The 113,596-nt window shown below is 68.1% G+C and carries 96 protein-coding genes and 2 pseudogenes (2 of these 98 cut by a window edge); 51 read left to right on the forward strand and 47 right to left on the reverse strand.

Annotated features, from left to right (window positions below):
• The 8 genes in view from ACAM58_RS27580 to ACAM58_RS27615 are tightly spaced (at most 46 nt apart) and all read right to left on the reverse strand, a layout consistent with a single transcriptional unit that may run on beyond the window.
• Positions 1-342, reverse strand: the 5' portion of a protein-coding gene (locus ACAM58_RS27580; protein WP_049809398.1) for a nitronate monooxygenase family protein. It extends 891 nt beyond the left edge of the window; the window shows 342 of its 1,233 coding nt (coding positions 1-342); the start codon lies at positions 340-342; its stop codon lies off the left edge, out of view.
• A 46-nt stretch (positions 343-388) separates the two neighbouring features.
• On the reverse strand, positions 389-1,168 hold the full coding sequence (locus ACAM58_RS27585) for a peptidylprolyl isomerase (RefSeq protein WP_018906035.1): 780 nt from the start codon (positions 1,166-1,168) through the stop codon (positions 389-391).
• Positions 1,165-1,959, reverse strand: a complete 795-nt coding sequence (narI, locus tag ACAM58_RS27590; RefSeq protein ID WP_049809397.1) for a respiratory nitrate reductase subunit gamma — start codon at positions 1,957-1,959, stop codon at positions 1,165-1,167. The genes ACAM58_RS27585 and narI overlap by 4 nt, the downstream gene beginning before the upstream one ends.
• On the reverse strand, positions 1,956-2,639 hold the full coding sequence (narJ, locus tag ACAM58_RS27595) for a nitrate reductase molybdenum cofactor assembly chaperone (protein ID WP_018906037.1): 684 nt from the start codon (positions 2,637-2,639) through the stop codon (positions 1,956-1,958). The genes narI and narJ overlap by 4 nt, the downstream gene beginning before the upstream one ends.
• Before the next feature lie 16 nt (positions 2,640-2,655).
• A complete protein-coding gene (gene narH, locus ACAM58_RS27600) occupies positions 2,656-4,188 on the reverse strand; it encodes a nitrate reductase subunit beta (protein ID WP_026284171.1) in 1,533 nt (510 codons plus the stop codon).
• 12 nt (positions 4,189-4,200) lie between these two features.
• Positions 4,201-7,989 carry a nitrate reductase subunit alpha gene (locus tag ACAM58_RS27605; RefSeq protein ID WP_018906039.1) on the reverse strand — a complete coding sequence of 1,263 codons (3,789 nt, stop codon included), beginning with the start codon at positions 7,987-7,989 and terminating at the stop codon, positions 4,201-4,203.
• A gap of 33 nt (positions 7,990-8,022) precedes the next feature.
• A complete protein-coding gene (locus tag ACAM58_RS27610) occupies positions 8,023-9,675 on the reverse strand; it encodes an MFS transporter (protein ID WP_278875566.1) in 1,653 nt (550 codons plus the stop codon).
• On the reverse strand, positions 9,672-10,931 hold the full coding sequence (locus ACAM58_RS27615) for a nitrate/nitrite transporter (protein ID WP_038107782.1): 1,260 nt from the start codon (positions 10,929-10,931) through the stop codon (positions 9,672-9,674). Before ACAM58_RS27615 ends, ACAM58_RS27610 begins: the two co-directional genes overlap by 4 nt.
• A gap of 202 nt (positions 10,932-11,133) precedes the next feature.
• Between ACAM58_RS27615 and ACAM58_RS27620 the strand changes: the two genes are divergently transcribed.
• Complete coding sequence (locus tag ACAM58_RS27620; RefSeq protein ID WP_018906042.1) at positions 11,134-11,751, forward strand: YitT family protein; 618 nt, start codon at positions 11,134-11,136, stop codon at positions 11,749-11,751.
• Between the two features lie 34 nt (positions 11,752-11,785).
• Positions 11,786-12,274, forward strand: a complete 489-nt coding sequence (locus tag ACAM58_RS27625) for a hemerythrin (protein WP_278875562.1) — start codon at positions 11,786-11,788, stop codon at positions 12,272-12,274.
• Here ACAM58_RS27625 and ubiM read toward each other — a convergent pair.
• The 12 genes from ubiM to ACAM58_RS27685 form a co-directional block, all read right to left on the reverse strand.
• A complete protein-coding gene (gene ubiM, locus ACAM58_RS27630) occupies positions 12,197-13,417 on the reverse strand; it encodes a 5-demethoxyubiquinol-8 5-hydroxylase UbiM (protein ID WP_278875559.1) in 1,221 nt (406 codons plus the stop codon). The genes ACAM58_RS27625 and ubiM overlap by 78 nt on opposite strands.
• A gap of 66 nt (positions 13,418-13,483) precedes the next feature.
• Positions 13,484-14,152, reverse strand: coding sequence for a hemerythrin domain-containing protein (locus tag ACAM58_RS27635; RefSeq protein ID WP_369664974.1), 669 nt, complete (start codon positions 14,150-14,152; stop codon positions 13,484-13,486).
• Between the two features lie 33 nt (positions 14,153-14,185).
• A complete protein-coding gene (locus tag ACAM58_RS27640; protein WP_369664975.1) occupies positions 14,186-14,698 on the reverse strand; it encodes an OsmC family protein in 513 nt (170 codons plus the stop codon).
• 87 nt (positions 14,699-14,785) lie between these two features.
• Positions 14,786-15,364 (reverse strand): hypothetical protein, encoded by a 579-nt coding sequence (locus ACAM58_RS27645; protein WP_369664976.1) that lies wholly within the window; start codon positions 15,362-15,364, stop codon positions 14,786-14,788.
• An 86-nt stretch (positions 15,365-15,450) separates the two neighbouring features.
• On the reverse strand, positions 15,451-15,585 hold the full coding sequence (locus ACAM58_RS27650) for a hypothetical protein (protein ID WP_278879733.1): 135 nt from the start codon (positions 15,583-15,585) through the stop codon (positions 15,451-15,453).
• Between the two features lie 321 nt (positions 15,586-15,906).
• Positions 15,907-16,656, reverse strand: coding sequence for a Crp/Fnr family transcriptional regulator (locus ACAM58_RS27655; protein WP_015865617.1), 750 nt, complete (start codon positions 16,654-16,656; stop codon positions 15,907-15,909).
• 22 nt (positions 16,657-16,678) lie between these two features.
• Positions 16,679-17,221, reverse strand: coding sequence for a hypothetical protein (locus ACAM58_RS27660; RefSeq protein WP_369664977.1), 543 nt, complete (start codon positions 17,219-17,221; stop codon positions 16,679-16,681).
• A 492-nt stretch (positions 17,222-17,713) separates the two neighbouring features.
• On the reverse strand, positions 17,714-18,034 hold the full coding sequence (locus tag ACAM58_RS27665) for a hypothetical protein (RefSeq protein ID WP_369664978.1): 321 nt from the start codon (positions 18,032-18,034) through the stop codon (positions 17,714-17,716).
• A gap of 210 nt (positions 18,035-18,244) precedes the next feature.
• On the reverse strand, positions 18,245-19,075 hold the full coding sequence (locus tag ACAM58_RS27670) for an OmpA family protein (protein WP_278880090.1): 831 nt from the start codon (positions 19,073-19,075) through the stop codon (positions 18,245-18,247).
• Positions 19,076-19,105: 30 nt separating this feature from the next.
• A complete protein-coding gene (locus ACAM58_RS27675) occupies positions 19,106-26,296 on the reverse strand; it encodes an ESPR-type extended signal peptide-containing protein (protein WP_062364847.1) in 7,191 nt (2,396 codons plus the stop codon).
• 731 nt (positions 26,297-27,027) lie between these two features.
• Entirely contained in the window at positions 27,028-27,462 is a 435-nt protein-coding gene (locus ACAM58_RS27680) for a DUF4019 domain-containing protein (RefSeq protein ID WP_027729727.1), read from the reverse strand.
• Between the two features lie 203 nt (positions 27,463-27,665).
• Entirely contained in the window at positions 27,666-29,486 is a 1,821-nt protein-coding gene (locus ACAM58_RS27685) for a histidine kinase (RefSeq protein WP_369664979.1), read from the reverse strand.
• A gap of 223 nt (positions 29,487-29,709) precedes the next feature.
• Here ACAM58_RS27685 and oxlT point away from each other — a divergent pair, with 223 nt between their 5' ends.
• Positions 29,710-31,062, forward strand: a complete 1,353-nt coding sequence (oxlT, locus tag ACAM58_RS27690) for an oxalate/formate MFS antiporter (RefSeq protein WP_018906056.1) — start codon at positions 29,710-29,712, stop codon at positions 31,060-31,062.
• Between the two features lie 17 nt (positions 31,063-31,079).
• Here the strand turns inward: oxlT and ACAM58_RS27695 are convergent, their stop codons facing one another.
• Positions 31,080-31,841 (reverse strand): response regulator, encoded by a 762-nt coding sequence (locus ACAM58_RS27695; protein WP_369664980.1) that lies wholly within the window; start codon positions 31,839-31,841, stop codon positions 31,080-31,082.
• 79 nt (positions 31,842-31,920) lie between these two features.
• Here ACAM58_RS27695 and ACAM58_RS27700 point away from each other — a divergent pair, with 79 nt between their 5' ends.
• Complete coding sequence (locus ACAM58_RS27700; protein ID WP_027729724.1) at positions 31,921-32,313, forward strand: VOC family protein; 393 nt, start codon at positions 31,921-31,923, stop codon at positions 32,311-32,313.
• Between the two features lie 48 nt (positions 32,314-32,361).
• A complete protein-coding gene (locus tag ACAM58_RS27705; RefSeq protein WP_027729723.1) occupies positions 32,362-32,904 on the forward strand; it encodes a 2'-5' RNA ligase family protein in 543 nt (180 codons plus the stop codon).
• 179 nt (positions 32,905-33,083) lie between these two features.
• On the opposite strand, the gene ACAM58_RS27710 is transcribed toward ACAM58_RS27705, so the two are convergent.
• Together ACAM58_RS27710 and ACAM58_RS27715 are read right to left on the reverse strand one after the other, a co-directional pair.
• Positions 33,084-34,160, reverse strand: coding sequence for an alkene reductase (locus ACAM58_RS27710; protein ID WP_027729722.1), 1,077 nt, complete (start codon positions 34,158-34,160; stop codon positions 33,084-33,086).
• Positions 34,161-34,221: 61 nt separating this feature from the next.
• Positions 34,222-35,022 carry an SDR family NAD(P)-dependent oxidoreductase gene (locus ACAM58_RS27715; protein ID WP_027729721.1) on the reverse strand — a complete coding sequence of 267 codons (801 nt, stop codon included), beginning with the start codon at positions 35,020-35,022 and terminating at the stop codon, positions 34,222-34,224.
• Between the two features lie 111 nt (positions 35,023-35,133).
• On the opposite strand from ACAM58_RS27715, the gene ACAM58_RS27720 reads away from it, so the two are divergent.
• The 3 genes from ACAM58_RS27720 to fusA all read left to right on the forward strand — a co-directional run bounded on the left by ACAM58_RS27720 (position 35,134) and on the right by fusA (position 38,324).
• The gene (locus tag ACAM58_RS27720; protein WP_027729720.1) at positions 35,134-35,661 is read left to right on the forward strand and encodes a MarR family transcriptional regulator; all 528 of its coding nucleotides are present in this window, start codon (positions 35,134-35,136) and stop codon (positions 35,659-35,661) included.
• Positions 35,662-35,782: 121 nt separating this feature from the next.
• The gene (locus tag ACAM58_RS27725; protein ID WP_027729719.1) at positions 35,783-36,136 is read left to right on the forward strand and encodes a GFA family protein; all 354 of its coding nucleotides are present in this window, start codon (positions 35,783-35,785) and stop codon (positions 36,134-36,136) included.
• 127 nt (positions 36,137-36,263) lie between these two features.
• Positions 36,264-38,324 carry an elongation factor G gene (gene fusA, locus ACAM58_RS27730; RefSeq protein WP_027729718.1) on the forward strand — a complete coding sequence of 687 codons (2,061 nt, stop codon included), beginning with the start codon at positions 36,264-36,266 and terminating at the stop codon, positions 38,322-38,324.
• Between the two features lie 150 nt (positions 38,325-38,474).
• On the opposite strand, the gene ACAM58_RS27735 is transcribed toward fusA, so the two are convergent.
• Positions 38,475-39,218, reverse strand: a complete 744-nt coding sequence (locus tag ACAM58_RS27735) for a helix-turn-helix transcriptional regulator (RefSeq protein WP_369664981.1) — start codon at positions 39,216-39,218, stop codon at positions 38,475-38,477.
• Between the two features lie 297 nt (positions 39,219-39,515).
• Between ACAM58_RS27735 and ACAM58_RS27740 the strand changes: the two genes are divergently transcribed.
• Positions 39,516-39,932, forward strand: a complete 417-nt coding sequence (locus tag ACAM58_RS27740; RefSeq protein ID WP_027729717.1) for an ester cyclase — start codon at positions 39,516-39,518, stop codon at positions 39,930-39,932.
• A 93-nt stretch (positions 39,933-40,025) separates the two neighbouring features.
• Here the strand turns inward: ACAM58_RS27740 and ACAM58_RS27745 are convergent, their stop codons facing one another.
• Positions 40,026-40,739, reverse strand: a complete 714-nt coding sequence (locus ACAM58_RS27745) for a FadR/GntR family transcriptional regulator (protein ID WP_015865593.1) — start codon at positions 40,737-40,739, stop codon at positions 40,026-40,028.
• Between the two features lie 213 nt (positions 40,740-40,952).
• On the opposite strand from ACAM58_RS27745, the gene ACAM58_RS27750 reads away from it, so the two are divergent.
• The 8 genes from ACAM58_RS27750 to ACAM58_RS27785 all read left to right on the forward strand — a co-directional run bounded on the left by ACAM58_RS27750 (position 40,953) and on the right by ACAM58_RS27785 (position 49,101).
• Positions 40,953-42,143, forward strand: coding sequence for an extracellular solute-binding protein (locus ACAM58_RS27750; protein ID WP_369664982.1), 1,191 nt, complete (start codon positions 40,953-40,955; stop codon positions 42,141-42,143).
• A gap of 88 nt (positions 42,144-42,231) precedes the next feature.
• The gene (locus ACAM58_RS27755) at positions 42,232-43,332 is read left to right on the forward strand and encodes an ABC transporter ATP-binding protein (protein ID WP_278878585.1); all 1,101 of its coding nucleotides are present in this window, start codon (positions 42,232-42,234) and stop codon (positions 43,330-43,332) included.
• Positions 43,329-44,192 carry a carbohydrate ABC transporter permease gene (locus ACAM58_RS27760; RefSeq protein ID WP_015865590.1) on the forward strand — a complete coding sequence of 288 codons (864 nt, stop codon included), beginning with the start codon at positions 43,329-43,331 and terminating at the stop codon, positions 44,190-44,192. Before ACAM58_RS27755 ends, ACAM58_RS27760 begins: the two co-directional genes overlap by 4 nt.
• A gap of 2 nt (positions 44,193-44,194) precedes the next feature.
• Positions 44,195-45,037, forward strand: coding sequence for an ABC transporter permease (locus tag ACAM58_RS27765; RefSeq protein WP_015865589.1), 843 nt, complete (start codon positions 44,195-44,197; stop codon positions 45,035-45,037).
• An 11-nt stretch (positions 45,038-45,048) separates the two neighbouring features.
• Entirely contained in the window at positions 45,049-46,251 is a 1,203-nt protein-coding gene (locus ACAM58_RS27770; RefSeq protein WP_369664983.1) for a mandelate racemase/muconate lactonizing enzyme family protein, read from the forward strand.
• A gap of 4 nt (positions 46,252-46,255) precedes the next feature.
• Positions 46,256-47,236, forward strand: a complete 981-nt coding sequence (locus ACAM58_RS27775; protein WP_369664984.1) for an aldose 1-epimerase — start codon at positions 46,256-46,258, stop codon at positions 47,234-47,236.
• Positions 47,229-48,134 carry a dihydrodipicolinate synthase family protein gene (locus ACAM58_RS27780; protein ID WP_027729707.1) on the forward strand — a complete coding sequence of 302 codons (906 nt, stop codon included), beginning with the start codon at positions 47,229-47,231 and terminating at the stop codon, positions 48,132-48,134. The genes ACAM58_RS27775 and ACAM58_RS27780 overlap by 8 nt, the downstream gene beginning before the upstream one ends.
• A gap of 1 nt (position 48,135) precedes the next feature.
• Entirely contained in the window at positions 48,136-49,101 is a 966-nt protein-coding gene (locus ACAM58_RS27785; RefSeq protein ID WP_369664985.1) for a Bug family tripartite tricarboxylate transporter substrate binding protein, read from the forward strand.
• 61 nt (positions 49,102-49,162) lie between these two features.
• On the opposite strand, the gene ACAM58_RS27790 is transcribed toward ACAM58_RS27785, so the two are convergent.
• The 4 genes from ACAM58_RS27790 to ACAM58_RS27805 form a co-directional block, all read right to left on the reverse strand.
• Entirely contained in the window at positions 49,163-49,732 is a 570-nt protein-coding gene (locus ACAM58_RS27790; protein WP_018907181.1) for a dihydrofolate reductase family protein, read from the reverse strand.
• Between the two features lie 415 nt (positions 49,733-50,147).
• Positions 50,148-50,651 (reverse strand): hypothetical protein, encoded by a 504-nt coding sequence (locus tag ACAM58_RS27795; RefSeq protein ID WP_307594990.1) that lies wholly within the window; start codon positions 50,649-50,651, stop codon positions 50,148-50,150.
• A gap of 239 nt (positions 50,652-50,890) precedes the next feature.
• Positions 50,891-51,286 (reverse strand): NAD(+)--rifampin ADP-ribosyltransferase, encoded by a 396-nt coding sequence (arr, locus tag ACAM58_RS27800; RefSeq protein WP_018907183.1) that lies wholly within the window; start codon positions 51,284-51,286, stop codon positions 50,891-50,893.
• A gap of 129 nt (positions 51,287-51,415) precedes the next feature.
• A complete protein-coding gene (locus ACAM58_RS27805) occupies positions 51,416-52,096 on the reverse strand; it encodes a hypothetical protein (RefSeq protein ID WP_018907184.1) in 681 nt (226 codons plus the stop codon).
• A gap of 195 nt (positions 52,097-52,291) precedes the next feature.
• Here ACAM58_RS27805 and ACAM58_RS27810 point away from each other — a divergent pair, with 195 nt between their 5' ends.
• Complete coding sequence (locus ACAM58_RS27810; protein ID WP_369664986.1) at positions 52,292-53,929, forward strand: alpha-amylase family glycosyl hydrolase; 1,638 nt, start codon at positions 52,292-52,294, stop codon at positions 53,927-53,929.
• 4 nt (positions 53,930-53,933) lie between these two features.
• Here the strand turns inward: ACAM58_RS27810 and ACAM58_RS27815 are convergent, their stop codons facing one another.
• The 4 genes from ACAM58_RS27815 to ACAM58_RS27830 are packed head-to-tail and all read right to left on the reverse strand — an operon-like array spanning position 53,934 to position 60,659.
• Complete coding sequence (locus tag ACAM58_RS27815) at positions 53,934-56,222, reverse strand: CocE/NonD family hydrolase (RefSeq protein ID WP_027729950.1); 2,289 nt, start codon at positions 56,220-56,222, stop codon at positions 53,934-53,936.
• A complete protein-coding gene (locus ACAM58_RS27820) occupies positions 56,219-57,982 on the reverse strand; it encodes an ABC transporter ATP-binding protein/permease (RefSeq protein WP_049809863.1) in 1,764 nt (587 codons plus the stop codon). The genes ACAM58_RS27815 and ACAM58_RS27820 overlap by 4 nt, the downstream gene beginning before the upstream one ends.
• Entirely contained in the window at positions 57,979-59,367 is a 1,389-nt protein-coding gene (locus ACAM58_RS27825; RefSeq protein WP_027729948.1) for a glycoside hydrolase family 15 protein, read from the reverse strand. Before ACAM58_RS27825 ends, ACAM58_RS27820 begins: the two co-directional genes overlap by 4 nt.
• On the reverse strand, positions 59,364-60,659 hold the full coding sequence (locus ACAM58_RS27830; protein WP_155247918.1) for a glucoamylase family protein: 1,296 nt from the start codon (positions 60,657-60,659) through the stop codon (positions 59,364-59,366). Before ACAM58_RS27830 ends, ACAM58_RS27825 begins: the two co-directional genes overlap by 4 nt.
• A gap of 137 nt (positions 60,660-60,796) precedes the next feature.
• Here ACAM58_RS27830 and ACAM58_RS27835 point away from each other — a divergent pair, with 137 nt between their 5' ends.
• Both ACAM58_RS27835 and ACAM58_RS27840 read left to right on the forward strand, forming a co-directional pair.
• Entirely contained in the window at positions 60,797-62,941 is a 2,145-nt protein-coding gene (locus ACAM58_RS27835) for a glycoside hydrolase family 3 N-terminal domain-containing protein (RefSeq protein WP_369664987.1), read from the forward strand.
• Between the two features lie 113 nt (positions 62,942-63,054).
• On the forward strand, positions 63,055-63,390 hold the full coding sequence (locus ACAM58_RS27840) for a cupin domain-containing protein (protein ID WP_369664988.1): 336 nt from the start codon (positions 63,055-63,057) through the stop codon (positions 63,388-63,390).
• Position 63,391: 1 nt separating this feature from the next.
• Here the strand turns inward: ACAM58_RS27840 and ACAM58_RS27845 are convergent, their stop codons facing one another.
• Both ACAM58_RS27845 and ACAM58_RS27850 read right to left on the reverse strand, forming a co-directional pair.
• Positions 63,392-64,537 carry a mandelate racemase/muconate lactonizing enzyme family protein gene (locus tag ACAM58_RS27845; protein ID WP_278880661.1) on the reverse strand — a complete coding sequence of 382 codons (1,146 nt, stop codon included), beginning with the start codon at positions 64,535-64,537 and terminating at the stop codon, positions 63,392-63,394.
• Positions 64,534-65,259 (reverse strand): GntR family transcriptional regulator, encoded by a 726-nt coding sequence (locus ACAM58_RS27850; protein ID WP_278880660.1) that lies wholly within the window; start codon positions 65,257-65,259, stop codon positions 64,534-64,536. Before ACAM58_RS27850 ends, ACAM58_RS27845 begins: the two co-directional genes overlap by 4 nt.
• A gap of 92 nt (positions 65,260-65,351) precedes the next feature.
• On the opposite strand from ACAM58_RS27850, the gene ACAM58_RS27855 reads away from it, so the two are divergent.
• The 10 genes and pseudogenes from ACAM58_RS27855 (at position 65,352) to ACAM58_RS27900 (ending at position 85,649) form a co-directional block, all read left to right on the forward strand.
• Positions 65,352-66,122, forward strand: a complete 771-nt coding sequence (locus tag ACAM58_RS27855; protein WP_369664989.1) for an ABC transporter permease — start codon at positions 65,352-65,354, stop codon at positions 66,120-66,122.
• A 17-nt stretch (positions 66,123-66,139) separates the two neighbouring features.
• The gene (locus ACAM58_RS27860; protein WP_278879931.1) at positions 66,140-66,955 is read left to right on the forward strand and encodes an ABC transporter ATP-binding protein; all 816 of its coding nucleotides are present in this window, start codon (positions 66,140-66,142) and stop codon (positions 66,953-66,955) included.
• A 33-nt stretch (positions 66,956-66,988) separates the two neighbouring features.
• Positions 66,989-67,992: pseudogene (locus ACAM58_RS27865) on the forward strand (ABC transporter substrate-binding protein).
• Positions 67,989-69,614, forward strand: a complete 1,626-nt coding sequence (locus tag ACAM58_RS27870; RefSeq protein ID WP_018907197.1) for a GMC family oxidoreductase — start codon at positions 67,989-67,991, stop codon at positions 69,612-69,614. The pseudogene ACAM58_RS27865 and the gene ACAM58_RS27870 overlap by 4 nt, the downstream one beginning before the upstream one ends.
• 213 nt (positions 69,615-69,827) lie before the next feature.
• Complete coding sequence (locus ACAM58_RS27875; protein WP_018907198.1) at positions 69,828-71,513, forward strand: ShlB/FhaC/HecB family hemolysin secretion/activation protein; 1,686 nt, start codon at positions 69,828-69,830, stop codon at positions 71,511-71,513.
• Between the two features lie 21 nt (positions 71,514-71,534).
• A complete protein-coding gene (locus ACAM58_RS27880; RefSeq protein WP_062364812.1) occupies positions 71,535-80,375 on the forward strand; it encodes a hemagglutinin repeat-containing protein in 8,841 nt (2,946 codons plus the stop codon).
• 68 nt (positions 80,376-80,443) lie between these two features.
• Positions 80,444-81,106, forward strand: a complete 663-nt coding sequence (locus tag ACAM58_RS27885; RefSeq protein ID WP_018907199.1) for a response regulator transcription factor — start codon at positions 80,444-80,446, stop codon at positions 81,104-81,106.
• A complete protein-coding gene (locus ACAM58_RS27890; RefSeq protein WP_062364811.1) occupies positions 81,016-82,977 on the forward strand; it encodes an ATP-binding protein in 1,962 nt (653 codons plus the stop codon). The genes ACAM58_RS27885 and ACAM58_RS27890 overlap by 91 nt, the downstream gene beginning before the upstream one ends.
• A 61-nt stretch (positions 82,978-83,038) precedes the next feature.
• Positions 83,039-84,337, forward strand: coding sequence for an aspartate carbamoyltransferase (locus ACAM58_RS27895; RefSeq protein ID WP_018907201.1), 1,299 nt, complete (start codon positions 83,039-83,041; stop codon positions 84,335-84,337).
• Positions 84,338-84,437: 100 nt separating this feature from the next.
• Positions 84,438-85,649 carry a CaiB/BaiF CoA-transferase family protein gene (locus ACAM58_RS27900; protein WP_062364810.1) on the forward strand — a complete coding sequence of 404 codons (1,212 nt, stop codon included), beginning with the start codon at positions 84,438-84,440 and terminating at the stop codon, positions 85,647-85,649.
• 28 nt (positions 85,650-85,677) lie between these two features.
• Here ACAM58_RS27900 and ACAM58_RS27905 read toward each other — a convergent pair whose 3' ends face one another.
• The 6 genes and pseudogenes from ACAM58_RS27905 to ACAM58_RS27930 form a co-directional block, all read right to left on the reverse strand.
• Positions 85,678-86,004: a type II toxin-antitoxin system RelE/ParE family toxin gene (locus ACAM58_RS27905; protein WP_018907203.1), complete on the reverse strand. Its 327-nt coding sequence runs from the start codon at positions 86,002-86,004 to the stop codon at positions 85,678-85,680.
• Positions 86,001-86,270, reverse strand: a complete 270-nt coding sequence (locus tag ACAM58_RS27910) for a type II toxin-antitoxin system ParD family antitoxin (protein WP_015865565.1) — start codon at positions 86,268-86,270, stop codon at positions 86,001-86,003. Before ACAM58_RS27910 ends, ACAM58_RS27905 begins: the two co-directional genes overlap by 4 nt.
• A 121-nt stretch (positions 86,271-86,391) precedes the next feature.
• Entirely contained in the window at positions 86,392-86,550 is a 159-nt protein-coding gene (locus ACAM58_RS27915) for an HHHH-motif protein (RefSeq protein WP_018907205.1), read from the reverse strand.
• A 102-nt stretch (positions 86,551-86,652) separates the two neighbouring features.
• Positions 86,653-86,976, reverse strand: coding sequence for a BrnA antitoxin family protein (locus ACAM58_RS27920; RefSeq protein WP_018907206.1), 324 nt, complete (start codon positions 86,974-86,976; stop codon positions 86,653-86,655).
• Positions 86,963-87,163 (reverse strand): annotated as a pseudogene (locus ACAM58_RS27925) (transcriptional regulator); the annotation flags it as partial. The pseudogene ACAM58_RS27925 and the gene ACAM58_RS27920, both read right to left, overlap by 14 nt.
• 72 nt (positions 87,164-87,235) lie before the next feature.
• Complete coding sequence (locus tag ACAM58_RS27930; protein ID WP_018907208.1) at positions 87,236-88,195, reverse strand: tripartite tricarboxylate transporter substrate binding protein; 960 nt, start codon at positions 88,193-88,195, stop codon at positions 87,236-87,238.
• Between the two features lie 138 nt (positions 88,196-88,333).
• Between ACAM58_RS27930 and ACAM58_RS27935 the strand changes: the two genes are divergently transcribed.
• Positions 88,334-89,215 carry an SMP-30/gluconolactonase/LRE family protein gene (locus ACAM58_RS27935; protein ID WP_051128066.1) on the forward strand — a complete coding sequence of 294 codons (882 nt, stop codon included), beginning with the start codon at positions 88,334-88,336 and terminating at the stop codon, positions 89,213-89,215.
• 132 nt (positions 89,216-89,347) lie between these two features.
• Here ACAM58_RS27935 and ACAM58_RS27940 read toward each other — a convergent pair whose 3' ends face one another.
• Positions 89,348-89,584, reverse strand: a complete 237-nt coding sequence (locus tag ACAM58_RS27940) for a DUF2281 domain-containing protein (RefSeq protein WP_018907211.1) — start codon at positions 89,582-89,584, stop codon at positions 89,348-89,350.
• 256 nt (positions 89,585-89,840) lie between these two features.
• Here ACAM58_RS27940 and ACAM58_RS27945 point away from each other — a divergent pair, with 256 nt between their 5' ends.
• Positions 89,841-90,974, forward strand: a complete 1,134-nt coding sequence (locus ACAM58_RS27945; RefSeq protein ID WP_027730955.1) for an AAA family ATPase — start codon at positions 89,841-89,843, stop codon at positions 90,972-90,974.
• 374 nt (positions 90,975-91,348) lie between these two features.
• Here ACAM58_RS27945 and ACAM58_RS27950 read toward each other — a convergent pair whose 3' ends face one another.
• The 3 genes from ACAM58_RS27950 to ACAM58_RS27960 form a co-directional block, all read right to left on the reverse strand.
• Entirely contained in the window at positions 91,349-92,158 is an 810-nt protein-coding gene (locus tag ACAM58_RS27950; protein WP_155736583.1) for a hypothetical protein, read from the reverse strand.
• Between the two features lie 10 nt (positions 92,159-92,168).
• Entirely contained in the window at positions 92,169-92,516 is a 348-nt protein-coding gene (locus tag ACAM58_RS27955) for a hypothetical protein (RefSeq protein ID WP_018907170.1), read from the reverse strand.
• A gap of 744 nt (positions 92,517-93,260) precedes the next feature.
• Positions 93,261-94,169, reverse strand: coding sequence for a LysR family transcriptional regulator (locus ACAM58_RS27960; protein ID WP_018907169.1), 909 nt, complete (start codon positions 94,167-94,169; stop codon positions 93,261-93,263).
• A 102-nt stretch (positions 94,170-94,271) separates the two neighbouring features.
• Between ACAM58_RS27960 and ACAM58_RS27965 the strand changes: the two genes are divergently transcribed.
• The 11 genes from ACAM58_RS27965 to ACAM58_RS28015 all read left to right on the forward strand — a co-directional run bounded on the left by ACAM58_RS27965 (position 94,272) and on the right by ACAM58_RS28015 (position 105,522).
• On the forward strand, positions 94,272-95,363 hold the full coding sequence (locus ACAM58_RS27965) for an LLM class flavin-dependent oxidoreductase (protein ID WP_018907168.1): 1,092 nt from the start codon (positions 94,272-94,274) through the stop codon (positions 95,361-95,363).
• Positions 95,364-95,388: 25 nt separating this feature from the next.
• A complete protein-coding gene (locus tag ACAM58_RS27970; RefSeq protein WP_018907167.1) occupies positions 95,389-96,324 on the forward strand; it encodes a flavin reductase in 936 nt (311 codons plus the stop codon).
• 30 nt (positions 96,325-96,354) lie between these two features.
• Complete coding sequence (locus ACAM58_RS27975) at positions 96,355-97,515, forward strand: acyl-CoA dehydrogenase family protein (RefSeq protein WP_018907166.1); 1,161 nt, start codon at positions 96,355-96,357, stop codon at positions 97,513-97,515.
• Between the two features lie 3 nt (positions 97,516-97,518).
• Positions 97,519-98,631 carry an acyl-CoA dehydrogenase family protein gene (locus ACAM58_RS27980; protein WP_018907165.1) on the forward strand — a complete coding sequence of 371 codons (1,113 nt, stop codon included), beginning with the start codon at positions 97,519-97,521 and terminating at the stop codon, positions 98,629-98,631.
• Positions 98,628-99,389: an enoyl-CoA hydratase/isomerase family protein gene (locus ACAM58_RS27985; protein ID WP_018907164.1), complete on the forward strand. Its 762-nt coding sequence runs from the start codon at positions 98,628-98,630 to the stop codon at positions 99,387-99,389. The genes ACAM58_RS27980 and ACAM58_RS27985 overlap by 4 nt, the downstream gene beginning before the upstream one ends.
• A 1-nt stretch (position 99,390) precedes the next feature.
• A complete protein-coding gene (locus ACAM58_RS27990) occupies positions 99,391-101,523 on the forward strand; it encodes an acetate--CoA ligase family protein (RefSeq protein ID WP_062364809.1) in 2,133 nt (710 codons plus the stop codon).
• Positions 101,520-102,278 carry an SDR family NAD(P)-dependent oxidoreductase gene (locus ACAM58_RS27995; RefSeq protein ID WP_018907162.1) on the forward strand — a complete coding sequence of 253 codons (759 nt, stop codon included), beginning with the start codon at positions 101,520-101,522 and terminating at the stop codon, positions 102,276-102,278. The genes ACAM58_RS27990 and ACAM58_RS27995 overlap by 4 nt, the downstream gene beginning before the upstream one ends.
• Entirely contained in the window at positions 102,275-102,649 is a 375-nt protein-coding gene (locus tag ACAM58_RS28000; protein ID WP_018907161.1) for a VOC family protein, read from the forward strand. Before ACAM58_RS27995 ends, ACAM58_RS28000 begins: the two co-directional genes overlap by 4 nt.
• A gap of 73 nt (positions 102,650-102,722) precedes the next feature.
• On the forward strand, positions 102,723-103,271 hold the full coding sequence (locus ACAM58_RS28005) for a nuclear transport factor 2 family protein (RefSeq protein WP_018907160.1): 549 nt from the start codon (positions 102,723-102,725) through the stop codon (positions 103,269-103,271).
• Entirely contained in the window at positions 103,271-104,509 is a 1,239-nt protein-coding gene (locus tag ACAM58_RS28010; RefSeq protein WP_307594968.1) for an SDR family oxidoreductase, read from the forward strand. The genes ACAM58_RS28005 and ACAM58_RS28010 overlap by 1 nt, the downstream gene beginning before the upstream one ends.
• Before the next feature lie 23 nt (positions 104,510-104,532).
• Positions 104,533-105,522: a tripartite tricarboxylate transporter substrate binding protein gene (locus ACAM58_RS28015; RefSeq protein WP_018907158.1), complete on the forward strand. Its 990-nt coding sequence runs from the start codon at positions 104,533-104,535 to the stop codon at positions 105,520-105,522.
• Positions 105,523-105,886: 364 nt separating this feature from the next.
• Here the strand turns inward: ACAM58_RS28015 and ACAM58_RS28020 are convergent, their stop codons facing one another.
• Positions 105,887-106,225 carry a type II toxin-antitoxin system RelE/ParE family toxin gene (locus ACAM58_RS28020; protein ID WP_038108164.1) on the reverse strand — a complete coding sequence of 113 codons (339 nt, stop codon included), beginning with the start codon at positions 106,223-106,225 and terminating at the stop codon, positions 105,887-105,889.
• The gene (locus tag ACAM58_RS28025; protein ID WP_018907156.1) at positions 106,213-106,500 is read right to left on the reverse strand and encodes a CopG family ribbon-helix-helix protein; all 288 of its coding nucleotides are present in this window, start codon (positions 106,498-106,500) and stop codon (positions 106,213-106,215) included. Before ACAM58_RS28025 ends, ACAM58_RS28020 begins: the two co-directional genes overlap by 13 nt.
• A 349-nt stretch (positions 106,501-106,849) precedes the next feature.
• Between ACAM58_RS28025 and ACAM58_RS28030 the strand changes: the two genes are divergently transcribed.
• The 8 genes from ACAM58_RS28030 to ACAM58_RS28065 form a co-directional block, all read left to right on the forward strand.
• The gene (locus tag ACAM58_RS28030; protein WP_018907155.1) at positions 106,850-107,812 is read left to right on the forward strand and encodes an AraC family transcriptional regulator; all 963 of its coding nucleotides are present in this window, start codon (positions 106,850-106,852) and stop codon (positions 107,810-107,812) included.
• A gap of 230 nt (positions 107,813-108,042) precedes the next feature.
• Complete coding sequence (paoA, locus tag ACAM58_RS28035) at positions 108,043-108,690, forward strand: aldehyde dehydrogenase iron-sulfur subunit PaoA (protein WP_018907154.1); 648 nt, start codon at positions 108,043-108,045, stop codon at positions 108,688-108,690.
• A complete protein-coding gene (locus tag ACAM58_RS28040; RefSeq protein WP_018907153.1) occupies positions 108,687-109,637 on the forward strand; it encodes a xanthine dehydrogenase family protein subunit M in 951 nt (316 codons plus the stop codon). The genes paoA and ACAM58_RS28040 overlap by 4 nt, the downstream gene beginning before the upstream one ends.
• A 5-nt stretch (positions 109,638-109,642) precedes the next feature.
• Positions 109,643-111,853: an aldehyde oxidoreductase molybdenum-binding subunit PaoC gene (gene paoC / locus ACAM58_RS28045; protein WP_062364806.1), complete on the forward strand. Its 2,211-nt coding sequence runs from the start codon at positions 109,643-109,645 to the stop codon at positions 111,851-111,853.
• Positions 111,854-111,967: 114 nt separating this feature from the next.
• On the forward strand, positions 111,968-112,324 hold the full coding sequence (locus ACAM58_RS28050; RefSeq protein WP_018907151.1) for a hypothetical protein: 357 nt from the start codon (positions 111,968-111,970) through the stop codon (positions 112,322-112,324).
• Positions 112,325-112,331: 7 nt separating this feature from the next.
• A complete protein-coding gene (locus ACAM58_RS28055; protein ID WP_259347612.1) occupies positions 112,332-112,925 on the forward strand; it encodes a zeta toxin family protein in 594 nt (197 codons plus the stop codon).
• 173 nt (positions 112,926-113,098) lie between these two features.
• Entirely contained in the window at positions 113,099-113,410 is a 312-nt protein-coding gene (locus ACAM58_RS28060; protein WP_018907149.1) for a type II toxin-antitoxin system Phd/YefM family antitoxin, read from the forward strand.
• Position 113,411: 1 nt separating this feature from the next.
• A protein-coding gene (locus ACAM58_RS28065; RefSeq protein ID WP_062364805.1) for a type II toxin-antitoxin system RelE/ParE family toxin crosses the window boundary here: on the forward strand, positions 113,412-113,596 show its start. It continues 232 nt past the right edge of the window; the window shows 185 of its 417 coding nt (coding positions 1-185); the start codon lies at positions 113,412-113,414; the stop codon falls past the right edge of the window.

Here is a 113,596-nt window from a genome sequence, read left to right on the forward strand (position 1 = left end):
CAGGCCGCGCCCGCCGGAGAGCTCGCGGGCCCGCGCGATCTCGCGGCCCAGCGCCTCGAGGTTGGCGGCGTCGATGCGCTGCCCGGCGTCCGGCTCGGCGTTCAGGTGGGCCGTGCGGGCCATCAGGTCGGGATGCAGCCGGCGCAGGTCGACGGCCGAGATCGTGCCCATGCCGCCCAGCCCGGCGACGGTGCCGGCGAGCCGGCCGGCCGACACGCCGACACCCATGCCGCCCTGGATGACAGGAAGGCGTTCGACACCCTTGAGGCGCCAGTTGCGCAAGCCCGCATCGCGCGAAAGCGCTTGCAGGGCGACTGCTGTTTCGTCAGAGGATCGATCCATCATGTTCCACATCAGATTGATAGGGGCCGGTGCCGGCCGTGGCGGTTCACTGCACCAGCGGGGAGTCCGCCCCTTCGAGCGCGAGGCCGCGCAGCTCGGCGCGGCCGGCCAGCAGCTGCATGTACTGGTGCAGCGCCTTGGCGCGCGACTGCTGGGCGAGCTGCACCGCGATGCGCGAGCCCACCTCTTCGAAGGATTGCTGCCGCCCCGCATCGCGCGCGAGCACCTCGACGATGTGGAAGCCGTAGCGGCTGTGGACCAGCCGCGGATGCAGGCCCAGCGCGTCGAGCCGTTCGGTGTTGTGGAACAGCTCGGCCGTGAGCTCGTCGGCGCAATCGTCCGGGCCGATCCAGCCGAGGTCGCCGCCGTCGGCGCCGCTCGGGCAGTTGGACAAGGTCCGCGCGAGCTTGGCAAAGCGGCCGGGCGCGGCCTCCCTGTGGCGCAGCTCGAGCAGGGCCTGCTCGGCGCGCGCGGCCAGCGCCGCCACGTTGATGCCGTCCGTCACCGCAAACAGGATGTGGCGTGCATGCACGCGGCGGCCGATGGCGAAGTGCGCGCTGCGCGCCGCGTAGTAGCGGCGGCATTCGTCCTCGCTGGCCGCGGGCACCTCGATCTCCTCGTCGAGCATCTGCTGGATCACCGCCTGCTCGGCCGTGCCCAGGCGCGGCGCAAGGAGTGCATCCGAAGGCGGCAGCAGGCCGCGCGCAACGGCGGCCTGCCGCAGCAGCTCGGCCCAGGCGAGTTCGCGCAGGCTGTATTCGTCCGGACGTTCGCCCGGCAGGTGCAGCGCGACGCCGTTGACCGCCGCGCATTCGCCGGCGCTCACCGGGCCACCCCCGTCGACCTGGCTGCGGCGCCGCTTGGCACGGCCTTGGGCGGCGCATGGGGCGCGGCGCTCGGGGCGGCCGCCGATGCCGGCTTGCGCGGTGCCAGCGCACGGCGGCTGCGCACCACCTGGTAGGGCCGCAAGACATAGCCCACCGTCGCGAAGCCGCTCCAGACATGCACCAGCCGCGTGAACGGGAAGATCAGGAAGATCGACATGCCGAGGAACATGTGGGCCTTGAAAACCCAGCTTGCGCCGTCCAGCAGTTCCACCGCGCCGCCGCGGAAGGTGACGATGCGCTGCGCCCATTCGGCCAGCAGCACCATCATGCTGCCGTCCAGATGCTGCGCCGACAGCGGAATGGTCGCCAGGCCGAGCGCCAGCTGCAGCCACAGCAGCACCAGCAGCACGATGTCGCTGGCCTTGGAGTTGACGCGGATGCGCTCGTCGCCGAGCCGCCGGTGCAGCAGGATCGTGACGCCGGCAAAGCCCAGCAGGCCGGCCACGCCGCCCGAGATCATCGCCATCAGCTGCTTGCTGCCGGCGCCGATGAAGGGCTCGTACAGGAAGTGCGGCGTCAGCATGCCGACGCTGTGGCCGAAGAACAGGAACAGCACGCCCACGTGGAACAGGTTGCTGCCCCAGCGCAGCTGGCCGGCACGCAGCAGCTGCGAGGAGTCGCTCTTCCAGGTGTACTGGTCGCGGTCGAACCGGATCAGGCTGCCGATGAAGAAGACGCTCAGGCAGATGTACGGATAGATGCCGAAGATGAAATTGTCGAGGGCGTTCATATGCGGGCTCCACGGGCGGCGGGCGCGGCCGCCTTGCGAACGATGTGGATGGGCTGCGCAGCGCCGGGCCGGGCCTGGCCCTGCGTGCTGCAGCCGTCGAAGACGATGGGCTCGGCCCAGCTCTCGTCGATCGGCTGGTCATCGGCCACCGCCACCGCTTCGGCCTTGTGGCCGGCCAGTTCGATGACCGCCGCCAGCACGCTCGCATAGGCACTCTCGCGCTTGCGCAGCGCGCTGAAGATGGACGCGAGGATGTGCGCCATCTCGCCGAGGAAGGCACGTGCCACCGCCGGCGGCTGCGTGGAGGCGAACTCGAGCAGCACGCACAGGTGGTCGGGCGCTTCATGGGGGCCGAGCAGCAGCCCCGACTTCTCGTAGGTCTGGACCAGGTCGATCATGGCCGGGCCGCGCTCGCGCGAGTCGCCGTGCACATGCTCGAACAGGTGCAGCGAGGTGCTGCGGCCGCGGTCGAACAGTTCGACGAACTGCGTCTCGGCCTCGATCGGATCGACCGAGACCAGCGCGCGGGCCAGTGCCCGCAGCTCCTTGCGGCGCGCCGGCGACAGCGCCGCTTCGGCGTCGATCGCATCGGCCAGCTGCGGCATGAGTGCGCGCGCCTTCGCATCGGGATAGCCGAGCAGGAGGGCGAGCGCGCGAAGGGTGTGGCGTTGGGTTTTCATCGTTTCGCTCCCGGTGTCAGACCTTGGCGTGGATCGGAATCGTGCGGCGCTTGGCGGCGCCGAACAGGCTGGCCTCGGAGCTGCCGTCGGAGCAGCCGTTGCCGAACGAGAAGCCGCAGCCGCCCTTCATGTCGAAGGTGTTCTCGGCGTACTCGCGGTGCGTCGAGGGGATCACGAAGCGGTCCTCGTAATTGGCGATGGCCATCACCTGGTACATCTCTTCGACCTGCGCGGCGCTGAGGCCCACCTGCGCCAGCACGGCCGGGTCCGCGAAGTCGTCGACGTGCTTGCCGCGCTGGTAGGTGCGCATGGCCAGCATGCGCTCGAGCGCACGGATCACGGGTTCGGTCGCGCCCGCGGTCAGCAGGTTGGCCAGGTACTGCACCGGGATGCGCATCTGCGTGACGTCGGGAATCGCGCCCTTGGCGCCCACATGGCCCGCGTTGGCGGCCGCGGTGATCGGCGACAGCGGCGGCACGTACCAGACCATCGGCAGCGTGCGGTACTCGGGGTGCAGCGGCAGCGCCACCTTCCATTCCATCGCCATCTTGTAGACGGGGCTCTTCTTCGCGCCTTCGAGCCAGGCCTCGGGGATGCCGTCGCGCCGGGCCTGCGCGATCACTTCCGGATCGTGCGGGTCGAGGAAGATGCCGAGCTGGGCCTCGTAGAGATCCTTCTCGTCCGGCACGCTGGCCGCTTCCTGGATGCGGTCGGCGTCGTACAGCACCACGCCCAGGTAGCGGATGCGCCCGACGCAGGTTTCCGAACAGACGGTGGGCTGGCCGGCCTCGATGCGCGGGTAGCAGAAGATGCACTTCTCGGCCTTGCCGCTTTGCCAGTTGTAGTAGATCTTCTTGTAGGGGCAGCCCGAGACGCACATGCGCCAGCCGCGGCACTTGTCCTGGTCGATCAGCACGATGCCGTCTTCCTCGCGCTTGTAGATCGAGCCCGAAGGGCAGGAGGCCACGCACGCCGGGTTCAGGCAGTGCTCGCACAGCCTGGGCAGGTACATCATGAAGGTGTTCTCGAACTGGCCGACCATCTCCTTTTGCACCGCGTCGAAGCTGTCGAGGTTGGCGTCCTTGCTGCGCTTGGCGAACTCGCCGCCGAGGATCTCTTCCCAGTTCGGGCCCCACTCGATCTTCTCCATGCGCTTGCCGGTGATCAGGCTGCGCGGGCGCGCCGTCGGCGGCGCCTTCATCGCGGGCGCCGACTGCAGGTGCTCGTAGTCGAAGGTGAAGGGCTCGTAGTAGTCGTCGATCTGCGGCAGGTTGGGGTTGGAGAAGATGCGCATGAGCAGGCTCCACTTGCCGCCCTGGCGCGGCTCGATCGAGCCGTCGGGCTTGCGCACCCAGCCTCCTTGCCACTTGCCCTGGTTCTCCCATTCCTTGGGGTAGCCGATGCCGGGCTTGGTCTCGACGTTGTTAAACCAGGCGTACTCGACGCCGGGCCGGCTGGTCCAGACGTTCTTGCAGGTGACCGAGCAGGTGTGGCAGCCGATGCACTTGTCCAGGTTCAGGACCATGCCGATTTGCGCGCGTATTTTCATTGGGTACCTCGTTCAGGCCGCGGTCGCGGCGGGCACGGTGGCCACGTCCGCGGGCGTGTCGAGCCAGTCGACCTTGTTCATCTTGCGCACCACCACGAACTCGTCGCGGTTGGTGCCGATGGTTCCGTAGTAGTTGAAGCCGTAGCTCAGCTGGGCGTAGCCGCCGATCATGTGCGTGGGCTTCAGCACGATGCGGGTCACCGAGTTGTGGATGCCGCCGCGCGTGCCGGTGATCTCGGAGCCCGGCGTGTTGATGATCTTCTCCTGCGCGTGGTACATCATCACCATGCCCGGATTGACGCGCTGGCTCACCACCGCGCGCGCCGCAATGGCGCCGTTGATGTTGAACAGCTCGACCCAGTCGTTGTCGACGATGCCGGCGCTCTTCGCGTCGTCCTCCGACAGCCACACCACCGGCCCGCCGCGGTTGAGCGTGAGCATCAGCAGGTTGTCGGTGTAGGTCGAGTGGATGCCCCACTTCTGGTGCGGCGTGATGAAGTTGAGCTGGATCTCCTTGTTGCCGTTGCCGCGGATGTTGTGGATGTCCTTCGTGGTCTTCAGGTCGACCGGCGGGCGGTAGACCGCCAGGCTTTCGCCGAAGGCGCGCATCCACGGATGGTCCAGGTAGAACTGCTGGCGGCCGGTCAAGGTGCGCCATGGAATGAGCTCGTGGACGTTGGTGTAGCCCGCGTTGTAGGAGACCTTCTCGCTCTCGATGCCGCTCCAGGTGGGCGAGGAGATGATCTTGCGCGGCTGCGCCTGGATGTCGCGAAAGCGGATCTTCTCGTCCTCGCGGTAGATCGCCAGGTGCGTGTGGTCGCGCCCGGTCTGCACGCCCAGGGCCTTCCACGCCTTCACGGCCACGTGGCCGTTGGTTTCGGGCGCCAGCTGCAGCACGACCTCGCAGGCGTCGATGTCGGTGTCGATGCTCGGCATGCCCTGCGTGGCGCCGGCATCGGTGACGCGGCCGTTGAGGTTGCCGAGTTCGTCGACCTCCACTTCCGTGTTCCAGCCGATGCCCTTGCCGCCGTTGCCGATCTTCTTGAGCAGCGGGCCCAGCGCGGTGAAGCGCTTGTAGAGGTTGGGATAGTCGCGCTCGACCACGGCGATCTGCGGCGCGGTCTTGCCGGGAATCAGCTCGCACTCGCCGCGCTTCCAGTCGGCCACGCCGAAGGGCTGGGCCAGCTCGGCGGGCGAGTCGTGCATCAGCGGCGTGAGCACCACTTCCTTCTCGACGCCGAGGTAGCCCGGGCACATGGCGCTGAAGGTGCGCGCGAAGCCCTTGTAGATCTCCCAGTCGCTGCGCGCCTGCCAGGCCGGGTCGACCGCGGTCGACAGCGGATGGATGAAGGGGTGCATGTCGCTGGTGTTGAGGTCGTTCTTCTCGTACCAGGTGGCGGTCGGCAGCACGATGTCCGAGTAGAGGCAGGTGGTGCTCATGCGGAAGTCGAGCGTCACCAGCAGGTCGAGCTTGCCCTCGGGCGCCTTGTCGTGCCAGACCACCTCGGTCGGCTTGGCGTCGTCGGGTCCGAGGTCCTTGCCCTGCACGCCGTGCGTGGTGCCCAGCAGGTGCTTGAGGAAGTACTCGTGCCCCTTGCCCGAGGAGCCCAGGATGTTGGAGCGCCACACGAACATGTTGCGCGGCCAGTTCGACGGGTGGTCCGGGTCTTCGCAGCTCATGCGCAGCGTGCCGTCCTTCAATGCCTTCGCCGTGTAGGCCGCGCCGTCGATGCCGGCGGCCTGCGCGTCGCGCGCCACTTGCTGCGGGTTGGTCTGCAGCTGCGGTGCCGACGGCAGCCAGCCCATGCGCTCGGCGCGCACGTTGTAGTCGATCATCGTGCCGGCGAACGCGGCCTTGTCGGCCAGCGGGGACAGCACTTCCTCCATGCCGAGCTTCTCGTAGCGCCACTGGTCGGTGTGGGCGTAGAAGAAGCTCGTGGAGTTCATCTGCCGCGGCGGGCGGATCCAGTCGAGTGCGAAGGCCAGCGGCGTCCAACCGGTCTGCGGGCGCAGCTTTTCCTGGCCCACGTAATGGGCCCAGCCGCCGCCGCTCTGGCCGATGCAGCCGCACATCATCAGGATGTTGATGACGCCGCGGTAGTTCATGTCGCTGTGGTACCAGTGGTTCATGGCCGCGCCGATGATCACCATCGACTTGCCGTGCGTCTTCTCGGCATTGGCCGCGAACTCGCGCGCCACGGTGATGACCTGGTCGCGCGGCACGCCGGTGATCTTTTCCTGCCAGGCCGGGGTGTAAGGCGTGTCGTCGTCGTAGCCGGCGGCCGCCATCTCGCCCGGCAGGCCGCGCGCCAGGCCGTAGTTGGCGGCCTGCAGGTCGAACACCGTGGCGACCAGCGCGGTCTGGCCTTCTGCGCCGAGCGCGACGAGCCGCACCGGCACCGTGCGCACCAGCACGTCGCTTTGCGCATTGTTCGGGAAGTGCTCGCTCTCGATGCCGCCGAAGTAGGGGAAGCCGATCTGCGCGGGCTGGATCGCCGCGGCCGCATCGTCGAGCAGCGACAGCGTGAGCTTTACCTCTGCGCCGTGCTCCGCTTCCTTGGCCTCGAGGTTCCACTGCCCGGCATCGGCGCGGCCGTCCGCGCCCCAGCGAAAGCCGATGGCGCCTTGCGGCACCACCACCCGGCCGTCCTCGGCCAGCGCGACGGTCTTCCATTCGGGGTTGTTCGGCTGCCCGAGCCGGTCGTCGAAGTCCGAGGCCCGCAGGTAGCGGTCGGGCACCATCACTTGTTCGCCCGAGGGCAGGGTGTGCGGCTTGAGCATCACCAGCATCGGCAGGTCGGTGTAGCGGCGCGCGTAGTCGTCGAAGTAGGCGCTGCGCCGGTCGAAGTAGAACTCCTTGAGGATCACGTGGCCCATGGCCATGGCGACCGCGGCGTCGGTGCCCTGCTTGGGATGCATCCACAGGTCGGACAGCTTGGCGACCTCGGAGTAGTCGGGCGTGATCGCGACCGTCTTGGCGCCCTTGTAGCGGACCTCGGTGAAGAAGTGCGCATCCGGCGTGCGCGTCTGCGGCACGTTGGAGCCCCAGGCGATGATGTAGCTCGAGTTGTACCAGTCGGCCGATTCCGGCACGTCGGTCTGCTCGCCCCACACCTGGGGGCTGGCCGGCGGCAGGTCGCAGTACCAGTCGTAGAAGCTCATGCACACGCCGCCGATCAGGCTCAGGTAGCGGCTGCCCGCGGCGTAGCTCACCATCGACATGGCGGGAATCGGCGAGAAGCCGATGATGCGGTCGGGCCCGTGGCGGCGGATGGTGTGGATGTTGCTGGCCGCGACGATCTCGTTGACCTCGTCCCAGCCCGAGCGCGCGAAGCCGCCGAGGCCGCGCACGCTCTGGTAGCTGCGGCGCGTGGCCTCGTCCTGCACGATGGAGGCCCAGGCCTCGACGGGTGCGAGCGTCTTGCGCGCTTCGCGCCACGCCTTGAGCAGCGCGCCGCGCACCATCGGGTACTTGACGCGGTTGGCGCTGTACAGGTACCAGCTGTAGCTGGCGCCGCGGGCGCAGCCGCGCGGCTCGTGGTTGGGCATGTCCCAGCGGGTGCGCGGATAGTCGGTCTGCTGGGTTTCCCAGGTGACGATGCCGCCCTTGACGTAGATCTTCCACGAGCAGGAGCCCGTGCAGTTCACGCCGTGCGTGCTGCGCACGATCTTGTCGTGCGCCCAGCGCGTGCGGTAGGCGTCCTCCCAGGTGCGGTCTTCGCCGGTGACCTGGCCATGGCCGTCGGCGAAGGATTCGCGCGGCTGCGCGAAGTAGGTCAGGCGGTCGAGAAAGTGGCTCATCGTGGGTCTTTCATACGAATTCGATTGGCTGGCTCAGGGGTTCTTCACATAGGCGCCGCGGCGCAGGTAGAACCACCAGTTGAGAACGAGGCACAGGGCATAGAACACGGCAAAGCCGTACATCGCGTATTGCGGCGTGCCGGCCTTGATCTGGGCGCCGATGACCACGGGCGCGATGAAGGCGCCGTAGCCGGCGATGGCGGAGGTCCAGCCCAGCACCGGGCCGGCCTTGGCGCGGTCGAAGATCACGCCGATGGTGCGGAAGGTGGAGCCGTTGCCGATGCCGCTGGCCGCGAACAGCAGCACGAACAGCAGCATGAAGGGCAGGAAATACTGCTCCGGCTGCGGCGAGCCGTAGGCCAGCAGCATCACGTAGCCCACGGCGGCCGAGGCCACCACCATCACCGCGGAGATCGCCTGCGTGACGATCGAGCCGCCCACCTTGTCCGAGATCCAGCCGCCCACCGGGCGGATCAGCGCGCCGACGAAGGGGCCGATCCACGCGTAGGTGAAGGCCGAGGGCGCGTTCGGGTTCTTCAGCGTGTGCTGCAGCACGCCGGCCGCGTCGGGCACGTGGCTGATGCCGAAGATCACCGCGATCGACAGCGGCAGCGCCATCGAGAAGCCGATGAAGGAGCCGAAGGTCACGATGTACAGCGCAGTCATCGACCACGTGTGCTTGTCGCGGAAGATCTCGAACTGCTTGGCGATGTTTTCCTTCATCGTGCCGAACGCGGCGAGCTTCATGGTGAACAGCGTGGCCACGATGATCAGCGGCATGGCCACCCACATGTTGAGCAGGCCCAGGCCCGTGGGCGCCGGCAGGTACAGGTACAGGCCCGCGATCGCCGGGGCGAACGACAGCGTGTACAGCCAGGTGATCTTCAGGAAGGCCTGGACCGGGCCGCCGGTGTCGGGCGAGACGGTGCGCAGGTTGTTCATGCCGAACCAGCACAGGATCGACAGCGGCACCAGCGACAGCACCCAGGCGAAGCCCGCGTTCTGGATCCAGGTGGGCGTGCCGGCGGTGATCTTGCCCATGATCCAGCCGCTGTCCTTGAGCAGCGTCATGGGCTCGCCGCCGATGCTGCCCAAGAGGCCCACGGTCATCACCAGCGGGATGACGATCTGCATGGTCGTGACGCCGAAGTTGCCGATGCCCGCGTTCAGGCCCAGCGCCGTGCCTTGCAGGCGCTTGGGAAAGAAGGTGCTGATGTTGGACATCGAGCTGGCGAAGTTGCCGCCGCCCACGCCCGACCAAAGCGCCATGAGCTGGAACACCCACAGCGGCCACTCCTTGTGCTGCAGCGCGATGCCGGTGCCGATGGCCGGCGCCAGCAGCATTGCCGTGGTCAGGAAGATGGTGTTGCGCCCGCCCGCCAGGCGGATCAGGAACGCGGCCGGGATGCGCATGGTGGCGCCGGCCAGGCCCGCGATGGCGGTGAGCGTGAACAGCTCGGCCTGGGTGAAGGGAAAGCCCAGGTTGTTCATCTGCACGGTGATGATTCCCCACATGCCCCACACCGCGAAGGCGCACAGCAGGGCGGGCACCGACAGCCACAGGTTGCGCCATGCCACGTGCCTGCCGGTGCTTTCCCAGAACTGTTCGTCCTCGGGGCGCCAGTCGGCGATGTCGGTGCGGCCGCCGGTCGTGCCCGGGGGAACGGCGATGGTGCTGGTGCTCATGATTTGGCTTCCAGGTTGAGTTTCGATTCGCGCGCGCCGCCCATCACCTGGGTGCCGCGCACTTCGGTCCAGTACATCCAGACGAGGGAAACCCAGACCACGCCGTACATCAGCATGAAGGCGCTCGAGCGGATGCCGGTGAGGTCCATCAGCGCGCCGAACATCACGGGCAGCACGAAGCCGCCGAGGCCGCCGGCCAGGCCGACGATGCCGCTGATCGCGCCGATGTTGGCGGGGTAGTCGTCGCTGATGTACTTGAAGACGCTGGCCTTGCCGAAGGCCATCGCGATGCCGAGCACGAACATCAGCGCGGTGAAGCTGTAGACGTTCAGCCCGATGTGGAAGGTGCGCGGGCCGTTCACCGTGACGAGCGTGAGATCGGTCTGCGGATAACTCAGCAGGAACAGGCAGATCCAGCACACCCACATCACCCACCAGGTGACGCTGTGCGCGCCGTACCGGTCCGACAGCCAGCCGCCCGCGGCGCGCAGCACGCCGCCGGGCAGCGAGAAGCAGGCGGCCAGCAGCGCGGCGACGCGGATGTCGAGCCCGTATTCGCCGACGTAGTACTGCACCATCCACAGCGAGATGGCGACATAGCCGCCGAACACGATGCTGTAGTACTGGCAGTAGCGCAGCACGCGCGGGTCCTTGAGCGTGCCCAGCTGCTCGGCGAAGCCGGCGCTGCGGCCCACCAGGTGCGCGGGGTCGCTCGTACTCAGCAGCCAGAACAGGACCGTAGCACCGAGCATGATCGCCGCGTACACCTGCGGTACCACGGCCCAGCCGACGGCCACCACGATGGCGGGCGCCACGAACTTGTTGACGGCCGCACCCGAGTTGCCGGCGCCGTAGATGCCCATCGCAAAGCCTTGCCGCCCGCGCGGAAACCAGCGCGCCACGTACGGCGTGCCGACCGAGAAGGCACCGCCCGCGAGCCCGACGAACATGCCCAGCACGATGAAGTGCCAGTACTGCGTGGCGTAGGACATCAGCCAGATGGCGGGCACCGTGGCGGCCATCAGCAGCGTCATGACGATGCGGCCGCCGAAGCGGTCGGTCCAGATGCCCAGCGGCACGCGCACCAGCGAGCCCGTGAGCACCGGCATGGCCGTGAGCAGGCCGAACTCGGTCGCGTTGAGGTCGAGCGCCTTGCGGATCGGGATGCCGATCACGCCGAACATCATCCAGACCATGAAGCAGACGGTGAACGCCAGCGTGCTCACCGCCAGCACGCGCCAGGCCTTGGCGGGCACGGCCTGGGTGGCCGATGGCGGCGAGAGTGGGGGGCTGGTTGCGGTGGCGCGCTGCTGCACGGTGGGTCTCCTGAAAGGCTGACCGGAGCTTAGGAAGGGGGCATTGCGGGCGGCTTGATCCACATCAAGCGGCAGCGCTTGTGCACAGACACACTGGGCCATGGATCAAAACCCGCGAGCCCGGCCCGCACGGCCATACCCTGTGCTGGACGACGCACAGGGCTTCGCGACGGCCGTGCTGCTGGTCGGGCTGGGGCTGGCGGTGCTTCGCAGCGCCCATCTGCTGACGGGCGGTCTTCCCGGCCTGGCCTTCGTGCTGAACTATGCGACGGGCTGGCCTCTGGGGTGGACCCTGCTGATCGTGAACCTGCCCTTCATTGCCTTCGGCTGGCATGCATTCGGTTTGCGCTTCACGTGGAAGACGATGCTCGTCGTTGCCGGGCTGTCGCTGAGCGTCGAAGGGATAGGGCGGGTGCTCAGCGTGCATTCGGCGCACCCGCTGGCCGCGGCGGTCGCCGGCGGCCTGCTGATCGGCGTTGGCCTGCTCATCCTGTTCCGCCATGGCGCGAGCCTCGGCGGATTCGGCGTGCTGGCGCTGTTCCTGCAGCGCCGCTACGGCTGGCGCACGGGCGCCGTGCAGATGGCGTGCGATGCCGCGATCGTGGCCTCGGCCTTCGCCCTCGTGGAACCGGGCCGTGTCGGCTACTCGATCGTTTCGGCGCTGGTGGTGAACCTGGTCCTGCTGTGGAACCACCGGCCCGGTGCGCAGGCAATGCGATCGTTGAGCGGCATCAAGGGACCACCCGCCGGGCATCGATAACCTTGCCGCCAGTTCCATCCTCAGAGGAGACCGCATGGCTGTCCTGGACCGATCCGATACCGCTTCGCTCGGCCTGCCTTTCATGGACCAGGCGCGAGGGCGATTCGCCGGCCTGCTGGCGCAGGTGGAGGCCGCCGGCAATGCCGCGTTGCCGGCGGCCTGGCGCGAACTGCTCGCGTACGCCGCCGAGCTCTTCGCCTGCGAGGACATCTGGATACGGGCGTCCGGCTTTGCTGCGCGCCGGGATCACGCGGCGCAGCACCGCGTGGTGCTGGAGGTGATGCGCGAAGGTGCGGTGCATGCCGCCGAGGGGCGGCTTGCGCAACTGAGGGAGATGGCGCGCCAGTTGAAGGCCTGGCATGAAGCGCATGGCCGGACGATGGACGCGCCGCTGGCGCGCCATCTGCGCATGCGGCGGGCTGGCCGCGGGAGCGTCGCTGCGCGCCTAGGCCGCGGCGCCGGGCAATCGCAGCCCGCCGCGTCCCGTGAGGCGCGCAGTGATCGCCGCCTTCAGCGGCGGTAGATGCTGCGCGCCGCGAAGGAACAGTTGGCGCGCCAGGCGCTGCGGCGTGCCCGTGCTGGCATAGAGTTTCGCCACGGCGTTGGTGCCGTGATAGACCGGCGCGGCATCCCGCCGGTGCGCGCGCTCGTAGCCCGCGAGCACCGCGGCATCGCCGATGTCCCGGCCGGCCGCGCGGGCGGCACAAAGCGCATGGACCAGCGACGCGACACTCTGCAGGCCGAGGTTGTAGCCGTGCGCCGTGACCGGATGCATGCCGACGGCCGCATCGCCGACGAGCGCGCTGCGCTGGCCCACGAAGCGCCGGGCGTATGCGGCAACGAGCGGATAGGGAAAGCGCTCGCCCAGCAGCTGCATGCGGCCCAGCCGGCTGCGGAACTGGCGCTCGACCAGCATCGCGAATTCACCTTCGGACAGTTGCATCAGCCGTTCGGCGGCCGCGGCGTCGGCGGTCACCACGACCGACGAGACATGGCCGACGGCGGGCAGCACGGCAAGCGTGCGCTCGTAGCCGAAGCACTCGTAGGCCACGTCGTGATGCGGCAGCTCGTGCTGCATCCGGCAGACGATCATGGTGCGGCCGAAGTCGTGCATGTCGGCCGCAATGCCCAGTTGCTTGCGCGACCAGGAGAAGCGGCTGTCGGCCGCGACCAACAGCCGGCCCTGCAGCTGCTGCGGCAGGCCCGGCGAGGTTTCGAAATCCAGCTGCACGTGGCCGGGCTCGGTGGCCACGCGCAGCACGTGCGCACGGTCGATCAGGCGCAGCCCCGGGCGCTCGGCCGCGGCCGCGAAGCTCGCGCGGCGCAGCGCATGATTCGGCACGATCCAGCCCAGGCGCTCGGCGCCGGGGCCGCGCGGAGAAAAACTCAATGCCGCGTCCTGCCGGTCGCCGTCGATGACGCGCGCTTCGCGGATGCAGCCGATCTCTTCGGGCCGCAGGCGCTGCCACAGCCCCAGGGTGCGCAAGGTGGCCACGCTGGCGTGGGTCAGTGCGATGTCGCGTCCGTCCTCGGGCGGAGCGGCGAGCGCTTCGCGCGGCTGCGCGTCGAGCACGGTGGCGGTGAAGCCGGCATCGGTGAGGGCAATGGCCAGCGCCAGCCCGGCCGGGCCGGCGCCGACGATGAGGGCGTCACGTTCTTGCTGCATGCGGAGTCCTGCGGAGGTGAAGGCAGGAATTGTTGGACGGGGTGGCGGCGCACGCCTTGACGGGCATCAAGGCCGCGGCCGCCGCGGGGCAGGGGCGTCGCCCGCGTACACCGGAAGCGCAGTGCCCGCGAATGCCTCGAGCACCGAGCCGACATTGCCGCAGCCGTGCAGCGCCGTGACGATCGTGCGGAACAGCGGCTTGTACGCATCGTCGGCTTCATGGCCCGCGAGCGGATCGCGGTTCATGCAGAAGGCCGCGTCGAGCTCGGCCCATTCGCCGTCGCTCAGCACCGATTCGGCGAGCGGCAGGATCTGCGTTTCCTCGACGTGCATGTGGGCCAGGTAGAAGTCGGCGTAGTGCCGCATCAGCTGCTCGAAATGGTCGCGCCGCATCTCGCACTGGGCGGTGCCGCTCATCGCCCGGAACCCCAGCAGCGCATGCTCGAGCTCGCGGATGGCGAACCCGCCGTGCGCATGCTCGCGCTCGAGCCGGTCGAGCACCGCGTCGGTCTGCGCGCTGCGGCCGCGCAGCTTCGGAAACAGCAGCAGGCTCTCCTTCGGATGGTGCAGCTTCTCCGGGAACTCGTCGACGTAGAACAGCATGGCCTGCAGCGCATCGAAGTCGGGCAGGGTGCCGTGCCGCCGGTGCTCGCGCAGCAGCAGCGTGATCGAGCGCAGCATGGCCGACAGGGCGCGGTGCTCGTGGCGGATGATGGTCAGGCTGTCGTGGGTCATGGGGCACCTCCCGCGGGGACCGGGGCCCGCTTTTCAGGTTGTCAGCAACGCACCGCTGTCGTCGAAGACGCGCACCTCGACCGGAATGGCGGCGCGCACGCTTTGCGTCACGACGCAGAAGTCCTCGAACTGGGCCAGGGCCCGGTCGAGCTGCCTGAGCGTCGATCCCGCAACGCCAAGCCGGATCGCGACCTCGATGCCCGCCACGCGCAGCCGGCCCTGGGCATTGCGCGACAGCGCGGCGCCGGCCGTGGTTCGCATGGGGACCGCCTCGTTCCTGAACTTGCGCAGCGAGAACAGCAGGCTGGACGACAGGCAGTTGGCCACCGCGGCCACCAGCAGCTGCTCCGAGTCCGGGCCGGCTCCCCTTCCCAGCGGCGGCTTCACGTCGGACAGGAGCGCGGCGGCGCCGGGCAGTCCGAAGTCGACGGCAAACCGGTAGGCGTCGTGCAGCACCAGTGTGACGTGGTTCGCTTCGTCCATCATGGATTGGAGCGGCACCTGCTGCGCCGGCCCTATGGGTTCAATGCTCGTCGGGGTCTTCATGGCAATGCCAGTGTGGGGTCCGTCCCGCTGCACGGGCTTGACCTGGCGCAAGGACCGGCGAAGGAATACCCGGAGGCCGCGCCGGGCTCAGCTGCCGGCCATCGTGGCAAGCAGCATGGCCTGCAGCACGAAGCGATGGTTCTGCGCACGCTCGGCGGCATGCTCGCCGAGACAGGCGGTCCGTGCCCGCACATCGGCCGCGCAGCCGTGTTCGCGCAGCGTCATCAGGTCCGCCAGCACCGAGGCGGGATGGTCGATGCCTTCGAGGTCGTCATAGACCGGCACGCCCGCATGCTGCTCGATCTGCCGCACTTCGGCAGGCGTCAGGGAGGCGCAATCGATGGCGTCGTACAGCCGGCCCAGCATCTGCGAAAGGTGGCGGAACTCGGTGCCGCCCGGATCGACCGGGGGACCGAGCCGCACATGGGCCACCCGCGCGCCCAGGTCCAGTGCGGCGCGATGCAGCGCCGACATTTCCGCATCGGCCGGCCGCTGGCGCAGCAGGGCGATGTTCTTGCCCGCCAGCGGCCGCTCGCCGGTGCGGCCTGCAAGCGATGCGGCCTTCAGCCGGCAGGCGAGTTCGTGGACGGCCGAAAGATCGCCGGCCAGGAATTCGCCGCCGGCGTGGAGGCCGGGACTGGGCGAGGAACTCAAGGTCGATTGCATGACGATCGCAGCCTATAGCCCGTGCCGCCGCAATCCTTGACGGGCATCAACTCCCCGCCATGGCGGGAACGAATGACACGCTGCATTCACAGGCGGTTCACCAAGCGCGCGAGGTCCTTCGCTTCCGGCCGAAGGTCTCTTCCAGTTTTTTTGCCCTGGCAGGTGAAGAAGATCACAGCCTGCCGCGCGATGCGCAGCCACGTCGGCACGATGGCCCGCATGAACCACAAGCGCCAGCCGCATCACGGCGATACCAGGCATGCAGCGCGGGAACCGGCGGGTTCTCGGGCGCATGCGGATGCGCCCGCGAGCGGTCCCTTCGTCAACTGTTCATGCGGGCTCGCGCACCTGGAGCGCATCCATCGGCATTGGTGGATGAAGCTCCTGCCTTGGCTGCGGTTCTATTGCTGCAGCCGCTGCGGAAAATCGCAGCTGGCCTCGAAGCGGGCGGTCAGCTTCGCGGTCACGTCTCTCAGGAGTGGAAGCGAGGCGGCGCAGGCGCCTGCGCCCTGAGCGGGGCCGCTGGCGATGCCTCGGGCAGATCAATCCGGCTTCGGTCCGGCGTTGCCCGTGTCTTCCGGCATGGTGAACAGCTCGGGGTCGAACATGGGATGAGCTTCCTCGGCTTGCTCGGCGGGCGCATCCGGAAGCAGGCTGCCGAAGTCGGTCGAGGCGAAGTTCGGCGGAATGTGGATGCCTTTCTCGTCGCGGCGGACCAGGCCGCGGCTCTCCAGGTCGCGCATGGTCTTGTTGACCACCTCGCGCGAGAGCCCCGAATACGATGCGATGACCGCCTGGGTGATGCGCTTGTCGTAGCCGCCGCTGCCCGCAGGCGCCAGCTGGGTCAGCTCGTGGAGCACGCGGCCGACCAGGTTCTCGGCCGACAGCGACGAGATCCGGCGCAGCTGGCCGCGGATCATAGTGATGCGCTTCATCGCAACCTCGAGCAGGCCGATGGTCACCTCGGGGTAGGTCGAGCACAGCCTGCGGATCGCGGCGATCGGCATCAGGTAGACCGAGGAGGGCAGGGCCGCAACCAGGGTCGACGTGGTCTGGTAGCGGTCCTCGCCCAATGAAGGGCCGAGGAAGAAATCGCCCCTGCGGATGAAGTCGGTCGTGACGTCGCGATCGACGGCTCGCAGCAGGCCGCTGGCCACGCAGTAGATGCTGTCGGTCCAGGTGTCGGCAAGAAGCACCGTCTCGTTGCGCCGGTAGGACCGCAGTTCGCTGCTGCGGATCAGGGCGGCCCGGTCGGCGGGCGGCACGCTGGCAATGAGGGGATGGAGGTACATGGCGAAGGTTATGTCGGCCACCTCATTTGCAGTCCGCCTGAAGCAGCCGGAACAGCGCCTCGATGCGGTTTTGTTCTTCGGCCTCGTGCAGGGCGCGGCCCCGCAACCAGAGTCTTCCGGCTTTTCTCTCGACATGCACGTCGTAGACGCGATCGACGCAATCGACCACGACATCCGGCGCGAGCCGCTCCTGCGCGGCCCACAGGGCCAGCTCGATCTCCGCCGCGCCCAGGCGCCTGGACGCACGCATCGCGATCCAGTCCGCATGCAGCCGCGGCAGTGCCGTCATGCCGCGCACCTTGAGCGGCTCGCTGCCGAGCTTCGCCAGCAGTTCCTCGAGCTGCCCGCCGCCGGAGCGCTGCGCGGGCGCGGAACTGGCCGTGCAGGCGGCGCTGGTGCGCAGCAGGAAGCAGTCGTCGCGCAGGCAGCTCAGGTCGGTGTCGGCCGAAGCCAGCAGGCTCGCGCGGATCCGGCGCCGGATCTCGCGGCTGACGTCCGCGGCAACCTCCGGCCCATCGGCATCGACCAGATGCGCGAAATTGGCGATGAAGAAGAGTGCGCACACCCTGGCAGGCTGGCCGCTGCGGTTTCGCTCCCTCGCTGCCGCCGCAGCGGCGGCACCGCGATGCCTTGAGGGCAGGAAATGCGCCAGGGCCGCGCGCCAACGCGGCCCGAAGAGCCTGTTTTCCATTCGCGGCAGGGCGATCGCTCCATCGCCTGCGTGACACCACTTTCTTTGCATTTGGCATGCCCCTGAATCGTTGAACCATTTCTTGGATCCGCTCGTGAGCGGTCCTCAGGGGAATGCTACGGAGCAACATGCGGCTTGGCATCGGGTTTCGAGTCGCGGATGTGTTCCGAATCACAATCAGACACAATTGGCGTTCGACCTCTTGCGGTTCACGAAATGTTGAAGGTGGGCGGGGTCCGCCGCCGCGGCAGGCGTTTCAAGTTCATTGTGTGGGGGCGGGTGCTGGGCAGCACTCCCACAAAAGGGTGAGTGGCCGATGCGCGACAGGAGAGGTGCGCGGCTTGCGCCCGGCAAGCCGCTACCGGCTCATGGCCGGCCGTCGTCGGCAATGCGCCGGGCCACTGCCAGGCAGTCCGCCACGAAGCGCTGCGCCGAGGCGGCGTCCGGGTCGCCGGCCGCCAGGAGCGCAGCTGCATCGCCTTCGGGCGCAGTGCAGGCCGACAGGGCGATGCACAAGGAACGCCGAAGGGCAGGCGGCATGTTGTCGTCGCCAACGAGAAGAAGCGCGGCAATCCGTGCAGCTTCGGGCGTGAGCTGCATCGCCTGTTCGTAGAGCGGGCCGATGTGCATAGGCCAGCCGTCAAGCAAACGCGATGCCCGCTTCGCCCCGGCCTTGGCGGTTTGCATGCACTGTCGGCCGCCTACGCCGATGTGAGCGCCGCCCTACATCGCTGCGATCATGAAAAAACAGGATGGCGGAGCGATGCCGCAAGACGTGCAGTCATTCTTGCCGCCGGCCCCAGCTCCGGCTCCCGGGCCGTGCGCGGCCGCTCGGGCTGCGGCCATCGTGTTCATCGCGATCGTGCTTGCCTGAAGCGCGAAGCCGCGCGGTGCTGCTCAGCGTTCTGCGAAGACCTCGATCTCGACGCGGCGGTTCGGTGCCAGGCAGTCGATCAGGGCCGCGCGCGCCGTTTGCGTGCACTGCACCTTCGGCTCGGATTCGCCCTTGCCTTGCACCTGTATGTTCTGCGCCGGCACGCCGGCCTGGACCAGGTAGTCGCGCACGGTGTTGGCGCGCGCCAGCGAGAGGGCGCTGTTGTAGGCCTGGCTGCCGAGCCGGTCGGTGTAGCCCGTCACCTTGACGGCATCCGCCCCCTTGATGTCGCCGGCCAGCGCATCGAGCTTGCGGCGTCCCTCCGGCAGCAGGTCGGCGAGCGACCGGCCGTCGAAGCGGAACAGGCCGTCGGCACCCAGCGTGGTGCGCCGCGGTGCCGGGCTCGCGGCGGCCGGCCGTTCGGCCGCCGGCAGCGCACGCACCGCCAGCACGTCGGCGCAGCCGGCCGGCAGCCAGTGGAAGGTCTGCGCCTTGTAGTCCTTGTCGAAGATCGCCTTGTACTGGCAGGTGGTCACGCCGCCGCCGGGCTTGCGGAAATGGAAGATGTAGTCCCACTCGCGCGGGCCCGCCATGCCTTCGCGGAAATGCGGACGGCCGAGCAGGTCGTACAGCTGGTCCTTGGTGACGCCGGGTGCCACGGCGCGCAGGTTGTCCAGGTTGGGGAAGGTGCCTTCCTTGAGCCATGCATCGTTGTCGATGTTGGGGAAGATCACTTCGGTGGCCTTGCCGTCGTCGGTGATGCCGCGGCTCACATAGGAGCTGCAGCCCTGCAGCAGCAGCAGTGCCGCGGCGCCCGCTGCAATGGCCGAGAAGCGATGGATGTGCGTTGTCATGATGTTGTTCCTCTTTGTGATGCCGCCGGCCTACCAGTGGAAGCCCGCACCGGCCGCCACGCCGACCTTGCCGCGCGTGTTGGCCGAGCCGCTGAACTTCACGACCCACCGGCCGTTGTCCGAGAGCTTCGACACGCCGATGGCAAGGGCGGCCTGGCCGTCGAAACCCGCCACGCCCGCGGACACCATGCTCTTGCCCGGGATGTAGGCCTGCGGCATGGTGGCCATGGCCATCGCGCCGGCCGCGCCTGCGCTCGCATCCTTGGCAATGCTGCGGATCTCGCCGCCCAGGGCGTTGACGCGCGCATCGGTGTAGGCGTTGGCCCCCGCGATGCCGCTGTTGAGCTGGTTCACGTTGACCGCATCCGTGCCCGCGACGCCGGGCGCCACGTTGTGCACCGTGACCGGCCCGGTCGCGTTGCTGCCGCCCATCGACACGCTGTTGTAGTTGATGGAGCCGTCGGGGTTGGTGTCGTACTTGACGGTCGACTGGTCGATCACCGCCACCTGCCCCTGCACGCCGCGCAGCTGCGAGACGTTGACCGCATCGCTGTCGGCCGAGCCCGCGGCCACGCCGGTGATCTGGCGGAACTGCCCGTTGGCCGCATCGCCCACCGACACCGCCGCCAGCGTGCTGGTGGTGGCGCCAATGGCGATGCGCTGCGCCTCGGTGGCCGTGGGCGGCACGTAGCCGGCCACGCCCGCGGCGGTGGAGGCCACCGAGCCCGCGCCCAGTGCCACGCCGCCGGCCTGCGTCACGCTGCTGCCCGCGCCCAGCGCCACGCCCTGCACGGCCGCGGCCGAAGACTGCGTGCCCAGCGCAATGGAGTCGGCCATGTGCGAGGTCGCGCCCTGGCCGATTGCCACGCCGCCCGGCGCGGTCTGCTGCACCACCGCGCCGTTGCCGATGCCGATGCCGTTGTTGCCGTTGACCACCGTCTGCGGGCCCACCGCCACCGACTCGGCGCCGATGGCCAGCGAGTCCGCGGCGTTCGAGTTGGCATGGAAGTACAGCGTCGGCGTGACCGCGAAGGAGGTCAGCGCGCCCGCGAGCTGCCGCACCGTGACCGCGTCCTGCGCCTGCGTGCCGTCGGCCACGTTGGTGATCTGGCGGTAGCTGGTGGCGCTGCCCAGCGACAGGGCGCCCAGCAGCGCGCGGTCGGTGGTGTTGTAGCTGATCAGCGAGCTGCCCGCCGGAATGCTGCCGGTGGAGGGTGCCACGAAGCGGTCGGACACGGCGCCCGAGCCGATGGCCACCGCGCCGGCGACCGTTGCGCTCGCATCCTTGCCCGAAGCAATGGCGTCGGCCCCCGTCGCGCCCAGGTTGTCCTCGTTGCCCCCGCCCGTGGAGTTGACGCTGTAGTACCTGATCTTGTTGGCCGTGACCGTGGTGCTGAGGTTCTCGATCGACTGGTTGGTGGCGAACAGCTGCGAGCCGTTGATGGCATCGGTCGAGCCACCCGAGATCCGGCCCGCCGCCACGTTGGTGATGGTGCGCTCGGCGCCCGCCGCACCCACGCTCACCGTGCTCCCCGGCGTGGTGCCGGCGAAGTTGTAGGTCGTGCCGTTGATCACCGTGCTGGCCGTGCCCACCGCCGCCAGCGTGGTGGAGCCGCCGCCCAGCGCCACGTCGTTCGCGTTGTTGGCGACCGCGTTCGGGCCGATGGCGACCGAGTCGGTGCCCAGCGCCTGCGAATCGGGCAGCGTCGAGGTGGCGTGGAAATACTTGATGCCCCCGCCGTTGTTGATGTCGCCGATCGTGTTGCCCAGATTGGTGATCTGCGTGGTGTTCGCCGTCACCTGCTGGTTGGTGGCGAAGAGCTGCGAACCGTTGATGGCATCGGTCGAGGTGTTGGAAAGCCGGCCCGCCGCCACGTTGGTGATGGTGCGCTCGGCGCCCACGCTGCCCACGCTCACCGTGCTGCCCGGCGTGGTACCGGCAAAGTTGTAGGTGGTGCCGCCGATCACCGCGCTGGCCGTGCCGACGGCCGCGGCCGTGGTGGAGCCCGAACCCAGCGCCACGCTGTTGGCGTCCGACGCCGTGGCCCCGAGGCCGATGGCCACGGCCGAGGTGCCGGCCGCCGCCGCGTTCTTGCCCGACGCGATGGCGTCGGCTCCGGTAGCGCCCAGGTTGTCCTCGTTGGTGCCGCCAGTGGAGTTGACGCTGTAGTACTTGGTCTTGTTGGTGGTGACCGTGGTGCTCAGGTCCTCGATCGACTGGTTGGTGGCAAACAGCTGCGAGCCGTTGATCGCATCGGTGGAGGTGCCGGAGATCCGGCCGGCCGCCACGTTGGTGATGGTGCGCTCGGCGCCCACGCTGCCCACGCTCACGGTGCTCGCGGGCGTGGTGCCCTGGAAGTTGTAGGTCGTGCCGTTGATCACGGCGTTGGCCGTGCCCACCGCAGCAGCGGTCACGGAGCCCGAGCCCAGGGCCACGTCGCCCGCACTGGCAGCCGCCGTCGCGGCATTGCCGATGGCCACGCTGCCTGCCTTGCCGGCCGCACCGGCGGTGGAGCCATTGCCCAGTGCCACCGATCCCTGGCCGATCGCCTTGTTGCCATTGCCGATGGCGACCGCGCCGTTGGCCTGGTTGGCCGCGGTGGCCGTGGCCGTGCCGTCGCTGTTGGCAATGTTGTTGGCGCCGCCGGTGAAGGCACCGGTGCCGCTCGCATAGCTCGGGTCGCCGATCACCACGGCGCCGTCGCCATAGGCCGTGTTGCCCGAACCGATCGAGATGGCCTTGCCGCCCGTGGCCGTCGCGCCCTTGCCGATGGCCACGGCCTCGGCCGAATCGGCCGTCGCGCCGCTGCCGATTGCCACGGTGTCCGCGGCGCTGGCGCGCGAGCCGTTGCCCATGGCCACGCCGCTGGCACCGGCCGCCGAGGCGTTCACGCCGGCTGCCAGGGCATTGATGCCCGTGGCGCCGTCGTTCGCATAGTTCCCCTGCTTGGTGCCGTTGTCGTTCACGCTGTAGTAGCGGATCTTGGCCCCCTCCACCTGCGTGTTCAGCTGGCTCACGTTCACTGCATCGGTGGGCGCCACGCCGGGCGCCACGTTGGTGATGACCGTGTTGCCGGCGTTGATGCCGTTGATCGTCACGCTCGGACCGCCCGCAATCGTGAGGCCGTTGTTGTTCAGCACCGTGCCGCCCGTGGTCACGCTGGTGAAATTGGGCGTGGCACTGGTGGCGATCTGCACCTCCGCGCCGTTCTGGGTGATGGCGATGTTGTTGCCCGCCGTGTAGGTGGCGGTGCCGCCCGGCGCGATGTTCTGCACGCTGGTGCCCGTGGCGGTGCCGGTGCCGGTCTGCGCCGTGGTCACGTTCCAGCCCTTGCCGGCAGTGGTGGCCACGTCGTCGATGGCGGCGTTGGTGGCGAACAGCTGCGAGCCGTTGATCGCATCGGTCGAGGTCTGGGAGATCCGCCCGGCTGCCACGTTGGTGATCGTGCGCTCGTTGCCCGCGCTGCCCACGCTCACGGTGCTCGCCGGCGTCGTGCCCTCGAACTTGTAGGTCGTGCCGTTGATCACGGTGCTGGCCGTGCCGACGGCCTTGCTCGTCGTCGAGCCGGAGCCCAGCGCCACGTCGCCTGCATTGGCGCCCGCCGATGCACCGGAGCCCAGCGCCACGCCATTGACCGTGCTGACCGCGGCGTTGGTGCCCATGGCCACGCTGCCCGTCGCTGCCGTGGTGGTGCTGGCGCCCACGCCTGCGGCAATGGAGTTGATGCCCTGCGCGCCGTCGTTGTTGATGTTGCCCCCGGCCACGCCGTTGTCGTTCACGCTGTAGTACTTGGTCTTGCTGGCCGCGACCGTGTCGGTCAGCTGGTCCACGTTCACCGCATCGGTGGGCGCCACGCCGGGTGCCACGTTGGTGATGACCGTGTTGCCGGCGTTGATGCCGGTGAGCGTCACGCTCGGGCCGCCCGCGATCGTGAGGCCGTTGTTGTTCAGCACCGTGCCGCCGGTGGTCACGCTGGTGAAGCTGGGCGTGGCGCTGGTGGCGATCTGCACTTCCGCGCCGTTCTGCGTGATGGCGATGTTGTTGCCCGCCGTGTAGGTGGCGGTGCCGCCCGGCGCGATGTTCTGCAGGCTGGTGCCCGTCGCAGTGCCGGTGCCGGTCTGGCCCGTGGTCACGTTCCAGCCCTTGCCGGCGGTGACGCCCACGGCATCGATCGCCGAGTTGGTGGCGAACAGCTGGCTGCCGTTGATGGCGTCGGTCGAGGTGCCGGAGATCCGGCCGGCCGCCACGTTGGTGATGGTGCGCTCGGCGCCCGGAGCGCCGACACTCACCGTCGAAGTCGGCGTGGTGCCCTGGAAGTTGTAGGTCGTGCCGTTGATCACGGTGCTGGCCGTGCCGACGGCCGCGGCCGTCACCGAGCCCGAGCCCAGTGCCACGTCGTCGGCCTGGGCGGCCGTGGCGCCAACGCCGAGCGCGAGCGCATTGGCAGCGCTTGCATTGGCCCGGTTGCCCACGGCAGTGGCATTCGCCGCCGACGCAATGGTGCTCGATCCGAATGCAATGGCGTTGTCGCCGGAGGCATTGGACACCGACCCGATCGCGGTGGCGTTGGAGCCTGAGGCGTTGGCACGGTTGCCGACGGCAATGGTGCTGACATTGCTCGAATCGGATTGGAGTCCCAGCGCAATCGAGGACTTTCCGGAGGCGCTTGCCAACGGGCCAACGGCCGTGGCTTGTGTGCCCGCCGCCAGGGTGCCCACGCCAGCCGCCAGCGCATTGGCGCCGGTCGCGCCGTTGTTGGTGTAGTTCCCCTGCTGCACGCCACCGTCGTTCACGCTGTAGTAGTGGGTGGGTGTGCTGGCCGCGATCGCCTGCACGGCCTGGTTGGTGGCGTAGAGCTGCGAGCCGTTGATGGCGTCGGTCGAGGTCTGGGAGATCCGCCCTGCCGCCACGTTGGTAATGGTGCGCTCGGCACCCAGCGCGCCGACGCTGACCGTGCTCAATGGCGTGGTGCCGGCGAAGTTGTAGGTGGTTCCGCCGATCACGGCGCTGGCCGTGCCGATGGCCTTGCTCGTCGTCGAGCCCGAGCCCAGTGCCACGTCGTCCGCGTTGTTGGCCACCGCCGTGTCGCCGAACGCCACCGCGCCGGCGGCCAGCGCGCTGCTGGTGCTGCCGATCGCCACGCTGCCCTGGCCGACCACCGTGTTCTGGTAGCCGATGCCGACCGCGCCCTGCGCCGCCGTGCCGGGGGTGCTCACCGCTTGGCCGCCGCCGCCCACCATGTTGGTGTTGCCCATCGCCACCGAACCATTGCCGGTGGCGGTGTTGTCCAGGCCCGAGGCAATCGCGCCGTTGCCGGTGGCGGTGTTGGGATCGCCGATTGCCACGGCGCCGTTGCCGCTGGCGACGTTGCCCGAGCCGATGGCGACTGCGCGGCCGCCGGTGGCCCGGGAGGCCCGGCCGATGGCGACTGCATCAGCTGCATCGGCGACGGATTCACCGCCGATGGCGATGGCATTGGCGCCCGATGCAAAGGCACCCAGGGTGGCATTGCCGCCGATGGCGAGCGAACCCACGCCGGTAGCGCGCACGGCAGTCGCGGCGGTGGTCCCGCCCGAGCCGAGCGCGGTCGCGTTGTCGGCCGCCGCATTGGCCCGGGTACCGGCCGCCAGTGCATCGAGGCCGGTCGCCCGGCTTCCGATCCCCATGGCGACAGCGCGATCTTGCGAGGCGGTCACGTCCGTGCCGATGGCGATGGCGCTCTCTGCCAGGGCACCCGCTCCTGCAGCCGTGCGCGCGCCAAGATTGATGGAATTGACCGCCGATGCGATCGCCTGGGTACCGATGGCGATGGCGTTGATGCCGCCTGCAGTGGCGAGGGTGCCTTGCGCGAGAGTGTTTGCTGCCGATGCCTTTGCCTGCGAACCGAGGGCGATTGCATTGTTCGCGCTCGCATTCGCGCTCAAGCCGATCGACGTGGTTCCGTTGCTCGCCACGCCGATGCCTGCGTTGGTGCCGATGGCGATGTTGTCGTTGCCGCTCACCAAGCTGCCTGCCGAAGCGTCCAGGTTGGCGTCGTAGGCGACCGTGCCGTCACCCGAGCCGAAGGCGACGTTGCGCGTTCCCGTGACACCCGAACCTGCGCCTCGCATCACGCTCGCAATGCCTCCGCCCATGGCGGTGTTCTGCGCGCCGCTGACCAGCGTGCCGGCGGCAATGCCCACGGCGGTCGAACCCGTATTGGCGACCGTCGAGCCTGCGCCGGCGCCCTGGCCGACCGCCACAGTGCTGGTCCCGACAGCGACCGCTTGCGCACCGAGCGCGAGGGAACTGTTCCCCAGGGCCCGGGCGCTGTTGCCGACGGCGGTGGCTGCGTCGTCGCTTGCCGTTGCCAGATGTCCTATCGCGGTGGCATTCACTGCGGACGCGCTAGCCTGAGTTCCTTGCGCGACGGCGTCCTGCATGCTTGCAGATGCCTCGGCGCCAACGGCGATGCTGCGCAGCCCGGTTGCGGCCGAGTTCGTACCGACGGCGAGGGCATCGGTGTTCGTGGCATTTGCGACGACCCCGATCGATGTCGCGTTGATACCACTCGTGCTGGAGCGGGCGCCGATCGCGACTGCACCGGTCGAACCTGACGTGGTGGCTTGCAAACCAATGGCAACGCTGTTCGCAGACTGCGCGTTCGCATCCTGACCCATGGCGACTGCCGCCTGTCCGGCGGCGTTTGCTCTGATGCCGATCGCCGCGGCGTTGAGCGCGCTGGATTGAGCCAGGGTTCCGATGGCAACGGTATTGCCCGCGCTGGCGGTCACATCCGTGCCGATCCCGATAGCACCCGCAGCCAAGGCGCCGGTACCGGCGGCGGTACGTGCGCCCAGATAGATCGAATTGATGCTTGTGGCATAGGCCCCAAAACCCAAGCCGATGGCATTCTGTCCTGTGGTATGGGCGGCATACCCCACTGAGAGCGCACCAAGCACATCAGCAGCCGCGAGAGAGCCCAGCGCGGTGGCTCCGATGCCCGCGGCCGAGGAGTTGAGACCCATGCAGGACGCCGTGCCGCTGTACGCATTCCAAGGCGACACATTGCAGTTCACCGACTGCGCCTGCGCTGAGGTCGATAGCAATCCGAGCACGCTCGCCGCCGCGGCAAGGGCCACCCGGCTGCCGCCTCGCTTGCCACGCGCGCGGGTGGTTTCGGATGCGGCCACCCAGGCGCCCAACGCCTCGTTCCAGATGCTGCGGTACGACTTATTCATGCATTTCTCCTCGATTGTTCAAGACGCCAAAAGCCCTGCTCCAAGGCCAATGGAATCCCCGGACGGCACATGCCAATAAAACTTTAGAAATAGTTGTAAAACTATTTAATCAACTGCAATTAAACAGAAACATTTTTTGGCGGATCTTAAGAGATTGCGGGGGAATGCAACTGGCGTGTGGCGGATTCACGTCATTGTCATATCGCCGCAATTAAGGATTTTTATTGGACCGATCTTATGAATAGTAATGTGAATTTATTATTAATTAAATCGCATAACATAATATTCGGATGCTTTTATTTGGAAATTCCTATTGATAATTCCATACAAATAGTAATACAAAGTTTTTAAAAGTTATTTTTATTGCCACGGATTTCAGTAGTTTTCGATTGAAAATTTATATCAATTCATCAATGGCGGTAGCGCACCGAACCGGCGCGCCCCAAATTGGCCGGCACTGAATTGATGCGCACCGAATTGGCGCAGGCGACGAAATGCCGGGCGCGAGCTGTTTTCGGTGCTGAGGGTTGGCCGAGGCCGAGGGAGATGGCGCTGCCAGAAAGGCGGCGAGCTGCTGCCGATGGCTGCGGCCCGCGCTCAGGAGGCGGTGCAGCGATCGCTGGAGGGGGTAGGGGAGATTGCTGCTGCGAACGCCTGCCGCTTGGGGCATTCGCCAGGCAGATGCGCCGCGGAACCGCGGCGCATCGAAGGGAGCGGCTTGGGGGAGCGGCTTAACGCAGCACGTAGCCGCTCAGGCGCCACGTGCCGCTGGAGTCGAGGCGAAAGCTCGTCATCTCGCGCACCACCCGGTTGCTGGCGTTGGCGAAGCGGGTTTCGTATTCGACGTTGATGTATTGGCCGGCCACGTCGGGATCGTCGTTTGCAACCATTTGGCGGTTGACCGAAATCCACGTGCGCTGCTGCGCCGCACCGAGCGGCGACCGCGACGCCTCGACCTGGCGAACGAACTCGGGACGCGCGACCCGCTTCTTGGTGGCGGGGCCCGAGCCGTCCCACAGTTCGCCGATCTTGCCCTGGTCCACCAATTGGATGGCCTGCAGGCCGCCGCGGACCATGTTCGTCGGATCTGCGTCCTGGGCCGAGGCCACGCTCATCCAACCCGCCAGGAATGCGGCGCCGATCAGCAGTTTGCTTTTTGAGGTCATGTCAGGTCCGGGAGTGATGTTGATTTCGATATGTAAGTATGCCGATTCGCACGGAGTACTTTGATGGTGCCGTTCGTTTATAGCACCCAGAGATTGATGCGCGAATGCAGATGCCGGCCTGCGATTGCGCCATGACGGGCAATTAAAGAAACCGCCCGATCTTTGCATTGCCATTGAAGGACGAGCCTTTTGCGGATTACGGCTCAGGCTGTGCCCGCATGCCTCCACCGCAGCGAGACGCGGGTGCCTTCGCCGCTGCGGCTCTCGATGCGCAGATGGGCGCCGATGGCGTCGGCCTGCTCCCGCAGCCCCACGAGCCCGTAGTGCCCCGCGGCGCCCGCGCTCGGCTCGAAGCCGATGCCGTCGTCCGCGATCTCCAGTTCGATGCCGTCGCTTCCCATGCGCTGCAGCCGGATCAGGAGGCGCGCCGCGCCCGCGTGGCGTTCGACGTTGCGCAGCACTTCTTCGCACATGTGGAACACGGTTTCCGCCGGCTCGGCCGCAAGGGCGGACAAGGCCGGGTCGATCCGGCAGTCGAGCTCGATGTCGGAGCGCTCGCCCAGGTTCTTGGCCAGCTCGGCCAGCGCTGCGCCCAGCCCGATGTCGCGCACCGGGTTGCTGCGCAACTGGTCGATCGCGCGGCGCGCCTCGTCCAGCCCGTCGCGCGCTGCCCGCTCGGCCCGGACCAGCTCGTCCGGCAGCGCATCGGGCCGGTTCGACGCCAGGTGCTTGAGCACGCGGATCTCGGTGAGCATCGCCATCATGGAATGCGCCAGCGTGTCGTGCAGCCCGCGCGCCAGCCGCAGCCGCTCGCGCACCACCGCGGCGTCGCGCGATTCCTGCGCGAGGCGATTGATCTCCTCGGTGCGCTGCCGCACGCGTTCGTCCAGCTCGGCGTTGAGCCGGCGCAGCTCGTCGCGTTCGCGCTGCAGCGTGTCCAGCAGCCGGTCGAGCGCGCTGCCCAGCCGCGCGGCTTCGTCGGCACCTTGCGGCACCTCGATGCGCGTGGCGCTGCCGGCCAGCACCGCGTCCGCGGAATGGGCGATCACGCTGACACGGCGCGTGAGGCGGCGCGCCATGACGATGCCCGCACCCGCGGCGGCCAGGCCCAGCAGGCTCAGCACGATCGAGATGCGCCATTCGATGGCAGTCGCAAACGCGGCGACCGATTCGACCGGCTGAATCACCACGGCCTGCCAGCCGAGCCGGCGCAGCGTGCCGTCGCGGGCATTGGGCGGGGTTGCGATCAGGTAGGGCCGGTTGTCCAAGAGCCGCCTTGTGCGGATGCGCGTGGGCAGATCGGATCCGTCGTTGCCCAGGCCCGCGACCACGGGATCGAAGGGCGTGATCGGATCGCCGGCATCCTGCCAGCGCTGCCCCAGGAGCGCACTCGGCCCGTGGCGCACGATGCCGTCGCGGTCGATCAGCAGCCATTCGCCCGGCGAGGCGCGGATCTCGGCCATCATCTTCTGCACCCAGTTCCAGCGGAGGTTCGCGGCGACCACGCCGATGATCGCGCCGTCCGCGTTGCGCACCGGCGCGGTGAGCTTCAGGAAGCGCTCCTGCGGTGAGCGGCCTTCCTCGATCCATGCGGCGTCCAGGCCCTGCGAGATCCACGCGTGCTGATTGACGTTCTGGCCGACCACCTGTTCGTCGGTGGCGGCGACGATGAAGCCGTCGGCATCGGTCACCGCCAGCCAGATCAGGTCGGGCACGCCGCGGCGCACCGCCTCGAGCGAGCGCTTCAGGCGTGCGCCTTCGCTGCGCTGCACATCCTCGGACAGCATGGCCGCCACCACGCTGACGGCCTGCAGGCGCAGCAGCAGCGCGGTGTCGAGCTCGGCACTGACGTGCTCGGCCGCGGCCTCCAGGCGCTGGCCGTGCTGCTCGAGCAGCGTCGCACGCACGAAGCTGCGCAGCCACAGGTTGGCCGCGAGCGCCAGGCACAGGGTGAGCGCAATCAGCAGCCAGCCGATCGCGGCAGCCATGGAGCGCCGCGGGTCGATGCGACGTGCGAGGTTCATTGGCTGCGGATTCTCGCAGCCGGTGGCCGTGACTTTCGGCATGGGTACTTCCCCCGAGTCCTCGGGGTTTGTCTCGATCCGCCGCGTGACTTCCGGCAGGCGCGCCGGCGGCGGTTTGCGGCAACAGTTGCACCCATCGCGATCCGTGCCTGCAGCGCGACTGAATTCCAACCCTGAACGTGCCGCGACGCGATCGGCGCGACAACGAATGGAGACCCAACGAATGAATCCCACGTCCCTCACACAGGCCGCATCCGGCGCGCCGCCGCGCCTGTTCGACAACCGCTGGCTGCAACTGGCCGTCGGCATCGTCTGCATGATTGCCACGGCCAACATCCAGTACGCATGGACCTTGTTCGTGCCGGAGATCCAGGGCAAGTTCGGCTGGGAGCGCGCATCGATCCAGATTGCCTTCACCATCTTCGTGCTGGTGCAGACCTGGCTCGCGCCGATCGAGGGCTACTTCATCGACAAGTTCGGGCCGCGCCTGATCGTGGCCTTCGGTGCGCTGTTCATCGGCGCGGCCTGGGCCATCAACTCGCAGGCCACGACGCTGATGGGCTTCTACATCGGCGCGGCCATCGGCGGCATTGGCGTGGGTTCGATCTACGCCACCTGCATCAACAACGCGCTCAAGTGGTTTCCCGACCGGCGCGGCCTGGCGGTGGGCTTGACGGCCGGCGGCTACGGCGCGGGTTCGGCCGCCACCATCCTGCCGATCGCCGCGATGATCGAGAGCTCCGGCTTTCAGCAGGCCTTCCTGTTCTTCGGCCTGCTGCAGGGCTCGCTGGCCTTCATTGCGGCCTGGTTCCTGCGCGCACCCAAGGGCAACGAAGTGCGGGGCTCGACCAAGCTCGCGCAGAGCCGGCGCGACTACACGCTGGGCGAGGCGCTTCGCACGCCGCTGTTCTGGCTGATGATCCTGATGTTCTCCTGCGTGGTCACCGGCGGCATGATGGCCGTGGCCCAACTGGGCGTGATCGCACAGGACCTGGGCGTGAAGAACTTCAAGGTGGACCTGTACTTCGTCACCATGGCCGCGCTGCCGCTCGCGCTGATGCTCGACCGTGTCATGAACGGCATCTCGCGCCCGCTGTTCGGCTGGATCTCCGACCACATCGGCCGCGAGAAGACCATGGTGATCGCCTTCACGCTGGAAGGCATCGGCATCATTGCGCTGGGCTACTTCGGCCACAACCCGTGGGCCTTCCTGATCCTGTCGGGCGTGGTCTTCCTGGCCTGGGGCGAGGTGTACTCGCTGTTCTCCGCGCTGGCGGGCGACGCCTTCGGCACCAAGCACATCGGCAAGATCTATGGCGTGCTGTACTGCGCCAAGGGCGTCGGCGCGCTGTTCGTGCCGCTCGGCAATCTGATGATGGAAGCCACCGGCACCTGGTCGACCGTGCTCTACACAGTCGCGGCGCTCGACCTGTTCGCCGCCTTCCTGGCGATCGTCGCGCTGCGGCCGATGCTGGCCAGGCACACCGCCAGCAATGCCGCCGCATCGCATGCGCCTTCGCCGGCGGCTGATCTCGCAATGCCCGGCGGCCTGTCGCCTGCAGGCCGCTCGGCCTGATCGGCGCCGCTTCGGGGTTACTTCTTCAACACCAGCACCGCCAGTTCGGTGCGCGTGTTCGCGTGGAGCTTCTGCATGATCCGGCTCACGTGGTTCTTTGCCGTTCCCTCGGCCAGGTTGAGCGCCGTGGCGATCTGGCGGTTGCCATAGCCCTTGGCGATCAGTTCGAGCACGGCGGCCTCGCGCTCTGTCAGCGGTTTGGTCGTCGCCGTCGAATCGGACTGCGATGGCTCGCCGGGCGCGGCGGCCTGCGCCGCGGCGCGGGGATCCGGCGCCGGCGGGGAGGGCGGCTCCTGCGCGACGCGATCGGCCAACAGCCGGAACTGGTCCATCACCTTGCGCGCGATCTGCGGCGTGAGCCGCGACTCGCCGCGATGCACGGCCCGCACGGTGTCCAGCACTTCTTCTTCCGAGGCGTCCTTGAGCAGGTAGGCCTGCGCGCCGGCACGCACCGCGTCGGAGACCAGGTCGTCGCGGTCGAAGGTGGTCAGCACCATCACGCGCGTGTGCGGCAAGGCGGCCGAGATCTCGCGCGTTGCGAGCACGCCGCCCTTGCGCGGCATGTGCAGATCCATCAGCACCACGTCGGGCAGCAGGCGGCGGGCCAGCTCCACGGCTTCCACGCCGTCGGCCGCCTGGCCGAGGACCTCGATGTCCGGCGCAGCGTCCAAGAGCATGGCCATGCCGCGACGGATCAATGCCTGATCGTCGGCAATCAGCACGCGGATTTTTGGCGCGGCCTGCGAAGAAGAGGATGACGGTTCGGCAATGGTGCTCATGGCAGCGTCGATTGTGCCGCGAGGTGCGCCGGGTCCGTCACAATTTGCCGTGTCGACTGCTATGCAAAAAAGAAATCCGATGCCACAAACCAACCAGCTGCGCCCGTTCTCGTTCGTGCTCGCCGTTCCGGACCTCGAGCGAAACACCGCTTACTTCAGGGATGCCCTGGGCTTCAAGGCCGAGTGGCCGGAAGCGACCGGTTGGCAGCTTCTTTCGCGAGGCGATGTGCGCATCATGATCGGCCATTGTCCGGACGCCATGCCGCCGTCTGCGACGGGCGATCACAGCTACTTCGGATACCTGCATGTGGATGACGTCGATGCACTTTATGAAGAATTCGTCCGGCGCGGCGCGTTGATAAAGCAGGCGCCCGCAGACAAGCCGCATGGCATGCGCGAGTTCTCGGTCGTGACGCCTGACGGACACCGACTCATGATTGGGCAGGACCTGGCACCGAGGGCGGGAAGCTGAGTTGGCTTGTGAGCCGAGGCTTATCGACTGCCGAATATCATCAAACCCATGGCGATATCCGCGTTTGCTGTCAAAGTGCCCTCTGCCGAGACGTTGGTCGGCGACCTTCGGCAGCGTTTCGACGCGACGACGAAGCTGGGGGTGCCTGCGCACATCACGGTGCTTGTGCCATTCATGGATCCCCAGTACATCACGCCTGCCGTACTGGACCGAGTGCAACGCGCGTTGAATCGAGTGGCTGCGTTCTCCTTTTCATTGGGCAGGGTGGGGCGCTTCCCGGCGACCGCGTATCTCGCGCCGGAACCGCCAGAACCGTTCATCGCCATGACCAAGGCGCTCGTGGATGTCTTTCCAGATTTCCCGCCGTACGGAGGGGCGCACCAGGGAGTGGTTCCGCACCTGACTGTGGCTCATGGAGAGCCCTCCGAGGCCGATGCAGCCGCTGCTGAGTTGCAGAAGCGATTGGATGCATCTGGCGGCATCGTGGCGGATTGCGCCTCGGTCGCGCTGATCGAAAACTCGACGGGCCGATGGGAAGAGCTGCATGTCTTCCACTTGCCGTCGGCTGATACCCCGGCCCGCGACGATTGACCCCGGGGGTCGAACACGCGTCGCACCTTGGTCTTCAGCATTCACTACACCGCGAAGCGGGACATGCCACTGACCCCCATCGGCTGGGCTGCCTGTTGAGCTCGCCGTTTCGGCCGTTTACCCGGCGCGTTTGAGCCGTCGGCCACGCCGGCGACGTGCTTGTTTGCAACCGACGGTGCCTAGCCCGCCAGCGTCGGATAGTCCGTGTAGCCCTTGGCGCCGGGCGTGTAGAACGTCTCCGGCGCAGGCGCGTTCAGCGGCGCGTCCTGGCGCATGCGGTCGACCAGGTCGGGGTTGGCGATGAAGGCCCTGCCCATGGCCGTCAGGTCCGCGCGGCCTTCGCTCAGGGCCTGCAGTGCGCTGGCCTTGTCGAGTCCGCCGGCAAGGATGAAGGGGCCGTCGAACGCGGCCCTGAGGTCGGTCTTCAGCTTGGCCGGGACGGGCGGGGTGCCCAGGGCCGAATGGTCGAGCACGTGGACGTACATGAGGCCGAGCGCGGAGAGCTGCTTCACCAGCGCCAGGTACTGTTCGTCCACGCCTTCGAACGCGCCGGTGCCATTGAGCACGCCGTGCGGCGACAGGCGGATGCCCACGCGCTCCGCGCCGATTTCCTTCACGGCCGCACGCGCGACCTCGAGCACCAGCCGGTTGCGCCCTTCGGCCGTGCCGCCGTAACCGTCGGTGCGGCGGTTGACGTTGGCGTTCAGGAACTGCTCGAGAAAGTAGCCATTGGCGGCATGCAGTTCGATGCCGTCGAAGCCGGCCTCGATGGCAAGGCGCGCGGCCGTGGCGTATTCGCCGATCGCCACCTGGATGTCGGCCTCGGTCATGGCGCGCGGCGGCGTGTGCGGCTGGTTGCCTTGCGTATCCGTCCACATCTGGCCGGGGCATGTCTCCGACGACGAGCTCAGCACCTCGGCACCGGCCGGCAGGTTGTCCGAGTGGGCCACGCGGCCGGTGTGCATGAGCTGCACGACGATCCTGCCGCCCTTGGCATGCACTGCGTCGGTCACGAGCTTCCAGCCTTGCACCTGGGCATCATTGAACAGGCCGGGGATCCGCGCGTAGCCCAGGCCGTTGGGCGAGGGCGAGGTGCCTTCGGTGATGATGAGCCCGGCGCCCGCGCGCTGGGCGTAGTAGGTGGCCATCAGGCTGTTGGGCGTGTTGTTCTCGGCCGCGCGGCTGCGGGTGAGCGGCGACATCACGGCACGGTTCTTGAGCGGGGTGGCGCGCAGGGAGAAGGCGTCGAAAAGCATGGACTGTCCTGAAGAAAGGGGAGTGAGAAGAAAGGAGGGAATGGCCTTGGCCCGCAGCGGCTCAGCCGATCCGGTAGCGCGGGGCCGGCGTTCCCACCTGGGTGGCGGCAAACAATGCGGAGCGCGCCGCCTCGTACTTGTCCCACAGCGTTGCATCGGCGACCGACGGCCACGTGACCGCTTCGCCCTGGTCCCATCCCGCGAGCGCCGCATCGACCATGTGCTCGGTGGTCATCAGCGCGTCCTTGTTGAGGGCCGCCAGCGGCACGCCCGACAGGTCCCAGATCTCGGTGGCCGTCGAGGCCGGCAGGACCAGCTGGACCTTCACGCCGGTGCCGGCCAGCTCTTCCTGCAGGCCCCGGCTGTATTGCAGTACGAAGGCCTTGGTGCCGCTGTAGACGGCGCTGATCGGCAGCGCGTGGATGCCCAGCACCGAAGCGATGTTGATGATCACCCCGTCGTTTCTGGCGATGAAGGCGGGCACCACCGCCTGGGTCAGGCGCGTCAGCGCCGTGATGTTGAGGGCGATCTGCGACAGTGCGTCGCCGGCGGACCTCTGTGCCACCGGTCCCAGCCGCGCAATGCCGGCGTTGTTCACCAGCACGCGCAGGTCGGCGCGGGTGGACAGGATCGTCTCGATCCGCGCCAGGTCCTCGTCCTGGGTCAGGTCGGCAACGACCGGCTCGGCCTGGATGCCGTGCGCCTTCGAGACCTGTGCGCAGAGGGCTTCGAGGCGGTCGGCGCGACGGGCGACAAGAATGAGGTCATAGCCGCGCGCGGCGAGGCGGTCCGCATAGACGGCGCCGATGCCGGAGGAAGCCCCGGTGACAAGAGCGACTTTCCTGGAGCTGGGATGTGTCATGGATGGCTTTCGAATAAAATTTGAGGGCTCAACCAAAAAAGTTGAGGGCTCAAATGTAGAAGCGATCCGCCATCGGCTGCCGTTGGTGCAGCACTCAACCATTTTCGAAACATGGGAATAAAAACCAAAGCCGTCGACGCGAAGTGCAGCCTGGACAAGCCGGCCGCGGATCAGGATGTCCTGGGTGGGCGCGTCTGCACAAACACGGCGCTGCGCCTGGCCGCCCGCCGGCTGGGCCAGCTGTATGACGAAGCGCTGGCGCCGCTGGACCTCAAGGCCACGCAGCTCGCGCTCATCGCGGAAATCGACAAGCTCACGGTTGCCGCCCCGCAAGGACCGACGCTGCAGGACCTCGCAGCCCGGCTCGCCATCCAGCTGTCGGCGCTGACCCACGCGCTCAGGCCGCTGGTGCGCGACGGCTTCGTCGAGTTGCGTGCGGACGCCAAGGACCGGCGCACCAAGCACGGCCTGCTCACGCCGCTTGGCAAGGCCAAGTTGTCCGAAGCGGTGTGGCGCTGGGCCGCGGCAAACGACCGCGTGGAGGCCGTGCTGGGCCCTGCCTCGGCGGCGAACCTCCGGGCCCTGGCCGATCAGGTGTCTTCCGACGCGTTCCTGGCGGCATACAGGTCGGAGGATTGATCGGTCGGCCGGATCCCCCAGGGCCCGCCACGGCCGAGCGCGGCAGCCTTCGCAATGAGCGTTCCGTCTTCGACAGCTGCGGCCTAAACTGCGACCCGCACAACTTCTGTTCGGAGGACCGATGACGACGAATTACCAAGGCAGCTGCCACTGTGGCCGGATCGCTTTCGAAGTCGAGGGCGACATCCAGGGGGCGATGTCATGCAACTGCTCGATGTGCCAGCGCAGGGGATCGCTGCTGTGGTTCGTGCCGCACGACCGGCTCAGGCTGAAGACGCCGCCCGAGGACGTCAGCACCTACATGTTCAACAAGCACCTGATCTCGCATCGCTTCTGCGCGGTCTGCGGCATTCATGTCTTTGGCGAGGGCACCGATCCCAAAGGCAACAGGATGGCGGCCATCAACATCCGCAGCCTCGAGGGCATCGACCTGGAAGCGGTGCCGGTGCAGCATTTCGACGGGCGTTCGAAGTAGGTCCTGGGGCAGCCACCCGCTTGCGCCGGCACGGCCAATCCCGTACGCTGGCCCGGCGCCCACGCGCAGCACCCGAGCCCTGGCGGGCCGCCGGGCCGGCCTTGGGGGCGCGTAAGGAGTGCATGCCATGCCAAGCCGATCGAACGGCCTTGCGGCCGAAATGCAGGCTGTGCGAACGTTGGCGCTGGTGGGCGCCGCAGCCGCCGGCAAGAGCTCGCTGGCCGAGAACCTGCTGCACAAGGCGGGCGCCATCGCGGCCTGCGGCAGCATCGAGCGCGGCAGCACCGTCAGCGACCACGACCCGCTCGAGCGCCGCATGCAGCACTCGCTCAACGCATCGGTGATGCACCTCACGCACGGCGGCACGCGCATCCACCTGATCGACACGCCCGGCGGGCCCGACTTCCTCGGCCAGAGCCTGCCGGCGCTGGAGGCGGTCGAGACGGCGGCAGTGGTCATCAATGCCGCCACCGGCATCGAGCCGATGACGGTGCGCATGATGGAGTACGCGGCCTCGCGCCACCTGGCGCGCATGATCATCGTCAACAAGATTGACTCGCAGGGTGTTTCGCTGGCGGGCCTGCTGGCCGACATCCAGGCCACCTTCGGCCGCGAATGCCTGCCGCTGAACCTGCCCGACGGGGTCGGCCGGCAAGTGGTGGACTGCTTCTTCAACCGCTTCGGGCAATCCGACTTCGGCCCGGTCGAGGCGGCGCACCGCGCGCTGGTGGAGCAGGTGGTCGAGGTCGACGCGGCCTTCGTCGACCGCTACCTCGAGGAAGGCGACGTGGACCCGGCCGAGCTGCACGCGCCGCTCGAACAGGCACTGCGCGAAGGCCACCTGATCCCGGTGTGCTTCGTCTCGTCGCGCAGCGGCGCCGGCGTGGCCGAGCTGCTGGACGTGATCGTCAAGCTGCTGCCCGACCCGACCGAAGCCAACCCGCCGGACTTCATCGTTGGCGAGGGCGCAGAGGCCAGGCCCATGGAGGCCAGCCCCGACCCGTCGCTGCACGTGCTGGCGCATGTGTTCAAGGTCACGGTCGACCCCTATGTCGGCAAGCTGGGCATCTTCCGCGTGCACCAGGGCACGGTCACGCGCGACAGCCAGCTCTACATCGGCGACGGACGCAAGCCCTTCAAGGTGGGGCACCTGTTCATGCTCCAGGGCAAGGACCATGTCGAGGTGCCGCATGCGGTGCCCGGCGACATCGTGGCGGTGGCCAAGGTCGAGGAGATCCATTTCGATGCCGTGCTGCACGACGCTGCAGAGGACGCCCACGTGCACCTCGCGCCGCTGCCGTTTCCGGTGCCGGTGCATGGCCTGGCCGTGGAGCCCAAGCGCCATGGCGACGAGCAGCGCGCCTGGGAGATCCTCGGCAAGCTCGCGGCCGAGGACCCGTGCCTGCGCATCGAGCATGTGGCCGCGACCAACGAGACGGTGCTCTACGGGCTTGGCGAGCTGCACCTGCGCATCGTGCTCGAGCGCCTGCGCGAGGTGTACCGCTTCGAGGTCCAGACGCGGCCGCCGCGCATCGCCTACCGCGAGACCGTGAGCGCGCCGGCCGAGGGCCACCACCGCCACAAGAAGCAGACCGGCGGCGCTGGCCAGTTCGCCGAGGTCTTCCTGCGCATCGAGCCGCTCGCGCGCGGCGCGGGTTTCCAGTTTGGGGACGAGGTCAGGGGCGGCGCGATCCCGGGCCAGTTCATTCCCGCGGTGGAGAAGGGCGTGCGCGAGGTGCTGGCGTACGGCGCGATCGCAGGCTACCCCGTGGTCGACGTGCGCGTGGTGGTGTACGACGGCAAGCACCACAGCGTCGACAGCAAGGACATCGCCTTTGCGACCGCGGGCCGCAAGGCCTTCATGGCCGCGATCCGCGAGGCCCGGCCGGTGGTGCTCGAGCCGATCGTGCAGATCGAGATCGCCGTGCCCGAGCATGCCGTGGGCGACGTCACGAGCGACCTGTCGGCTCGGCGCGGCCTGGTCACCGGCACCTCGGGCCAGGGAGGCGGCACCGTGGCCATCGGCGGGCAGGTGCCCGAGGCCGAGCTCGCCAGCTACCAGTCGCGGCTCAATGCAATGACCAGCGGCCAGGGCCGCTACACCATCGCGCTGTCGCACTACGAAGCGGTGCCGCCGACGGTCCAGCAGGCGCTGGTGAGCCAATACCAGGTGCGTGACGACGAATAGCATCGCGCCTGCTGTCCACGCTGTACCGAGGCGGCGTGTGACGCCGACCATCGAACGGCGGCACCATGCGTCGGGCTCGAACGCCAAGAGCCCAGTAGCCCGTGCGCGAGATCGAATGCAACGTCCGATCCGAGTCGACGGGTATCGCGGCTACAACGAGACATCGAACCGACGGCGGAAGTCGCCTGGCGTGCATCCTTCAATGCTGCGAAAGAACTTGGTGAAGTTGGTCGCCTCATCGAAGCCAAGCCGCTGCGCGATGGCGGAAATCGGCATCTCCGTATGTACGAGCAGGCGCTTGGCTTCCAGCGCAAGGCGCGAGGCAATAAAGGCCTTCGCACCGACGCCAGCCACCGCACTGCAGATGCGAGTAAGAGTCTTCTCGGAACATCCCATGGCATGTGCATAGCGCGAAACGTGATGCCACTGATGCACCTTCGCGTCCAAAAGCCGTTTGAAAAGACGAAAGCGCTCCGGTGCGTCGGCCGATGCTCCAGCGGGCGGCTGTTGCTCGGTGTGAAAGATGTGCAGCCGCATCACGAGCGTTGCCAGTTCACTCTGGAGCAGCCAGTTCAGCAGCGGTTGCCGGGCTTCGAGCGCGCATTCTTCCTCGAGCCGCGCGAGCGTGTCGGCCAAGAACCGGCCCGTCGACCGATCGAGGCGCAGATGGCCAGGAAGCGCATCGATCAGTTCAGGCATCTGAAGGCGTTCCTCGCCTTGCGAAGCCTGCAGCAGTTCGGGTCTGAACAGCAGGAGGTTCGCGTCCCAGCGGCTTCCCGGGCCGAAGCGGTGAACCTGTCCGGGCCGGATGGTCAGCAGCGATCCCGCGCCACACTCGATGTGCCTGAAGTCCACCACGGCGCGGCATTTCCCGCGTCTGACGTGCACGAACATGTGGAAGTCGTAGCGGTGGTGACGCTGGAGGTGGGCTTGGGGCACCCTTCGTCTTAAGTCCGACATAGAGAAGACCTCGAGATCCAGTGTGCTCTCGGCCGAGGGCCGATATTGGACCTGCTCGATATCGATGGGTCTCGTTCCGCGCGGCATCGACCCATTCTGTCCGATATTCACCATTCAGCAACCGACTTTGATCGTGTCGAACACGCCGGCAACTCGAACAATATGGGTACGCGGGCACCGGGCGGCCACCAAGCCCCGCGTCCCATCCTGATAGACATTCCGAGGCGACAGATGCAAACCACAAACCGACAGTTCATGACTCGCTTCGTGGAGTTCATCAACACAGCGGACCCGCGGCTCGCCACAGAGTTGGTTTCTCCGGACGCCGTGTTTCAAGTTCCTGGGCGCGCCGAACCCGTGCACGGGCCACAAGGCTACCTGGAGATCATCGGGATGATGCGCGGCGGATTCCCCGACGTTCAATGGACTCTTGAGGAAACCGTCATCGAAGGTGATGTCATCGCTGCGCGATTCACGATGCGTGGGACGCATCGCGGAGCTTTTTTCGGCGTGCCTCCCACCGGCAGGACGATTGCCGTGCAAGCGCTGAACATTTATCGATTCTCGACCGGGAAGATCGTCTCCGAAGTGGGGCAACCGGACCTGCTCGGACTGATGCAGCAGATCGGCGCATTGCCGCGTTCCTGAGGCCCAAGGCTGGACCAAAGGACCGCTTCCGCTGCATAGCTGCCGCGCGGGCAGGGATGGAGCAAACCTTGTGGGCGGCCAGGCCGTCGCGCTCTACCGCAATTTCGCCGCGTCGAAGATCCGTCGCTTGGCGTTGAGGATATGGAGCCGTGTTGCCTCGGCGGCGTCGGCCGGGGATCGTTTCTCGATGGCGTCGAGGATCTGCTGGTGCTCCATCTGGACCAGCCGGACACGCTCGACGGTCATCTTCGATCGCACGCTGCGCGCCAGTTCCATGAATTGCCTGATGGGCGCGACACTCGTTTCGACGGCGGCCACGAAGAACTGGTTGTGCGAGGCCCTCGCGATCGCCCTGTGGAAGCGGACGTCGTCTTCGATGCCTTTGTTTCCACCCTCCATGGCCAGGGTCTGCGCTTCCAGGCAGGCTCTGATCGTCGTCAGGTCGTCGGCAGTGCGGAACTCCGCCGCAGCGGCCGCCGCCCCCGATTCAACAACTGTGCGGTAGGCGTAATACCGCTCGATGTCCGAATAGTTCCTGATGGGGGGCATGCTCGATGCCGGTGTCCCGGGGGCGCGCACGACCTGGCTGCCGGAGCCGCGGCGGGACTCGATGATCCCGTCCGATCGCAGCCTCGACAGTGCCTCCCGGACGGTCGGCCGCGAGACTCCGAATTGCGAGGCCAGTTCGCTTTCCGTCGGCAGCTTTTTCGAGTCGACGTAGTCCCCGCGCAGGATGGCTTCGACCATCCGGGCGTAGATCTGGTCGGGCAGTGTGCCGCCATTGACGTCTAGCAAGTGTTCCGCCATCGAACCGATACCCTGGGAATCTTTGTCAGACAACTATAGCAAATCTTCCGAACTTGACGAGAACAGCGAGTGGCTCTCCCGCAGCACCCTTGCTCTTCCAGAGGTGGGCGTGTGTGGGCGTGTGTCCGCGGGGCTCAGCGAAAACCCGGATGACAACTCGAAAGTTGTCTTACAAGATTCCGCCTGCCAAGCCCATCCATCAGGAGATTCCGAATGCGCCAAGTTTCCCTCTCACGGCATCGCCGCGCCCTCATTGCGGCCGTTCTCGGGGCGGCGAGCTGTGCCGGCATCGGCCTGGTCCAGGCGCAGGAGCTGCCAAAGTCGCCGGTGGTGGTCAACGTGATCGACGCCGCCGGCAACCTGGCGCTGACGCAGGGGGCGTTTGAGGCCTACCAGGCGCAGAACCCCAAGCTGGTCTCCAAGTTCACTTTCACCAAGGCGCCCGCCCCCGAGATCCCGGCCAAGATCAAGGCGATGCAGAACGCGGGCCGCAGTGACATCGACATGATCATTGTCGGCACCGATGCGCTCGCGGCCGGCCTCGAGATGAACCTGTGGGTCAAGTTGTTCCCCGACTACGCGGCCAAGTTCCCCAAGCTGCAGGAGAACTACCTTCCCAACGCCTACAAGATGCAAGCGCTGGCGAAGGACCACGGCCTGGCCATCGTCTTCATGCCTGCCGGCCCGCTGGTCGAGTTCAACCCCGACAAGGTCAAGACGCCGCCGACGACGCCCCAGGAACTGCTGGCCTGGTGCAAGTCCAATCCCAACAAGCTGATCTATGCACGGCCCGCCAACTCCGGTCCGGGGCGCACCTTCTTGATGGGGTTGCCCTATCTGCTGGGAGACAAGAACCCTGCCGACCCGATCAATGGTTGGGACAAGACCTGGGCCTACCTGAAGGATCTCGACGCCTGCATCGAGTACTACCCGACGGGAACCGCAGCCGTGATGAAGGAACTGGGCGAAGGCTCGCGCGACATGACGCTGACGGTGACGGGTTGGGACATCAACCCCAGGGCGCTGGGCATCGTGCCGAAGAACTTCCAGGTGCTGCCCTTCAAGAGCATGACGTGGGTCAACGATGCGCACTACATCGTGATTCCCAAGGGCGTCCCGCCGGAGAAGCAAGCGGTGGTTCTCGACCTGATGGCTTTCCTGCTCAAGCCGCAGCAGCAGGCGATGACCTATGACAAGGGCTACTTCTATCCGGGCCCGGCGGTCAAGGACGTGCCGCTGTCGCTGGCACCCAAGGACAGCCAGGACGTGATCAAGGAGTTCGGACGGCCTGACTACGACAAGTGGCTGGCCCAGTTCCCTCATGCCGTGCCGCTCGAGACCAAGGCCATGGTCGATGCATTCCGCCGCTGGGACCAGGACATCGGCACCCGCAAGACCAAGTGATTCGCGGCGCGCACCGCGCGCCCGACCGATGCTGCACGCGTCCATGTGGGCGCTTGCAGGCTGCTTCTTTCCAGGATTGTGTCTCTCCATGACTTCAGACTTTTCCGAGTTGCGCCTCGATGGCGTCACGCGCCGCTTTGCCGCGGGCAAGGGCGTGCAGAGCTTCACCGCGCTCAATGCCTTGACCATGACGGTCAAGCGCGGCGAGTTCATCGCGCTGCTTGGACCCTCGGGCTGCGGCAAGTCGACGGCCCTCAATTGCCTGGCCGGGCTGCTGCCCTTGACGGATGGAGGCATCTGGCTCGACGACACCCGCATCGATGTGCTGCCGCCTGAAAAACGGGGCTTTGGCATGGTGTTCCAGAACTATGCGCTCTTTCCGCACATGAGCGTGGCGCGCAATGTCGCGTTCGGGCTGGCGATGCGCGGCGTGCCAGCCGCCGAGTCGGCGCAGCGCGTGAAGCGGGCGCTGGATCTGGTGCAGCTGAACTCGCAGGCGCACAAGCTGCCCGGCCAGTTGTCCGGCGGACAGCAGCAGCGGGTCGCGATCGCCCGGGCGATCGTCATCGAGCCGCCGCTGGTGTTGATGGACGAGCCCTTGTCGAATCTCGACGCCAAGTTGCGGCTGGAGATGCGCGCCGAGATCCGGCGCATTCACCGCGAACTGGGACGATCGACGATCTACGTCACCCACGACCAGGATGAGGCGCTGTCGCTGGCCGATCGCGTCGTCGTCATGAAGGACGGCGTGGCACAGCAGATTGCCGAACCACAGCGCATCTATGCGGAGCCGGCCAACCTGGACGTGGCCCGCTTCATGGGCTATCGCAACCTGGTGGAGCTGGACGTGCGCTCGGAGGGCGGCGCGTCGGTGCAGCTCGCCGGCAGCGGCCTGGCGCTCAACGCGCGGGCGATGCAGCCACTCGCCAGCGGCAAGGCGATGCTCGCGATCCGGCCCGAGGAATTCGACGTCGTCTCTTCACCGGTGGACAACAGCTTTGCCGCCCGGGTGCTCAATGTCGAATATTGCGGCCACGACAACATCGTCGACGTCGAGGTGGCCGGCGGGCTCAAGCTGATCGTGCGCACGACGGCGCGCCTGCGGGTCGGCGATCCGGTCATGCTGGCCATTGCGCCGGACAAGGCGCTGGCCTATCCCGTCGATGCAGCCGCGGGCATGGTGCCATGAGCAGCGCCAGCCCGTCTTCGTTCGACCGGTCCCTGCTGCTGCTGGTGCCGGCGACGCTCTTCATGGTGGTGCTGTTCGTCTATCCGTTCCTCTACGGCTTGCAGCTGTCGTTCCATCCGATGGAAGGCAACTGGCTGGCGAACTACACGCAGTTCTTCACCACCGGCAACCTGCGCGACACGGTGTGGACCACGCTCAAGCTGGCCATTCCCGCCACCGTGATCAACGTCGGCGCGGCGCTGCCGATCGCCTATCAGATGCGCCGCAGCAGCCGCTTCCAGAAATTGATCACCACGCTGCTGGTCATTCCGTTGACGCTGGGCACCGTCCTGATCGCCGAGGGCATGCTCGGCTACTTCGGCCCCAAGGGCTGGCTGTCGCAGTCGCTCCAGTGGCTGCACATCTACGAAGGCCCGATCCGGCTGACGCACAACTACTGGGGCGTCCTGATTTCGCTCGTCATCTCGGGTTTCCCGTTCGCGTTCCTGCTCACGCTGTCGTACATCACCGGCATCGACCCCAACCTGCCACGCGCTGCCTCGACCCTGGGCGCAACGCCGTGGAACCAGTTCCGGCATATCTATCTGCCGCTGCTGGTCCCGGGGCTGGCGATGGCCTTCGCGCTGTCGTTCGTGCAGGCCTTCTCGGTGTTTCCGTCGGCGGTCCTGCTCGGGTCGCCGGCCGGCGCCACCCGAGTGATCTCGATCGCGGCGTATGAGGCCGCCTTCGAGCGCTACGACTATTCCATGGCTTCGGCCGTCGCGATGCTGATGGGCGTGGTGCAGCTGTTCGTCGTTGCCGCGGTCCTGGGCGCGCGCGGGATGTTCTATCGGGGCCCCGTCTCCGGCGGCAAAGGTTGACCATGGATACGCATCGCCTGCTGATGAAACTCTGGAAGTCACTGGTTGCACTGGTGATGGGCTTCTTCATCGTCAATGTCGCACTCATGGTGGCCGCGGTCGGCACCAGCTCGGTGGCCCGCCGCTGGCTCGGCACCTGGCTGCCCGATGGCTACACGTTCAACTGGTACCAGACCGCCTGGCAGGAGTTCCAGCTCGACAGCGTGCTGTGGGTCACGATCGAGGTGGTCGCCGCCGTCGTGTTCCTGTCGATCCTGATCGGCGTGCCGGCGGCCTACGCGCTGGCGCGGCGCAACTTCCGCGGCAAGAACCTGCTGATGGGGCTGTTCCTGCTGCCGCTGATGATCCCGCCGATCACCTACGGCATTCCGCTGGCGACCGTGATGTACCAGGCGCACATCGCGGGCACCATCTTCGGCGTGATCCTGGCGAACATGATTCCGGCCGTGCCGTTCATGATCCTGGTGATGACACCGTTCATCGAGCAGATCGATGCCAACCTCGAATCCGCCGCCCGCGTGTTCGGCGCCAACACCTTCAAGCTGTTCTGGCACGTGCTGTTGCCGCTGCTGGCGCCGGGCATTCTGGCGGCCTCCCTGCTGGTGCTGGTGCGCACCATCGGCATGTTCGAGCTGACCTTCCTGACGGCCGGCCCGGATTCGCAGACGCTGGTGGTGGCCCTGTACTACGCGGTCTTCGCGGCGGGCGTTCGTGCGCCGCAGTCGGTCGATGCAATGGCGATGGTCTACATGGCGGTCACGCTGGCCTGGCTGCTGATCGCGCTGCAATTCGTCAACCCGACGCAGCTGGTCAGCCGCGTCAAGGAACATCCAAAAACGGCCTGATGCCGCCCTCCATGAAGATCACGCAAGTCGATACGGTCCACGCGGCCGCCTATCCCAACATCCTGTGGGTGCAGATCCACACCGACACCGGCCTGGTGGGCCTGGGGGAAACCTTTCGTGGCGCCCAGGCCGTGCAGGCGCAGATCCATGAACTGGTCGCGCCCTACCTGCTGGGAAAGGATCCGCTCGCCATCGAAGCCCACAGCCAGCAGCTGCTGTACGGCTATGTCGGCTTTGCCAGCAGCGGCGCCGAAACGCGCGCCGCTTCAGCGGTCGACATCGCGCTGTGGGATCTGTTCGGCCAGGTCACGCAACAGCCGCTCTACCAGTTGCTCGGCGGCGCCGTGCGCGAACGCGTCCCGGTCTACAACACCTGCGCGGGCTACACCTACAACAAGGCCCCACAGCGTCGCTCGGTGACGCAGGCCAGCGCCGACGTCGCGCCCGAAGGGCCTTACGAGGACCAGGTTGCATTCGTCAAGCGCCCGGCGGCGTTGGCCGAAAGCCTGCTGTCCGAGGGCTACAAGGCGATGAAGATCTGGCCCTTCGATCCCTTCGCCCAGGCCAGCGGCGGGCAGACGATCTCGGCCCGCGACCTGGACACTGCGCTCGAGCCGTTCCGCGAAATCCGGCGCGCTGTCGGCTACGAGATGGACATCATGGTGGAGCTCCATTCGATGTGGAACCTGCCGATGGCCGTGCGGATCGCGCAGGCGCTCGAGGAGTTCAAGCCCTATTGGGTTGAGGACCCGATCCAGATGTCCAACCTCGACACGATCGCCGAATTCCGTTCGCGCACCCGCATTCCGGTCTGCGGCAGCGAGACGCTGGCCACCGTTCAGCCATTCATCCAGCTGCTCAAGAACAATGCGGTGGACTATGTGATGCTGGACCTGGGCTGGGTCGGGGGTCTCTCCGAAGCCAGAAAGATCGCGGCCCTGGCGAAGGCCTTTCACAAACCGGTCGCGCCGCATGACTGCACCGGCCCGGTCGTGCTCGCGGCGTCGCTCCACCTGGCGATGAGCACGACCAACGTGGTGCTGCAGGAAGTGGTGCGCGCTTACCTGGGAGGCTGGTATCGCGAGCTCGTGACGCAATTGCCCGATGTCCGCGCCGGCCATGCGACGGTTCCGCCCGGCGCGGGCCTGGGCCTGGCACTGTCGCCGGCGCTGCTGCAGCGGCCTGACGTGACCATCCGCAGTTCGAAGTCGTGAGCGGATGGCGATGCATCTGAACGTGACGCCCGACACCACGCTGTGCAGCGGAACGCTGACGGCGACGCTGGCGCCGGCTGCCGGCGGACGCGTCACCAGCCTCAGCTCCCGCGCAACCGCGGGCGAACGAATCGACTGGCTGGTGCCGCTCGACGACGCCGTCCGCGCCGGCGGTTTCGAATCCACCCAGTGGCCCAAGGCCGGCTGCTATCCCCTGGTTCCGTTTTCGAACCGCATCCGCGATGGCCGCATCGCCGGCACGCAGGGCAGGGTGCAGTTGCCGCTTCATCCGGGGGAACGGCACGCGCTGCATGGCGTCAGCCAGCAGCGCCCATGGCACCTCGAGCAACACGCAGCGGACCGCGCCACCATGACCTATGTCCATGTGCCGGGGGACCACGGCTGGCCATGGGCTTTTCGGGCCGAGCAGGTGGTGGAGCTCGACGCCGCGGGCATCACGCTGAGCTTGCGGGTCGCCAACGAGGACCGGGAGCCGATGCCGGGCGGTTGCGGCTTCCATCCCTATTTTCCGGCCCGCTTCGCGCACGGCCTGCAGTTCGATGCGCGCACCGTCTGGCCGGCGGACGCCGAATTCCTCGCGAGCACGCCGCAGCCGACCGGTCCGGCGGACGACTACGCGTCGGCGAAGGCCTTGCCCGATGTCGAATGCACCCGCTACTACGGCGAATGGAACGGACAAGCGCGGATGGCGGCGGCCGATGGTCCCGCCATCGAACTGCTGGCCAGCGCCGCGCTGCAGCACCTGGTGCTGCATCGGCCGGGGCCGGGAGCGTACTTCTGCGTGGAACCGGTCTCGCATGTCGCGGACGCCGCCAACCTGGCTGCGGCGCGCGCCGACACCGGCTGGCGGGTGCTCGCGCCCGGCGAGGCGATGACATGCAGCCTGCGCCTGTCCGTCTTTTCTCTGTCGAGGCAGGCCAATGACAACACCCGCGCAACTACACGAGATCGACAACATGACTGAATCAACAGCTTCCCTCAGGACTGCCCTGGACGGCATCTCAGGCATCCTGGTGACGCCCTTCGACGATGCGGACCACATCGCGCCCGATCGCCTGGGCCCCGTCGTCGACCGCGCCATCGAGGCCGGCGTCCATGTGCTGGTGGCCAACGGCAACACCAGCGAGTTCTTCGGCCTGACCATGGCGGAGGCCGAGCGCATGGTGCATGCCGCGGCGGAACATGTCCGTGGCCGCGTGCCCTTGCTGGGTGGCGTGGGGCGCAGCGTCCACGACGCCTGCGCCCTGGCGCGCGCCTCACGCCAGGCAGGTGCCGCTGCCCTGATGGTGCATCAGCTGACGGACCCTTTCGTCGCGCCCAGCGGTGTGGTCACGTATGTGCGCCGGGTTGCCGACGCGGCGGACGGCCTGCCTGTCGTGCTCTATCTGCGTGACGACGCGATCGGTCTGCCGGTGATCGAAGCCCTGTGCCGAATCCCGCAGGTCATCGGCGTGAAATGGGCGTCGCCCACGCCCTTGCGCCTGGTGCAGGCCATGGCGCAGGTGGCCGATCGCGGCCTGGCCTGGGTGTGCGGACTGGCCGAGCCCTGGGCCCCGCCGATGTATGCGGTGGGTGCCCGCGGCTTCACCTCGGGGCTGATCAACGTGCGGCCCGACCTGTCCGTGCGCATTCACGCCGCGCTCGCGAAGGGAGATCACCGGCTGGCGATGGAATTGATCGGCGGCATCGCGGCCTTCGAGGAATTGCGCACGCATGAGCGCAACGGCTCGAACGTGAGCGTGGTGAAAGCGGCGCTGCAATACGCCGGGCGAGACTGCGGCGCGGCCCGGCCGCCCAGCACCTGGCCGCTGCCGGAAGCGGACCTGGCGCAGCTCAAGCAGCTGGTCGACGGCTGGCAATAGCATGGAACGCCGCTTCTTCGCCGCCCTCCTGTTCGGCCTCATCGCTGCTGTGGGCTGGCCTGTTGCCGCACAGACTTATCCAGCCCACCCGGTGAAGCTGGTCATCCCGGTTCCGCCCGGCGGCAGTGCGGACGTGGTCGGGCGCCTGCTTGCCAACGCGGCGTCGGCGGAGCTGGGCCAGCCCATCATCGTCGACAACCGTGCCGGAGCCGCCGGCAGCGTGGGAACGGCGTCGGCGCTGAAGGCGCCGGCCGACGGCTACACGCTGGTCCAGTGCAGCATCGGCAGCTGCGCCATCAATCCGAGCCTGTACAAGAACGTCGGCTACGACCTGTTCAAGGACATGGCGCCGGTGATCCTGCTGGGCGCATCGATCAATGTGCTCACCGTCAACAACGAGGCGGGCATCCGCAGCGTGAAGGACCTGGTCGACCAGGCCAGGCGCCAGCCCATGGCCTACGCGTCTTCGGGCGTGGGCGCGTCCAACCACCTCGCCGCCGAGTTGCTCAAGAAGATGGCGGGCATCGAGCTGACGCATGTGCCGTACAAGGGATCGGGGCCTGCCATCACCGACCTCATCGGCGGCCAGGTCCCGGTGTTCTTCGACAACGAGCCTTCCATCCTGCCCTTCATCAAGCAGGGCAAGGTGCGTGCGCTGGCGGTGACGGGCAAGACGCGCTCGGCCAATCTGCCGGACGTCCCGACGATGGAAGAACTGGGTTTTGCCGGCTTCGTCATCGAGCCGTGGTACGCCTTCGCGGCCCCGGCGGGCACGCCCGAGCCGGCGATCCGGCGGCTCAATACCGCGTTCAACAACGCGCTGAATCAACCGGCGGTGCGCGACAGGATGGTCGCCATGGGCATTACCCCGGCGGGCGGCTCGCCCGAAGTGCTCGGTCGCCTGATCCGCAGCGAATACACACGCTGGGCGGAGTTGATCCGCGTGCAAGGTATCAAGGGAGATTGAGGGCCAGACGAACGCGGGGCGCCCGTACTTCTGCGTGAAGGTACTCTGGACGTGCACCCAATCACTGGGAGCCTTCATGTCGGCGCCGGTAATGCAATGCGACCGCGCCGTTGCTGAGCGGCCTCGCCGAGACCAGCTCGAGCCGTCGCGTGTTGGGCAGCCCGCTCTGGTACAGGGTCGGGCCGTGGCCGGCGATCCTGGGGTGAACGAGAAACTTGTATTCGTCGATCAGATCCAGCCGGTCCAGCGCGGTCGCGAGCTTGCCGCTACCGAGGAGCACGCCGGCCGGAGTGGCGTCCTTGAGCTTTTGCACGCCCGCTCGCAAGTCGCCCGCGATATGGTGGCTGTTGGTCCACGGGAAGCCCTTTCGCGTCGACGACACGACGTACTTCGGCTTGGCCTCCAGCTTGACCGCCCATTCGCGCACCGCCGGCGGTGCCTCCACATCGCCGCGGGCGACCGCTGGCCAGTAGCTCTCCATCATCTCGTAGGTGACGCGGCCCCAGAGCATCGCCCCACCTTCGTCCATGAGACGGGTGAAGAAGGCGTGCGTCTCGTCGTCGGCGATTCCCTCCTGGTGGTCGACGCAGCCGTCCAGCGTGACATTGAGGCTGAAGGTTAGAAGTCCCATGCGAGTCTCCTCCGGGTTAAGCGGTCCACTGGACTGTGGCTTGTCGACGAATACCTGCTCGGTCTGCTGGGCCGACTGTTTTGGGGCGCGGGGCGGCACCGTGAATGACCCGTTCGTGGCCTGGACTTCGCGTAAGAGCAGAACGTGATGCCAGCTTGCGTTGCTTCATAAAGCACGTTGCCGGCATACAGTACTTCAATGGTCGCGGCGCCCGAAAGAGGTTGCAGTTCAGATTCGCAATCAAGGATGCGCAGCCGAACATCCTGTCCGTTCGCCCTCATCTGGAGGTACGCAAAGCTTGAATACCGACTTGCCCGGCGCTCGATGCCCACGACCACCCCTTGCGCTGCTGAGAGGCCCTGCAACTGCGGCAAGGCCGTAGAGAAGCGACAACCAGCGCGGCATGCAAAATGCCTTATCCGTTGATGCGAACGACAACAGTCTCTCCTTGGGCCACGTGGCCCTTGAACCAATCCTTGCCACCTTGCTTCGCAATGGCTTGCTCGCAGGAGCAACTCGAAAGACTGAGATAAAAACGTTCAGGACGCCAGCTGTTCCAGGTGGCACCCAGCGAAAGGAGCTCACCGTCGGCCCCGAAGCTGGCAACAATGGGCGGCTCTGCACCGACAGCCAGTTGGAGTGACGCGCTCGGGCGCTGGCGCTCCAGCTTCGTGGGCTGAGGAGGATTCTCGGCCAGTTCTATCTCGTATTCGGCCTGCGCCACGAGGTGCTCTTCGGAATCGGTGGCGACATCTTCTGTCGGCAAGGTCGCTTCATCAACACTCATCAGCGTCAGGTGCAGTTCGTCACCTTCGGCCAGAACCATCTCTTCAATCCATTGCACGTGGGACCGACGTTCGTTGCCAAGGTCCCGCATCCCGCCGATGCGCAGGATGGCTGGGTGTTCGCCGTCGACCAAGGTGCTCAGATGCAATGAAACAAGAAGCGCATCTGCGGCTCCCGCCGTCACAACAGGCAGACCATTGCATCGAACTTTGAACGCTTGTATAGGAGGTCCAGGCGAGAGGATTGGAGAGGCCGGCGAAGGGTAGCTGGCCGACTGTAGCCGAAGGCTGAGCGGGCATCCTGGTTCGAAGCGGGCTTTGCCCTTTCTCCAAAGCGCCCTTGGGGTCAGGTGACGATTGCCGGCAGGCGCGATTAGTTAATGATCTCCCCCATGCCCGCGCGTACGCGCTCCCTGAGCTGCCGGATGTACTCCGCATCAAACAGTTCCCACGTGTCGAGTTCGCCGACGATACGAAGCGGCTCCCGGCTGCGGTACGAGCGTGTGGGATTACCCGGAAACTTCTTGTCGGTGACGTTGGGATCGTCCTCGAACGCGCCCGTGGGCTCGACGACGTAGACGCGTCGACGGCCGTCGCCCTTCGCCATTTCGGCGGCCAGCCCGGCACCCTTTGGCCAGGCGGTGAAGTAGATGTGGTTCATGACGACGTCGCCGTCGTAGTTTGAGCGGAAGCCTGCGGTGAGCAGGTCGCCCACCTGGAGGTCCGCCCGTGTGCCGTGGAAGTAGGGGCCGGTGTCCAAGACAGCCATTCGCAGCTCGCTCCTTGTTGACTTCGTGCTGGATCACGTAGGTGCGTCCGTGAAGCGCTTCGAATCTCAAGCGGATATCCTTTGCCCGGAATTGCGGGCGCGTCGTGAGCGCCCGCCCATCTGACAAAGTCAGTTCGCCGCGAAGCAGTACATCAGCCCGGCGCTGCCGCTCATCTTGAGTTGGTCGACGCTGCAGCCGCGCGTACCGTGCGAAGAATTCCACGACGCATTGGCTACCGGATCGGGATTGGTGCCCTTGTGGTCGTGATGGCCCACGATGGCGGAGCCGCCGTCGCTTTTGGTCCAGTTGCCGCAGGTGGTGTCCTTGCCGGGATCGGGCGCGGCCAGGCTGCCGTCAGGGCGCGAGCCGGTGAGGATGTCGTGGCGGTTGACCGGATCGCCGAAGCCGGAGACAACCTCGCCCTTCTCGGTCAGCGAGGTGTCCTTGCCGACCTTGGCGTTGGCGCTGTGCAGGTCGGCCACGCTGGTGGCGACGACCACTCCCTTGGCGTTGGTCCAGGGACCGGTGCCGATCCGGTCGCGCGCATTGACGGCCGGCTGGCCGTTCGCGGCCGTGGTGCTCAGATAGGCGCGCCACGTTTTGTTGCCCGCCCCCGCACTCGTGGCCAGCGACTGGCAGAAGCGGTCGGCTCCGGCCAAGCCTCCGAGGTCGCCGCCCTTGCCGGGGTTGGTGCTGGTGATGAAGAAGCTCATGGGGTTGCCGCTCGATGAACGCATGGCACCGCAACCGATGATCAGTGCGGTGGCTGCGACGGCGGCGCCAGTGGAAAGAAGTAAGCGGCTGGACATCGGGGGACTCCTGGCTGTATTGGAGCCGGGAGGCTACCGCACCGTCGTGCCAGCGGCAACCCGAGCCTGCCCTCCCATGCGGCAACCGCAACATCATTGCAGCGGAAGGACGGCGGCTTTTGGGCCGACTTCGGCCGGCCACGACGCTTTCTGGAGACAATGGCTCCTCTCGAAACCGGCCATGAGAGGATCAAGATGTCAGCCGACGACTGGTGGAAGTGCGGAATCGTCTATCAGGTCTATCCGCGTTCGTTCCAGGACAGCAACGGCGATGGCATCGGAGACCTGGATGGAATCCGCGCGCGGCTGGATCATCTGGCCTCGCTCGGCGTCGATGCCGTCTGGATCTCGCCGATCTATCCCTCGCCGATGGCCGACTTCGGCTACGACATCTCCGACTTTTGCGGCATCGATCCGCGCTTCGGCACGCTGGAAGGCTTCGATGCGCTGGTGCAGGAGGCGCACGCGAGAGAGCTCAGGATCATCCTGGACTTCGTGCCCAACCACACCTCGGACCATCATCCGTGGTTCATGCAGAGCCGCAGCGCGCGCAGCGATCCGCGGCGCGACTGGTACATCTGGCGTGACCCGGCGCCGGGCGGCGGGCCGCCCAACAACTGGCTCAGCAATTTCGGCGGCCCGGCCTGGACCTTCGATCCGGCCACCGGCCAGTACTACGCCCATTCCTTCCTGAAGGAGCAGCCCGACCTGAACTGGCGCAACCCCGAAGTGCGGACCGCGATGTACGAGGTGCTGCGCTTCTGGCTTCGGCGCGGCGTCGACGGGTTCCGCGTCGACGTGCTCTCCCAGATCATCAAGGACGCGCAATTCCGCGACAACCCGCCGAACCCGGATTTCATCGAAGGCCAGGACCCCTTCTTTCGCTGGCAGATGCTCTACAACACCGACCTGCCGGAGGTGCAGCCGATCGTGGCCGAGATGCGCCGCGTGGTCGACGAGTTCAGCGACGCACGCTCGTCGCGCGTGCTGATCGGCGAGCTCTACCTGCCGCTCGCGCGCCTGGTCGCCTACTACGGACTCAACACCGAAGGTGTGCTTGAAGGCGTGCAGCTGCCCTTCAACTTCCAGCTGATCGCGACCGAGTGGCAGGCGGCGCACATCGACCGCCTTGTGCGCGACTACGAAGCCGCCTTGCCCGCCGGCGCCCAGCCGAACTGGGTGCTGGGCAACCACGACAGGTCGCGCATCGCGAGCCGCGTCGGGCCGCAGATGGCACGGCTCGCGGCCATGCTGCTGCTCACGCTGCGCGGCACGCCGACGCTCTACTACGGCGACGAGATCGGCATGACGGACGTCGCCATTCCCGCCGATGAGGTGCAGGACCCGTTCGAGAAGAACAAGCCCGGCATGGGCCTGGGCCGCGACCCGGAGCGAACACCCATGCAGTGGAGCGCCGCAGCGCATGCGGGCTTCACGACCGGTACCCCGTGGCTGCGCCTGGCGGCCGACTGGCCCACGCGCAACGTGGAAGCGCAATCGCAGGACGCGGGATCGATGCTGGGGCTCTACCGGCGCCTCATCGCGCTGCGCCGCGCGCAGCCTGCGCTGAACCGGGGCCACTACGAAGCGCTCGATGCCGAGGGCGAGGTGCTCGCCTATGCGCGCAGCTTCGAAGGACGGCGGCTGGTGGTGCTGTTGAACTTCGGCGCCACCCCGGCGCCGATCTCGCCGGCGTTGATGCCGCACCAGCCGATCGTGCTGGCATCGACCGATCCTGCGCGTGCCGAGTCGATCGAGGGGCCGCTGGTGATCGCGCCTTGCGAAGGCGTCGTGCTCGGCGCCATGGACGACCAAGGTCCGGCGACACGCTGAGCAATCAAGGCGTGCCGGCCTGGATCTCGACGTAGCTGCGCGCGTGCCAGCGCACGCGAAGGGGCCACTTCGCGTCGGCGATGGTTTCCGAATTCACGTCCTTGCCGCTGCCATAGTTGATCTGCCGGTCGGGCCGCTTGTTGAGGCCGACCAGCAGCACGATGCGGCTGCCCGCCGCAAGCTTGCAAGCCGTCACGCGCTCGGCGGTGAACGCAAGCAGCTGGCGCTCGCCGGCCCGCAGAAGCCTGCGGCGCACGCGATGGCCTGCGTAGCTGGCGCGGAAATCGTAGGGATCGAACAGCAGCTGGTACTCGCCGCTTTCCGTCTGCTCGTACAGCGAGATGCTGAAGTCCACGTCCTGCCGCGAGGGCGTGATGTCGAACACGCCCTGCAGGCTGCCGAAGATCTCGGTGTCCTGCGGAAGCGGATCGCTGACAAAGCGGATGCTGTTGCGCGCCGGCAGCTGCGCCGCGCGCAGCGCGTCCGGCCACGGAATGCGCACGTCACGCCGATCGGCAAGATCGACCGAGAGCCGCGCGTTGCCACCGCCTTCTTCGGACGGCGACGGCAACAGGCGGTGCGGCTCGTCGCGCTCGCGGGTGTCGAGGTAGAAGCGCAGCCGCGTGCGCTGCGGCGCATCCAGCGCCGGCACATGGCGCCATTGGTCCGCGCCCATCACCTGGTAGTTGACGCGATCCCCCAGCAGGGCAGGCTTGTTCGCGCCCTTCAGGATGTGGTCGAGCCACTGCAGGCGCAGCTCGGGCAGGTCGACGCGTGCGGCGGGGTCGAGCGTGTAGCCGCGCAGCGTGGCCGCCGTGCCATGCCGGATCGAGGCCGCGTCGTAGGGGCCGAGCAGCAGCGTCGTGTCGGCCTGCGGCCGGTGGCGGCGATGCTCCTGATGGAAGTAGAGCGCGCCGGAGTCCGCGCCGTAGTAGCCGGCAAAGCTGAGCACCGGAATGTCGATGCGCGCAAACTGCTCCGCCGACGGCAGGAACTTCTGCCAGTAGCGATCATGGCTCGGATGCGTGAGCCAGGTCCGGATCAGCCGGCTGCGCTTGCCCAGCAGGACGCGGTCCACGTCCCAGTAGGGGCGATGGCCGCGATACCAGCGCGCGTCGAGTGCCTGCCATGCCGTGTCCGGGTCGGCATCGACGCCGGGCCGCAGGGGCTCGCCCTCCGCGTGCTCCTCGGCCCAGCGCACCATGGCGTTGCGGAAGATCTGCCCGGCCATCGGAAAGTCGATGCCCGGCGCCATCGGCGCGATCGTGGCAATGGCCTTGAGCGCGGCCGGTCTCCTGCGGGCGGCGGCCCAGGCGGCATAGCCGGAGTAGCCGTCGCCGATCATGCAGACGCGGCCGTCGCTCCACGCCTGCCGGGCAATCCAGTCGATGACGGCGGCGGCGTCTTCGCCGTCGCGAACGAACGGCCACACGGCGCCCTTGCCGTCGGGCGTGCGTCCGCGCACGTACGCCGTGACGCCGACGTAGCCCTTGGCGGCGCTGCGCTGGGCGTCGTCCTCGGCGGGATCGAGCGTGAAGCGCAGCAGCGTCGGCAGGGCGCCCGGTGCGTCATTGGCGCGGCCGGGCCGAACCAGGCGCGCATGGATGACAGCGCCGCGCACGGGAATCCTGAGGTCGGCCTCCGCCACGTAGCGGTTGCGGTTTTCCGCCGCGAACACTTCAGGCAGCAGCGCACCGAAGCTGCGGCGCGACTCGTACGAATGCCAGGTCCGCACGAGCGCCAGCGCATCGTCCTGCGGGAGGCTGCCCTTCGCGCGCCAGAGATCGAAAGCCCGGCGCAGCGGCTCTGCATAGACCGCAGCCGGGATCTCGAGCCGCGCCATGATGGCCTGGGCTTGGGCATTGTCGAGCGGCGACACCAGTTCCCGGAATGCGCGCGCGTAGGCTTCGGCGAAGCCGAGGCGCTCGTTCGCTTCGAGTGCGCGCGCACGGGCGTAGATGCCGTCGAGGATCGCGCGCTGCACCAGGTCGTCGAACGGCTTGCCCTGGCGGCGGGTGCGCAGGGCTCGGCTGCTGTCGGAGGCTGCACGGTAGGCGCCGCTGACGATCTGCAGCGCGGTCAGGTTGGCCAGGAAGACATCGGTGTCCGCGTCCTGGTACACCGGCAGGATGCGCTCGGCCAGGTCCCGCATCAGGTCCGCCGCGGCGGCATCCTCGGGATCGCGCGGCGGCTTGAAGCCGAAATCCGCCGCCCAGCTCCACGCGGGCAGCGCAAGCATCAGCCGCACGAGGGCGCGGCGCGCACGACCGACGGTGGACCCAAGGTGTCTCATGGCCGCTGCTCCTCGCGCACGGTGTTTGCCGGCGCCTTGACCAGGTGCACCACCTGAGTGAACAGCCGGTCGCGCGCTTCTCCGGCCGAGCCTATGTGGACGATGCCCGTGTGCTCGAGCTTGCCCAGCACGTCGATGATGAGTTCGAGCGTGTCGTCGTCGAACGCGCCGAAGGCTTCGTCCATCACCAGCCAGGGCGGCGCCTGCAGCACCACGCGGGCGAAGCCCAGCCGCAACTGCTCGTCCATGCTGAGTTCGCTCTCCCAGCGGCCCGTCTTGTTCAGCAATGGTTCCAGGCGCTGGAGGCCCACGCTCGCCAGTGCGGCCACCATGGCTTCCCTCGGGTAGCTCGACGGTTCCATCGCATACGACAGCACTTCGGCCAGCGTGCCGCGGGGGATGTAGGGCGTGCCGCGCGGCATGTAGTGGATGGTCTCGCCGGCGGGCCGGCGCACGGTGCCGGAGCCCCAGGGCCAAAGGCCCGCGAGCGCCCGGAACAGCAGGGTCTTCTCGGTGCCCGGTGTGCCGAGGATCAGGACGCGTTGGCCGCGGTGCAAGACAAGGCCGGGGGCGTCCAGCCGATCGTGGCCGGTCCAGGAGCGGACTTCGAGCGCTTCGATCGCGAGCGCCCCGGCTTCGCCCTCTTCATAGGCGATGCGGCTGCCGCCTGCGCGTGCCTCCAGGTCGGACGCGAGCATGCGGCGCAGGTCGGCAACGCGCAGCAGCGTGGCGCGCCAGTCGGCAATGATGCTGAAGTTGTCGACGAACCAGCGCAGCGACGACTGCGCCTGCGTGAAGGCCGCGGCGGCCATCATCAGGCCGCCGAACGACACCTTCCCCGAGAAGTACAGGGGCGCGGCCACCAGCGTCGGCGCGATGATGGTGATCCAGCCGAAGCCTGCGGTGACCCAGGTCAGGTTGGTCAGCCCGAGCACCACGCGCGACGTGGCGCGCAGGACATCGCCGAAATGCATGGCGACGCGGCGCTTCTCGTCGGCCTCGCCACCCGCCAGGGAGATGCCGTCGAGATGCTCGTTGATGCGCGTCAGCGAGAAGCGCAATTCGCCCTCGCGCGCGTAGCGCTCGGCATTGCGCGCGATCAGGCCGCTGCCGACCCAGTAGGTGACCAGCGAGCCGGCGATCGCATAGGCAATGGCCGCCCACAGCATGAAGCCCGGCAGCACATGGTCCTTGCCATTGAAGAAGAGGCTGAAGTCCTTGGAGAGGACCCACAGCACGCTCGCAAAGCTGCCGAACAGCATCGCTGCCTGCAACAGGCCGACGCCAAGGGTGACCGACAGATCGCACAGCTTCAGCGTGTCGTCGTGCATGCGCTGGTCGGGGTGGGCGCCCATCGGGCCGCTGGCCTGGAGCCAGAACGCCCGGCGCGGCTGCAGCCACAGGCCTACGAGGTCATTGACCACGGCCTCGCGCAGCTTCAGCTGCAGGGTTTCGCCGAGCCACCGCTGCGCCACGTTCAGGACCAGCAGCGCGCCCGCAATGACCGCGAAGACGCCCACCTGCACGACGAATTCGCCGAGGTCGCGGCGCGAGATCGCATCGTAGAACGGCTTGTTCCAGCTGTTGAGCTCGATCTGCCCATACGCGGTGAGCGCGACCACCACGACGATCGCACCCATCAGTGCGACCAGCGTTTTCGCGACCGGGGACACGCGCAAGGCGCCGAGCAGCTCGCTGACCTGACGGAAGAAACCGGTCCTTGTCGCCGGCTCGACACGGTGCTCTGTCCGCGCGCTCATCGCTGCCGCGACGCCTCGCAGGCGGCGGCCGCGCTGCGGCGCGCCGAGACACACGAAATGAACGCGGCGTGGCTCCAGGCCAGTTGCTTGGCCGAGGTCTGCACGCCGCTGCGTTGGTCGAACTGTTCCGACAGGTCGCCGCCGGCCGGCGTGTACGCGCGCACGGTGGCGAGGTAGGCGTCGCCGCGGTCGAGCCAGTGGCGTGCATCGCCGCCCATCGCCGCGGCGCGGAAACAGAACTCGGCGGCGCCGAGCGTCGAGAAGTAGTACGCGCCGCCCGAGTAGTACACGTCGCCCGCATACCGGCCCATCGCCGCGCCGAGGCCTGCAGCGCGGCCGTGGTTGATGGGATAGGCCGCATTGAACAGCGCGTCCAGGCGCGCCAGCGTGGCCTGCATGCGCGGGTCGGCCGGTCCATGCGCGGCCTCGGTGCCGAGGCTGTGGATCGCCGACAGGATCACCGCGATGTCCAGCGCCTTCGGACCGGGCCGGCCGTCCTCCAGCGCGCGTGATCGGTAGTAGCCCGGCGCCGCGTCTCGTTCGCCTCGTTCATCCACCCAGTAGCCGTCGAGCAGGCGCAGCACCACGCGCGACTCTTCCCGGCAACGCTGCGCCTGCGCCGTGTCACCCTGGCCCTCCAGCCATGCCGCGCCCTCGGCCAGCGCGGCCGCTGCGACGCGCAATGTGTAGTAGTGGTGGCCGAGCTCCTCTTCCCAGATGTCGTAGGACGGCTCGCGCCAGCGGCGCAGCGTGAAGTCGAGATCGAAGCGGATCAGCTCGGCAGCTTCCGCCAGCAGCGGCGCGTCGAGGTGCCCGCCGGCCGCCCAGCGCAGCAGCGCCAGCGCGCGCAGCGGCGCGCCATCGTGCTGGGGGCGATTCCATCGGCAGACATCGAGCGTGCCGTCGGGGTTCACCCGCGTCTCGGCGGCCACCAGGTCGCCGAAAGCTTTCGCAAGGTCATGGTCTTCGCGCAGGTACTGCAGGAGCTCGGGGGCCACGCATGCGCTGCGGTCCTCCACCGCGGCAGCCGCGCGGCCGTCGAGGCGGTTCAAGTCCAGGCTGAAGCGGACGAAATCGCGCAGGTGCTGCAGGGCTTCGTCGCCGATGTGCCCTTCGATGTAGAGCAGGCGCAGTGCATCGACGACGACGGCGGAATCGCGGAACCAATGAAAGAAGTAGTCAGGGTCCGGGTTGTAGTCGGCAAGCACGGGCGAGGCGACGATGGCGCCGGCGATCGGCCGCACGGTCTGGCCGAAGCCCGGCCGGTGCTTGACGATCGACACCGGCGAGATGCTGGACAGCATCGCGCTCGCCGAATGGCGAAGCTGTGTTTCGAGCCAGGGCTCGAATGCCGGGTCTTGCTGGCTCGCCACGCTGAAGCTCACGCCGACGACGCCCCGAGATGCGGGCTGCTGAAGTCCAGGGCGCGCAGCCCGGCCTGCACTTCGGGCACGCTCATGAACAGTTTCCACAGAAGGCCCGTGCGATGGTTCTCCATCATCACGACGATAGGGCCCTGGTCGATGGCAAGGAAGGTGTTGGCGAACCAGTCTCGCTGCTCGCAGAACGCATCGACGAAGCCGTAGTCCCGCCACACCCGCTCGCCATGCACGGTGAGGAAATGCCGCATCACCCGCATCACCTCGGCGGGCGCGTAGGGCAGGCTGGCCAGTGCGGCCGTCGGCGAGATGGTGCCGTTGTCGTTGCTCGGATCGTGCGCAAGGTAGCCGTCGGGGTCGTCGCTCGCGGTCAGGCCCCAGCACGATTCGCCGTAGCCCGGGAAGCCCCGGGGGTTGGCGATGCAGTGGGCGCGGTTGATCCGCACGTGGCGGGTGTTGAGATCCCAGTAGTCGGCGTAGCGGTCCTTCAGCCCGCGCGGATCGAGGCCGCAAAACGAGTAGTGCGTAAAGAACAGGGGACCGCCGTAGGGCATGCCCAGCGGAATCTCGACGCCGTAGTACGAGTGGCCGTTGACGAAGCCGTCCCCCGCCGCGTAGCCGCGGTGGTACACCCGCGGATCGATCGCATGGCGCGGCGCGGCCGCCGCCAGGAAGTAGGTGATGAGGCACTCGTTCCAGCCGCGCACCTCATGGTTCATCGCCCAGCCGTGGTTCGGGCTCCAGTGCCAATACAACACGTCGCGCCCGCCCTGGGTGAACCAGTTCCATTCGACCTCGTGCCACAGCGTGTCGATGTCGGCGCGCAACCGGCGCGCCATGGCCGTGTCCTCGCTGAAATACTGGCGCGCGCAGAGCAGGCCCATGCAGAGGAACGAGGTCTCGACCAGGTCGCCCGCATCGTCCTTGGGGCTCATCGGGATCGTCGCGCCGCTCGCTGCGTCCATGAAGTGCGGGAAGGCGCCGTGGTAGCGCCTGGCGCGAAAGAGGGCGTCCCGCATGCGTCCCAGGCGCTCCAGCGCCGCGTCCCGCGTGACCCAGCCGCGCTCCACCGCGACGATCAGCGCCATGATGCCGAAGCCGGTGCCGCCGATCGCCGCACGCTCGTCGGCCAGGTCTTTGCCCGTGGCGCCGACGAGCGTGCGGCGGTCGAGCGCCAGGCCGCTGGCGGCCTCCGCACCGTCCCAGAAATAGCGGAAGGTCTGCCGCTGCACGGCATCGATCAAGGCCTCATCGGGCAGGGCTGCCAAGGCCTTCGGGTTCCTGTCATCCTTCTTCAACACGCATGGCTCCTTTCGTTGGTGGTCCCGGGCGTCACGTTTGGTTTCGCCGAATCGTCGGCGACGCCACACGGCCGAGGGCGCTCTGCCCGCAGCATGCCATCATTAAGGCCCTTGGGTCCTATTCGAAATCCCTGATGAGCCGCATCGACACACTCATGGCCCGGATGACGCTGGCCGAAAAGCTGGGTCAACTGACGATGACTGCCTCCAGCTACACGGTCACCGGACCGGTGCTCGCGGGGGACTCCACGCAGTCGATCATCGACGGCAGCGTCGGCAATCTGCTGAACATGGTGGGCGCCGGCCCCACGCACGAGATGCAGCGGCTGGCGGTCGAGAAGTCGCGGCTTGGCATTCCGCTCCTGATCGGCCTGGACATCATCCACGGCCATCGCACGCTCTTTCCGATTCCGCTGGCGGAGGCCGGCAGCTTCGACGAAGACCTCTGGGAGCGCACGGCGCGGGAAGCCGCGCGCGAAGGCGCCGCCGACGGCCTGGCGATGACCTTCGCGCCGATGCTCGACGTGTCGCGCGATCCGCGCTGGGGCCGCACCGCGGAAGGACCCGGCGAAGACCCTTGGCTGAACGCGCGCATCGCAGGGGCCAAGGTGCGCGGTTTCCAGGGCGCCGACCTGTCGTCGGCCGAATCGCTGGCCGCCTGCGCGAAGCATTTCGTCGCCTACGGCGCAGTCACCGCGGGGCGGGAGTACGCCGCGGTGGACATCTCCGAGCGCACCCTGCGCGAGGTGCATCTGCCGGGCTTCGAAGCGGCGGTGCGCGCCGGCGTCGCAACGCTGATGCCCGCGTTCACCGATCTCAACGGCGTGCCGATGACGGCGCACATCCCCCTGCTGCGCGACTGGCTGCGCGGCGAGATGGGCTGGGACGGCGTCATCGTCAGCGACTACAACGCGATCGCGGAGCTGATCAAGCACGGCGTCGCGGCCGATCTCGTCGATGCCGCGGTACTGGCGCTGAAGGCCGGCGTCGACATCGACATGATGGCCGACGCCTATCGCAAGGGCCTGCCGATCGCGCTCGCGCAGGGACGGGTGACGATCGAGGAGATCGACGCGAGCGTGCGCCGCGTGCTGCGGCTCAAGGAGCAGCTCGGCCTGTTCGACGACCCCTACCGCCGCGGCGCAACCCCGGAACCCGCGGCAGCCGTTGCCGAACGGCACACGGTGGCGCGCGACGCCGCGCGCAAGGCCATCGTCCTGCTGAAGAACGAGCGCGACACGCTGCCTTTGCCTGTGGCACCGAAGGCACTGTGCGTCATCGGCCCGCTGGCCGATGCAAGCACCGAGATGAAAGGCCCGTGGTGGGGCGCCGGCGAACACGAGCCGGCCGTCAGCGTGCTGGCCGGCCTGCGCGCCGCGCTGCCGCAGGCCGACATACGCCATGCGCCCGGCGTCGAAATCGAGGGCGGCGACGACAGCGGCATCGAAGCGGCCATCGCGCTGTGCGACGGCGCCGACGCGGTCGTGCTGTGCCTGGGCGAGCGCGCCACCATGAGCGGCGAGGCGGCGAGCCGCGCCACGCCCGCGCTTCCGGGCCGGCAACAGGCGCTGGCCGAAGCGGTGACGGCGCGCCCCCGCGCGCTCGGCATCCCTGTCGTCGCCATCTTGTTCTCGGGCCGGCCGCTCGTCGTCCCCTGGCTGGCTGAAAACGCCGATGCACTGCTGGCTGCGTGGTTCCTCGGCGTCGAGGCCGGCCATGCGATTGCCGACGTGCTCACGGGCCGGGTGTCGCCCAGCGGTCGCACGCCGATGAGCTGGCCGCGCGCTCTCGGGCAGGTGCCGATCCATTTCGGCCAGCGTCCCACCGGCCGGCCGATGAATCCCGCCGACCACTTCACGAGCAAGTACCTGGACGTGCCCAACACGCCGCTGTACGACTTCGGCCATGGCCTGACCTACGGCCGGTTCGACTACGACGCGCTCCAGGTCGAGCCGCGGCGCGTGCGCGAGCAGGACCTGCTTGAGATCAGCGTCAGCCTGCGCAACGTCGGCGTGCGCGAGGCCGAGGAGACGGTCTTCCTGTTCGTTCGCCACAAGCTGAGCCGCGTCACCCGGCCGCTGCTGGAGCTCAAGGGCTATGCAAAGCTGCGCTTGAAGCCGGGCGACGTTGGCTCGGTGAATCTGGCGTTGCCGGCGGCCGCGTTGCGCCACCTCGGGCCGGACCTGCAGCCCGTGTTCGAGCCGGGCGAAGTCGAGATCCTCGTCGGGCCGAGTGCCGAGCCATCAGGCTTGCTGCGCCAGACCATCGAGTTGTACTGAAACTCTGCGGATGTCGTCGACGACGTCAGCGAAGGTCCGGTTCCGGAGGTGGACCGGTCGTTCCGGAGAACGGCCCTCTGGACAGCGCCCGCGCGCGTTGCCACACTGCCCGCATGGCACTTTCTCACGCATCCTCCGGCCAGGTCGTGAACCTCGGCACGCTCGACGGGCAGGCGACGGAAACCTGCGCACTGCTGAAGGCCCGCGACATCGAGCTCATGTGGCTGGTGCTGCCGGCCGGCAAGCAGGTTCCGTCGCATGCCGTCTCGACCTCGATGACCTTGCAGTGCATGCGCGGCAAGGTTGAGGTGCAGCTGGACGGCGAGGCGAGGGTGCTTGAGGCCGACCAAGTTATTTATCTGGCGGGCGGCGTGCCGCACGGCCTGCATGCGCTGGAAGATGCCAGGCTGCTGATGACCGTCGTGCTGCCGGCCAGCCGCACCGACTGAGTCAGCAGCCCGCCGCGGCCAGCTGCGCCACCGCGTTCAGGTCGGGCGCCACGCCGATGCCCGGCTGCTCGCCCAGGCTGCAGCGGCCTTCCGTCACGCGCGACAGCGCTGGCGCAAGCGCAGTGCGCAGCGGATTGGGATTGGCGTCGATCTCGAGGATGCCGCTGCCGCCGGCTGCGGCCAGCAGATGGGCCGAATGCAGCAGGCCGATGCCGCCGCCCAGGTAGTGCGGACAGTAGCGCAGGCCCGCGGCTTGGCCGCGCGCGATCACGGGCCAGCAGCCCGAGATGCCGCCCCATTTGGCGCTGTCGGGCTGCAGCACCGAGAGCACGCCTTGCGCAATGGCGGCATCGAAGGCCGCGGGGCTCGCGATGTTCTCGCCGGCCGCGAGCGGAATGCCCGTGGCCTGCGACAGCTGCTGCCACTCGTGCCACGGCCGGTCGGCGCGCAGCGGCTCTTCGAGCCACCCGAGGTTGAAGGCCTCCAGCTGCGGCGCCATGGCGCGGGCCTCGTCCAGGCTCCAGGCCTGGTTGGCGTCGGTCATGAGCGGCAGGCCGGGGCCCAGCACCTCGCGCATCGCGGCGAGGTTCGCCAGGTCGCGCTCGCGGCCGAAGCCGATCTTGAGCTTGAACGCGCGGTAGCCTTCGGCGAGCCGCGCCGCCGCCAGGTCCTGCGGCCGATCGGGATTGATGCCGCTGGCATAGACGCCCACGCCGTCGTGCGCGCCGCCCAGGTAACGCCACAGCGGCTGGCCGGCGCGGCGTGCGCACAGGTCCCACAGCGCCAGGTCGATGCCCGCGATCACCTGCGCCATCGGGCCCGGCTCGCCGGACTGGATCGCGAGCACGGCGGTGCGCTGCGTCAGCCAGTCGAAGGCTTCGGCGGGGCCGTCGAAGGCGCGGCTCGCCAGCAGCGGCGCCATCACGCTGTCGACGAGCTTCGCGCGGTGCTCCGCGCCGCAGGAAGGAAAGTTGCACCAGACCTCGCCCCAGCCCGTGGCGCCGTCGCGGTCTTCCACGCGAACGAAGACGGCCGGCCGGTCATGCATGGTGCCGAACGAGGTGCGCACGGGCGTGGCGATCGGGCAGCGGAACACGAAGGCCTCGACGCGCGCGGCATGGACAGGGGAGAGGGGCAGCGGCTTCATGGTTTCAGGTTCATTTCGACGCGGATGGCATCGCCGCGGTAGGTGACGTCGGCCAGGTAGATCACGGTGTCCTCCGCGTCCTTGAAGATGCGGCGCACCTCGGCCACGGGCGCGTTCATCGGCAGCTTCAGCAGCCCGGCCACTTCCATGTCGGCCGTGCCGATGGTCAGCACCTGGTGCGCCTGGGCGATCTTCACGCTCTTCATCGCGATCAGCAGCGGGATCACGGTCCTGGTGCGGAACTTCTCGGGCGCCTTGCGGAAGATGCGTTCGTCCAGGTAGATGTTGATGACGCAGTAGGCGCGGCCGTCGCGGAAGTGCACGCGGCGCATGAAGGCGTAGCGCGCGGCGGGCTGCCCTTCGCCCGGCGCGAGTGGCGGGGAGGTCGCGGCCTCGTCGATGTTCATGATCTTCGGCTGCGTGTCCTCGTAGACGCGCGCGAGCTCGTCCAGGCTGGTGACCACGCTGATGAAGCGGTCGCGGTTGGGCTTGCCGGTGACGAAGGTCCCGCGGCCCTGCTGCGGCGACACCAGGCCCTCGCGCGCGAGCAGGTCGATGGCCTGGCGCACCGTGACCCGCGCCACGCCGAATTCCGCCGTCAGTTCCTCGAGCGAGGGCAGCCGGTGCTCGCGCGGCCAGATGCCGCGCGCGATGCGCTGGCGCAGCAGGTCCGCCAGCTGGTGGTAGCGCGGCATCGGACTGTCGAGAAACTTGGCGGACATGTTTTATCAATCAAACGTATGGTCTATAGTATGACAGATTGACAGAGACGGAAGCCTACGGGCCCAGTCCGCCAACGAGAGACAAACCGCCGATGAGAAGCTCCTCTTCCCCGCTGATGCGCGCGCTGCTGATCGTGGCGCCGTGGCTGTTGATCCTGGCGCTCTGGTACGCCATCCGCGCGAGCGGCCTGGTCAATCCCGCACTGGTGCCGGCGCCGCACATGGTGCTGGCCAAGTTCGTCGAGCTGTCGCGCGGCAGGCTGTGGGAAGACATCTACATGTCGACGCAGCGTGTCTTCGTCGGTGTGGCGCTGGGCGTGTCGCTGGCGGTGCCGGTGGGCTTCTGCCTTGGCTGGTACCAGGGCCTGCGCAGCTTCATGGATCCGGTCATCAACTTCTTCCGCGCGCTGCCGCCGATTGCGCTGATCCCGCTGGTGATCGTGTACTTCGGCATCGGCGAGGCGGCCAAGACCGCGATTCTTTTCTATGCCTCGTTCTTCGCGGGCGTGATCGTCATGTACGAGGGCATCGCGCAGATCAGCCCGATCTACATCAAGGTGGCGCGCACGCTGGGCGCCAGCGATGTGGAGATCTTCGGCAAGGTGATCGTGCCGCTGACCATTCCGCACATCCTCACGGCGGTGCGCGTGGCGCTCGGCGTGGCGTGGGCCACGCTGGTCGCGTCCGAGCTGATTGCGGCGCAGCAGGGCCTGGGGGCGCTGATCCAGAACGCCTCGTCGTTCTTCCAGCTCGACATCATCTACGTGGGCATCATCTGCATCGGCGTGATCGCGCTCGTCATGGACCTGCTGCTGCGCCTTGCGACGCGCCGGCTGGTGGCCTGGCAGGACCGCATCGCCTGAAGGAGGGCCGCTTCGCCATGACGCCACAGCAACCCATCCGCATCAGCTTCGACCATGTGTCGGTCGATTTTCCGACCGAGCATGGCCCCATGCGCGTGCTCGACGACGTGTCGTTCGACATCCGCAACGGCGAGTTCGTCTCGATCATCGGCCCCTCGGGCTGCGGCAAGACGACGATGATGAACATCGTCGGCGGCTTCGTCCAACCCACCAGCGGGCAGGTGCTGCTCGATGGAAAACCGGTGGCCGCGCCCGGGCCCGACCGCGGCGTGATCTTCCAGGAGTACGGCGTGTTCCCGTGGCTCACGGTGCGCCAGAACATCGAGTTCGGCCTGAAGCTCTCCGCGAACCGCGTGCCGGCCAGCGAGCGCGAGGAGATCGTGCAGCGCTACATGCAGCTGATGGGGCTGTCGGACTTTGCGGGGCATTTTCCCAAGCACCTGTCGGGCGGCATGCGCCAGCGGCTCGCGATTGCGCGGGCCTACGCGGTGCGGCCGGAGTTCCTGCTGATGGACGAGCCCTTCGGCGCGCTCGATGCGCAGACCCGCTCGGCCATGCAGGACCTGCTGCTGCAGGTGCTGCAGAGCGACGGCAAGACCGTGATGCTGATCACGCACTCGGTGGAAGAGGCGATCTATTTGTCCTCGCGCATCGTCGTGGTCACGGCGCGGCCGGCGCGCATCCGCACCGTGATCGACATTCCCTTCGGCTATCCGCGCGCGGAGAACCTGCACGAGGACCCGCGCTTCGCCGAGCTGCGCGCCCACATCCGCGAGCTCGTCATGCAGGAATACGCCGCGCAGGCCAGGCAGGCCGTGCGCATGTCGGACTAGCTGCTTTCACCACCCCGCCACAGGAGACACACCATGGCCCTTCGACGCAGACAACTGATCCAGGCCGCCGCCGCCGGCGCGGCCGCACTGGCCGGCGGCATGCCGGCCTTCGCCCACGCGCGGACCAAGGTCAAGGTGGGCTACCTGCACACCCCGGCCGTGGACGGCCACATCTGGATCGGGCAGGAGAGCGGCGCCTTTGCGAAGCAGGGGCTCGAACTGGAGATGATCCAGTTCACCACCGGCCTGGAGCTGTTCCAGGCCATGATCGGCGGCAGCCTGGACATGCTGTCCACCGGCGCCGTGGTGTCCAACTTTCCGGCGCGCGGCCAGGGCAAGGTGTTCCTGATGAACAACATCGAGTATGCGACGGCCCAGCTGTGGGTGCGCGAGGACGCCGGCATCAAGACCGTGGCCGACCTCAAGGGCAAGCAGATCTCCACCACCACGGGCACCACGGCGCACGTGTTCCTCGACCGCGCGCTGCGTTCGGGCACCTGGATCCGGCCAAGGACGTGAAGCTGGTCAACCAGCGCATGACCGAGGCCGTCACCTCCTTCATCTCCGGCGCGGTGCCCGCGGTGGCGCTGTGGGTGCCCTTCGATTCGGTGATCCGCCAGAAGCTGCCGAGCGCGCGCAAGCTGATCGATGCCTCGGCCTTCTTCCCCGAGGCCGCCATCATGGGCGGCTGGGCCGCGCGCAACGACTACTACGACAAGAACCGCGCGGTCATCGCCAAGCTGATCGCCGCATGGGCCGAAGTCAACGACGTGGTCACCGGCAAGCCCGACGCCGCGGCCGAGATGCTGCAGAAGACCCAGTACAAGGAAGTGCCGCTGGCGGACTTCAAGGAGCAGTTCAAGGCCTCCAAGTACTACACCACCGCCGAGTGGCGCACGCGCTACCAGGACGGCACGGTCACCAAGTGGCTGCAGCAGGTGACCGACTTCTTCGTTGCCAATGCCAACATCCAGGGCGCGCTGAAGGCCGAGCAGTACTTCGACGCCAAGCCCTTCCTGGAGACCGTCAAGGCATGACGGCGGGCGCCGGCGGCTACGACTACATCATCGTCGGCGCCGGTTCGGCCGGCTGCGTGCTGGCCAACCGCCTGAGCGCCGATGCACGCTGCCGCGTGCTGGTGCTCGAGGCGGGCGGGGAGGGCGGCGCCTTCTGGCTGCGCATGCCGATCGGCTACTTCCGCACCATCTACGATCCGCGCTATTCATGGCAGTTTGCCGTGGAGCCGCAGGAGGCCACGGGCAACCGCGCCATCGTGTGGCCGCGCGGCAAGGTGCTGGGCGGCTCCAGCGCGATCAACGGGCTCTTGTACATCCGCGGCCAGCATGCCGACTTCGACGACTGGGCCGCCGTGGCGGGCGCGACGGGCTGGAGCTTTCGCGAGGTGCTGCCGTACTTCAAGAGATCCGAGCGCTACCAGGGCGGCGAGAGCGAATACCACGGCGCCTCGGGCGAGCTGTGCGTCTCGGACCTGCGCAACGAACATCCCTACTGCGCCGCCTGGATCGAGGCGGGCGTGCAGGCCGGCCACGGCCGCAACCCGGACTTCAACGGCGCGCGCACCGAAGGCCTGGGCGCCTACCAGCTGACGCTGCGCGGCCACTGGCGCTGCGATGCGGCCACGGCCTTCCTGGCGCCGGTGCGCGCCCGGCCGAACCTCAGGGTGCTGACCGGCGTGCACGTGACGCGGGTGCTGATCGAGCAGGGCCGCGCGGTCGGCGTGGAATGGCTGCAGGACGGCGAGCTGCGCAACGCGCGCGCGGACACCGAGGTGCTGCTGGCCGCGGGCGCGCTGCAGTCGCCGCAGCTGCTGCAGCTGTCGGGCGTGGGCCCGGCCGGCCTGCTGCGCGCCCATGGCATCGCGGTGCAGGCCGATGCGCCGCAGGTCGGCGAGAACCTGCAGGACCACTACCAGGCGCGCGTGATCGTCAGGCTCAGGAAGCGCATGTCGCTGAACGACCAGGTGCGCAACCCGCTCGCGCTGGCCACCATGGGCGCGCAGTGGCTGTTCCGCCAGCGCGGCCCGCTCACGGTGGGCGCGGGGCAGGTCGGCGGCATGGTCTGCAGCCCGCATGCCGAGGGCGGCCGGCCCGACGTGCTGTTCAACGTGATGCCGCTGTCGGTCGACAAGCCCGGCGATCCGCTGCATCGCTTCTCGGGCTTCTCGGCCTCGGCCACCCAGTGCCGGCCGCTGTCGCGCGGCACGGTGCAGATCCGCTCGGCCGATCCGCTGGCGCCGCCGCGCATCGTTTCCAATTACCTGAGCGATCCGCACGACGCCAAGGTGCTGGTGGCGGGCCTCAGGATGCTGCGCGAGATCTACCGCCAGCCGGCCTTCCGCGACCTGGTGACGGACGACGAATACCTGCCGGGGCGCGAAGCCGCCGACGATGCCGCGCTCGAGGCCTTCGCGCGCCACAAGGGCGGCACCGTGTTTCATCCCGCGGGCACCTGCCGCATGGGTGGCGATGTGCGGTCGGTGGTGGACTCGCAGCTGCGCGTGCGCGGCATCGAGCGGCTGCGCGTGATCGACGCCGCCGTGATGCCGGCGATGGTGTCGACCAACACCAATGCTGCGTCGATCATGATTGCGGAGAAGGGGGCGGCGCTGGTGCGGGAGGCGCAAGGGGGCCAGCCGTGAGGCCGCCAGGCACAAATCACCGGATTCCGTGATTCCCAGAACTGCAGCCACATGTAACAGTTCGCGGCCTTAGGAAGCCACGCTGAGGTCCCTTGCGGGGCGCGCATTCCGCACTCGGTGCCGGCTTCGCAACGGACCCGAACCATGCCCTTCGCCCAGCGCCGGCGCCGCCCCTTGCGGCAGACACAAAAAATACATGTACTGACACTTTGTGTGCTGACCGCGGTGGCCCTGCCGGCGCAGGCGCAGATCGACCCGGGCGCGCTGGACCGGCAGAACCAGCTCATCGAGCGCCAGCAGCAGGAGCGGCTGCGCCAGGACCAGGAGCGTGCCTTGCCGCAGCGCCCGCCGCCGGGCGGCACCGACCTGAGGTCCATCGAGCCGAAGGTGTCGGTGCCCGACCTTGGCGCGCCGTGCCGCGACATCCGCGAGATCCGCATCGGCGGCGCGAGCCGGCTGCCCGAGGACGTTCGCGCCGCCATCACGCGCGACTACGCGGGCCGCTGCCTCGGCGCAGCGGAGCTCGAAGCCGTGCTGGCGGCGCTCACCAAGAGCTACATCGACCGCGGCTTCATCACCACGCGCGCCTACCTGCCCGCGCAGGACCTGCGCGGCGGCGTGCTCGAGATCGCGGTGGTGGAGGGCCGCATCGAGCGTTTCGAACTGCAGCAGACGGGCCGCAGCGCCGGCGCGGTGTCGATCCGCGGCGCCTTTGCGGCAAGCCCCGGCGACCTGCTGAACCTGCGTGACCTGGAGCAGGGCATCGACCAGCTCAACAGCCTGTCCTCGAACGAGGCCACGCTGGACGTGCAGCCCGGCAGCCAGCCCGGCCGCAGCGTGGTGGTGGTGCGCAACAAGGCGCGCCTGCCGGTGCATCTGTTCACGAGCTACGACAACACCGGCACGCCGGCCACGGGTGAGAAGAGCGCTTCGGCCACGCTCAGCCTCGACGGCCTGCTGGGCTTCAACGAGCTGATCGCGATCACGCGCCGCCAGTCGGTGCCGCACGACCGCGAGCACAACTCGGCCATGACGGCGCTGCGCGCCTCGGTGCCCTTCGGCTACAGCACCTTCAGCCTCGACGCGAGCGAAAGCGCCTACACCAACACGCTGGTGCTTCCGAGCGGCAGGAAGCTGGCTTCCGAAGGGCGCACCGCCACGCAGAGCCTTGGCGTCGACCACGTGGTGTACCGCGATCAGGCGAGCCGGTTGTCGATGTCGGCCCGGCTCGCGGTGCAGGACAGCCGCAACTTCCTGGGCGGCGAGTTCCTTTCGGTGAGCAGCCGCACGCTGAGCACGCTCGACCTCGGCGCCGCGGCCTTCACCCAGCTGGGCGGCGGCGTGCTGAACGCCCGCCTCGGCTTCGTGCGGGGCCTGTCGATCCTGGGCGCGCTCGAAGACCAGCCGGGGCTCTCCGACAAGCTGCCGCATGCCCAGTTCAGCAAGTTCACGCTCGACCTGGGCTACAGCCGCCGTTTCGAGGCCGGCGGCCAGCCGCTCGTGTGGTCGAGCCAGTTCAGCGGACAGCACAGCCGCGACACGCTGTACGGCTCGCAGCAGATCCTGGTGGGCGGCATCGCCTCGGTGCGCGGCTCGCTGCTCAACACGCTGAGCGGCGACAACGGCTACTACTGGCGCAACGAGCTCGCCTGGCCCTGGCAAACCGTGGCGGCTGGCGAGGCGCTGACGGGCCGCGTCTACGCCGGCTACGACTTCGGCCGCGTGAGCAACCGCGCGGACGGCGTGCCCTCGGGCTCGATGTCGGGCGCCACGCTCGGTGCCTCGCTGCTGTGGCGCGGGCTCAGTGTGGACGTTTTCGCTTCGCGCGCCCTCCACCTGCCGGCCCCCATGAAGCGCGAATCGACGCGCGTCGGGGTGCGCCTGTCCTATTCGCTCTGAACCCGCGCTGAAAGGCCTCTCATGAACCACATCTATCGCGTCGTCTGGAATGCCGCTTCCGGCTGCTGGGCCGCCGTCGCCGAAAGCGCACGCGGGCACGGCAAGGACAAGGCCAGCAAAAAGCGTTCGCGCCTGGCCGCGGCGGCGGTGCTTGCGGCCGCGCTGTCGGCTGCGCAGGCGCAGGTGCCTTCGGCCGTGCTCGCGCCCGGCGGCCAGGCCACCATCTACGTCTCGCCCAACGGCACGACGGTGGTCAACATCAATGCCGCCAATGCGGCCGGGCTGTCGCACAACCGCTATCAGCAGTTCAACGTGAACGCGAACGGCCTGGTGCTCAACAACACGACGAGCGCGCAGCAGATCAACTACCAGTCGCAGCTTGCCGGCCAGCTGCTGGCGAACTTCAACATAGTCGCGCCGGCGAACGTGATCCTCAACGAGGTGGTGAGCAACAACCGCAGCACGCTGGCCGGCTTCACCGAAGTGCTGGGCAACAAGGCCGACGTGGTGCTGGCCAATCCCTACGGCATCACCTGCTCGGGCTGCGGCTTCATCAACACCGACCGGGTGACGCTCTCGACCGGCGTGCCCTTCCTCGCCGCGAACGGCGCGCTCGGCGGCTTCAACGTCAACCAGGGCAACATCCTGGTGACGGGCAGCGGCCTCAATGCCACGGCGCAGCAGGTGCTGGACCTGGTGACGCGCTCGGTGCGGCTGGAGGCCGCCGTCAACGCGAAGGACCTGGGCATCTTCGCGGGGCCGAACCGCTGGGACTACGGCACGCGTGCCATCACCGGCAGCGCGGATGCGCTGGGCAGCGCACCGGCCTACGCCATCGACAGCTCGGCGCTGGGCGGCATGTACGCCAACCGCATCCGCCTGATGGCCACCGAAGCGGGCGTGGGCGTGCGCATGCTGGGCGACGCGGCGGCCAGCGCCGAGGACTTCACGCTCTCGGCGGCCGGCCGCATCGAGCTGCGCAACCGCCTGTCGGCGCAGCGCGACGTGCTGGTGGCGAGCAGCAGCGCCGATGCCGCGGCCATCGCGCTGGTCGATGCCACGCTGACGGCCGCGCGCGATGCCCGGCTGAGCGCGGCGCAGGGGGGCCTGGCGCTCGAGCGCGCCTCGCTCATTGCCGGCAATGACCTTGAGGCGAGCGCAGCGCGCATCGACGCGGGACAGGGCTCGCGCCTGCAGGCGGCCGGCGCGCTGGAGGCCCGCGCCACCGCGGGCGAGCTGGCCCTGGGCGCCGCGGCCGTGCGGGCCGGCGGCGACCTGCACCTGGCCGCGGCCGGCCTGCTCTCGACCGCGGCCGGCGACGGCCAGGGCGTGCAGAGCCTTGGTGGGCAGCTTGCCATCGAGGCCGGCCAGGGCATCGCCAATGCCGGCACGATCACGGCCGACCAGGGCAACGTCACGCTGCGCGCCAGCGGCCTGATCACCAACAGCGGCCAGGTCAACGCGGGCCGCAACCTCGACATCGCCGACGCTGCGGGCGGCGCGACACAGGCAGTCGACAACCGCGGCAGCCTGCTGGCGGGCCAGTCAATGGCAACGCACGCCGCGGCCATCGACAACAGCGGCTGGATGCAGGCCGGCAACGCCAACACGATCGAGGCCGCGAGCCTGCGCAACAGCGGCAAGGTGATTGCGACCAGCGGAAGTGCCACGCTGCACCTGGCGGACACGCTCGCCAACACAGGCAGCGTGCGCGCGGCCCAGGACGTCATCGTGGCCGGCCGCGAGGGCGCCGCGGCCGTGCAGAGGCTGGACAACGGCGGCGACCTGCTCGCCGGCCGCGCCATGGATCTGAACGCCGCCGCGCTGAGCAACCAGGGCGGCGGCTGGATCCAGGCGGCCACGGGTTCGGCCGTGCGCGCCGGCACGCTCGACAACGCTGGCACCTGGCTGCTGTCGCAGCAGGCCGGCGCCAGCGACCGCATGGACATCGCCGGCACGCTGCTCAACAGCGGCGTGGTGCAGTCCGCGGGCGAGCTTGCGGTCACGGCCGGCGCACTGGACAACCGCCGCGCCATCGCCGCCGCCGGGAATTTGGGCGCCGACGTTTCGGGCGGCATCCGCAACGCCGGCGGCGCCGTGCTGCAGGCAGGCGGCACGCTCTCGCTCGCGAGCGGCGGCGCCTTCGGCAATGCGGCGGGCGGCACGCTCATCGGCGCCAACGTCGCGCTGAGTTCGGCGCAGGGCCTGGACAATGCCGGCGTGGTGGACGCCACCAGCGGCGGCGCGGCCGTGCGCGTGGATGGCGCCATCGCCAACAGCGGAACCATCCACGCCACAAGCTCGCTCGGCATCGCGGACCGCAGCGGCGGTGCGGCCGAGGCGTTCGGCAACAGCGGCAAGCTGCTCTCGGACGGCAGCCTCTCGCTGGCCGCAGACAGCGTGCGCAACGAGTCCGCCGGATGGATCCAGGCCGCGGGCGGCAGCCGCGTCGACGCCGGCGCATTCGACAACGCGGGCACCTGGCTGCTGTCCACGCAAGGCGGCGCGGCGCCGAGCCAGGTGAACGTGGCGGGCCTGCTGGCCAACCGCGGCACGCTGCAGGCGCTGGGGGATGCGAGCTTCAGCGCGAGCCGCATCGACAACCAGGCAGGGGCCCTGCTGCGCACCGGCGGCCGGCTGCAGGCCAACGTCAGCGCGGCCGACGGCCTGGGCAACGCCGGCACCATGCAGGCCGGCAGCACGCTCGGCGTTTCGGGCACCGGCAGCACGCTCGCCAATGCGGGCCTGATGCTGGGCGACAGGCTGGCGATCTCGGTCGGCGAGATCTCGAACGCGGGCACGATCCAGGGCGGCAGCGCCGCGGACTCCAGCATCGCGGCCACGGGCAGCGTGGACAACCAGGCCGGCGCGACCCTCACGCTGGCCACCGCGAGCAGCGGCGGCGGCACGCTGTCCGGCCAGCGCATCGCCAACGCGGGCATGCTGCAGTCGCTGGGCGCGCTCACGCTCGGCGTCGGCAACGGCGGGCTCACGAGCCAGGCCGACGGCACGGCGGGGCACGGCGACATCGTGGCCAACGGCGCATTGACGCTGCAGGCCCTTGGCGCCAACAGCTACACCGCCACCGTCGGCGGCACGCTGCAAAGCGGCGGCCTGCTGCGCGTGGCTGGCGATGCGAATTCCACGCTGGCGCTGAACGGCAATGCGCTCGGCGATTCGATCGACGTGGACATCGGCAACGTGAGCGTCGGCGCGCGGGCGGCGATGGTGGCGCAGTACACGCTCGATCTCGACGCCGCCGCGCTGTCGCTGGCGGTCGAAGGCAGCGGCGCGGACGCCAGGACCGGCCGCATCCTTGCCGCGGTGGACACCGGCCGCCAGGGCAGGGGCACGGTCCGCGTCTCGAATGCCTTCACCAACGACGGCCTGCTGTTCTCGGCGCACGACCTCGAGGTGCAGGCGCCCTCGATCACGGTGGGCGCGACCGGCGCGATCTCGGCGCTCAACGACCTGGAGGTGCATGCCAACGGCGGTACGCTCGACCTCTCGGCCGCCACGCCCAACGCGCAGGCAGGCAACCTGAACAATGCAGGCCTGCTGTATGCGGGCCGCATGCTCACGGCCCAGGCCAACGGCACGCTCGTCAATACCGGCGACATCCACAGCGACGACAGCCTTTCGCTGCGCGCGAACACGCTGCTCAACAGCCGCATCATCGACGCGGGCAACGACATCGCGATCGTGGCGGCCACCCTGAAGAACGAGGTGCCGGGGCTCGAGCGCATCACCACGCGCGGCCCCGACAGCGCGCACACCGCGATCGCCTCGCGCGACGACGTCCACAAGGGCACCGCGGATGGCGGCAACAAGGACGAGGCCACGCTGTACCAGTACAGCTACACCACCACGCAGTCCTACTCGGAGCCGCCGCCGGAGGTCGCGCCGCAGATCACGGCCGGGCGCCACATGCAGCTGGCCTTCCACGAGGGCCGCAACATCGGCGGCACCATTTATGCCGGCGCGAGCATGAACCTGCAGGGCTTCTCCTACGACGCCGCGCAGGCGAACGGCGCGCTGCATACGGGCCTGGGCATCGTGGACGATGCGGGCCACGGCTTCCAGCTCGGCGGCGCGAAGTTCACCAACGACAACCTCGCGCTCACCACCACCACGCACGTCGTGCGCTACTCGCGCACGACAAAATACATAGCGCTCGGTCCCGAGATCGACTATAGAGACCGCCTGTGCGACCGCAACGGCACATGGGACGCAGTCTGCTACACCAGCGGCTACGAAGACAGCCCGCAGTCGTCCAGCGCCAACAACGTGCTGAGGGCGGGCCTGTACACCGCGAGCCTGCGCGGCTCGGGCTTCAGCCTCGTCAACAACGGCTCCACGGCGCAGGACGTGGGCAGCAACCAGAACCTCGACGGCGTGCGCGAAGCTGCGGCGCCCGCGTCGACCAACACACCGCGCACGGTCGGCCAAGGCGCGTTGCCCGGCAGCGCCGTCGGCCGGGGTCCCAGCATCGCCGCCGACGCTGTTGGCGCCGCGGCCTTTACCGGCAGCACGGGCACGCGCCCGCTGCCGGCCATGTCCTTCCTGGACGCCAATGCCGCCAACGGCGTGCGGGGCACCTCCTTCGGCGGCATCAACATCGCGTTGCCGGCCAACCCCAACGGCTACTTCGTGACCGCGCAGTCGCCGGGCGCGAGATACTTGGTGGAAAGCAATCCGCTCTACCTCGCGGGCACCGCCTCGGTCGGGTCGGACTACCTGACCCGCCTCCTGGGCTACGACGCCGACAAGCTGTCGATGCGGCTGGGCGATGCCAGCTACGAAGCCTGGCTGGTCAAGCAGCAGATCATCAAGCAGACGGGCAGTGCGGTGCTGGCAAGCTACCAGGGCGCGGACACGCAGATGAAGGGGCTGATGGAAAGCGCCGCCACGCAAAGCGGCTCGCTGGGCCTGGTCTACGGCAAGGCGCTCACGCCCGAGCAACAGGCTTCGCTCAGGCAGGACATCGTGTGGATGGTGCAGACCGAGATCGGCGGCAAGACCGTGCTCGCGCCGGTGGTCTACCTCGCCCAGGGCACCAGGAACAAGATCGCCAGCGGCGCCGTGATCTCGGCGCAGGACGCCGACCTCAGCCTCACATCGCTGACCAACACCGGCGGCACCATCGTGGGCGGCCGCTCGCTGGTGATCGCGTCGGCCGGCGACATCACCAACCTGTCGGGCCTGATCAAGGGCGGCAACGTGAGCCTCAGCTCGACGCAGGGCAGCATCGTCAACAAGACCGCCAGCGAGGGCGGCGGTGGCGAGCATTTCTACAACACGGTGCTCGGCAAGACCGCGGGCATCGAATCGACCGGCACGCTGGCGCTGGACGCGAAGAAGGACATTGCGAACCTGGGCGCCACCCTGAACGCCGGCACCGATGCGAGCCTGAAGGCCGGCGGCAACGTGACCTTCGACACCATCGAGAAGAAGGAAACGAGCAGCACCTTCTCGAACATCCAGGTCAAGCACGGCAGCGGCACCAAGGACAGCACCACGACGAGCATCACCCAGGTGAAGTCCGGCCTCACGGTCGGCGGCAACCTGGCGGCGCAGGCCGGCAACGACATCACGCTGGCCGGCACCGACGCCAAGGTCGGCGGCAATGCCGACCTGCAGGCTGGCAACAACCTCAACATCATCGCGCGAGAGAACACGACGACGACGCACACCGAGACCAAGGCGAGCGGCTTCGGCATGAACAGCTCGCTGTACGGCACCACAAAGACGACCGAGGATTCGCTGTCGGTGCGCAACGTGGGCAGCAGCCTCGAAGTGGGCGGCAACGCCAGCCTCGCCGCGAAGAACGACATCACCGTCCAGGGCTCGAACGTCGACGTCAAGGGCGACGGCAAGATCAGCGCCGCCAACGTCAACGTGCTCGCGGGCCGCAACTACGACGAGACCCACACCACGACCACGAACACGGGCGTGATGCAGGTCGGCGCCTCCGGCAAGGGTTCGGCCAGTGCCGCCGCGGCATCGAAGGCCGGCTCGGGGCGCGGGCTCGCCAATGCCTCGGCCGAGGCGTCGGCCGGCGCGGCAGGCAAGGGTGCCGCGGGCCTGGCCTTCAGCTCGACCACCACCACGACCACCGACACCACCGACCTGCGCCACGTCGGCTCGAACCTGAGCTTCGGCGGCAACCTCGCAGTGGATGCCTCGAAGGACCTCACGCTGCAGGGCTCGACCGTCAATGCCGGCGGCAACGCGGCGGTGAACGCGCAGAACGTGAACCTGCTTGCGGCGGAGGACAAGAAGACCTCCAGCACCAGCACGACCACCACCAAGATCGGGCTGATGGCCAGCACCGACAACAAGGCGCAGTCGGGCGTGGGCGCCGCGGCCTCGGCCGCCGGCGGCAAGGGCAACCCGAACGCAGGTGCCGATGCGCAGGCCGGTGCCTCGGCCACCAGCGAGAACCACCTGGACGTCTTCCAGCAGACCAAGAGCACCACGCGCACGCTCGACACCACGCACCAGGGCTCGGCCATCAACGCCAAGGGCAATCTGGATGTGACGGCGCGCGACGGCCTGACGCTCGAGGGTTCGACCATGAGCGCAGGCAGGGACATGACGCTTGCGGCAACCGACATGAGCTTCAAGGCGGTGGACGACGTGCACCAGGTGTCGACCACCAGCAGCAGCACCACCGCGGGCCTCTATGCATCGGGCAAGGCGCAGGCCGGCGCGAGCGCCGAAGCCGGCGTGGGCATCGGTGCCAAGGCGGGCGCCCAGGCCAATGCCTCGGCCACGGGCGAGGTGGGCCTGTATGGATCGAACACGAGCGCGAGTTCCGTTGAAGGCTCGACGACAGCCGTGACCTCCGGCCTCTCGGCCGGCAACAACATCACGCGCAAGGCGGCCAACAGCATCACCGACGTGGGCACGCGCATCGAGGGCGGCGGCAACCTCGACCAGTCGGCCAAGACCATCACCAGCCTGGCGGCGGCCGACACCACCTACGCCTCCTCGGAGAGCACGAGCCACACCGCCAAGCTCGGCGTCTACGGCGAGGCCTCGGCCAGCGTCTCGGCAGAAGGGCAGGTCGGGCCGGGCGCCAGCAAGCAGTCGATGAACGTCGGCGTCGGCGGCGGCGTGAAGGCGAGCTACGAGTACGGCAAGGAAGCGGCGCAGTCCAACAGCAGCACGGCGGTCGTCTCCACCATCAGGATGGGCGGCAGCGTGTCCAGCAGTTCCAGCGGCAAGACCACGCTCGAAGGCACGCAGATTGCGGCGGCGAAGGACGTCACTCTCGAGGCCGGCTCGCTCGACTACAAGGCGGCGCAGAACACGGGCAGCAGCAGTTCCAGTTCGACCAGCGCGGGCGGCTCGGTCAAGGCCGACATCGTCAACAAGGGCGGCAGCGCCGAAGTCAGCTACCAAGGCGAGAAGAGCAGGGAGAGCACCAGCACCGCAGTGGCCGGCGGCATCGCGAGCGGGGGCAATCTGACCATCAAGACGCAGGGCGACACGCGCCTGGAAGGCACCCACATCGCCGCAGGCGGCGCGGCCACCGTCGATGCAGGCGGCAAGCTCGACTTCGAGGCGGCAAAGAACACGGCCTCCTCCAGCAGCGAGCAGGTCGGCGTGGCAGCCGGCGTCACTGCGACCAAGAAGGGCGGCAGCGGCAGCGTGGACGTGAGCGTCGGCAAGTCGCGCAGCAGCCTCGACCAGGACGTGGCGGGCAGCATCTCGAGCGGCAGCGGACCGCTGACACTGCGCAGCGGCGGCGACGCCAGCTTCACCGGCACGGCCATCGCCAGCACTGCCGGCGACGTGACGGTGGCGGCCGGCGGCAACCTGGCGATGAACGCGGCGCGCACCATCGCCAGCAGCGAGTCGCTCAGCGTCGACGTCTCGGCGGCGGGCGGCGGCGGCAACAAGGAGAAGGTCATCGCCACGGGCAACACCTTCGTCGGCAGCACGCCGGCCGACAAGGGCACGGCCGTCAACCACCGCAGCGGCGCGGCCTCGCTCGGCGTCGGTTCCTCCAAGTCCGACAGCAACACCGCCACGGGCGGCGGCATCACGAGCGGCGGCGGGAAGATCAGCCTGTCCTCGGGCGGCAATACCTCGCTCGAGGGCACCCAGGTGGCGGCCGCCAACGGCGTGGCGGTCGATACCGGCGGCAGCTTCGAGACCAAGGCGGCCGTCAGCACCAGCAGCTCGCAGGTGGTGGGCTTCTCGGCCTCGGCCTCCGGCTCGACCATGACGCCTTCCAGCAAGACGGGCGCCAAGACGAATCCTCCGGCCGGAGCGCCTGCGCCTGCGCCGGCCCCGGCTCCTGCAATCACGGCACCGCCCGCGCCCGCGCCCGGCACTGGCAAGCCGCCGGCCACGCCGCCTCCCGCAACGCCCGGGTCCGGCAAGCCGCCGGCGGTTTCCCCTCCGCCCACGCCCGGCAGCAGCGGCAAGCCACCGGCCGTACCGCCGCCGCCCACGCCTGCGCCGAAGCCTCCCGCTTCTCCCTTCGAGCAGCAAAAGGGCGGCGGCATGGCGAACGTCTATATGGACAAGCAGAAGAACACCACCGTGCAGAACACCACGATCAGCGGCGGCGCGGGCGGCATCGTCGTCAACCAGGGCAAGTCCACGCCCGGCGCGCAGCAGATCAGCGCCAGCGTGCCGCTGCCCGCCGCCATGCCGCCGGGCAAGGCGCCCAAGGCCCTGACCAGCGACGGCAAGCCGCTGCCCGCATGGCTGAAGTTCGACCCCAAGACCGGCACCTTCCAGGGCAAGCCGCCGGCCGGCATCAAGGGCGAGCTCAAGGTCAACGTCAGCGTGCCGCAGGCCGATGGCACGACCAAGACGGTGCCGATGCGCTTCTCCGGCCAGTGAGACACGGAAGTTGTTGAGAGAATCCAGGCCCGCCCTGCCGCCGGCATGGCCCGATGAAAGAAGAACGCTTGTTGCTGAACGTCCTGATCGTCGATGACGACGAACCCGTGCGCTCGCGCCTGCAGCGCATCGTCTTGGAGGTGCACGGCCACGCGCTGTGCGTGCAAGCCGATTCGCTGGCGCAAGCACGGGCGCAGCTGGCCCTGCGGCGCTTCGATCTCGCGCTGGTCGACGTCGGCCTGCCAGACGGCAGCGGCATCGAGCTCGTGGAATGGATGCAAACGCATGCGCCGCAGACCGAGTCGGTGATCGTCTCCAGCCTTGGCGACGACGCGACCGTGCTGCGCGCCATTCGCGGCGGCGCCACCGGCTACCTGCTGAAGAACGGCGACGATGTGGAGCTGGAGCTCTCGCTGCGCAGCATGCAGCGCGGCGGCGCACCCATCGACCCCGTGATCGCGCGGCGCATCCTGCACCTGATGGCCACGCCGCCGGCCGGGCAGATGGTTAGGATGGCGGCCGCGCCGGCGGACGAGGGCCTGCTCAGCGAACGCGAGGTCGAAGTGCTCGAACTGGTGGCGCAGGGACAGAGCAATCGCGAGATCGCGCAAAGCCTGTTCATCTCGGTCAACACCGTCGAATGCCACGCCAAGAACATCTATCGCAAGCTCGCGGTGCACTCGCGCGCCGCGGCCGTCCACAGCGCCCGCGGACGCGGCCTGCTGCCCTGATCCCGCGCGGCCGCGTACTGCAGCAGCTGCTGGCGGGCCTGCTGTTCCTGTGCCTGCTTGCGGGCCTGGCGCCGGCCGCCGCGCTCGATGCGCCCGGCTTCGAACGCATCGAGGCCGCACGCGCCGACCCGGCGAGCCCCGACGCGCCACCGGCCGGGGGGTGGACCGCGGTCACGCTGCCCGACGCCTGGGCCGAGCGCTGGCCCGCGCACGATGGCGTGGTGTGGTATCGCCTGCGGTGGAATGAGCCCGCCACGGCCGGCGTGCCCGCGCCGCGGGGCCTCGCGATGGACTATTTCTCGATGGCCGGCGCGGTCTACCTCAATGGCGCGCTGCTGGCGCGCGACCCGCAGCTCGATGAGCCGCTGTCGCGCAGCTGGAACCATCCGCGCCACTGGCTGCTGAGCGCGCCGCTGCTGCGCCCCGGGCCCAACGAGCTGCTGGTGCGTGTCTCGGGCCTTGCGGCCTATGCCCCCGGTCTGGGCCCGGTGATGGTGGACAGCCCGGCCGCGGCCGACGCGCACTATCGGCATGAGCAGCTGATCCGCGAGTCGCTGCACATGCTCAGCCTGGGCATCACGCTCGCGATGGGCGTGCTCTACGGCCTGTTCTGGCTGCTGCGGCGCAACGAGACCTTCTACGGCTGGTTCAGCCTGTTCTCGCTGCTGTGGGTGCCGGTGGGCTACAACTACATCGCGCGGAGCACCTGGCCCTTCGGCAGCACCGACACCTACCAGGCCGTCAACATGTCCGCCCTGGTGCTGAGCACCGCCGCCTTCCTGATGTTCGCGCTGCGCTTCTGCGGGCTGCGGCGGCGCCGTGCGGTGCAGCTCATCGGCGGCGCCACCGGCCTGACCACGGCCGCGCTGTGGCTGGCGCCGCACGCGCTGCTGTCGCCGGTGCGCGGCGCCGCGGTGGTGGTGGCGCTGGCTACCTACACACTGAGTGCCTGGATCATCTGCCGCCATGCGCTGGCCTCGCCGCGCAAGCGCGAGGTGCAGGCGCTGGCGCTGTGCACCCTGCTGCCGCTGGCGGCCGGCACGCACGACGTGCTCGTGTTCCACGGCGTGCTGGCCACCAACCTCTACTACACGCCCTGGTCCTCCAGCGCGATGCTGGTGGGCATTTCCTTCGTGCTGACCTGGCGCTTCGTGGTCGGCATGCGCCTGGTCGAGCATTTCAACGACGAGCTGCGCCACCACGTGGAGGACGCCACACAGCGCCTGTCATCGGTGCTGCACCGCGAGCACGCCACCGAACTGCAGAACACACGGCTGGCCGAGCGCATGAACCTGGTGCGCGACCTGCACGACGGCCTGGGCATGACGCTCAGCGGCCACATCGCCTCGCTCGAAAACCGCGACGCGGCCGGGCCCGACACCGCGCTGTGGGCGCTCAGGGAAGTGCGCGACGACCTGCGCCTGATCATCGAGAGCTCGGCCCTGGACGACACCGACCGGCTGTCCGAACGGCTCGCCCCGCTGCGCCACCGCACGACGCGCGTGCTGGAGGCGGCCGGCATCGAATGCACCTGGGCGCTGCAAGGCCTGGACCAATGCCGCCTCGACGACCGGCGCGGGCTCGACTTCCTGCGGCTGCTGCAGGAAGCGCTGGCCAACGTGCTCAAGCACAGCCGCGCCTCGAAGGTCCGCATCGGCATCGAGGCCGCCGACGGACAGCTCTCGCTCGCGGTGGCCGACAACGGCAGCGGATTCACCGCCGGCCGCGACGGCCACGCCGGCATGGGCCTTCGCAACATGGAAGCGCGTTCGCGCCGGTTGAACGGCACGCTCGACATCCGGCCGACGCCGGGCGGGACCACGGTGGCGCTGCGCTTCCCGGTGGAGGTTCTGGAGGATGGAGTAAGGTAAAAAATATACGCAATGAGTATATTTTTCTAGGAATAATAAGCGCATAGCGTACATTTGAGGCATGAGCCAACAGCAAGACCTCCTGCGCGACGCGATGCGCCGCCTCAATCTCACGCGCGATGCGTTCTCGGAGCGGCTGGGCGTGCGCCGCCGCGCGCTCGACACCTGGCTGCTGCCGTCCGATTCGAGCGAGTCGCGCGCGATGCCGGAGATGGTCGGCAAGTTCGTTGCCGAGATTCTTCAGCGCGAGGCGCTCGACACCGGCGTCGGTTCGGTAGGCGCAGGTCAGCAGCGCCCGCTCGCCCAGCGCATCGCGGCTGAAGGCAAGCCGCAGCTGCTGTCGGTCGCGCAGTTCGACCGCGGCAGCCTCGAGGACCTGTTCCACGTGGCCGACGTGATGCAGCCGATCGCGCGCCGGCAGAAGGTCACGCGCATCCTCGAAGGCGCCGTGCTCGGCAGCCTGTTCTTCGAGGCCAGCACGCGCACGCGCGTGAGCTTCGGCGCCGCCTTCTGCCGGCTGGGCGGCACGGTGTGCGACACCACGGGCTTCACCTTCTCGTCGATGGCCAAGGGCGAGTCGATCTACGACACCAGCCGCGTGATGAGCGGCTATGTCGATGCGCTGGTGGTGCGCCATCCCGAGCAGGGCTCGGTGGCCGAGTTCGCGCGCGCCACCAACATCCCGGTCATCAATGCCGGCGACGGTCCCGGCGAACACCCGAGCCAGGCCATCCTCGACCTGTACACCATCCAGCGCGAGTTCTCGCGCATGGGCAAGCTGGTCGACGGCACGCACGTGGCGCTGGTCGGCGACCTCAAGTACGGCCGCACCGTGCATTCGCTGATCCGGCTGCTGGCGCTCTACCGCGGTCTCAAGTTCACGCTGATTGCGCCGCCCTCGCTGGAGATGCCGGCCTACCTGGTCGAGCTGGTCGCGCGCAACGGCCACGTTGTCGAGCAGACCTCCTCGCTGGCGCAGGGGCTGCGCGGCGCCGACGTGGTCTACGCCACGCGCGTGCAGAAGGAGCGGTTCGCGAACGGAGAAACGCTGGAGGGCTACACGCCCGAATTCCAGGTGTGCAAGGCCCTGGTGGACGCAGCCTGCAAGCCCGACACGATCCTGATGCATCCCTTGCCGCGCGACGGGCGCCCGGGCGCGAACGACCTGAGCGTGGACCTCAACCACGATCCGCGGCTGGCGATCTTCCGGCAGACCGACAACGGCATCCCGGTGCGCATGGCGATCTTCGCGGTGCTGATGGGCGTGGAGCAGCAGGTGGCGCGCTCGATGCGCGATGCCAGCTGGCGCTCGCCCGCGCACATCGGGCCCGACGATGCCGACTTCGACGGACTCGACTGAAACTACAAAGCACCTTTTCATGCGCCGGTGCATGGCGGCAGGGGTGCGCTCCTAGACTGGGTCTTCTGGCGCCCGGGGCGGGCGCCCCGAGGACCGTCGAATGAAGAACCACCTTTCCATGCAACCCCTGGCCGGCGTGCGCGTGCTCGACCTGTCGCGCGTGATGGCCGGCCCGCTGTGCGGCATGGCGCTGGCCGACCTGGGCGCCGACGTGATCAAGGTCGAGCATCCCGAACGCGGCGACGACACGCGCGACTGGGGCGTGCGCATCGGCCGCCACAACACCTCCTACTTCAACAGCTGCAACCGCAACAAGCGCTCCATCTGCGTCGACCTGCAGGACGAGGACGGCCAGGCGCTCGTGCGCGAGCTCGCGGCGCAGTGCGACGTGGTGATCCAGAACTTCAAGTACGGCGGCGCGCAGAAGATGGGCCTGGGCTACGAGGACTTGCGCAAGCTCAATCCCGGGATCATCTACTGCTCGATCTCGGGCTACTCGGTGCTGGGCCAGGAGAAGGCGCGGCCGGGCTACGACCTGGTGATCCAGGGCGAGACCGGCCTCATGGCGATGAACGGCGAGGAGGGCCAGGGGCCGCTCAAGTTCGGCATCGCCGCGGTCGACATGTTCACGGGCATGTATTCGGCCCAGGCGATCCTCGCGGTGCTGTACGAGCGCACGCGCACCGGAGAAGGCCGCCACATCCAGATGTCGCTCTACGACAGCGGCATGATGATCACGTCCTACTACGGCCTGACCGCCTGGCTCAACGAGGGCGATCCCGCGAAGTTCGGCAACTCGCATCCGTCCATCGTGCCCTACGGCGTGTTCGAGGCCGCGGACGGCCCGCTGGTGATCGCCGTCGGCAACAACAGCCAGTTCAGGAAGTTCTGCGACGAGGTGATTCTTTGCCCCGAGCTGCCGGCCGATCCGAAGTTCGCCACCAACACCGAGCGCGCGAAGCACCGCCACGAGCTGCTGCCGATCCTGCTCGGCCGCATCGCGCAGTTTTCGCGCGCCGACCTGCTCGCGCGCATGGACAAGGCCGGCATTCCGTGCGGCGAGGTGCTGGGCCTGTACGAGGCGCTGCAGTCCGACCGGACGGCGCAGGCCGGTGTCTGGCACCGGTTCGAGGACGCGGAAGCCGGCGCGCAGGCCGTCCATGCGCCGCCCTACGTCATCGACGGCGCGCGCTCGGATGTGCGCCATCCTCCGCCGCACCTGGGGGAGCACACGGCCGAGGTGCTGCGCGAACTGCTGGAGATGGGGGAGGGCCGGTTCGAATCGCTGGCGCGCAGGAGCGTGATCCGATGAAGCCGGCGATGCTGCAGCATCAAGGCGCTCAATGCTCCAGGTCGTCCCCGAAGTCCTCATCCAGGATGGTTTCGTAGTCCTGGCCGCCATAGAACACGCCGATGATGGACACCTGCTCGGCGTCCACGAAAAAGGCGATCACTGCGCGTTTTCTGTAGTTGATGATGCGCAGGCCGGGCCGCACATCGTCGCGCCTGGTGCCACGGTGGGGGAAGGCACGCAGGCCCTCGCAGTAGGTCACGATGGCCTCGGTGTACCGCGCAGCAATCTCGGGGGAAGCTGCGGCAGCGATGTAGCTGTACAAGGCCGCAAGCTGTTCCTCGGCCTCGGGAGAGAACGCGACGCGATAGCTCACCGCGCCTTGGCGTGTTCAGCGGCCAGGCGTGCGCGCACCTGGTCGGCCGTGACAGCGCGGGACGGATCGGCTTTCAATGCATCGTAGGCGGGGCCGACCTGGCGGTGCAGCCAGGTTTCGACGGCGCGATCACGCGCCAGGAGCGCTCGCAAGCCGTCGCGGATGACTTCGCTTTCGGTGGCGTACTCGCCAGCGCGCACCTTGGCTTTCACCACGTCGGCCATTTCGTTGGGCAGGGTGATGCTCAGTTGCTGCGTCGTGCGCATGGTGAACTCCCCGGTCAAAGCAGTAGGATTTAATCCTATCAAAAACAAGGGGAGTGATCAACTCTGGCCCGTAGGAGTGTCATTCGACAGGGGTTCCGCAGGCGCAGCGGCGTCTGGTTGTTCAGCGGACCCAGTGGCAGACGCGGTGGTGATGGTGCGCATTCCACTTGCACACCTTGTGCGCCCGATGGTGGGGCGCGGCGGAAGCGATCGTCGGTGCGAAGGCGGCCAGGGTGGCGAACGCAACGACGCCGGAGAGGACAAGCTGCTTGATCTTCATGATGTTCTTTCAAAGCAAATGACGGAAGCACGCGTCGCGTGAACGACGCAGCTTGAATAACGCTTGACCCCGATCTCCAGACGACTTGTTGAAGAGGAGTGATCAGCTTCGCTCTGGCGCTCTGTGCGAGCGTCTTGGACGAGTGCGGGGGGTCGCCTTCGCCACGAACACATCGCGCAGCGCGTCATTCGCGCGCGTCTGCCAACCGGGCCCAGCCGCCTTCAATGCCTCCAGAACAACTGCATCCAGCCGGATGGCGGTCGACACCTTGGCGTCGGCCTTCACACTGCCAGCAGGCCGGCCACGCTTGCGCGCCTCGATCTGCGCGGGCGTGTGCACGGCCGCATGCTCGCCGCGCTTCATTTCTCCCATGGACTGGAGCAGGTCCTTCTCGAACTGCGCCATTTCCTTGTCAATCTTCGGCATCGATCGCCTCCTTCAATTTCAGCAGGATCGCAGCGGGGATGTTGTCGAACTTGGCCTTCACGTAGACCAACAGCAGTACCAGATCGTCCTGCTCGTTGCGGTTGAAATAAATCACACGGGCGCCGCCGCGCTTGCCCATGCCGGGGCGCGACCAACGCACCTTGCGCAATCCGCCGGTGCCTTAGAGATTAATCCGTGTGCAGGGGTTATTCTGTAACTACAAAAAAAGAAGGCCGACGTCGCGCCTGGACGGCATTATTCAGTGCGACTGCTTCGGCAAGTTCAGCCCGCGCAGCACGGGAAGCCAGCGGTCCGCCTCGGCCTTGATGAACTTGTCGAGCTCCTCCGGCGTGCCGCCGCGCGGCTCCATGCCGATGGCGCGGGCGCGCGCCACGAAGTCGGGGTCGGCGATCACCTGGTTGACGGCCTTGTTCAGGCGCTCGATTGCGGGCCGCGGCGTGCCGGCGGGCACCGAGAGCGAATACCAGAGCGTGGCTTCCATGTCGAAGCCCTGCTCCTTGAAGGTGGGTGCGTCGGGCACCTGCGGCAGGCGCTTCGAATCCATCACGCCCAGCACGCGCAGCTTGCCGGCCTTCACGTAGGGCAGCGATCCCGTGATGGAGGTGCCGTGGATGTCGATCTGGTTGCCCAGCAGGGCTTGCAGCGCGGGCGCATCGCCGTTGAAGGGAATGTGCAGCGTGCTGAAGCCTTGTTCCTTCTCGAAAGCGATGGGCGCGAGGTTGGTCAGGATGGCCGCGCCCGGCGAACCGCGGTTGATCTTGCCGGGGTTCTGCTTGGCATAGGCCACCATTTCCTTGATGTTCTTGTAGGGCAGGTCGGTGCGTCCGACGACGATGGCGGGCTGGTAGGCGATCTGCGTGACGGCCGCAAAGTCCTTCGCGGGGTCGTAGGGCAGCTTGTCGTAGAGCACGCTGTTGTTCGCGAGCGTGCCCAGCGAGGACACGAGCACCGTCTGCCCGTCGGGCTTGGCGCGCGCGACGTAGTCGGCGGCGAGGATGCCGCTTGCGCCGGGCTTGTTCTCGATGATGACGTTCAGGCCCTGCTTGTTGAGCTCCTGGGCCAGGATGCGGCAGTACTGGTCGGTGCCGCCGCCGGCGGCAAAGGGCACGACGATGCGGGTCACCTGCTGGGCGAGTGCGGGCGCGACGAGCGCGCAGGCACCCAGCGCCAGCCCGATCACGAGTTTGCGGTAGCTCATTCTTGTCTCCTGTTCCGGCCCGGAATCGGGCTCTGGAGCCAGTCTAGGTGGCCGCCCTTGGCGCTGCGCTGCACGAAATGAAAAGCAGCTTTGCGGGAAGCGCCGGCAGCGCACAGCCCGGCCCTGCACACTTCGCCGATGACCGTGCAGATCACCAGAATCGGAACCACCCGGGACCAGCTGGGCGAGAGCCCTTGCTGGGATGCCGACGCGCAGGCGCTGAACTGGATCGACGCGCTGGGCGGCGCGCTGTGGCGGCTGCAAGCCGGAGCCGGGCAGGCCGAGCGGCATGAGCTGCCGGCGCCCGTGGGCTCGATTGCGCCCTGCCGCGGCGCGGCCGTGGTGGTGGCGCTGCGCAACAGCTTCGCGCGCTACGACTTCGCCACCCGCACGCTGGAGCCGCTGGCCCGCATCCCGGTGGACCACCCGAAGGTGCGCTTCAACGACGGCAAGTGCGACGCGGCCGGCCACTTCTTGGCCGGCACCATGCACGTCGCCCGCCGGCCTGGCGAGGCGGTCATCGGAGGCCTCTACCGGTTGCGCACCGATCGCCGGGTGGAGCAGCTGGCCGACGACATCGGCTTTGCCAACGGACCCTGCTTCAGCCCCGACGGCCGCGTGCTGTACCTGGCCGATAGCCTGGAACGCACCATCTGGGCCTGGGACTACGACCCCGACGGCCCGCTGCGCCACAAGCGCATGTTCGCGAGGACGTATGAATTCGATTCGGGCCCCGATGGCGCGACGGTCGATGCGGAGGGCTTCGTCTGGACCGTACTGACCCGCGCCGCCAAGCTCGCTCGCCTTGCGCCCGACGGCAGGCTGGAGCGGCTGATCGATCTGCCTGCGAGCTATCCGACGAGCATCTGCTTCGGCGGGCCGCACCTGGACTGCATCTACCTGACCAGCATTTTCCGCAGCGCGCGCCTGGAAGGGAACAAGACGCACGATGGCGGGCTGTTCCGGATCGAAGGGCTGCCTGCGCCGGGGCGCCTGCCTGATCGATTTGGAGGCTGCTAGCGCGCTGAGCTGGAAGTTACGAGCAGGACCTCTCGACGATTTTCACGTCCATCAGTTGGCGCGGCAGGCCGGCGGAGGTGATGACCGCGACGAGCAGGTGGGTGTCGACCACGAAGCGCACGGCGCCTGGTCTCAGGCGCCTGGGCGGCGCGCCTTGCGGGCGGTCTGCACTTCTTCCTCGATCTCGTCCTCCGACAGCGGTGCCAGGTTCAGTGCATCGAGCTTGGTCATGGCTTCACCCAGGCGCGCCGCGGCCGCCGCGCGCTCCTCGTGTGCGGCCAGGAACTCGACGAAGTCCACCACTTCGGCCAGGCGGCCGGGCGGCAGTTGCTTCAGGCGCTTGAGCAGGCGAGCCTCGATGGCAGTCATGGGGTGGTTCCTCGCTCGGGTATGCGTCGGTTGATTTTCGGTTGCACCACGGCTCGGTTCAACTTGCTCGAAGCCTGCTGTTCTTTGCCATGAATGTCCGAGACGGCGCTTAATGTCTGAGACAAGCCTTATCAGCCGGGACGAACGTGGGCGGCGTGGAGGCGGTCCTGTCCCCTCCTGTGACGAAGGCGGCGCGAGCACTATGAAAAATTAAACATGATTTCAATAATTATGAGATCCGACTATAATTTTTCGTATGGAACTGAACCAGATTTGGCACTGCCCCCGACCGGAGCTCGCAAAGCGCTACCTGGCCCTGTTGCAAGCCGGGCCGGTTGTGAGTACGACCATTTTCGCCCCTCGGCGCACTGGGAAGACGGTGTTCCTGCGCAAAGACCTGACGCCAGCAGCCGACGCTGCCGGCTTCACCGTCGCATACGTGGACCTTTGGCAGACGAGGTTGAACCCCGGCATCGCGATTGTTCGGGGACTGGAGGAAGCGCTCACGCCGAGGACGTTGGCACAAAGGGCGCTTCACAAGCTGCATGAGCCGGTCAAGAAGGTCAAGGCATCTGGCAGCGCGGGTGAGTTGAAGGGCGCCATCGAGGTTGAGTTGGGCGACGCGAAAAAGGAAGCCACTGAACTCGCCCTGCGTATCGAAGAACTCGTTGTCAAGCTCGTTTCCAAGAAGAAGCTTCTGCTCTTGGTCGATGAAGCTCAGGAACTCGCACGAAACAAAGAGAATGAGCTGATGGCAATGGCACTGCGCACCGCCATCACCAAGAACAGCGACAAGCTGCGAGTCGTATTCACCGGCTCATCGCGCACGCAGCTCGCCAACGTCTTCTCCAACAGCACCGCGCCACTCTTCTCGGTGGGCGCCACTGTTCAAGAGTTCCCGCTGCTTGGCAGAGAACTGGTCGAATTCGTCGCAAAGAAGTTCCAGGTCGCCAGCGGGCGAACCCTGGACGTCGCCGCAGGATGGACGGCCTTCCAAGAATTCCACCAGCAGCCCGAGCCATTTCTCTCGGTGGTCGTGGCCATGCTCATGGACCCGTCGCTCACCTTCGAGCGCGCAGTGGCAACCGAAAAGGCAGAGCAGGACAAGGAGGAAAACCACGAAGGAACCTGGGCGTCGCTCGATGCGATGCAGCGCCAGCTCCTTTTGCTCTTCGCCAACGACCCGCATGCCAAACCATTCGGAAAGGCGGCGCTTGCGAAGCTTGCCAAAGCTCTCGGCGTCCCTTCGCTCGCGCCGTCCGACGTGCAGTATTCGCTCAACAACTTGAAGTCCAAGACCATCATCTCGAAGGCGCCGGGCGGTGTGCATACGTTCGAAAGTGCGGCGTTCGAGCGCTGGGTCAGAACGTTGGCGCCCGTGAATCCCTAGCCGAGCGAGAGGGACCAGCTTCTCTTCGACATAGCCACGCAACCTCGGGCTCCACCAGAATGCACGAGATGCCGATCCCACGGCCAGCTAGTACTGCCTGGCGAACTTGGTCCAGCTTGGAACCTCGCTTCGCGTCAGTGCGCTTCAAACTGATCATGGATGATTGAGATACATTGAATCCCTCGCTTGCGTGCATCCGCTGCGCGTCAACGATGGCGCTGAAACAGCGTCTGCGACCAGCCCGAAACAGGCGTCCACGATCGCTGAATGCCCACCACGATCGCCGGAGCTGACGCCTGATCTCGCGTCAGCTTGGCAGCGACGTCGCCGTCACGAGGACAACGGCGCGATGCAAGACAGTCGACGCAAATGGACTACGACAGTGCCGAAGGAGGAGGACTCCCAGATTCGCGCAGGACCTGCCTCTCGGTTTTCGCTTTCTGAACAAGATCGAGTTGCCTGGAGTGCACCGGTGAGAGTGATTTCAAGAACTCCACATCCACGGCGTCCAAAATCTCCATCTGGCGCTCTGACAGGAGACGCCGCCCGACTCCGCTGCGCGCCAGCGCGTAGACCCGCCGGATCTTGCCTCCGAGCCTCTCGGTGGACTTCGGGTCCTGGGCAATGCGACGTAGAGCCTCGCTAGCCACTTGGATCGCCCACTGCGCCTGCGTGAGTACGTGTGGGCCTTTCTCTTTGAACAGGCCCACAGCGTTTTGCACGCGGGACTCAAGAACGTCGAGTGGGTCCATCATGCGAATGAAACGACCTGGGCGCCATTCAGCCTCGACGCTGTCCGCGATCACCCTTTTGGTGAAGAGCGTCGACTTTTTGAGGTTGGCGCCAGCATAGAGCTTGTGCAAAACGTCAATGTTGCGTTCCTTGCCTCCCGCCGTGGGGAGTCTCAGTTGCGCGACGATCGCCGTCATGCTGCTTTTCTTCGGCAGCACGACGCGGGCTTTGATCGTCTCGGCAAGCTCAATCGCTCGTGCCACCTTGCCGAGTGCGTCACCATCATTCGAAATCGCGGCACCTTCCGCCACGATGCCGAATCGATCCATCCAGAAAGCGAGTGCTTGCCCGCCAACAAGAACCATGTCGGTGCCCATGTTGGATAGGAAGAGATCGACCGTCTCTTTGTCTAGAGGACTTTCGCCGGCAGGAAGCACAGGCTCAGTGGCCACGAATTCATCCTCAGTACGGAGAGTCCGTGAGCTTGACGCGGCGTGCAACGCCGTCCGAAAACCAACTCAGTTGCGCTTGCGTGACGCGGCCGCTTCGCGCATTGGCCATGTCCGACGACTGGCGCTCACGTTTGAAGGCCCAGAGGTCGAAATCGCCGGGAGCCTTCGCTGCCTCCCCCTCGGCGTGACGTTGCAGGAGCCGAGCAACTTGAGCCACCGTCAGGCCGCACTCTTCAAGGGCTGATCCGATGCGAGCCCAATGCTCAATCTGCTGAGCAGCCGAACGCGACATCAAATTGCCCTGCTCGCGGGCGATCCGGAAAAGTTCGGCGTCAACACGGATGGAGTTCGAAGACATAGGAAGTCAGGAAGTCGCGTTTTGTGGCATTTTACCACGGCCCCTAGCCTGCGCCGACGCAGGGGCGTGGCTCGGACATTCGCTCCGATCGGCATCGAGTTGATGCACGTGCTGAGCAAATCTTCGCGATGAGGTGTGCGTAAGGGCCAGAGCAAAGCCGCCTTCACCCGGTTCGGTGCTGTGCTGCGGAAAGCGCGGGGTTCTTGGGTCCTTGACTTCGAAATGGCAGGACTGCGTCGCTTCTATCTTGGGCACCCGCTATGCCACGACGTCGGGGACCACGTGGACCGGTACAGCCGTTTGTGGAGCAAGGCGAACGCCGAGTGTTGATTGCCACCGCAAATTGAGGATCAGAGATCAGCGCAATACAACACTCTCCGGCTACGTTGCGTATCGGAAGCATCTGCAGCGGTCATCTTCACTGGCCCCCACTCACCAGAGACGCATCAAAAACGGATCGGTGAAGCAGCAGCAACCGCAACTTTGGAGGAGTGAAAATGCGCATCTACGCTGCCTACGCTGCCTACGCTGCCTACGCTGCTTCAGCTAGGTGCAGATGCTCTTCTGCATCCCGAGTGACAAGCCTGCGTGCTGTGGCAGCTTTCGCACGCGGGTCTCGGGCATCGACGGCGAAATGCAAAAAGCTTGGCGCCGGGCGGAAAAACCGGACGGGCTGCCCCTCAACCCGGTGCCTCGCGCGCGACGCCTTTCCGCTGCCGGCGCCGCTCCCAGCCAGCCCGTGAATTAGCGCTTCTCGCTTCGAAGCGCATCGGCCACGAAGTCGACAAAAGCGCGCACCTTCAGCGGCAGCACGCGGCTCTGCCGGAACACCGCGAAGACGCCGTTGGAAAAAGCCCGCACCGCAAAGCGGTAGTCGGGCAAGAGCCGCACCAGCGTGCCGGCCTGCAGGTCGCCGCGCACGGTGGCTTCCGACAGCAGCGCCACGCCCATGCCGCCGATCGCGGCCAGGCGCAGCAGCTCGCCGTTGTTGGCGCTCAGCACGCCCTGGATCACCAGCTCCTGCTGCTCGCCCGCCTCGTCGATGTACTTCCAGGTGATGATCTCGCGCTCGCGCCGGTAGGTGAGGCAGCGCACCTGGGGCAGGTCGCTCGGATGCCGGATGCGCGAGTAGGTCTTCACGAAGGCCGGGCTGGCCACCAGCACCTCGTCGCTCGACAGCAGCCGCTTGATGACGAAGCCCGAATCGGTGGATTCGCCGGTGCGGATGTCGACGTCGAAGTCGTGCTCCACCAGGTTGACCGGATGCTCGGAGAGCTCGAGCTCGACGCGGATGTCCGGATACAGCTCCGCGAAGCGCGGCAGCAGCGGCGCCAGCACGCGCAGGCCGATGTGGGTGCGCGAATGCACGCGCAGCCGGCCCTCGGGCCGCTGGCGCGCGTTGTGCACCACCTGCTCGGCCTCGCTCATGAGTTCCAGCACCGCCTCTGCCCGCTCCAGGAAGGCTTGGCCCGCCTCGGTCACCTTGAGGTTGCGGCTGGTGCGGTCCACCAGCTGCACGCCCAGTTCCTCTTCCAGCGCGCTGATGCGCCGCGAGATGGTGGCCGGCGACAGGCTGAGGCTGCGGGCCGCCGCCGAGAGGCTGCCCTTCTTCTGGGTGGCCACGAAGATGCGCAGCGAATCGAGCGCCTTCATTTCGAAAGACGCAAAGAAGGTGTGCGTTCGCTGGTGATCCGCAGGGCCCCCGAGTTCCTACGATGGACCTCAATCAAAACCAGCCAACCAGGAGTCACAGCGATGGATTTCGGAATCTTCATTCTGATGCAGCAGCGGAACAAGCACAAAACCTCCCACCAGATCCTGCGCGACGCCGTCGAGCAGACTCGCCTGGCGGACGAACTGGGTTTTGGTGCCGCATGGTACGCCGAGCACCACTTCAGCAACTACGGCCTGTGCTCCTCGCCGCTGACCATGATCGCGCACTGCGCCGCGGTTACCCGCAACATCCGGCTGGGCACCGGCATCGTGGTCGCGCCGCTGTACACGCCGGCGCGGCTGATCGCGGACGTGGCGATGGTCGACCAGCTGTCCGACGGCCGGCTGAACCTCGGCATCGGCTCGGGCTACCAGCACTTCGAATTCGAGCGCTTCGGCGTCTCGCTCGAATCCGCCAAAGGCCGCACCTTCGAGATGCTCGACATGCTGGAGGCCGGCCTCACGCAGCCCAAGTTCAGCTACGAGGGCGAGTACTACCGCCAGCCGATGAGCGCCATCAGCCAGCGCGCGGTGCAGCGACCCACGCCGCCGATGTGGATCACCAGCGTCGACCCGGCCTTCCTGTCGCGCGCCGTGAAGTCCGGCCACCATGTGTTCGTCTCGGGCGGCGACGGCGGGCTGGAGAAGCTGGCCGCCACCCGCGCGCTGATCGACCAGGTGGCCGCGGCCGAGGGCAAGGACCCGGCCGGCGTGCAGGTCGGCCTGCTGCGCGCGGCCTACGCCAGCAACGACAAGGACGAGGTGGAGCGCTACCTGGAGTGCGCGCGCTACCAGCGCCGCATTGCCGTGAGCCTGAAGCGCCGCACCGCGCAGATCGCCGACGACTACCAGGTCGAGGAAGGCATCGTCGAGGGCGAGCCGAGCCTGGACGAGATGCGCGCGCTGCTGCCCGTGGGCAGCGTCGACACGGTGATCGAGCGCGTGGTCAACGAGATCCGCACGCTCAAGCCGGTGCACTACTGCTTCCAGACGCAGATGGGCGACTTCGACCACAAGACGATGCTGCGCCAGCTCGAGACCTGGGGCAAGGTCATCATCCCGGCGGTGCAGCAGGAGATCGCCAACGATCCACCGCACCGTCCCGCGGCGCGGCCCGAACTCGCCGCGGCCTGAGCCCGGCCGCCAGGAGACCGACGCCATGTCCGAAGCCGCCGAAGGGATCCGCCCCGCCATCGAGCCCGCGCAGCTGCGCCAGCTGCTCGGATGCTTTCCGACCGGCGTGGCCGTCATCACCACCTGCACGCCGGACCGCCAGCCGGCGGGCCTCACCTGCAATTCGTTCAGCTCGGTGTCGCTCGACCCGCCACTCGTGCTGTTCAGCCTGCGCAATGCGAGCCGGCTGCTGCCGACCTTCCAGGCCGCCGACGGCTTCGTCATCAACATCCTCTCGCAGCAGCAGGACGCGCTGTCGGGCCGCTTTGCCTCCAGCAAGATCGAGGACAAGTTCGATGGCGTGGCCTGGCGCGCGGGCCGGCTCGGCATGCCGCTGATCGACGATTGCCTGGCCAGCTTCGAATGCCGCATGCATGCCGCCCACGAGGCCGGTGACCACACCATCTTCATCGGCGAGGTCCGGCACCTGGGCGCCGGCGTGCCCGACCAGGCGCTGGTGTTCTACAAGGGCGCCTACATGATGCTGGCCGAGTCGCTGCGCAAGCTCGTCGTGGAAGGGCGGCTCGGAGACGCCGACATCGACGAGGCCTACCGCACGCTCTACGGCACCCTGCTGCGGCTGGCGAGCGAGCGCGCCACCGAGACCGAGCTGGACGCGGTGCACCAAGCCGCCGACGCCATCGAGGGGCACCCCGACGACGCACCGCTGAAGGAGCGCATCGCCTCGGCGAGCGCCTTCTTCTCGTCGATCGCGGCCGCCGGCCACAACGAGGCGCTGACGCTGATGGCGCAGACCATGACCAGCGTGCTGCGCGAACGCATGACGCACGTGCTCTCGGTGCGTCCGCGGCCGGATCTCTTTCCGCTGCGCCGCAAGGTCGCGCACGCGCTGCGCCGGCGCGACCCCGAGGGCGCCGCCGCCGCGCTGGACGAACTGATCACGCAGCTGCGCAAGGGCTGAGCCCTTTTCCAATTTCCAACAGGAGACAAGATGTCCATCGACTACGCCGGCTTCCGGCGCGAACTCGAAGCGTTCGCGCGCGACGCCTGCCTGCCCGAGATCCGCGCCGTGGTCGCGGCCGGCCAGAAGATCACCAAGCGCGAATACCAGGCTTGGCAGCAGATCCTGAATGCCCGCGGCTGGGGCGCGCCGAGCTGGCCACGCGAAGCGGGCGGCACCGGGTGGGACATCCGCCAGCGCCTGATCTTCGAGGAGGTGATGGCCGAGAACGACTGTCCGCCGCTCTACCACCATGGGCTGGGCCACATCGGCCCGGTGATCATCCGCTTCGGCACGCCCGAGCAGAAGGCCCGCTTCCTGCCGCGCATCCTCGACGGCTCCGACTGGTGGTGCCAGGGCTATTCGGAGCCCGGCTCGGGCTCCGACCTGGCCTCGCTGTCCACCAGCGCACGGCTGGAGGGCGGCGAGTGGATCGTCAACGGCCAGAAGATCTGGACCTCGCATGCCCACGAGGCCAGCATGATCTACATGCTGGTGCGCACTTCGAAGGAAGCGAAGAAGCAGGAAGGCATCTCGCTGCTGCTGGTGCCCATGGACACGCCGGGCATCACCGTGCGCCCGATCAAGACCATCGACGGCTGGCACCACCTGAATGAGGTCTTCTTCGACGAGGTGCGCGTGCGCGCCGACAACCTCGTCGGCGAGGTCGGCAAGGGCTGGACCTGCGCCAAGTTCCTGCTCGAGCGCGAGCGCCTGCCACCGGCCAACGTCGCGCGGCTGGAGCTCATGCGCCGGCAGGTCACGCGGCTGGTCGAGGATGCGAGCCGGGCCGCCGCGGGCCGGCGCGACTTCAGCGGCCTGCACCACAAGCTGCTGCTGTGCGAGGCCGACGTGAAGGGAGCCCGCGTGATGATGGCCGAGGCCACCGACGACCTGATCCACCAGCGTCCGCTGGGCGTGCAGCCTTCGGTCATCAAGATGACCTGCGCCGACGTGGCGCAGCGCCTGACGACCATTGCCCTCGATGCGGTCGGCCCCGACGCGGCGCACCGCTTCCTCGCCGAGGCCGGGGAGGACGTGCCCGACGCCACCTGGATCCAGAACTACATGTTCACGCGCGCCCGCACCATCGCCGGCGGCACCTCCGAGGTGCAGCGCAACGTGGTCGCCAACGAATTGCTGGGAGCCTGAGCCATGTCCACTTCATTTCCATCGCTCTTTCCCGGCATGCTGCTGGACGCAGCCAGCCGCTATGCCGAGGACCACATCGCGCAGCAGATCCAGGGCGACCCCGTGCGCGAGCTGGGCTGGACCGCGACCCTCGTGTCCGAGGAGGCCGGCGGCGTCGGCGGCAGCCTGAGCGACCTCGCTTCCATCGTCGAGGGGCTGGCCACGCACGGCCTGCAGCTGCCGGTGGTCGAGACCTGTGCCGTCGTGCCGCTGCTGCTGCAGGCGGCCGGCGCCGAGACGGCCCGTCGCTGGCTGGAGGCGGTGGCCGAGGGCAGCGCGCGGATCGCGCCGATGACCGCGCTGTCCGCCACGCCCGAGGACCCCGCCATCACGGCCCGGCACCTGGACATCGGCTACGCGCTGAGCGGCGCGGTGCAGGGCGTCGACCTGACGCTGCCCGCCACGCACTACCTCGTGCCCGCGCAGCTGGACGATGGCGACGAGGCGCTCTTCCTGGTCGATGCCGAGCGCATCGGCCCGCCGAAGGTCCGCTACCGGACGATGGAAGGCCGCCTGGGCGCCGACTTCGCGCTGGAACGGCTCGCGGTGCCCGAGGGCGCCTGCATCGCACGCGGCGCTGCCGTGCGCGCGGCGCGCGCCAAGGCGACCGACGCCGCCTTGCTGTTGACCGCCGCCGACACGGTGGCCGCGCTGGCCACGCTGATCCGCCAGACCGTCATCCACCTGAAGGAGCGGCGCCAGTTCGGCGTGGCGCTTGCGAGCTTCCAGGTGCTGCGCCATCGCGTGGCCGACATGTACGTGAAGTACCTGGGCGCCAAGGGCCTGGTGATCCACTGCTTCCATGCCTGGGAGCAGAACGCGGCCGACCTGCGCCGCACGCTGCGCCTGGCCAAGGTGTCGCTGGCCGAGTCGGCGCGCGCCTGCGCCGAAGCGGCCATCCAGATGCACGGCGGCATGGGCGTGAGCGAGGAGGTGCTGGCCACCCGCACGGCGCAGCGCCTGATCGCCTCCGAGTTCCGCTACGGCGACCGGCTGCTGCACGCCGCGCTGCTGCTGGCGCCGCATGAGCCCGCGCCGCAAGTTTCTTTTTCCAACCAGACCGGGAGTGTGCGATGAGCATCGAACTGGAAGTTTCCGAATACATCGCCGTCGTCCGGCTCGACAAGCCGCCGGTCAATGCACTGGACCGCGCCACGCGCCGCCGCCTGATCGAGATCTTCGACGAGGTCTCCGAGCGCGCCGACGTGCGCGTCGCGATCCTCACGGGCACCGGCAAGTTCTTCTGTTCCGGCGCGGACCTCAAGGACCGGCCCGATGCGCAGAAGGCCGGCGACTTCCTCGACCACAACCGCTGGACGCGCGAAACGGGCAATGCGATCCGCGAATGCGCCAAGCCCGTGATCGCCGCCGTCAACGGCCCTGCGCTGGGCGCCGGCTTCGGGCTCATGGCGGCCTGCGACATCTTCCTGGCGAGCGAGGACGCCACCTTCGCCATGCCCGAGATCAACGTCGGCCTGGCCGGCGGCGTCTCGATGCTGCGCACCATGTTCGGCCGCTCGTTCACACGCCGCATGTTCTTCACCGGCATGAAGGTGCCCGCCGCCGAACTGTACCGCCGCGGCGTGCTCGACGAGGTGGTGCCCGGCGATCGGCTGATGCCGCTGGCCATGGAGATCGCGCAGGAGATCGCCTCCAAGGCGCCGCTCGCCGTCGCCTATGCGAAGCAGGCGGCCAACATGATGGACCTGATGCCGCAGCGCGACGGCTACCGCTTCGAGCAGAACATCACCATGGCGCTGGCCAGGACCGAGGATGCGCAGGAGGCCCGCAAGGCCTTCCTCGAAAAGCGCAAGCCTGTCTACAAAGGTCGTTGAGATGCAGGCAACGCAAGTGGGCCACGGCCTCGACGCGCTGTTCAAGCCGCGCTCGATCGCGATCTTCGGCGCCTCCGACGACGTCACCAAGATCGGCGGCCGGCCGCTGCAGTTCCTGCAGAAGTACGGCTATGCGGGCGGCATCTATCCGATCAACCGCAAGGGCGGCCTGGTGCAGTCGCTGCAGGCTTATGCGAGTGTGGCGGAACTGCCCGAGGTGCCCGAGCTCGCAGTGATTGCGGTGCCGCCCGCGGGCGTGCTCGACGCGGTGCAGGACTGCGCGCAGCGCGGCGTGAAGGCCGCGGTCATCCTGTCCGCAGGCTTCTCCGAAATGGGCGAGGAGGGCAGCCGCCTGCAGGCGCGCATCGGCGAGGTGGCGCGCGCCAGCGGCATGCGCATTGTCGGCCCCAACTGCCTGGGCGCGATCGGCGTGCCCGACAAGAGCATTGCCACCTTCTCGGTGGCGCTGGAATCGTCCTTTCCCGCGGCGGGCTCGGTGGGCATCGTCTCGCAGAGCGGCAACCTCGGCAGCTTCACCCTGCGGCTGGCCGGCGAACGCGGCCTGGGCGTGAGCCGCATGCTGACCACGGGCAACGAATGCGACGTGGACATTGCCGACGCCATCGCCTCGCTGGCGGCCGATCCCGGCACCTCGGTGATCCTGTGCTGCATGGAAACCTGCCGCGACGGCGCCAAGCTCATGCTGGCCATGGCGATGGCCCGCGAGGCCGGCAAGCCGCTGGTGGTGCTCAAGGTCGGCGTCTCCGAGGCGGGCAGCGCGGCCGCGGCCTCGCACACCGGCGCGCTGGCCGGGTCGGACGCGGTGTTCGATGCGGTGCTGCGCCAGGGCGGCGCACTGCGCGTGCCCAGCATCGAGCTGCTGCTCGAGGTTGGCCATGCGCTGTCGGTGGCCGGTCCGGCGCGCGTGCCCGGCGGCCACCGCGTGGCGGTGCTCACGGCCTCCGGCGGCTTCGGCGTGCTGCTGGCCGATGCGGCCAGCGCGCAGGGCCTGGCGCTGCCCAAGCTCGCGGCGCAGACGCAGGCGCGCATCGTCGCGGCCGTGCCCTTCGCCGCGCCGTCCAATCCCGTGGACATGACGGCGCAGGTGTCGAGCCGGCCCGAGGTGCTGGCCCAGATGCTCGATGCCGTGGCGCGCGACGACAGCTGCGACGCGCTGATCCTGCAGTCGGCCAACGCCTTCCATGTGCCGCGTCTGCGCGACGTGTTCCTGGAGGCGCTCGCGCAGGTGCGCAAGGACCATCCCGCGCGTCTGATCCTGCTTTGCGCGCGCGCTCCCGAGGACGTGCGCGCACGGCTCAACGCGATGGGCTTTCCGGTGGTCGAGGGCATCGATGCGGCCTGCGCGACGGTGGCGGCGTTGCTGCGCTTCGGCGCGCGCGATGCCGCACGGATTGCTGCGCCGGCCATCGCACGCGCGCCGCTGGGCGCCGCGGCCTTCGCCACCGAGGCCAGCGCCAAGGCGGTGCTGGCCGAGGCGGGACTGCCCGTGCCGCGGGAGGCGGTCGCGCGCAGCGTCGACGAGGCGCTCGCCGCCGCGCGCGAGATGGGTTTTCCGCTGGTGCTCAAGATCGTCTCGCCCGACATCGCGCACAAGACCGAGGTCGGCGGCGTGTTCGTCGGCGTGCGCTCCGAAGCGCAGCTGCGCGAGGAATACGGCCAACTGCTGGCGCGCGTGGCGTCGAAGGCGCCCGGCGCCCGCATCGCCGGCGTGCTGGTCGCGCAGATGGTGCAGGGCGGCGTCGAGCTGATCCTGGGCGCCAGGAAGGACCCGGTGTTCGGCCCGATGGTGATGGCCGGCCTGGGCGGCATCTTTGCCGAAATCTTCAAGGACGTGGCGCTGCAGCCGGCGCCCGTCGACGAGGCGCAGGCCACGGCGATGCTGCGCTCGCTCAAGGCCTTTCCCCTGCTCGACGGCGCGCGCGGCCGCCCCAAGGCCGACGTGCAGGCGGCCGCGAGGGCCATTGCGGCGCTGTCGCGCTTCGCGGTGCGGCATGCGGACAGCGTCTGCGAGATCGACATCAACCCCCTGGTGGTGCTGGAACAGGGCCGCGGCGCGCATGCGCTCGACGCGCTGCTGGTGCCAGAGGAACACGCCGTGAAAGGCAAGCAATGAACATGTCTTTGTCAGGCCGCACGGCCTTCATCAGCGGCGCGGGCCACGGCATCGGCCGTGCCACCGCCCGCGCCATGGCGCGCCTGGGCGCCACCGTCGGCATCAACGACCTGAAGCCGGAGTTCGTGGAGGAGGCCGTGGCCGAGATCCGCGCGCTCGGCGGCCAGGCCATCGGGCTGCCCTGCGACGTGTCGACGCGCGACGGCATGCGCGAGGCCGTGGCGCAGTTCGCGCGCGATGCGGGCCGGCTGGACGTCATGGTCAACAACGCCGCCTGGGTGCGCTACCAGCCGCTGGCCGAGATCACGCCGGAGGTCATGGACCGCATGGTGGAGATCGGCTTCAAGTCGGTGATCTGGGGCATCCAGGCCGCGGCCGAGGCGATGGATCCGGAGCGCGGCGGCTCGATCATCAACGTGGCCTCCATCGCGGCCTTCAAGTCGCCGATGCGCTCGGTGGTCTACAGCGGCATCAAGGCCGGCGTGCTGGGCATCACGCGCGCATCGGCCGCCGACCTGGGCGCGCGCAACATCCGCGTGAACGCGGTCGCGCCCGGCGCCGTGCCCACCGAAGGCACTGCCAAGCACCGCAATGCGGAACTCGATGCGCGGCGCATCGGCCGCACGCCGCTCGGGCGGCTGGGCACGGTCGAAGACATTGCCGACGCCATCTGCTTCCTGGCCGGCGACGCCTCGCGCTTCTTCAACGCGGACGTGCTGCGGCTGGACGGCGGTGCTTCGGAGACATCGCTGTGAGCGCCGCCGTTCAATCGCCCAAGCGGGTGCAGAACGTGTTCGTCGTGGCGAAGCAGCCGGCCAGCCTGCATGCCTTCTACGAAGGTGCGCTGGGCCTGCCGATGACGTTCCGCGATGGCGACCGCTGGATCCAGTACGGCGTGGGCGGCACCAACGTGGCGCTGGCCAGCGCCGAGGAGGCCGCGCCCGCCACCAGCGGGCTGGTGATGGTGCTGGAGGTGGACGACTTCGAGGGCGCGACGGAGCGCATCGGCGCGGCCGGCGGGCAGGTGCTGGGCCTGCGCGACATGGGCAGCCACGGCGCCGTGCTGTCGCTGCGCGATCCCGAGGGCAACCTGGTGCAGCTGTTCCGGCGCGCAGCGCCCGCATGAGCGCCGCGCCGGGCCGCCCCAAGCAAGCTCGCTCCCGCCTGGCGGGAAGGCGCGCAGCGCCAAGGGTGCACCAGTGAGTGCCGCTGCGCACGGGCCGGCAACGCTGCAGGAGTTGCTGGACCGCGAGGCGATCCGCGACTGCTTGCTGCGCTACTGCCGAGGCATCGACCGCTGCGACGAACAAGCCCTGCGTTCGGCCTACTGGGAGGACGCCACGGACTGCCACGGCGCCTGGAACGGCAGCGCCGCCGGCTTCATCGATCAGGCGCTGACCAAGCTGCGGCAGGGCGGACGCCGCGTCCACCAGATCGGCAATGTGCTGATCGAGCTGCACGGCGATGCCGCGGCGGTGGAAAGCAGCTTCTTCGCATTGCAGGCCACGGCCGCGCAGCCCGAGCGCGAGACCTTCCTGTGCGGCCGCTATGCGGACCGCTTCGAGCGCCGCGGCGGCGAGTGGCGCGTGGCCGCACGCACCGTGATCTACGACTGGATCGAGGAGCGCACGCGGCCCGAGCTGAAGCAGGACGACGCCGCCTTGTTCGGCGCGCGCCAGCCGGTGGGCACCGCGGCGCCGCACGACGCCGTCTATGCGCTGCTGCGCGCAGTGCGGGGCGGTGCCTGATGGCGACGGTACTGCTCACCGGCGCCGGCGGCGGCATCGGCCGTGCGGCGGCGCTGGGCCTCGCGCGCGCCGGCTGGCACTGCGTGCTGGTCGATGCCGATGCGCAGGCGCTGCAGCGCCTCGAAGCGCTCTGGCCCGCCGAGGCCGAGCGGCCGCTCGGCCTGGTGGCCGACCTGACCGATGCCGCGCGGATCGAGCGCCTGGGCCAGGAGATCCCGCCGCTCGATGCCCTCATCAACAACGCGGGCCTGTCGGCCGGCGGCGCCGAGGCCACGTCCTGCCCCGACGACGGCACGGCCGCGCGCCTGCTGGCGCTCAACCTGGCGGCCCCGGCCCGCATCGTGCAGGCCTGCGCCCCGCGGCTTCGGCCGGGTGCGCGCATCGTCAACGTGGCATCGGGCGCGGGGCTGCGCGCCATTCCGTGGCGCGGCCTCTACAGCCCGAGCAAGGCCGGGCTGATCGCGCAGGGCAGGGCGCTCGCGCAGGCCCGGCCCGACTGGACGGTGACCACGCTCGCGCCGGGCTTCGTGAGAACCGAGCTCGTGCAGCGCCTGATCGATGGCGGCCGGCTGAACCCGGCGCAGGCGGTCTCGAAGATTCCGATGGGCCGGATGGCCGAGCCCGAGGACATGGTCGAGGCGCTGTGCTTCCTGGCCGGCGCGGATGCGCGCGTGCTCACCGGGCAGCTGCTGGTGCTCGATGGCGGCTCCTCCATCTGCGGCGGCAGCCAGCCCTTGCCGCCGTGCGCGCATGGGCCGCTGCCGTTCGAGGCACCGCTGCAGCCGCATTGCGAGGCGGTGCGCGAGGCGCAGTGGCAAGCTGCGCTGGACACGTGGGTGCGTTCGCATGCGGACCGCGCCGGCATCCAGAGCTACCCCGCCGTCATCGACGGCCGCGCTCTCGATGCGCCGCCGGGCGCGCAGCTCGATGCCGTGCTCGATGCGGCCCGCCGCTTCCGCGCGCGCCATGCGGCGCTGGCCAGCCTCACGCTGCTGTTGCCGCGGCCTGCTGCGCGGTTGCCCTGGGAGCTGGCCGGCGACGCCGAAGCCGCCCGCATGCTGGTCGCCACACTGGCCGCCGAATGGGGCGCGCATGGACTGCGCATCAACGCACTCGAACTGCAGCCCGGCCTCGCACCGGACAGCTGCCTGCCGCTGCTCGGCTACCTGGCCGGCGCGCGTGCGCAGTTCCTGACCGGGCAGGTGCTGCGGCCCGGCGCCGGCGCGGCCGAACGCTGAACCAAAGACAAGGAGACCTCCGCATGATCGACACCCTCGTTTCCCGCCGCCGCCTGCTGGCCGGCGCGGGCCTGCTCGCGCTGCAAGCGCGGCTGCACGCCAGCGAAGCCGGCGGCTGGCCGGCACGCCCCATCCGCATGGTCGTGTCCGGCCCCGCGGGCGCGGGCTCGGACATCTTCGCGCGCCTTCTGGCCGGGCCGCTGCAGCAGGCGCTCGGGCAGCCCGTGGTGGTGGACAACAAGCCCGGCGCCAATGGCCTGATCGGCAACGATGCGGTCGCCAAGGCGCCGCACGACGGCCACACGATCCTGCTGTCGCCGTCCTCGGCCATCGCGATCAACCCGGTCATCCAGCCGAAGATGCCCTATGACGCGCAGAAGGATCTGCTGCCCGTCGCCCAGGTCGGCGCCGCGGGCATCCTGCTGGTGGCGAACCCGGCCACGGGCCTCGCGTCGCTGGCGGACCTGGTGCGCCATGCCAAGGCCAACCCCGGCAAGCTGGCCTATGGCTCCTGGGGCAGCGGATCGACCGGCCACCTGGTGATGGAGGGTCTCAAGGCGCAGTACGGCATGGACCTGGTGCACGTGCCCTACAAGGGCGTCTCGCCGCTGCTGAGTGACCTGCTGGGCAACAGCATCGGCGTGGGCTTTGTCGACATCGCGTCGCCGGTGCCCCACATCCGCAGCGGCAAGCTGCGGGCGCTGGGCTGCACGGGCTCGGCGCGCGGGCCGGCACTGCCCGACGTGCCCACGCTGACCGAGCAGGGCTACCGCTTCGATGCGGACGGCTGGTACGGCGTCTTCGCGCCGGCCGGCACGCCGCGCGAGGTGGTGCTGCGCCTGAACCAGGAGATCAACCGCATCCTCTCGACCGACGAGATCATCCAGAAGTTCGCCGCGCAAAACATGCCGCGCCCGCCCGTCAAGGATGCCGACCAGTTCGCGGCCACGGTGCGGCGCGACCTCGCGGCCTGGCAGTCGCTGGCCAAGGTCACCAGGCTGCGGCTCGACTAGCGCTCGCCCGAACTATTTGGCCGTAGCCTCGTACCGGACACCCACGACGATTGATTGCCAGGAGTCACCTCTTGAACACCGTACAGATCGCAAGCAAGGCGAATGCGCCACGCATTTCCTCGTGCGGTTGATTTTGGTGCTGCACGGCGCTGCTGTTGCTTCTCTGCCCGGCTCCTGCCGTCGCCTCCCTCGCCAGGCGCTCGCCGATTCCGGCTACCCGGCGTTCTCGTGCCGATGCGTCGGCGAGGATAGGCCTCACGCTGCTGGTCGTTCCGTTCGCAACGCAGAACATCGCCCCGCGGCGGTACGTGCTGGCGACCCAGACGGCGGCGCGTGTCTGGCGAGGCCCCGAAGAAGTTTGAGGTCAGGGAGGCGGCAAGCCTTCGCCTGAGCCGCCCGAACCCGGCTCATAGCCTGCCTCCCGCTGGTGGCGCAAGGCCAGCACCGTGACCACATCCCCCTCGCCAGCGTAGCGGTACAGCGCCACGTAGCCACTTGCGCCAAAGTCGATCACCCACTCGCGGTATTCAGGCGGCAGATCCTCCAGCGGCCGGCCCACCATCGGCTGTTTGCGCAGGACCTGGACTGCCTTGATGATGGTTTCCCCCGCACGCGCGGCAACTGCCGGGCTCTTCGGTCGCAGAAACTCCCGCAAGCGCTCCAGATCGCGGAGTGCCGCCGGCGCGAACCTCACTTGTGGCATGCAGGCGCTGGCAACTCTTCGTCAGTACCCCAGGTTTCCAGCCAGGCAACCATCTCGTTATCCGAGACGTGCAGACCGGTCTCCTCGAACTCTGCCCATGCGGCCACCGCGTCCTGGTGCAGGGCTTGGCGCCTTTCTTCGCGATCGACGTACTGGGCAATGGCCTCGCGCATCAGCCAATGCGGCGCTCGGTGGCGCGCCGTGGCCAGGCGCTTCAGGCGCACTTTGAGTTCGGGGTCGAGCTTGACCGGCGTCGGGCTGATGGCGGTATTCATAGGTAATACTCTACCAATGATGCCTTGGCCAGCCAACAGGCGCGCCTCGATGGCCACACAACGTGCAGTGCATATGTTGCAACGCGATGGCTCAGGCTGCATGCGGTCCTGCCCGGATACGCTGCGATTCGGGACATGGGCGGCGGTCAGCCCAACCCGCGCCAAGCGCGATTCAGTATTTCATCCCGTTCGTCCCTGGCCCGGGCGCGACGGGACCTGCGTGAAGGAATGCGCGGGGCGTCGATTGCGTACTCCGCTGGATTTCTTGCCCGATCCAATGGCGGCAGCGCGCCTTGGCAGATGGAGACGGGCCGGCGGGTTAGAGTCTTTTGCAAAGGCTCCAAGCAGCATGGCCCCCAGACACCACGACACGGCCGCCGAGGGCAGGCCGCCACAGCACGCGATGGCGCAGGTCATCGGCGCGCGCACGCCGGGCGCGGGCGACTTCGAAACACCGATCGCGGGCCTGGCCTTCTTCAGGCGCGAATGCCCCGCGCCGCCCGCCGTCTGCATGATCGAGCCGAGCATCGTGCTCGTTGCCCAGGGCGCCAAGCAGATGTGGGTGGGCGGCGAGGCTTATGCCTACGACACCTCGCGGTTCCTCGTCACCTCGCTGAACGTGCCCGCCAATTCGGAGGTGATAGTGGCAAGCCCCGGGCAGCCCTGCCTGGGCCTGGTCCTGAAGCTCGACGTGCGCATACTGGCCGAGCTGATTGCGCAGGGCGGCCTGCCGCCGCCGCGCGATCGCCCGGTCGGCGTGGGGGTGGGCATCGGCGCGGCCACGCCTGCGATCCTGGGGCCGTTCGCGCGCCTGCTCGAACTGCTGGACGAGCCGCATGCCATTCCCGTTCTTGCCCCGCTGATCCAGCGCGAGATCCACTACCGGCTGCTGATGAGCGACCAGGCCGCCCGGCTGCGGCAGATCGCCTCGGTGGACGGACAGGGCTACCGGATCGCGCGGGCCATCGACTGGCTGAAGCTGAACTACGCCTTGCCGCTTCGCATCGACGAACTCGCGGCGCGCGTGCAGATGAGTGCGCCCACCTTCCACCACCACTTTCGCCAGCTCACCGCGATGAGCCCGCTGCAGTACCAGAAATGGCTGCGGCTGAACGAAGCGAAACGCTTGATGCTGAGCGAACACTTCGATGCAGCGGGCGCGGCGTTCAGGGTCGGCTATGAAAGTCCCTCGCAGTTCAGCCGCGAGTACAGCCGGCTGTTCGGTGCGCCGCCCAAGCGGGACATCGAGGTGCTGCGCGGGGCGGCCAGGGGCACCGATATGCCCAGGCACGCGCTGGCGAACCCGGCATAGGAACTTCCGTTCTCAGGAGCTTTCGAGCTCAGCGGATCGGGCAAGAAAACAAGCGGAATGCCCTACCAATCCCCGCGCGGCGCCAGAAAAATAAGGAGCCGAAGACACGATGAAACTGTTCGCAGGTGCATGGCATCCGTTCTCCTATTGCGACCGCCGATGGCGCGTGATATCAGAAAGGGAAACGATGGCCGATCGATGCACCCGAACCTCGAACAACAGGAGCCGACATGGACAGTCCCACGATTCCCTTGATCTCGCGGCGCGACGCGCTCATTGCCGGCGCCGCCACCGCCACTGCCGCGGCGGTTTCTTCTTCGGCACCTGCCGAAGCCGCGGCCCCCAAAGCAGCCGCAACGCCAGGACCCCGCGCGAAGCTCTCGCTGAACGTCAACGGGCAGGTCCACGCGCTCGATCTCGACACGCGCACCACCTTGCTCGATGCACTGCGCGAGCACCTGCACCTGGCCGGCACCAAGAAGGGCTGCGACCATGGCCAGTGCGGCGCCTGCACGGTCATCCTCGATGGCCGGCGCATCAATTCCTGCCTGACGCTCGCGGTCATGCATGACGGCGCGCAGGTCACCACCATCGAGGGCCTGGGCACGCCGCAGAACATGCACCCGCTGCAGGCCGCCTTCGTCAAGCACGACGGCTACCAGTGCGGCTACTGCACGCCCGGGCAGATCTGCTCGGCGGTGGCCGTGCTCGACGAGATCAAGCGCGGCGTGCCGAGCCACGTGAGCGCCGATCTCACCGCGCGTCCGCTGCTGTCGGCCGAGGAATTGCGCGAGCGCATGAGCGGCAACATCTGCCGCTGCGGCGCCTACTCCAACATCGTCGATGCCATCACCGAGGTGGCCGGGAGCCGCACATGAAGCCATTCACCTACGAGAAAGCGCAGTCGCCCGCGCAGGCCGCGGCGGCGGTCGCGCGCCACCCAGGCGCCAAGTTCATTGCGGGCGGCACCAACCTGCTGGACCTGATGAAGCTGCAGATCGAGGCGCCCACGCACCTGGTCGACGTGAACGGCCTGGCGCTGGACAAGATCGAGCCGACACCCGAGGGCGGCCTGCGCATCGGCGCGCTGGTGCGCAACACCGACCTGGCCGCCGACGAGCGCGTGCGCCGCGACTACGGCGTGCTGTCGCGCGCACTGCTGGCCGGCGCCTCCGGCCAGTTGCGCAACAAGGCCACGACGGCGGGCAACCTGCTGCAGCGCACGCGCTGCCCCTACTTCTACGACACCGACCAGCCCTGCAACAAGCGCCAGCCGGGCAGCGGCTGCAGTGCCATCGGCGGCATCACGCGACAGCATGCGGTGGTCGGTACGAGCACGGCCTGCATCGCGACGAATCCAAGCGACATGGCCGTGGCGATGCGCGTGCTCGACGCGGCGGTGGAGACGGTGCGCCCCGACGGCCGCACGCGCGTGATCCCGATCGCCGACTTTCACCGCCTGCCTGGCAACACGCCGCACATCGAGACGGCGTTGGAGCGGGACGAGCTGATCACCGGCGTGACGCTCCCCAAGCCGATCGGCGGCACGCAGATCTACCGCAAGGTGCGCGACCGCGCCTCCTACGCCTTCGCGCTGGTGTCGGTGGCAGCGGTCGTGCAGCGCGACGGCTCGGGGCGCGTGGCGCTGGGCGGGGTGGCGCACAAGCCGTGGCGCGTGGAGGCCGCGGAGGCCGCGATGCCGCAGGGCGCCAAGGCGGTGGCCGCGCGACTGCTGGCCGGCGCGCAGACTACGCACGAGAACGCATTCAAGTTGCCGTTGGCCGAGCGCGCGCTGGCCGCGGCACTGGCGCAAGCAAGGAGCTGAGCAGCATGAAATTCGACACGCCCGCCACGACCAATCCGATCGACCAGCTCAAGATCATCGGCAAGCCGACGGACCGCATCGACGGCCCGATGAAGACCACCGGCACCGCGCGCTACGCCTACGAACGCCACACCGAAGTACCCAACGCCGCCTACGGCTGGGTGGTGGGCGCCGGCATCGCGAAAGGCCGCATCGCCTCGATGGACCTGGACGCCGCGCGCGCCGCACCGGGCGTGCTGGCCATCGTCACGGCGCGCAATGCCGGCAAGCTCGGCAAGGGCGACTTCAACACGGCCAAGCTCCTGGGCGGCCCCGAGATCGACCACTACCACCAGGCGGTCGCACTGGTCGTGGCCAACACCTTCGAGCAGGCGCGCGCCGCGGCGCAGCTGGTGCGCATCGCCTACACGCGTGCGCCGGGCCGCTTCGACCTGGCCGCCGAAAAGGATGCGGCGCAGATGCCCAAGGCCGATCCGTTTTCCGGCGAGCCGCTGACAAAGGCGGGCGACTTCGCGGGCGCGTTCGCCGCGGCCCCCGTGCAGCTCGATGCCACCTACACCACGCCCGACGAGTCGCACGCGATGATGGAGCCGCACGCCTCCATGGCACAGTGGCAGGGCGACAAGCTCACCATCTGGACCTCGAACCAGATGATTGCCTGGGGCGTCGGCGACGTCGCCAAGACGCTCGGCATCCCGAAGGCGAATGTGCGCCTCGTTTCGCCCTTCATCGGCGGCGGCTTTGGCGGCAAGCTGTTCGTGCGCGCCGATGCACTGCTGGCCGCGCTGGGCGCCCGGGCGGCCAAGCGGCCCGTGAAGGTGGCCTTGCAGCGGCCCTTGATGATGAACAACACCACCCACCGGCCCGCCACCATCCAGCGCATCCGCATCGGCGCCGAGAGAGACGGCAAGATCGCCGCCATCGCGCACGAAGGCTGGTCCGGCGACCTGCCGGGCGGACAGCCGGAAACCGCGGTCAACCAGAGCCGGCTGCTGTATGCCGGTGCCAACCGCCTGACGACCACGCGGCTGGCCGTGCTGGACCTGCCCGAGGGCAACGCCATGCGCGCGCCCGGCGAGGCGCCGGGCATGATGGCGCTGGAAATCGCGATGGACGAGATGGCGGAGAAGCTCGCGATCGACCCGGTCGAATTCCGCGTGCGCAACGACACGCAGGTCGATCCGGAGAAGCCGCAGCGTCCGTTTTCGCAGCGCAGGCTGATCGAATGCCTGCGCACGGGCGCCGAGCGCTTCGGCTGGAGCCGGCGCAATGCCACGCCGGGACAGCAGCGCGACGGTCGCTGGCTCGTGGGAATGGGGATGGCCGCGGCGTTCCGCAACAACCTCCTGATGAAGTCGGCCGCGCGCGTGCGGCTGGACAACCGGGGCATGGTCACGGTGGAAACCGACATGACCGACATCGGCACCGGCACGTACACCATCATTGCGCAGACCGCCGCCGAGACCATGGGCGTGCCGCTGGACCGGGTGCTCGTGCGCCTGGGCGATTCGGCCTATCCCGTGTCGTCCGGCTCGGGCGGGCAGTGGGGCGCCAACAACTCGACTTCGGGCGTCTATGCAGCCTGCATGAAGCTGCGCGAGGCCGTCGCGAGCAAGCTGGGCTTCGGCGCGGTTGACGTGGAATTTGCCGACGGCATGGTGCGCGCCGGCGAGCGTGCGTTGCCGCTGGCCGAAGCGGCGGGCGCCGAAGGTTTGATGGCCGAGGACGGCATCGAGTACGGCGACCTCGACAAGAAGTACCAGCAGTCCACCTTCGGCGCGCATTTCGTGGAGGTGGGCGTCGACGCGGCCACCGGCGAGATCCGCGTGCGGCGCATGCTCGCGGTGTGCGCGGCGGGGCGCATCCTGAACCCCAAGTCGGCGCGCAGCCAGGTGATCGGTGCCATGACGATGGGCGTCGGCGGGGCGCTGATGGAAGAGCTGGCGCTCGACAAGCGGCATGGTTTCTTCGTCAACCACGACCTCGCGGGCTACGAGGTGCCGGTGCATGCCGACATTCCCCACCAGGAGGTGATCTTCCTCGACGAGACCGACCCGATCTCCTCGCCGATGAAGGCTAAGGGCGTCGGGGAACTGGGCATATGCGGCGTCGCGGCCGCGGTGGCCAACGCGGTCTACAACGCGACGGGCGTCCGGGTGCGCAACTATCCGATCACGCTCGACAAGCTGCTGGATCGGTTGCCGCCGGTGGTGTGAGGCGGGGCAGCTGGAGACATGAGGGCTTTCCGATGCCCCTGATCGGCACCGGGGCACCTGGTGAGTTGCAGAATGCGCCTGAAGGTTGCAAAATGGAACCTCAAGGAGTCTCGCATGAGCCAGGCAGTGAAGATCTCGGAAATTGAAATGAAAGCGCTGCGGGATGCGGCGCGACTGAACAGCCGGTCGATTTCGGGACAGGCCGAACACTGGCTTCGCATCGGCCGTGCCATGGAACGCGACCCGCAGGTCGGTTATTCCCGCGTTGAAATGGCCTTGCGCGGCCTCGAGCCGATGTCGCTCGACTCGCTCGCTGAAGCCGAGCAGGATGATTTCATCCAGGGCCTGGCCGATGCACCCGCCACCGTCGTGGAAGAGGACTTCTGGCGCGACCGCCGGCGCCGGGGCGTGGGTGTCGGCCTCGACGACAAGGATCGATTGGTGTTCGGCTCTGCCGCGGTGAAGCGTTGAACGCCGTGTGAGTCGTCCGACGATGATCATGCTTGCCGGACCGAATGGTGCCGGCAAGTCCACTTTCTACGAACTCGTCCTGCGCCCGCGGATCAAGGCTCTGTTCATCAATGCCGACATGATCCAGCGCGAGGAACTCGGCGATCCGTCGATGGCCGCCGCCTACCGGGCGGCCGAGATCGCGGAAAGCCGGCGCCGGCAGGCGCTCGAACGGCGCATCGGCTTCATCTCCGAGTCCACGTTTTCCCATGCGTCGAAACTCGATCTGCTCCGCGATGCCAAAGCCGCGGGATTCCGGGTCGTGGTCTATCACATCAACGTCCGCCGGCCGGAGCTTTCGGTGAGCCGGGTTGCGCAGCGGGTGGACGAAGGCGGGCACGACGTGCCCGAAGACAAGATCCGCGAGCGCTTCGAGCGCAACCAGCCGCTGATCCGCGACGCCGTGCTGCAGGCCGATCACGGCTTCGTCTACGACAACTCCGGGCTGAATGCGCCTGCGCAGCGCGTCATTGCCTTCAGGGAAGGCCGTGTGATCGAGGTCTCTGCGGACCTGCCGGCCTGGGCCGGGGCGCTTTACGGCCGAGAACTCGGGCTTCATTGACGTGCGCCGCTCGTCGACCTTGCATCGACCGGCGCGGTATGGCCGATATTCAACAGATTGAGCTACCCGGTGCGCCTGAGAAGACGACACACCGATCTTGCTTGAGCTGCAAGGGCTGGGAACGCTCTAGAATGAGCAAAATATTGAGCACTTCTCGGCTCTCGGAGATTCGCATGTCTATTTCCGTTCGCGACATTGTTCCGTTTTCAACAGCGCGCACCCACCTTTCGGACCTCGTACTCGAAGTGCAGAACGGCGCGGAAAAAATCATCACGAAGAACGGCGAACCGGCTGTGGCCGTGATCGATGCCAAACGGCTTGACCACTACCACCGGCTGGAGCGTGCACGCATCCACCTGCTGCTGCTCGACGAGGTCGAACGGGGGTTGGCGGATGTGCAGGCCGGCCGCACGGTCGATGCGCTGGAAGGCCTGGCGGAGCTGAAACTGAAGCGCAAGGCGCGTTCCGGCGGCACTGCCGGCTGAAATGGCTGGCCGCGAAGAAGAAGGGGCGGCACTGGCGCGCGTGCAGTACGCGCGCAACTTTGCATCGAACCTCGAAAGCATCGAAGCATTCTGGCTCGACAACGACTTTGCACAAGGCTATGAGCGCCTGCTCGATGCGCTGACCGATGTCGTTGTTCCGAACCTGCAGCGGCACCCTCGCATGGG

The sequence above is a fragment of the Variovorax sp. V116 genome (genome assembly GCF_041154435.1).
GTDB lineage: Bacteria > Pseudomonadota > Gammaproteobacteria > Burkholderiales > Burkholderiaceae_C > Variovorax > Variovorax paradoxus.

Excerpts from the sequence above, each read along its gene's own strand:
- narI (WP_049809397.1), bottom strand. The coding sequence starts at position 1,959 with ATGAACGCCCTCGACAATTTCATCTTCGGCATCTATCCGTACATCTGC.
- narJ (WP_018906037.1), bottom strand. The coding sequence starts at position 2,639 with ATGAAAACCCAACGCCACACCCTTCGCGCGCTCGCCCTCCTGCTCGGC.
- narH (WP_026284171.1), bottom strand. The coding sequence starts at position 4,188 with ATGAAAATACGCGCGCAAATCGGCATGGTCCTGAACCTGGACAAGTGC.
- ACAM58_RS27605 (WP_018906039.1), bottom strand. The coding sequence starts at position 7,989 with ATGAGCCACTTTCTCGACCGCCTGACCTACTTCGCGCAGCCGCGCGAA.
- ACAM58_RS27610 (WP_278875566.1), bottom strand. The coding sequence starts at position 9,675 with ATGAGCACCAGCACCATCGCCGTTCCCCCGGGCACGACCGGCGGCCGC.
- ACAM58_RS27625 (WP_278875562.1), top strand. The coding sequence starts at position 11,786 with ATGGCTGTCCTGGACCGATCCGATACCGCTTCGCTCGGCCTGCCTTTC.
- ubiM (WP_278875559.1), bottom strand. The coding sequence starts at position 13,417 with ATGCAGCAAGAACGTGACGCCCTCATCGTCGGCGCCGGCCCGGCCGGG.
- ACAM58_RS27635 (WP_369664974.1), bottom strand. The coding sequence starts at position 14,152 with ATGACCCACGACAGCCTGACCATCATCCGCCACGAGCACCGCGCCCTG.
- ACAM58_RS27640 (WP_369664975.1), bottom strand. The coding sequence starts at position 14,698 with ATGAAGACCCCGACGAGCATTGAACCCATAGGGCCGGCGCAGCAGGTG.
- ACAM58_RS27645 (WP_369664976.1), bottom strand. The coding sequence starts at position 15,364 with ATGCAATCGACCTTGAGTTCCTCGCCCAGTCCCGGCCTCCACGCCGGC.
- ACAM58_RS27650 (WP_278879733.1), bottom strand. The coding sequence starts at position 15,585 with ATGCGGGCCATCGTGCCGACGTGGCTGCGCATCGCGCGGCAGGCTGTG.
- ACAM58_RS27655 (WP_015865617.1), bottom strand. The coding sequence starts at position 16,656 with ATGTACCTCCATCCCCTCATTGCCAGCGTGCCGCCCGCCGACCGGGCC.
- ACAM58_RS27665 (WP_369664978.1), bottom strand. The coding sequence starts at position 18,034 with ATGCAAACCGCCAAGGCCGGGGCGAAGCGGGCATCGCGTTTGCTTGAC.
- ACAM58_RS27670 (WP_278880090.1), bottom strand. The coding sequence starts at position 19,075 with ATGACAACGCACATCCATCGCTTCTCGGCCATTGCAGCGGGCGCCGCG.
- ACAM58_RS27675 (WP_062364847.1), bottom strand. The coding sequence starts at position 26,296 with ATGAATAAGTCGTACCGCAGCATCTGGAACGAGGCGTTGGGCGCCTGG.
- ACAM58_RS27680 (WP_027729727.1), bottom strand. The coding sequence starts at position 27,462 with ATGACCTCAAAAAGCAAACTGCTGATCGGCGCCGCATTCCTGGCGGGT.
- ACAM58_RS27685 (WP_369664979.1), bottom strand. The coding sequence starts at position 29,486 with ATGAACCTCGCACGTCGCATCGACCCGCGGCGCTCCATGGCTGCCGCG.
- oxlT (WP_018906056.1), top strand. The coding sequence starts at position 29,710 with ATGAATCCCACGTCCCTCACACAGGCCGCATCCGGCGCGCCGCCGCGC.
- ACAM58_RS27695 (WP_369664980.1), bottom strand. The coding sequence starts at position 31,841 with ATGAGCACCATTGCCGAACCGTCATCCTCTTCTTCGCAGGCCGCGCCA.
- ACAM58_RS27700 (WP_027729724.1), top strand. The coding sequence starts at position 31,921 with ATGCCACAAACCAACCAGCTGCGCCCGTTCTCGTTCGTGCTCGCCGTT.
- ACAM58_RS27705 (WP_027729723.1), top strand. The coding sequence starts at position 32,362 with ATGGCGATATCCGCGTTTGCTGTCAAAGTGCCCTCTGCCGAGACGTTG.
- ACAM58_RS27710 (WP_027729722.1), bottom strand. The coding sequence starts at position 34,160 with ATGCTTTTCGACGCCTTCTCCCTGCGCGCCACCCCGCTCAAGAACCGT.
- ACAM58_RS27715 (WP_027729721.1), bottom strand. The coding sequence starts at position 35,022 with ATGACACATCCCAGCTCCAGGAAAGTCGCTCTTGTCACCGGGGCTTCC.
- ACAM58_RS27720 (WP_027729720.1), top strand. The coding sequence starts at position 35,134 with ATGGGAATAAAAACCAAAGCCGTCGACGCGAAGTGCAGCCTGGACAAG.
- ACAM58_RS27725 (WP_027729719.1), top strand. The coding sequence starts at position 35,783 with ATGACGACGAATTACCAAGGCAGCTGCCACTGTGGCCGGATCGCTTTC.
- fusA (WP_027729718.1), top strand. The coding sequence starts at position 36,264 with ATGCCAAGCCGATCGAACGGCCTTGCGGCCGAAATGCAGGCTGTGCGA.
- ACAM58_RS27735 (WP_369664981.1), bottom strand. The coding sequence starts at position 39,218 with ATGTTCGTGCACGTCAGACGCGGGAAATGCCGCGCCGTGGTGGACTTC.
- ACAM58_RS27740 (WP_027729717.1), top strand. The coding sequence starts at position 39,516 with ATGCAAACCACAAACCGACAGTTCATGACTCGCTTCGTGGAGTTCATC.
- ACAM58_RS27745 (WP_015865593.1), bottom strand. The coding sequence starts at position 40,739 with ATGGCGGAACACTTGCTAGACGTCAATGGCGGCACACTGCCCGACCAG.
- ACAM58_RS27750 (WP_369664982.1), top strand. The coding sequence starts at position 40,953 with ATGCGCCAAGTTTCCCTCTCACGGCATCGCCGCGCCCTCATTGCGGCC.
- ACAM58_RS27755 (WP_278878585.1), top strand. The coding sequence starts at position 42,232 with ATGACTTCAGACTTTTCCGAGTTGCGCCTCGATGGCGTCACGCGCCGC.
- ACAM58_RS27760 (WP_015865590.1), top strand. The coding sequence starts at position 43,329 with ATGAGCAGCGCCAGCCCGTCTTCGTTCGACCGGTCCCTGCTGCTGCTG.
- ACAM58_RS27765 (WP_015865589.1), top strand. The coding sequence starts at position 44,195 with ATGGATACGCATCGCCTGCTGATGAAACTCTGGAAGTCACTGGTTGCA.
- ACAM58_RS27770 (WP_369664983.1), top strand. The coding sequence starts at position 45,049 with ATGAAGATCACGCAAGTCGATACGGTCCACGCGGCCGCCTATCCCAAC.
- ACAM58_RS27775 (WP_369664984.1), top strand. The coding sequence starts at position 46,256 with ATGGCGATGCATCTGAACGTGACGCCCGACACCACGCTGTGCAGCGGA.
- ACAM58_RS27780 (WP_027729707.1), top strand. The coding sequence starts at position 47,229 with ATGACTGAATCAACAGCTTCCCTCAGGACTGCCCTGGACGGCATCTCA.
- ACAM58_RS27785 (WP_369664985.1), top strand. The coding sequence starts at position 48,136 with ATGGAACGCCGCTTCTTCGCCGCCCTCCTGTTCGGCCTCATCGCTGCT.
- ACAM58_RS27790 (WP_018907181.1), bottom strand. The coding sequence starts at position 49,732 with ATGGGACTTCTAACCTTCAGCCTCAATGTCACGCTGGACGGCTGCGTC.
- arr (WP_018907183.1), bottom strand. The coding sequence starts at position 51,286 with ATGGCTGTCTTGGACACCGGCCCCTACTTCCACGGCACACGGGCGGAC.
- ACAM58_RS27805 (WP_018907184.1), bottom strand. The coding sequence starts at position 52,096 with ATGTCCAGCCGCTTACTTCTTTCCACTGGCGCCGCCGTCGCAGCCACC.
- ACAM58_RS27810 (WP_369664986.1), top strand. The coding sequence starts at position 52,292 with ATGTCAGCCGACGACTGGTGGAAGTGCGGAATCGTCTATCAGGTCTAT.
- ACAM58_RS27815 (WP_027729950.1), bottom strand. The coding sequence starts at position 56,222 with ATGAGACACCTTGGGTCCACCGTCGGTCGTGCGCGCCGCGCCCTCGTG.
- ACAM58_RS27820 (WP_049809863.1), bottom strand. The coding sequence starts at position 57,982 with ATGAGCGCGCGGACAGAGCACCGTGTCGAGCCGGCGACAAGGACCGGT.
- ACAM58_RS27835 (WP_369664987.1), top strand. The coding sequence starts at position 60,797 with ATGAGCCGCATCGACACACTCATGGCCCGGATGACGCTGGCCGAAAAG.
- ACAM58_RS27840 (WP_369664988.1), top strand. The coding sequence starts at position 63,055 with ATGGCACTTTCTCACGCATCCTCCGGCCAGGTCGTGAACCTCGGCACG.
- ACAM58_RS27845 (WP_278880661.1), bottom strand. The coding sequence starts at position 64,537 with ATGAAGCCGCTGCCCCTCTCCCCTGTCCATGCCGCGCGCGTCGAGGCC.
- ACAM58_RS27850 (WP_278880660.1), bottom strand. The coding sequence starts at position 65,259 with ATGTCCGCCAAGTTTCTCGACAGTCCGATGCCGCGCTACCACCAGCTG.
- ACAM58_RS27855 (WP_369664989.1), top strand. The coding sequence starts at position 65,352 with ATGAGAAGCTCCTCTTCCCCGCTGATGCGCGCGCTGCTGATCGTGGCG.
- ACAM58_RS27860 (WP_278879931.1), top strand. The coding sequence starts at position 66,140 with ATGACGCCACAGCAACCCATCCGCATCAGCTTCGACCATGTGTCGGTC.
- ACAM58_RS27870 (WP_018907197.1), top strand. The coding sequence starts at position 67,989 with ATGACGGCGGGCGCCGGCGGCTACGACTACATCATCGTCGGCGCCGGT.
- ACAM58_RS27880 (WP_062364812.1), top strand. The coding sequence starts at position 71,535 with ATGAACCACATCTATCGCGTCGTCTGGAATGCCGCTTCCGGCTGCTGG.
- ACAM58_RS27890 (WP_062364811.1), top strand. The coding sequence starts at position 81,016 with ATGCCACGCCAAGAACATCTATCGCAAGCTCGCGGTGCACTCGCGCGC.
- ACAM58_RS27895 (WP_018907201.1), top strand. The coding sequence starts at position 83,039 with ATGAGCCAACAGCAAGACCTCCTGCGCGACGCGATGCGCCGCCTCAAT.
- ACAM58_RS27900 (WP_062364810.1), top strand. The coding sequence starts at position 84,438 with ATGAAGAACCACCTTTCCATGCAACCCCTGGCCGGCGTGCGCGTGCTC.
- ACAM58_RS27910 (WP_015865565.1), bottom strand. The coding sequence starts at position 86,270 with ATGCGCACGACGCAGCAACTGAGCATCACCCTGCCCAACGAAATGGCC.
- ACAM58_RS27915 (WP_018907205.1), bottom strand. The coding sequence starts at position 86,550 with ATGAAGATCAAGCAGCTTGTCCTCTCCGGCGTCGTTGCGTTCGCCACC.
- ACAM58_RS27920 (WP_018907206.1), bottom strand. The coding sequence starts at position 86,976 with ATGCCGAAGATTGACAAGGAAATGGCGCAGTTCGAGAAGGACCTGCTC.
- ACAM58_RS27930 (WP_018907208.1), bottom strand. The coding sequence starts at position 88,195 with ATGAGCTACCGCAAACTCGTGATCGGGCTGGCGCTGGGTGCCTGCGCG.
- ACAM58_RS27935 (WP_051128066.1), top strand. The coding sequence starts at position 88,334 with ATGACCGTGCAGATCACCAGAATCGGAACCACCCGGGACCAGCTGGGC.
- ACAM58_RS27940 (WP_018907211.1), bottom strand. The coding sequence starts at position 89,584 with ATGACTGCCATCGAGGCTCGCCTGCTCAAGCGCCTGAAGCAACTGCCG.
- ACAM58_RS27945 (WP_027730955.1), top strand. The coding sequence starts at position 89,841 with ATGGAACTGAACCAGATTTGGCACTGCCCCCGACCGGAGCTCGCAAAG.
- ACAM58_RS27955 (WP_018907170.1), bottom strand. The coding sequence starts at position 92,516 with ATGTCTTCGAACTCCATCCGTGTTGACGCCGAACTTTTCCGGATCGCC.
- ACAM58_RS27960 (WP_018907169.1), bottom strand. The coding sequence starts at position 94,169 with ATGAAGGCGCTCGATTCGCTGCGCATCTTCGTGGCCACCCAGAAGAAG.
- ACAM58_RS27965 (WP_018907168.1), top strand. The coding sequence starts at position 94,272 with ATGGATTTCGGAATCTTCATTCTGATGCAGCAGCGGAACAAGCACAAA.
- ACAM58_RS27970 (WP_018907167.1), top strand. The coding sequence starts at position 95,389 with ATGTCCGAAGCCGCCGAAGGGATCCGCCCCGCCATCGAGCCCGCGCAG.
- ACAM58_RS27975 (WP_018907166.1), top strand. The coding sequence starts at position 96,355 with ATGTCCATCGACTACGCCGGCTTCCGGCGCGAACTCGAAGCGTTCGCG.
- ACAM58_RS27980 (WP_018907165.1), top strand. The coding sequence starts at position 97,519 with ATGTCCACTTCATTTCCATCGCTCTTTCCCGGCATGCTGCTGGACGCA.
- ACAM58_RS27985 (WP_018907164.1), top strand. The coding sequence starts at position 98,628 with ATGAGCATCGAACTGGAAGTTTCCGAATACATCGCCGTCGTCCGGCTC.
- ACAM58_RS27990 (WP_062364809.1), top strand. The coding sequence starts at position 99,391 with ATGCAGGCAACGCAAGTGGGCCACGGCCTCGACGCGCTGTTCAAGCCG.
- ACAM58_RS27995 (WP_018907162.1), top strand. The coding sequence starts at position 101,520 with ATGAACATGTCTTTGTCAGGCCGCACGGCCTTCATCAGCGGCGCGGGC.
- ACAM58_RS28010 (WP_307594968.1), top strand. The coding sequence starts at position 103,271 with ATGGCGACGGTACTGCTCACCGGCGCCGGCGGCGGCATCGGCCGTGCG.
- ACAM58_RS28015 (WP_018907158.1), top strand. The coding sequence starts at position 104,533 with ATGATCGACACCCTCGTTTCCCGCCGCCGCCTGCTGGCCGGCGCGGGC.
- ACAM58_RS28020 (WP_038108164.1), bottom strand. The coding sequence starts at position 106,225 with ATGCCACAAGTGAGGTTCGCGCCGGCGGCACTCCGCGATCTGGAGCGC.
- ACAM58_RS28025 (WP_018907156.1), bottom strand. The coding sequence starts at position 106,500 with ATGAATACCGCCATCAGCCCGACGCCGGTCAAGCTCGACCCCGAACTC.
- ACAM58_RS28030 (WP_018907155.1), top strand. The coding sequence starts at position 106,850 with ATGGCCCCCAGACACCACGACACGGCCGCCGAGGGCAGGCCGCCACAG.
- paoA (WP_018907154.1), top strand. The coding sequence starts at position 108,043 with ATGGACAGTCCCACGATTCCCTTGATCTCGCGGCGCGACGCGCTCATT.
- ACAM58_RS28040 (WP_018907153.1), top strand. The coding sequence starts at position 108,687 with ATGAAGCCATTCACCTACGAGAAAGCGCAGTCGCCCGCGCAGGCCGCG.
- paoC (WP_062364806.1), top strand. The coding sequence starts at position 109,643 with ATGAAATTCGACACGCCCGCCACGACCAATCCGATCGACCAGCTCAAG.
- ACAM58_RS28050 (WP_018907151.1), top strand. The coding sequence starts at position 111,968 with ATGAGCCAGGCAGTGAAGATCTCGGAAATTGAAATGAAAGCGCTGCGG.
- ACAM58_RS28060 (WP_018907149.1), top strand. The coding sequence starts at position 113,099 with ATGTCTATTTCCGTTCGCGACATTGTTCCGTTTTCAACAGCGCGCACC.